92 protein-coding genes, 1 tRNA gene and 1 pseudogene (2 of these 94 only partly in view) are annotated in these 115,343 nt (G+C 58.7%); 46 read left to right on the top strand and 48 right to left on the bottom strand.

The features are described from left to right. Both AC5S27_RS01605 and AC5S27_RS01600 read right to left on the bottom strand, forming a co-directional pair. A protein-coding gene (locus AC5S27_RS01605) for a beta strand repeat-containing protein (protein ID WP_493932835.1) crosses the window boundary here: on the bottom strand, nt 1–343 show its 5' end (the start). 5,105 nt of this gene lie to the left of the window's left edge; 343 of the gene's 5,448 nt are visible here — the first part of the coding sequence; it begins with the start codon at nt 341–343; its stop codon lies beyond the left edge, outside the window. An 808-nt stretch (nt 344–1,151) separates the two neighbouring features. Continuing rightward, a complete protein-coding gene (locus AC5S27_RS01600) occupies nt 1,152–2,036 on the bottom strand; it encodes a hydroxypyruvate isomerase family protein (RefSeq protein WP_493932834.1) in 885 nt (294 codons plus the stop codon). Between the two features lie 278 nt (nt 2,037–2,314). On the opposite strand from AC5S27_RS01600, the gene AC5S27_RS01595 reads away from it, so the two are divergent. Then, a complete protein-coding gene (locus AC5S27_RS01595; RefSeq protein WP_493932833.1) occupies nt 2,315–6,856 on the top strand; it encodes a choice-of-anchor D domain-containing protein in 4,542 nt (1,513 codons plus the stop codon). A 109-nt stretch (nt 6,857–6,965) separates the two neighbouring features. Here AC5S27_RS01595 and AC5S27_RS01590 read toward each other — a convergent pair whose 3' ends face one another. The 4 genes from AC5S27_RS01590 to AC5S27_RS01575 all read right to left on the bottom strand — a co-directional run bounded on the left by AC5S27_RS01590 (nt 6,966) and on the right by AC5S27_RS01575 (nt 13,460). Further along, nucleotides 6,966–9,008: a 30S ribosomal protein S1 gene (locus AC5S27_RS01590; protein WP_493932832.1), complete on the bottom strand. Its 2,043-nt coding sequence runs from the start codon at nt 9,006–9,008 to the stop codon at nt 6,966–6,968. A gap of 65 nt (nt 9,009–9,073) precedes the next feature. Next, on the bottom strand, nt 9,074–10,219 hold the full coding sequence (locus tag AC5S27_RS01585) for an aromatic ring-hydroxylating oxygenase subunit alpha (RefSeq protein WP_493932831.1): 1,146 nt from the start codon (nt 10,217–10,219) through the stop codon (nt 9,074–9,076). 9 nt (nt 10,220–10,228) lie between these two features. Further along, a complete protein-coding gene (locus AC5S27_RS01580; RefSeq protein ID WP_493932830.1) occupies nt 10,229–11,677 on the bottom strand; it encodes an APC family permease in 1,449 nt (482 codons plus the stop codon). A 34-nt stretch (nt 11,678–11,711) separates the two neighbouring features. Then, nucleotides 11,712–13,460: a phytoene desaturase family protein gene (locus tag AC5S27_RS01575; protein WP_493932829.1), complete on the bottom strand. Its 1,749-nt coding sequence runs from the start codon at nt 13,458–13,460 to the stop codon at nt 11,712–11,714. Nucleotides 13,461–13,512: 52 nt separating this feature from the next. Between AC5S27_RS01575 and AC5S27_RS01570 the strand changes: the two genes are divergently transcribed. Then, nucleotides 13,513–14,067 carry a DNA-3-methyladenine glycosylase I gene (locus tag AC5S27_RS01570; RefSeq protein ID WP_493932828.1) on the top strand — a complete coding sequence of 185 codons (555 nt, stop codon included), beginning with the start codon at nt 13,513–13,515 and terminating at the stop codon, nt 14,065–14,067. 6 nt (nt 14,068–14,073) lie between these two features. Here AC5S27_RS01570 and AC5S27_RS01565 read toward each other — a convergent pair whose 3' ends face one another. The 3 genes and pseudogenes from AC5S27_RS01565 to AC5S27_RS01555 all read right to left on the bottom strand — a co-directional run bounded on the left by AC5S27_RS01565 (nt 14,074) and on the right by AC5S27_RS01555 (nt 15,506). After that, nucleotides 14,074–14,766 carry a hypothetical protein gene (locus AC5S27_RS01565; protein WP_493937356.1) on the bottom strand — a complete coding sequence of 231 codons (693 nt, stop codon included), beginning with the start codon at nt 14,764–14,766 and terminating at the stop codon, nt 14,074–14,076. Between the two features lie 30 nt (nt 14,767–14,796). After that, nucleotides 14,797–14,907: pseudogene (locus AC5S27_RS01560) on the bottom strand (hypothetical protein); the annotation flags it as partial. Further along, nucleotides 14,904–15,506, bottom strand: a complete 603-nt coding sequence (locus AC5S27_RS01555; protein WP_493932827.1) for an RNA polymerase sigma factor — start codon at nt 15,504–15,506, stop codon at nt 14,904–14,906. The pseudogene AC5S27_RS01560 and the gene AC5S27_RS01555, both read right to left, overlap by 4 nt. A gap of 228 nt (nt 15,507–15,734) precedes the next feature. Between AC5S27_RS01555 and AC5S27_RS01550 the strand changes: the two genes are divergently transcribed. Continuing rightward, the gene (locus AC5S27_RS01550) at nt 15,735–18,137 is read left to right on the top strand and encodes a TonB-dependent receptor (RefSeq protein WP_493932826.1); all 2,403 of its coding nucleotides are present in this window, start codon (nt 15,735–15,737) and stop codon (nt 18,135–18,137) included. A 413-nt stretch (nt 18,138–18,550) separates the two neighbouring features. Beyond that, nucleotides 18,551–19,942, top strand: a complete 1,392-nt coding sequence (locus tag AC5S27_RS01545) for an amidohydrolase family protein (RefSeq protein WP_493932825.1) — start codon at nt 18,551–18,553, stop codon at nt 19,940–19,942. 9 nt (nt 19,943–19,951) lie between these two features. On the opposite strand, the gene AC5S27_RS01540 is transcribed toward AC5S27_RS01545, so the two are convergent. The 5 genes from AC5S27_RS01540 to AC5S27_RS01520 all read right to left on the bottom strand — a co-directional run bounded on the left by AC5S27_RS01540 (nt 19,952) and on the right by AC5S27_RS01520 (nt 25,415). Further along, on the bottom strand, nt 19,952–20,890 hold the full coding sequence (locus tag AC5S27_RS01540) for an ABC transporter permease (protein ID WP_493932824.1): 939 nt from the start codon (nt 20,888–20,890) through the stop codon (nt 19,952–19,954). Then, entirely contained in the window at nt 20,887–21,990 is a 1,104-nt protein-coding gene (locus AC5S27_RS01535; RefSeq protein ID WP_493932823.1) for an ABC transporter permease, read from the bottom strand. Before AC5S27_RS01535 ends, AC5S27_RS01540 begins: the two co-directional genes overlap by 4 nt. Then, nucleotides 21,987–23,480, bottom strand: a complete 1,494-nt coding sequence (locus AC5S27_RS01530) for an ABC transporter ATP-binding protein (protein WP_493932822.1) — start codon at nt 23,478–23,480, stop codon at nt 21,987–21,989. Before AC5S27_RS01530 ends, AC5S27_RS01535 begins: the two co-directional genes overlap by 4 nt. A 141-nt stretch (nt 23,481–23,621) precedes the next feature. Beyond that, the gene (locus tag AC5S27_RS01525; RefSeq protein ID WP_493932821.1) at nt 23,622–24,689 is read right to left on the bottom strand and encodes a BMP family protein; all 1,068 of its coding nucleotides are present in this window, start codon (nt 24,687–24,689) and stop codon (nt 23,622–23,624) included. Nucleotides 24,690–24,731: 42 nt separating this feature from the next. Further along, nucleotides 24,732–25,415 carry an inorganic pyrophosphatase gene (locus tag AC5S27_RS01520; protein ID WP_493932820.1) on the bottom strand — a complete coding sequence of 228 codons (684 nt, stop codon included), beginning with the start codon at nt 25,413–25,415 and terminating at the stop codon, nt 24,732–24,734. 146 nt (nt 25,416–25,561) lie between these two features. On the opposite strand from AC5S27_RS01520, the gene AC5S27_RS01515 reads away from it, so the two are divergent. From AC5S27_RS01515 to AC5S27_RS01505, 3 genes are read left to right on the top strand one after another with little or no spacing between them, the layout of a single operon-like run. After that, nucleotides 25,562–26,842 (top strand): PP2C family protein-serine/threonine phosphatase, encoded by a 1,281-nt coding sequence (locus AC5S27_RS01515; protein WP_493932819.1) that lies wholly within the window; start codon nt 25,562–25,564, stop codon nt 26,840–26,842. Next, nucleotides 26,832–27,167, top strand: coding sequence for an STAS domain-containing protein (locus AC5S27_RS01510; protein ID WP_493932818.1), 336 nt, complete (start codon nt 26,832–26,834; stop codon nt 27,165–27,167). Before AC5S27_RS01515 ends, AC5S27_RS01510 begins: the two co-directional genes overlap by 11 nt. A gap of 38 nt (nt 27,168–27,205) precedes the next feature. Continuing rightward, nucleotides 27,206–27,652 (top strand): ATP-binding protein, encoded by a 447-nt coding sequence (locus AC5S27_RS01505; RefSeq protein WP_493932817.1) that lies wholly within the window; start codon nt 27,206–27,208, stop codon nt 27,650–27,652. 303 nt (nt 27,653–27,955) lie between these two features. Here the strand turns inward: AC5S27_RS01505 and AC5S27_RS01500 are convergent, their stop codons facing one another. The 4 genes from AC5S27_RS01500 to AC5S27_RS01485 form a co-directional block, all read right to left on the bottom strand. After that, nucleotides 27,956–28,840 carry a glycine betaine ABC transporter substrate-binding protein gene (locus tag AC5S27_RS01500; RefSeq protein WP_493932816.1) on the bottom strand — a complete coding sequence of 295 codons (885 nt, stop codon included), beginning with the start codon at nt 28,838–28,840 and terminating at the stop codon, nt 27,956–27,958. Continuing rightward, nucleotides 28,837–29,472, bottom strand: coding sequence for an ABC transporter permease (locus AC5S27_RS01495; RefSeq protein WP_493932815.1), 636 nt, complete (start codon nt 29,470–29,472; stop codon nt 28,837–28,839). Before AC5S27_RS01495 ends, AC5S27_RS01500 begins: the two co-directional genes overlap by 4 nt. Continuing rightward, complete coding sequence (locus tag AC5S27_RS01490; RefSeq protein ID WP_493932814.1) at nt 29,469–30,275, bottom strand: ATP-binding cassette domain-containing protein; 807 nt, start codon at nt 30,273–30,275, stop codon at nt 29,469–29,471. Before AC5S27_RS01490 ends, AC5S27_RS01495 begins: the two co-directional genes overlap by 4 nt. A 102-nt stretch (nt 30,276–30,377) precedes the next feature. Next, on the bottom strand, nt 30,378–33,302 hold the full coding sequence (locus AC5S27_RS01485) for a TonB-dependent receptor (RefSeq protein ID WP_493932813.1): 2,925 nt from the start codon (nt 33,300–33,302) through the stop codon (nt 30,378–30,380). A gap of 464 nt (nt 33,303–33,766) precedes the next feature. On the opposite strand from AC5S27_RS01485, the gene AC5S27_RS01480 reads away from it, so the two are divergent. Next, nucleotides 33,767–34,786: a LacI family DNA-binding transcriptional regulator gene (locus tag AC5S27_RS01480; protein ID WP_493932812.1), complete on the top strand. Its 1,020-nt coding sequence runs from the start codon at nt 33,767–33,769 to the stop codon at nt 34,784–34,786. A gap of 75 nt (nt 34,787–34,861) precedes the next feature. Here the strand turns inward: AC5S27_RS01480 and AC5S27_RS01475 are convergent, their stop codons facing one another. The 4 genes from AC5S27_RS01475 to cysK all read right to left on the bottom strand — a co-directional run bounded on the left by AC5S27_RS01475 (nt 34,862) and on the right by cysK (nt 40,009). Beyond that, nucleotides 34,862–35,053 (bottom strand): CsbD family protein, encoded by a 192-nt coding sequence (locus tag AC5S27_RS01475; protein WP_493932811.1) that lies wholly within the window; start codon nt 35,051–35,053, stop codon nt 34,862–34,864. A gap of 326 nt (nt 35,054–35,379) precedes the next feature. Then, nucleotides 35,380–37,572, bottom strand: coding sequence for a PKD domain-containing protein (locus tag AC5S27_RS01470; protein ID WP_493932810.1), 2,193 nt, complete (start codon nt 37,570–37,572; stop codon nt 35,380–35,382). Nucleotides 37,573–38,175: 603 nt separating this feature from the next. Continuing rightward, a complete protein-coding gene (gene cysE / locus AC5S27_RS01465; RefSeq protein WP_493932809.1) occupies nt 38,176–38,913 on the bottom strand; it encodes a serine O-acetyltransferase in 738 nt (245 codons plus the stop codon). A 124-nt stretch (nt 38,914–39,037) separates the two neighbouring features. Further along, complete coding sequence (cysK, locus tag AC5S27_RS01460; protein ID WP_493932808.1) at nt 39,038–40,009, bottom strand: cysteine synthase A; 972 nt, start codon at nt 40,007–40,009, stop codon at nt 39,038–39,040. Nucleotides 40,010–40,249: 240 nt separating this feature from the next. On the opposite strand from cysK, the gene AC5S27_RS01455 reads away from it, so the two are divergent. Then, entirely contained in the window at nt 40,250–40,588 is a 339-nt protein-coding gene (locus AC5S27_RS01455; protein WP_493932807.1) for a hypothetical protein, read from the top strand. Then, nucleotides 40,585–41,256, top strand: a complete 672-nt coding sequence (locus AC5S27_RS01450) for a nucleotidyl transferase AbiEii/AbiGii toxin family protein (RefSeq protein WP_493932806.1) — start codon at nt 40,585–40,587, stop codon at nt 41,254–41,256. Before AC5S27_RS01455 ends, AC5S27_RS01450 begins: the two co-directional genes overlap by 4 nt. Before the next feature lie 7 nt (nt 41,257–41,263). Here AC5S27_RS01450 and AC5S27_RS01445 read toward each other — a convergent pair whose 3' ends face one another. Then, the gene (locus AC5S27_RS01445) at nt 41,264–42,100 is read right to left on the bottom strand and encodes a transglutaminase-like domain-containing protein (RefSeq protein ID WP_493932805.1); all 837 of its coding nucleotides are present in this window, start codon (nt 42,098–42,100) and stop codon (nt 41,264–41,266) included. A 118-nt stretch (nt 42,101–42,218) separates the two neighbouring features. On the opposite strand from AC5S27_RS01445, the gene AC5S27_RS01440 reads away from it, so the two are divergent. Next, on the top strand, nt 42,219–42,980 hold the full coding sequence (locus AC5S27_RS01440; protein ID WP_493932804.1) for a proteasome-type protease: 762 nt from the start codon (nt 42,219–42,221) through the stop codon (nt 42,978–42,980). Here AC5S27_RS01440 and AC5S27_RS01435 read toward each other — a convergent pair. Further along, nucleotides 42,977–43,924 (bottom strand): family 43 glycosylhydrolase, encoded by a 948-nt coding sequence (locus AC5S27_RS01435; RefSeq protein ID WP_493932803.1) that lies wholly within the window; start codon nt 43,922–43,924, stop codon nt 42,977–42,979. The two genes, AC5S27_RS01440 and AC5S27_RS01435, sit on opposite strands and share 4 nt — an antisense overlap. Nucleotides 43,925–44,350: 426 nt before the next feature. Here AC5S27_RS01435 and typA point away from each other — a divergent pair, with 426 nt between their 5' ends. The 8 genes from typA to AC5S27_RS01395 all read left to right on the top strand — a co-directional run bounded on the left by typA (nt 44,351) and on the right by AC5S27_RS01395 (nt 54,987). Continuing rightward, complete coding sequence (gene typA, locus AC5S27_RS01430; protein ID WP_493932802.1) at nt 44,351–46,168, top strand: translational GTPase TypA; 1,818 nt, start codon at nt 44,351–44,353, stop codon at nt 46,166–46,168. 193 nt (nt 46,169–46,361) lie between these two features. Then, complete coding sequence (locus tag AC5S27_RS01425; RefSeq protein WP_493932801.1) at nt 46,362–46,736, top strand: hypothetical protein; 375 nt, start codon at nt 46,362–46,364, stop codon at nt 46,734–46,736. 162 nt (nt 46,737–46,898) lie between these two features. Then, nucleotides 46,899–47,885: an LOG family protein gene (locus AC5S27_RS01420; protein ID WP_493932800.1), complete on the top strand. Its 987-nt coding sequence runs from the start codon at nt 46,899–46,901 to the stop codon at nt 47,883–47,885. 53 nt (nt 47,886–47,938) lie between these two features. Beyond that, on the top strand, nt 47,939–48,484 hold the full coding sequence (locus tag AC5S27_RS01415; RefSeq protein WP_493932799.1) for a Uma2 family endonuclease: 546 nt from the start codon (nt 47,939–47,941) through the stop codon (nt 48,482–48,484). A 136-nt stretch (nt 48,485–48,620) separates the two neighbouring features. Further along, nucleotides 48,621–49,796: a hypothetical protein gene (locus AC5S27_RS01410; RefSeq protein ID WP_493932798.1), complete on the top strand. Its 1,176-nt coding sequence runs from the start codon at nt 48,621–48,623 to the stop codon at nt 49,794–49,796. Nucleotides 49,797–49,999: 203 nt separating this feature from the next. After that, on the top strand, nt 50,000–51,202 hold the full coding sequence (locus AC5S27_RS01405) for a glycosyltransferase (protein ID WP_493932797.1): 1,203 nt from the start codon (nt 50,000–50,002) through the stop codon (nt 51,200–51,202). 219 nt (nt 51,203–51,421) lie between these two features. Beyond that, entirely contained in the window at nt 51,422–53,134 is a 1,713-nt protein-coding gene (locus AC5S27_RS01400; protein ID WP_493932796.1) for an amidase, read from the top strand. Nucleotides 53,135–53,484: 350 nt separating this feature from the next. Next, nucleotides 53,485–54,987 carry an ArnT family glycosyltransferase gene (locus AC5S27_RS01395; protein ID WP_493932795.1) on the top strand — a complete coding sequence of 501 codons (1,503 nt, stop codon included), beginning with the start codon at nt 53,485–53,487 and terminating at the stop codon, nt 54,985–54,987. A gap of 42 nt (nt 54,988–55,029) precedes the next feature. On the opposite strand, the gene coaD is transcribed toward AC5S27_RS01395, so the two are convergent. The 5 genes from coaD to pncA form a co-directional block, all read right to left on the bottom strand. Next, nucleotides 55,030–55,515, bottom strand: coding sequence for a pantetheine-phosphate adenylyltransferase (gene coaD / locus AC5S27_RS01390; protein ID WP_493932794.1), 486 nt, complete (start codon nt 55,513–55,515; stop codon nt 55,030–55,032). 107 nt (nt 55,516–55,622) lie between these two features. Continuing rightward, the gene (gene recA, locus AC5S27_RS01385) at nt 55,623–56,711 is read right to left on the bottom strand and encodes a recombinase RecA (RefSeq protein ID WP_493932793.1); all 1,089 of its coding nucleotides are present in this window, start codon (nt 56,709–56,711) and stop codon (nt 55,623–55,625) included. Between the two features lie 212 nt (nt 56,712–56,923). Continuing rightward, the gene (locus AC5S27_RS01380; protein WP_493932792.1) at nt 56,924–59,935 is read right to left on the bottom strand and encodes an FG-GAP-like repeat-containing protein; all 3,012 of its coding nucleotides are present in this window, start codon (nt 59,933–59,935) and stop codon (nt 56,924–56,926) included. 240 nt (nt 59,936–60,175) lie between these two features. Further along, on the bottom strand, nt 60,176–61,039 hold the full coding sequence (locus AC5S27_RS01375) for a Bax inhibitor-1/YccA family protein (protein ID WP_493932791.1): 864 nt from the start codon (nt 61,037–61,039) through the stop codon (nt 60,176–60,178). 84 nt (nt 61,040–61,123) lie between these two features. Further along, on the bottom strand, nt 61,124–61,786 hold the full coding sequence (gene pncA / locus AC5S27_RS01370) for a bifunctional nicotinamidase/pyrazinamidase (RefSeq protein ID WP_493932790.1): 663 nt from the start codon (nt 61,784–61,786) through the stop codon (nt 61,124–61,126). Between the two features lie 133 nt (nt 61,787–61,919). On the opposite strand from pncA, the gene AC5S27_RS01365 reads away from it, so the two are divergent. The 4 genes from AC5S27_RS01365 (at nt 61,920) to AC5S27_RS01350 (ending at nt 65,371) form a co-directional block, all read left to right on the top strand. Next, entirely contained in the window at nt 61,920–62,447 is a 528-nt protein-coding gene (locus AC5S27_RS01365) for an RNA polymerase sigma factor (protein ID WP_493932789.1), read from the top strand. Then, entirely contained in the window at nt 62,444–63,265 is an 822-nt protein-coding gene (locus tag AC5S27_RS01360) for a hypothetical protein (protein WP_493932788.1), read from the top strand. The genes AC5S27_RS01365 and AC5S27_RS01360 overlap by 4 nt, the downstream gene beginning before the upstream one ends. Before the next feature lies 1 nt (nt 63,266). Next, entirely contained in the window at nt 63,267–64,988 is a 1,722-nt protein-coding gene (locus AC5S27_RS01355) for a VWA domain-containing protein (protein ID WP_493932787.1), read from the top strand. Nucleotides 64,989–65,053: 65 nt separating this feature from the next. Continuing rightward, entirely contained in the window at nt 65,054–65,371 is a 318-nt protein-coding gene (locus AC5S27_RS01350; RefSeq protein ID WP_493932786.1) for a hypothetical protein, read from the top strand. Between the two features lie 11 nt (nt 65,372–65,382). On the opposite strand, the gene AC5S27_RS01345 is transcribed toward AC5S27_RS01350, so the two are convergent. Together AC5S27_RS01345 and AC5S27_RS01340 are read right to left on the bottom strand one after the other, a co-directional pair. Then, nucleotides 65,383–66,843: an aminotransferase gene (locus AC5S27_RS01345; RefSeq protein ID WP_493932785.1), complete on the bottom strand. Its 1,461-nt coding sequence runs from the start codon at nt 66,841–66,843 to the stop codon at nt 65,383–65,385. Nucleotides 66,844–66,941: 98 nt separating this feature from the next. After that, the gene (locus tag AC5S27_RS01340) at nt 66,942–67,238 is read right to left on the bottom strand and encodes an antibiotic biosynthesis monooxygenase family protein (RefSeq protein WP_493932784.1); all 297 of its coding nucleotides are present in this window, start codon (nt 67,236–67,238) and stop codon (nt 66,942–66,944) included. A gap of 221 nt (nt 67,239–67,459) precedes the next feature. Here AC5S27_RS01340 and AC5S27_RS01335 point away from each other — a divergent pair, with 221 nt between their 5' ends. Continuing rightward, nucleotides 67,460–68,272 (top strand): Crp/Fnr family transcriptional regulator, encoded by an 813-nt coding sequence (locus AC5S27_RS01335; RefSeq protein WP_493932783.1) that lies wholly within the window; start codon nt 67,460–67,462, stop codon nt 68,270–68,272. A 104-nt stretch (nt 68,273–68,376) separates the two neighbouring features. Here AC5S27_RS01335 and AC5S27_RS01330 read toward each other — a convergent pair whose 3' ends face one another. From AC5S27_RS01330 to AC5S27_RS01320, 3 genes are read right to left on the bottom strand one after another with little or no spacing between them, the layout of a single operon-like run. After that, nucleotides 68,377–69,147, bottom strand: a complete 771-nt coding sequence (locus AC5S27_RS01330) for an MBL fold metallo-hydrolase (protein ID WP_493937253.1) — start codon at nt 69,145–69,147, stop codon at nt 68,377–68,379. Nucleotides 69,148–69,174: 27 nt separating this feature from the next. Next, entirely contained in the window at nt 69,175–69,336 is a 162-nt protein-coding gene (locus AC5S27_RS01325; RefSeq protein ID WP_493932782.1) for a hypothetical protein, read from the bottom strand. A gap of 59 nt (nt 69,337–69,395) precedes the next feature. Then, the gene (locus tag AC5S27_RS01320) at nt 69,396–70,976 is read right to left on the bottom strand and encodes an FAD-dependent thymidylate synthase (protein WP_493932781.1); all 1,581 of its coding nucleotides are present in this window, start codon (nt 70,974–70,976) and stop codon (nt 69,396–69,398) included. A gap of 172 nt (nt 70,977–71,148) precedes the next feature. Here AC5S27_RS01320 and AC5S27_RS01315 point away from each other — a divergent pair, with 172 nt between their 5' ends. The 3 genes from AC5S27_RS01315 to AC5S27_RS01305 all read left to right on the top strand — a co-directional run bounded on the left by AC5S27_RS01315 (nt 71,149) and on the right by AC5S27_RS01305 (nt 74,152). Then, entirely contained in the window at nt 71,149–71,964 is an 816-nt protein-coding gene (locus AC5S27_RS01315; protein ID WP_493932780.1) for a YqjF family protein, read from the top strand. A 31-nt stretch (nt 71,965–71,995) separates the two neighbouring features. Further along, nucleotides 71,996–72,745, top strand: a complete 750-nt coding sequence (fabG, locus tag AC5S27_RS01310; RefSeq protein ID WP_493932779.1) for a 3-oxoacyl-[acyl-carrier-protein] reductase — start codon at nt 71,996–71,998, stop codon at nt 72,743–72,745. 81 nt (nt 72,746–72,826) lie between these two features. Continuing rightward, on the top strand, nt 72,827–74,152 hold the full coding sequence (locus AC5S27_RS01305) for an EAL and HDOD domain-containing protein (RefSeq protein ID WP_493932778.1): 1,326 nt from the start codon (nt 72,827–72,829) through the stop codon (nt 74,150–74,152). Nucleotides 74,153–74,160: 8 nt separating this feature from the next. Here AC5S27_RS01305 and AC5S27_RS01300 read toward each other — a convergent pair whose 3' ends face one another. Continuing rightward, nucleotides 74,161–74,970, bottom strand: coding sequence for a DUF5666 domain-containing protein (locus AC5S27_RS01300; protein ID WP_493932777.1), 810 nt, complete (start codon nt 74,968–74,970; stop codon nt 74,161–74,163). 149 nt (nt 74,971–75,119) lie between these two features. Here AC5S27_RS01300 and egtB point away from each other — a divergent pair, with 149 nt between their 5' ends. Then, nucleotides 75,120–76,388, top strand: a complete 1,269-nt coding sequence (gene egtB, locus AC5S27_RS01295) for an ergothioneine biosynthesis protein EgtB (RefSeq protein ID WP_493932776.1) — start codon at nt 75,120–75,122, stop codon at nt 76,386–76,388. Nucleotides 76,389–76,420: 32 nt separating this feature from the next. Next, entirely contained in the window at nt 76,421–77,554 is a 1,134-nt protein-coding gene (gene egtD / locus AC5S27_RS01290; protein WP_493932775.1) for an L-histidine N(alpha)-methyltransferase, read from the top strand. Nucleotides 77,555–77,647: 93 nt separating this feature from the next. Here egtD and AC5S27_RS01285 read toward each other — a convergent pair whose 3' ends face one another. From AC5S27_RS01285 to AC5S27_RS01275, 3 genes are read right to left on the bottom strand one after another with little or no spacing between them, the layout of a single operon-like run. Further along, nucleotides 77,648–78,862 carry a glycoside hydrolase family 27 protein gene (locus AC5S27_RS01285; RefSeq protein WP_493932774.1) on the bottom strand — a complete coding sequence of 405 codons (1,215 nt, stop codon included), beginning with the start codon at nt 78,860–78,862 and terminating at the stop codon, nt 77,648–77,650. Nucleotides 78,863–78,912: 50 nt separating this feature from the next. Next, complete coding sequence (moaC, locus tag AC5S27_RS01280) at nt 78,913–79,380, bottom strand: cyclic pyranopterin monophosphate synthase MoaC (protein ID WP_493932773.1); 468 nt, start codon at nt 79,378–79,380, stop codon at nt 78,913–78,915. A 29-nt stretch (nt 79,381–79,409) separates the two neighbouring features. Continuing rightward, nucleotides 79,410–80,369 carry a tetratricopeptide repeat protein gene (locus AC5S27_RS01275; RefSeq protein ID WP_493932772.1) on the bottom strand — a complete coding sequence of 320 codons (960 nt, stop codon included), beginning with the start codon at nt 80,367–80,369 and terminating at the stop codon, nt 79,410–79,412. Between the two features lie 270 nt (nt 80,370–80,639). Between AC5S27_RS01275 and AC5S27_RS01270 the strand changes: the two genes are divergently transcribed. From AC5S27_RS01270 to AC5S27_RS01255, 4 genes are all read left to right on the top strand, one after another. Further along, nucleotides 80,640–83,468 carry a glycosyl hydrolase gene (locus AC5S27_RS01270; protein WP_493932771.1) on the top strand — a complete coding sequence of 943 codons (2,829 nt, stop codon included), beginning with the start codon at nt 80,640–80,642 and terminating at the stop codon, nt 83,466–83,468. 324 nt (nt 83,469–83,792) lie between these two features. Then, entirely contained in the window at nt 83,793–84,620 is an 828-nt protein-coding gene (locus tag AC5S27_RS01265) for a (2Fe-2S)-binding protein (RefSeq protein WP_493932770.1), read from the top strand. Continuing rightward, entirely contained in the window at nt 84,617–85,636 is a 1,020-nt protein-coding gene (locus AC5S27_RS01260) for an FAD binding domain-containing protein (protein ID WP_493932769.1), read from the top strand. Before AC5S27_RS01265 ends, AC5S27_RS01260 begins: the two co-directional genes overlap by 4 nt. Continuing rightward, nucleotides 85,633–87,882, top strand: coding sequence for a xanthine dehydrogenase family protein molybdopterin-binding subunit (locus tag AC5S27_RS01255; protein WP_493932768.1), 2,250 nt, complete (start codon nt 85,633–85,635; stop codon nt 87,880–87,882). The genes AC5S27_RS01260 and AC5S27_RS01255 overlap by 4 nt, the downstream gene beginning before the upstream one ends. A gap of 81 nt (nt 87,883–87,963) precedes the next feature. Here AC5S27_RS01255 and AC5S27_RS01250 read toward each other — a convergent pair whose 3' ends face one another. The 3 genes from AC5S27_RS01250 to AC5S27_RS01240 are packed head-to-tail and all read right to left on the bottom strand — an operon-like array spanning nt 87,964 to nt 93,722. Next, the gene (locus AC5S27_RS01250) at nt 87,964–91,155 is read right to left on the bottom strand and encodes an efflux RND transporter permease subunit (protein ID WP_493932767.1); all 3,192 of its coding nucleotides are present in this window, start codon (nt 91,153–91,155) and stop codon (nt 87,964–87,966) included. Between the two features lie 21 nt (nt 91,156–91,176). Next, on the bottom strand, nt 91,177–92,394 hold the full coding sequence (locus AC5S27_RS01245; protein ID WP_493932766.1) for an efflux RND transporter periplasmic adaptor subunit: 1,218 nt from the start codon (nt 92,392–92,394) through the stop codon (nt 91,177–91,179). Between the two features lie 14 nt (nt 92,395–92,408). Then, the gene (locus AC5S27_RS01240; protein ID WP_493932765.1) at nt 92,409–93,722 is read right to left on the bottom strand and encodes a TolC family protein; all 1,314 of its coding nucleotides are present in this window, start codon (nt 93,720–93,722) and stop codon (nt 92,409–92,411) included. A 192-nt stretch (nt 93,723–93,914) separates the two neighbouring features. Between AC5S27_RS01240 and AC5S27_RS01235 the strand changes: the two genes are divergently transcribed. Both AC5S27_RS01235 and AC5S27_RS01230 read left to right on the top strand, forming a co-directional pair. Continuing rightward, nucleotides 93,915–94,622, top strand: a complete 708-nt coding sequence (locus AC5S27_RS01235) for a response regulator transcription factor (RefSeq protein WP_493932764.1) — start codon at nt 93,915–93,917, stop codon at nt 94,620–94,622. Beyond that, the gene (locus AC5S27_RS01230; protein WP_493932763.1) at nt 94,619–96,034 is read left to right on the top strand and encodes a sensor histidine kinase; all 1,416 of its coding nucleotides are present in this window, start codon (nt 94,619–94,621) and stop codon (nt 96,032–96,034) included. The genes AC5S27_RS01235 and AC5S27_RS01230 overlap by 4 nt, the downstream gene beginning before the upstream one ends. Before the next feature lie 99 nt (nt 96,035–96,133). On the opposite strand, the gene AC5S27_RS01225 is transcribed toward AC5S27_RS01230, so the two are convergent. From AC5S27_RS01225 to AC5S27_RS01210, 4 genes are all read right to left on the bottom strand, one after another. After that, entirely contained in the window at nt 96,134–96,982 is an 849-nt protein-coding gene (locus AC5S27_RS01225; RefSeq protein WP_493932762.1) for a hypothetical protein, read from the bottom strand. A gap of 953 nt (nt 96,983–97,935) precedes the next feature. Next, a tRNA-Thr gene (locus tag AC5S27_RS01220) sits at nt 97,936–98,011 on the bottom strand. A gap of 457 nt (nt 98,012–98,468) precedes the next feature. Further along, nucleotides 98,469–99,701, bottom strand: coding sequence for a DUF6599 family protein (locus tag AC5S27_RS01215; RefSeq protein WP_493932761.1), 1,233 nt, complete (start codon nt 99,699–99,701; stop codon nt 98,469–98,471). Nucleotides 99,702–99,801: 100 nt separating this feature from the next. Further along, nucleotides 99,802–101,436 (bottom strand): rhamnogalacturonidase, encoded by a 1,635-nt coding sequence (locus AC5S27_RS01210; RefSeq protein ID WP_493932760.1) that lies wholly within the window; start codon nt 101,434–101,436, stop codon nt 99,802–99,804. Nucleotides 101,437–101,569: 133 nt separating this feature from the next. On the opposite strand from AC5S27_RS01210, the gene AC5S27_RS01205 reads away from it, so the two are divergent. The 3 genes from AC5S27_RS01205 to AC5S27_RS01195 all read left to right on the top strand — a co-directional run bounded on the left by AC5S27_RS01205 (nt 101,570) and on the right by AC5S27_RS01195 (nt 106,139). Then, entirely contained in the window at nt 101,570–102,172 is a 603-nt protein-coding gene (locus tag AC5S27_RS01205) for a DJ-1/PfpI family protein (protein WP_493932759.1), read from the top strand. Nucleotides 102,173–102,308: 136 nt separating this feature from the next. Further along, on the top strand, nt 102,309–104,180 hold the full coding sequence (locus tag AC5S27_RS01200) for an AsmA family protein (protein WP_493932758.1): 1,872 nt from the start codon (nt 102,309–102,311) through the stop codon (nt 104,178–104,180). 138 nt (nt 104,181–104,318) lie between these two features. Beyond that, nucleotides 104,319–106,139, top strand: a complete 1,821-nt coding sequence (locus tag AC5S27_RS01195) for a glycoside hydrolase family 13 protein (RefSeq protein ID WP_493932757.1) — start codon at nt 104,319–104,321, stop codon at nt 106,137–106,139. Nucleotides 106,140–106,193: 54 nt separating this feature from the next. On the opposite strand, the gene AC5S27_RS01190 is transcribed toward AC5S27_RS01195, so the two are convergent. Continuing rightward, complete coding sequence (locus tag AC5S27_RS01190) at nt 106,194–107,387, bottom strand: serine hydrolase domain-containing protein (RefSeq protein WP_493932756.1); 1,194 nt, start codon at nt 107,385–107,387, stop codon at nt 106,194–106,196. A 9-nt stretch (nt 107,388–107,396) separates the two neighbouring features. After that, nucleotides 107,397–107,942 carry an inorganic diphosphatase gene (locus tag AC5S27_RS01185; RefSeq protein WP_493932755.1) on the bottom strand — a complete coding sequence of 182 codons (546 nt, stop codon included), beginning with the start codon at nt 107,940–107,942 and terminating at the stop codon, nt 107,397–107,399. 208 nt (nt 107,943–108,150) lie between these two features. Here AC5S27_RS01185 and purS point away from each other — a divergent pair, with 208 nt between their 5' ends. Beyond that, entirely contained in the window at nt 108,151–108,396 is a 246-nt protein-coding gene (purS, locus tag AC5S27_RS01180; protein ID WP_493932754.1) for a phosphoribosylformylglycinamidine synthase subunit PurS, read from the top strand. A gap of 5 nt (nt 108,397–108,401) precedes the next feature. Next, on the top strand, nt 108,402–108,839 hold the full coding sequence (locus AC5S27_RS01175) for a hypothetical protein (protein WP_493932753.1): 438 nt from the start codon (nt 108,402–108,404) through the stop codon (nt 108,837–108,839). Between the two features lie 38 nt (nt 108,840–108,877). Here AC5S27_RS01175 and AC5S27_RS01170 read toward each other — a convergent pair whose 3' ends face one another. Beyond that, nucleotides 108,878–109,339 (bottom strand): hypothetical protein, encoded by a 462-nt coding sequence (locus AC5S27_RS01170; RefSeq protein ID WP_493932752.1) that lies wholly within the window; start codon nt 109,337–109,339, stop codon nt 108,878–108,880. Nucleotides 109,340–109,457: 118 nt separating this feature from the next. Between AC5S27_RS01170 and glmS the strand changes: the two genes are divergently transcribed. The 6 genes from glmS to AC5S27_RS01140 form a co-directional block, all read left to right on the top strand. Next, nucleotides 109,458–111,341, top strand: coding sequence for a glutamine--fructose-6-phosphate transaminase (isomerizing) (glmS, locus tag AC5S27_RS01165; RefSeq protein ID WP_493932751.1), 1,884 nt, complete (start codon nt 109,458–109,460; stop codon nt 111,339–111,341). A gap of 102 nt (nt 111,342–111,443) precedes the next feature. Next, a complete protein-coding gene (locus AC5S27_RS01160) occupies nt 111,444–112,220 on the top strand; it encodes a HipA family kinase (protein ID WP_493932750.1) in 777 nt (258 codons plus the stop codon). Next, on the top strand, nt 112,217–113,047 hold the full coding sequence (locus AC5S27_RS01155) for a DUF3037 domain-containing protein (RefSeq protein ID WP_493932749.1): 831 nt from the start codon (nt 112,217–112,219) through the stop codon (nt 113,045–113,047). The genes AC5S27_RS01160 and AC5S27_RS01155 overlap by 4 nt, the downstream gene beginning before the upstream one ends. 85 nt (nt 113,048–113,132) lie before the next feature. Then, nucleotides 113,133–113,516: a cupin domain-containing protein gene (locus AC5S27_RS01150; protein ID WP_493932748.1), complete on the top strand. Its 384-nt coding sequence runs from the start codon at nt 113,133–113,135 to the stop codon at nt 113,514–113,516. Between the two features lie 149 nt (nt 113,517–113,665). Further along, nucleotides 113,666–114,676: an SDR family oxidoreductase gene (locus AC5S27_RS01145; protein ID WP_493932747.1), complete on the top strand. Its 1,011-nt coding sequence runs from the start codon at nt 113,666–113,668 to the stop codon at nt 114,674–114,676. A gap of 113 nt (nt 114,677–114,789) precedes the next feature. After that, nucleotides 114,790–115,343, top strand: partial view of a YceH family protein gene (locus AC5S27_RS01140; protein WP_493932746.1) — the 5' portion only. It continues 136 nt past the right edge of the window; the window shows 554 of its 690 coding nt (coding positions 1–554); the start codon lies at nt 114,790–114,792; its stop codon lies beyond the right edge, outside the window.

The following is a 115,343-nucleotide window of genomic DNA, read 5'->3' as shown; positions in this document are numbered from 1 at the left end:
TTGCCACGTAGACCACGTTGTGCGTCGCGCCGTTGATAGACACATTCGACATGTACAGCGGCTGCGCGTAGATCTGCCCATCCACAGGCTGCGAAAACAGCTTGCCGAATTGAGTCGCGTTGACGTTGGAAAGATTGAGCGCAGTTTCGCTCAGATTCTGCCCCGTGCGCCCGATGTCGTTGTGATACGTCGTTACGTTCACCTGGGCCACTGCGCCTGGGGTACCTGAAAGACCGGCAAAGGCAAAAAGTCCAAGAGCCGCGCCAATCAGCTTGCGGCAGTTCTGAAAATGGCCAACATAGGTAAGCGGAGCACGAGCGGCAGATTTCCTCACAACAGACATTTCGTATTGCCTCCAGGGTCTTCTTTCAAAATACGCAAACAACTACGCGAGCAGCAAACCCAATCCGGGAATCCTGTCGTACGCGGACCGTAACCATGCCGCAGCACTCTTCGCGCAAAGAGGACTTCGGCAAACCAAGAGAAGGCGGAACGTCTGGACCGCGAAGGACGGGTTTACGAGTCATGTTGAAATCATGTCGAAACCTGCGTCGGATCAGTCGAAACTATGCCCCGTGTTTCCTGGAGTGGTATCCCTGATCTCATTCCCTGACCAAACCTGGGAGGCTTGTGCCGAGATCCACCGGTAGTGACTGACTCGGGTTCAATCCAGCAGCTCTGACGAAGCAGAAATCTAGAGCGAACCACGGCGGTATCAACCAGTTGAGTGAAGACCTATATGCGGAACTGACCACTTGGGTGGGTGAGCACTCCCGATGGCTGCGTATCCCCATTGAAGTTGCTCGTATCAATAATACGATTTTCTACCTTAAATCCATAGCGCGAATGCCACTTTGGTCTGGTTCGACTGGCGAAATAGTAATCGAAGTGGGAGTACTTCAAAAATAGGAAGAGAAATTGATCCTGCAAATTTCCCACTAAGGTACAAATGTCCCGCTAGATCTATAGTTGACTCAAATTGGGACATATCCCTGATTTTTTCCATTTATCCAATTTTTTCGACATCATGCAGAGGGCACGTCCGCCCCAATTAGTTCCTAAACATGAATATCCTGTGAAACAAACGGCATGCATCCTGGGGGTAATTGCGCGCACAGTGCGCATACGGTACACGCAGACTGCGCCGTAACTTACACATCGCAGGCATCCACTGCCTTACGGAGCGAAGTCAATGGATCGCCCGTGGGAACAAATTCATGCGCGACATAACCTGAGAAGTTGGTCGATGCTATGGCCCGCATAACTGCTGGCCAGTAGACTTCCTGAGTCTCGTCCAACTCGTGGCGCCCGGGCACTCCCCCTGTATGATAGTGGCCGATCCACTTACCGTGGGCGCGAATAGTGGCGATAAGATCGCCCTCCATAATCTGCATATGATAGATATCGTAGAGTAACTTGATGTTATTGGAGCCGACCTCCTCCAGCACCCGCACACCCCAGTTCGTGTGATCGCACATGTAACCAGGGTGGTCCAGTTTACTGTTCAGCAACTCCATGCAGAGCGTCACACCGTGGTCCTCGATCACCGGTCGCAGCCGCCGCAACCCGGCAACAGTGTTGCGGGCACCCTCCTCGTCGGACAGCCCATCGCGGAGCCCTGAGAAAGTGATGACATTCGGCACACCCGCCTTGGCTGCCAAAGGAACATATTTGCGCAACCCCGCCTCGATCTCGGCATGGTTCTCGACGCGATTTAACCCTTTATTGATCGCCCCGCCGCCGGCATATCCCATCGTGCACACCAGTCCGTAGCGTCCGGGAACCTCATAGTCCTCCGGCTGAAGCAGGTCGATTCCCTTCAAACCCATCGCCGCCGCCGCCGTGCAGAGCTCGTCGAGCGGAATCTTCTCGTAGCACCACCGCGAGACTGATTGCCGGATACGGTTGCCCCGCGGCGTCACCGCATGCTTCACCTGCCCGGACGGTGCAGCAGACGATGCAGACGAAGGAAGCAGGGCACCGGCTGCGCAGGTTATGCCAGTTCCAAGAACCTGGCGGCGATTCAGAATACTCATGGCGTACCACTCCGTGGGCGGACAAGGATCAATGCACCGTGCAAGCACCGACCTAGAATACTTCCTCAAGGCCATTGACAACCTCTGTTTTACGGGACAAACTACCCATCCTCCCCCGGACTCGGTTGCTGGCTGCGCCAGTGAATCCTAGCCTCAACAAAATTCGTTGAGGGACTTCGATCCGCGTTTACGCAGATTGGGTAAGACCATCCTCATCCCCAAACGATGGCCAGTTCAACAATCAGCACCTGCGGCATTGCCCCGGAAGGAAAATTGTTATGCGAAGGTCAAGTTCAGCTCGATTTATCTCTTGTTTCAGCCTGTTGCTCATCCTGGGGATATCCGCATGGGTTCCCGCAACCGCCCAGATCCTAAGCCAGACGGGGGAAAGCACTGAGACTCCGCTGATACCCTCCCGGGTCGTTGACCGCATCGATGATGCCCGGCTCGTCACCCTGCGCGGCAACACGCATCCGATGGCGCACGCGCAGTTCGAAAGAGGCATTGTTGATCCTCAGCTCCCAATGGAGCGAATGCAGTTGCTACTGCGAAGAAGTCCCGAACAAGAAGCTGCGCTGGAAAAATTCCTGGGCGAGCAGCTCAATCCAAAGTCCCCTAACTTTCACCACTGGTTGACGCCAGAGCTCTTTGGAGAACTCTACGGTCCATCCGACAACGATATCGCGCAGGTGACAAACTGGCTACAGAACCATGGCTTCTCGATCTACCAGGTCACTAAGGGTCGCGTCTTTATCGAATTCTCCGGCACAGCTGGCCAAGTCCAGAATGCCTTCCACCTGGAAATGCATAACTACTTAGTTGATGGGAAGCAGCATATCGCCAACGACCGGGACCCTCAGATTCCTGAGGCGCTGGCGCCAGTTGTGGGCGGCGTAGCTTCATTGCACGATTTTTTCCCTACCCATCAGTCGGTCAAGGGCCGATATGTGCGGCGTGACCCGAAGACCGGATTAGTAACCCCGGTAGCTTCCAATTCGCGCAACCCGAAGCCGATGTACGGATTCACCAATCAAAATAGCAATCCAGAAGAAGACATTACCCCTTACGACTTTGCCACGATCTATAACCTGCTTCCGCTGTGGAACGCTGGAATCACTGGCAAAGGGCAGACCATTGCTATCTCTGCAGTCACAGATCTCAACCCCAGCGATATAACGACCTTCCGCAATACGCTTGGACTAGGCAGCTTTACAGGCACAGTCAAGCAAATTATCAATGGCGCCGACCCGGGTATCGACCAGGGATCGCTGGTGGAAAACACGCTTGATACAGAGTGGTCAGGCGCGACAGCTCCAGATGCAAATATTGCGGTAGTCATCAGCAAGACGACCGCGACCACCTTCGGTGGCCAGCTTTCGGATTCGTACATCGTCAACAATCCGACCGTCGCCACCATCATGAGCGCCAGCTACGGCGGGTGCGAAATTGCATTAGGAACGGCTGGCAATCAGGCACTCAACGCCATTTATCAGCAGGGAGCAGCGGAGGGTATCAGCATTTTTGAGTCCTCAGGCGACCAGGGATCAACAGGCTGCGACAACTCCGACGCCACGACTTTCCCCGCGCCCGCCGGATACGGGTTGCAGGTAAACGGCTGGGCATCCAGCCCCTATGTGACCGCCGTCGGCGGCACCGATTTCGCCTGGCAGAACTATCGCACCACGTACTGGAGCGCCACGAATTCCTCCTCAAACTTGTCGAACGCGCTAGGCTACATACCCGAGATTCCATGGAACGGCACATGCGCCAGCCAGCTCCTGCTCGACCGGTTCTGGGATCCGTTGTACGGCTTCACCACGCTCGAAGAGGTGTGCAATCAGGTGGTCACTGGAGCAACCGCATATGCGCCGGACTTCGTTAAGGTAACGGGTGGCAGCGGAGGCGTAAGCTCCTGCATCACATCGACCGGCGGCGAGTTTTCCACCTGTGGAGGCGGATACGCACAGCCTGCCTGGCAGAAGGGCGTGACCGGAATGCCCGGTACGCAGTACCGCTATCTGCCTGATGTTTCGCTTTTTGCCTCAAGCGGCTATCCGTATGGGCTGAATGGCAGCGCATACCTGATCTGCGTAGCCTCGAACTCTCCGGACAAATCCTGTAATTACGCTGACAACACTCAGGTCATCTATCAGGAGGTAGGCGGTACGTCGGTGTCGTCGCCGGCTTTGGCAGGCATCATGGCCTTGGTGCAGCAAAAGCAAGGCGGTGTAGCGCAGGGTCTCGCTAACCCCTACTTCTACGCGCTTGCCAAGAAAGACAACCTGGCAAACTGCAACTCAAGCACCGTCAAGAATGGAAATGCTTGCAACTTCTACGACACGACCTACGGCAACATTGAGCAGCCATGCACTACCGGTTCCAGAAACTGCACGACAAACACGAGCGGAGACGCCTACGGTATCGTGACCGGCTATCCGACCACGACTGGGTATGACCAGGCGACCGGCCTGGGCTCGGTGAACGCAACCAATCTGGTGAACAACTGGTCAAGCGTCGCCGGTGGTACCACCCTGAGCGTGTCGGTCTCACCCACCAGCCTAACCTTCGCTTCCACTACCGTTGGTGCAACCTCCGCAGCGCAAACTGTCACCATCAAGAACACCGGCAGCGCCTCGGTAACCCTGACCTCGGAAACCCTCACGGGTCCGAACGCCAGCTCTTTCGTCAAGTCAGCCACCACGTGTGCGTCGACTTTGGCGGCGTCTGCAAGCTGCACTGTATCCGTCGCATTCAAGCCAGCCGCCGCCGGTGCGCTCACCGCGTCCCTTTCGGTCGCTGACAATGCCACCGGCTCACCGCAGACCGTTGCTCTCAGCGGCACCGGCGCTGCAGCCACCACGACGACCATGACGGTGTCTCCGACTAGTCTCGCCTTCCCGTCAACGGCTGTCGGCACCACTTCGGCGGCACAGGTCGTCACTCTAACCAACACCGGCACAACGGCAGTCACTCTGAGCTCATTCACGATCGGTGGAACCAACGCCTCTTCGTTTCTACTCTCAGCCAAGACCTGCACAACCTCGCTCGCAGTGGGCGCCAATTGTACACTTTCGATCTCGTTCAAACCGGCAGCAGCCGGGTCGCTCACCGGCAGTCTGTCCATCGCGGACAACGCAAGCGGGTCGCCCCAGTCAGTAGCTCTCTCCGGCACTGCAACCGCTGCCTCTACCACTACTGTCTCCCTCTCGCCTACGAGCCTAACCTTCCCATCAACGGCGGTAGGTGCCACGTCTGCCACCCAGGTTGTCACCGTAACGAATACAGGGACCTCAGCAGTAACCGTTAATTCCTACACCTTTGCAGGAACCAACGCCTCAAGCTTCGTGCTTACGGCTCATACTTGTGGGACGTCACTGGCCGTCGGAGCAAGTTGCACACTCACCGTCGCCTTTAAGCCAACCGCAGCGGGTACATTAACAGCAACTCTGAACGCCACCGACAACGCGGCCGGATCTCCACAGACGGTTGCGCTGACCGGAACCGCAACGGCAGCTTCCTCCACCACTGTTTCAATTTCTCCGGGCAGTGTAGGCTTCGCCTCCACGACCGTTGGCGCAACCTCGGCGGCGCAGGTAATCACTCTCACCAATACAGGAACAACCGCTGTCACGCTGACCTCTTTCACCATCGGGGGAACCAACGCCAGCGCCTTTGCCATCGCAACAAAAACCTGCACAACCTCACTCGCTGTGAGCGCCAGTTGCACACTTTCCGTGGTCTTCAAACCAACCACTGTCGGAGCGCAAACAGCAAGTCTCGCAGCAGCGGACAACGCAACCGGATCGCCGCAGACCGTCGCTCTGAGTGGCACTGGCACCGCCGCATCCAGCATTACAGTCGCGCTTTCTCCCACAAGCCTCACCTTCCCCGCAACGGCCGTCGGTGCAACATCGGCAACTCAGGTTATTACCGTCACCAACACTGGAACGTCCCCAGTTTCAGTGAACTCCTACACCTTCGCCGGTGCAAACGCGTCGAGCTTTGTGCTCACCGCTCACACCTGCGGAACCTCACTGGCAGTAGGAGCCAACTGCACACTCACCGTAGCCTTCAAGCCAACCACCACCGGAACCCTCACAGCGACATTGAATGCAACCGACAACGCCGCCGGATCGCCGCAGACGGTAGCTCTCAGCGGAACTGGCGGTGCCGCTACTTCTCCTACGCTAACCGTATCGCCAACCTCCATCGCCTTCCCGGCAACCATCACCGGATCCACCAGCGATGCTCAACTGGTCACCCTGACCAACACCGGCACCACCAGTGTCACCATCAACTCCGTAACCCTGGCAGGCACGAACGCAACTTCCTTCGTCGAGCTCAGCAACTGCGGATCGACCCTGGCTGCAAGCGCGTCCTGCACGCTGTATGTAGCCTTCAAACCAACCGCAGCGGGTACCCTCACTGGATCGATCAGCGTCGCCGACACAGCCACCGGCTCACCGCAAACTGTCACTCTCACCGGCACTGGCGCTGCTGCTCCCTCCGTCAAACTGAGCGCGACCAGCATTGCCTTCCCAACCACCAAGAGCGGCTCAACCTCCGCAGCACAGGCCATCACGCTCACCAACAGCGGCACAGCAACGTTGAACCTCACGTCCATCGCTCTCACCGGAAGCAGTCCAACCTCCTTCGTCGCTCTCGATACCTGCGGAGCAACGCTGGCACCCTCAGCAAGTTGCACCGTCTATGTAGCCTTCGCTCCCAAGGCAACCGGCGCAGTCTCCGCTTCGCTGACCATTGCGGATAACGGAGCAGCCTCCCCGCAATCGGTAGCACTCACCGGCACCGGCAACTAGCTAACATGCAGAGCGGTGAACGGCCGCTCTGCAGCCTAAACAAAATGCCCGTATCAACTCTCCCAGGGAGCGTTGATACGGGCATTTCCTATTGCGTTGAGAGATTTCTTTAGCTGATGAACTCGATGCCGATCGTCTTCGATCCCACATCGATCTTCATGATGCGGAAATTACGTACCTGACCAGCCTTTGCCGCCTCAGAACCGCCGGCCTTCAACTTCGCCGAACCAGCATCCGTGCCAGTCTTCCACTTCGTCTTCAGCATAGAACTCAGCGCCGAAAGATCGACTTTCGCCGGCGCAGGCTCAGCCTTGGGCTCTTCAGCTACAGTTGCAACAACCGGCAGCGTGCAGGCGCAGACAATACCCTCACCCAACTCCACCTGCGCAACGCCGCCATCCACGGAAACGATGCGACCAGTTACCGTGTCGCCCGCCTTGTGCTCCGCAAGAAACTCGTCGAGACTGGTCGGGATGAGTTGCTTGATACTCAACTTGAGCTGCCGCTTGTCCGTATCCACATCCAGCACCAGCGCCTTCACCACTTCTCCGACGCGCAGCACATCCGAAGGATGATTCAACCTTCGATCCGGAACGATCTCGCTAATGTGCACCAGCCCTTGCACGCCTTCCGCAATCTGCACAAAGGCGCCAAACTTGGTGATGCTAGCCACCGGTCCTTCAACGATCGTTCCCGGAGCAAATTGAGACGAAGCGTTAGCCCACGGATCACCCAGAGCCTGCTTCAGACCCAGCGAAATGCGCCGCTCCGGCAAGCTGATATTCAGGATGAGCGCATCGATCACATCGCCCACATTCACCACTTCCGTGGCGCGGAAGATACGCTTCGACCAAGACATCTCCGAGAGATGAATCAATCCCTCGACCCCAGGCTCAAGCTCAACAAACGCTCCGAAGTCCGCCGTCCGTGTAACCACCCCACGAACACGATCCCCTGCCTTGTACTTCTCCGCGACGGCATCCCACGGATGCGCCTGCAACTGCTTCAACCCAAGCGCGATCCGCTTCGTCTCAGGATCGATCTTCAGAACCTTCACTTCAAGCTGCTGACCAACGGTGAGCACATCGCCAACATTCGCAACGCGGCTCCACGCGATATCGCTGATGTGCAGCAACCCATCCACACCGCCAAGATCAACGAATGCACCATAGTCCATGATGCTGCGCACCGTGCCGTCGAGCACCTCACCCTCTTCGACCTCGGCGTAGCGGCGAGCCTTCGACTCGGTCGCCTCTTCTTCCGTAACCACGCGCCGGTCGACGACTACATCCTCATCCGCAACATCCAGCTTGGTGATCCGCACGCGAATCTCTTCGCCGATCAGCTTCTCCATCTCCGCCGCATCGCGCGCACCGCTCCGCGAAGCCGGCAGAAACGCCTTCACTCCGACATCGACATGCAGTCCGCCCTTGACCACGGCAGTCACCGTGCCAACGATGGTCGACTTCTGCTCAAAGGCCCGCTCCAGGCTAGTCCAGTCCTTCGGAATCGCAGTCCGGAAAAGGCTCAGCTGGTAATAACCATCCTCATCACGCCCTTTGACGGAAACCTGTAGCGCATCCCCAACCTTGGGCTGTTCTTTATGGGCAACAAAGGCCGTCAGCGGCAGAATGCCCTCCGACTTGTAACCAATATCCACCAGCACCGAGTCAGCCGTAATGCTGACCACGGTTCCGCGAATCTGGCTCCCGCCCGGCTCGCGCCGCGAACTCGTCCGCTGAAACTCCGAAAATATGTCAGCAAAAGACTCTTCCGGTTCAGGCTCCGGTTCAGGCTGAGGGGTCACCGTATGCCCAATAGAAGCCGCCACAGGCGAAGACGGCGAAGCAACGACAGCCTCTTCATGCGGCAGCGGCTCAGGCGCATTCGCCGGCTCATCTTCAGGATCAGGCCCGGGTTCGCTGATAGGCTCAGCCTCCGGCTCGGGATCGATCTTCGGAGCAATCTCGGAATCGCTAGGCTCTTCGGAATTAGGCTCCGTCACGGGCGCATGTTCACCCGGCGCAGCTTCCGGTTCTCCCACTGGCGCTGACGAGGCCGAAGCTTCGGAGATGTTTTCGTGGACTGGAGTTTCGGTTTCGGGGGCGATGGGGAGCGTGGTATCCGCCCCGGCGATGCTGGATTCAGACATGAAAGAAAAAGCCTCTTCGAATGCTGATTGCAGAGCCCAACGGCCCTGAAACCGCTATCCCCCTATCATCGCACGACGACCGGAAAGGGATTCCCAATGGGGCCCTCGACAGCACGCCGCAGGTCCCCTGCCAGCAACCGGTGAAACAGATGCTCCCCAGCCTCACGCCGGACTGAAAGTCGCCCCGCTCCATAAGCCCGCGAACTCAGCCCCCGCTGCACCGCCTCGCAGATGGCCACATCCTCATCCTGCACAGTGTCGCTGGTGGCCACGCTGGCAGCGTTGTACTCCGCCCGCTCAGGGCTCACATCCGCAAAGAAGAAATCAAAGATCACTCGGCATTTGTCCACGCCCAGCGGCAGCACCAGGTTCGTATCCATCACAGCTTCATAAATATTGAGCATGAAATTCGGATACTGCCAGAAGTACCAGGCACGATCCCCAGTCCGCGTCGCCGAAACATCCGCATGTTCTGCAGACGCCATCATCGGACTTGACTGCAGACAATAGCGCTCCCCATTCTCGATCGTGTAGTGCGAGTAGTCGAGCACGCTGTTCAATCCCTTGTGCAGATGCGGCACATGATAGCCGCCATCGAGATAGTTATCGACATACACCTTCCAGTTGCAGTTCAGCGTGTACTCCTTGCGTGAATGAAATTGCAACGCCCTTAAATTCAGCGGCGCAACTCTACCCACAAGCTCACCTAGGAAGTCACCAAGCGGCTCAGCACCCCCCGCAAGATTGACAAAGACAAAGCTCTCCCACACATCCACAGCGATGGGTACCAACCCATTCTCCTCACGCCGAAAGTTGCACACCCCTGCAAACTCCGGCATGCCTTTCAGCGTCCCATCGAGCCCGTAATTCCACCCATGATACGGACAACGAAACGACTGCGCGTGACCACATGGATCCGTAGCCACAGCAGCCGCGTGATGCCGGCAAACATTGAAGAAAGCCCGCAGCACACCATCCGCTCCACGCACCACAAGAATCGGCTCACCCGCCAACTCCGCAGTGAAATAATCCCCTGCATCCGCCACCTGGTCCTTCCGCCCAACCACCTGCCACGTCCCACCAAAAACACGATCACGCTCCAGCGCCGCGACCCCCGCATCTGTATACCAAGGCGCAGGAATCGTCGCCGCCTCCGCCAGCGGTGCATCCGCATCGTAAAGATCAAGAATGCCCGAAACTCTCGAGTCCATAGGCCGGTCTTATGCCTCCTGCGGAAGCGGCTGTTGTGCCAGCTTGCGCATTGCCCTTCGCCTGCCCAAAGCATAGACACCGATGCCTACGGCAATCAGCAAACCCGTCATACCCACTGTCTTGAAAACCGCCAGCGGCTTATTCAATTCATCATCCGCAGGAATGGTCGAAAGCACAATCGTCCCCAGCGTACTCGTCATCCCCACCAGCGCCAGCACCGTAGCCGTAACCTTGCCGCCCGGCAGCCGAATCACCTCCGGCCCAGCAGGCTCACGCTGTATCCGGAGCGTGCTCGCAAACAGAAACACATAGGGAATGAAATACGAGATCACACTCATGCTCACCAGCACGTCGTACGCGCCCTTCACACTCGTAGCAGCCTGCCCCAGGAAGGCAAAGATCATCCCCGTGACCCCATATACCAGCACCGAAACATAAGGCGTATTCCACTTGGGATGAACCCGGCTGAACGCAGCAGGCAGGTAGTTATCAATGCCCGCCACGAACGGTATCCGCGCGGTCGCAGAAAGATAAGCCCCCGCCGCTCCCAACGAAGCGATCGTAACCATCAGCGCCACCGCCGGCGTCAGCCAGCTCACCCCGAGTCCGCGACACATCTCCGCCATCACCGTCATAAATCCGCCCAGGCCACCAATCCGCTCGCTGGGCATCACCACCAGCATCGCGACGGTCCCAAGCATGTATCCCAATGCCACCACCACGCCAGCAAACAGCAACGCCCGCGGCACCGTGCGGCGCGGATTCTTGATCTCGTCCCCCATGCAAGAAGCACACTCAGCCCCGGCGAAGGCATAGAAGATCGTCGACCAGAAGACAGCATTCTTCACGCTCAAATGCGGCGTCATCGAAGCCAGCGTGAACTGCGTAGCGCTGCCGTGATGCCGCCAGAACAGCACACTGAGCACTAGTAGGATCACCACCGGGATCGAGCTGCCAATCGCCCCTGCGTTATTGAGCCATTTGCCCTGCTTCACGCCAATCATGTTCAGCAGCGTGATCAGCGCCAGCATCACGAGAGCGAAAGCCATATAGTATCCGCTCTCGTTCTCAAGCGCCCTTCCCTTATCACCCGCGGCAAACAACAGGCTCCCCGCAGCGAAATAGAGGATCGCCGGAAAGTAAGCCAGGTTGGACATCCAGTAAGTCCATCCCGACATAAAACCGGCAAAGTCACCAAACGCCCGCTGCGTCCAGATATACAAACCACCAGCCTGCGGATACCGCGAAGACAGCTCCAGCACGCTAGCCGTAAGCGGCACAAAGAACCCCACCAGCGCCAGCAGCCACACCGCAATCGAACTCGGCCCAGACGCCGCAGCTGAAGCTATCCATCGCACCGTAAGCATGCTCACGACATAGAACAGCGTCAGGTCGCGAAAGCCCAGCTCCCGCTTCAGCTTGGGCTTATCCGGAGTCGGTTGAGAAGGCTCTGCCAATGACCCACCCTTCGTGCTGCAACCAGTTGCTGACTTACTTCCAGTCCTTCAACACCGCCATCGCAGCATTCCGCCCATTCATTGCAATCACCGACCCACCCGGATGCGTGCATGCTCCGCACAGATACACGCCCTCCATCGGAGTACGCGCAGTCAGCCGCTTGCTCCACATAAACTGCGGCAAGATCTCACCTTGAAAAATATGTCCACCCGTAAGCCCAACCTTCTTCTCGATATCCGACGGCCCCAGCACCTGCGCATCCTCAACCGCCTCGGGAATATTGCTGCAGAACCGCCCAATCGACTTGAGCGCCAACGCCCGAGCCTCTTCCCGATGCGTATCCCAGGAGCCATCGGCAAACGTATGTGGAACATATTGCGCAAACACACTCATCGTGTGTTTCCCCTTCGGCGCAACACTCGCATCATGCACGCTCTGAAAGTAAAGCTCACACCAAAGATGCTCCGGCAGCCGCCCGACCTTCGCGGCAGCAAAACCCTGCTTCCACTCCGTCTTCGTCAGCGGCGCGTTGATCTGCCCATAATGATGCGGCTCATCCGTACCCGGCCTCGCCTTGAAGTTGGGCAACTCATTCAACAGCACATTCAACTTCACCGTGCAGCCCTCAATCGGCACAGATTCCACCTGCGTCTTCCACCCAGCATCCACCTCAGCATCCAGCAGTCGCAGCGTCACCCGTGGATCAGCATTTGAAACCACAACCGGCGCATAGATACGCTCGCCACCCTCAAGTTCAACCCCCTCACCCGGCAGTATCCGCGCCACCGGTACACCCGCAGCAACAACAGCACCAGCCTCACGCGCCGCATCGCAAAGATAGAAGGACACCATCCCCATGCCGCCCTTCACATACCCCCACATCCCCGGCATCCCACCCAGCCGACCAGAGGAATGATGAAAGCGAACTGAAGCCGTGCCCTTATCAAACGGGCTGGCATTGGTCCCGATCACCCCCTGCCCGAGATAAGCCACTTGCAACTGCTCATCGGTCAGATAGCGTTCAACAAACTCCGCCATCGACCAGTCGAAGAGCACCGCCCGTGCCTCATCGTCATTCCCAAGCCGCTCCTCAATCTGCTCATGCGTAGGTGCATCACCGATCCAGACATCATGCCCATCCGCAGGTCGGAGCGCATCGCGCAATCGCCGAATCACCGCACCCATCGCGCGAAATCCCTCGATGTCCCGCGGCGCAAACCGCTCTACCTCGGCATCACACTTCGCGTCATCATCCCAAAGCTGAATGCTTCGCCCATCCAGAAACGGCACAAACAATCCATTCACCGCAGGCGTCCAGGAGAAGCCACGCGCAGGCAGAGCAAGCTCTTCCACCACCAGCGGATGCAACAGCCCCGCAAGATAAGCGCAAGGCGACATCTTCACACCGGGGAAGGCCTCTTCCACCGTGCAAGCGCCGCCGATCCGCTCCCGCGACTCAAGCACCAGCACCCGCTTGCCGCCCCGCGCCAAGTACGCCGCACAAGCCAGCCCATTGTGGCCGGCACCCACAACGATTACGTCCCAGGTCCGTGCTGCCAGCTCCTGAATAGGAGCAGGCAAACCAATCAAGCCCAGACTGTCAGCGGCAGGGGCAACTCGATAAACGTCTGTCAATGTCGGATAAGCTCCAAGAATATGCAGCAGCCAAAAGAGCAAATAGCAGTCGATCTCATTCGCATCGTCTGGCTCAAGATGAACTTCACTATATGCGTTGCACGCAATCCGGTCCACGGGATTCTTAAGGTCTTCCACCACATCCATTGATCCGCATAGCCGGTATCATGAGTAGCGGAGGGATACTGGAGTTGAAACCATGACCGAACCAAAACGTTGTTCGTGGGCAGACAACGATCCCCTCATGCGCCAGTATCACGACGAAGAATGGGGCATCCCCCAACACGACAGCCGCATGCTCTGGGAGATGCTCATGCTCGAAGGCTTCCAGGCCGGACTCTCCTGGATCACCATCCTCCGCAAACGCGAAGAGTTCCGGACAGCCTTCGCCAACTTCGATCCAGCGGCCGTAGCGAAATTCAAAGAGAAAGACATCGAGCGCCTGCTTCTCAACTCCGGCATCATCCGCTCCCGCGCCAAGATCGAAGCCACCATCAACGGCGCACACATCTACCTCGACATGCAAGCCAAAGGCGAAGACTTTGCGCAATACGCCTGGACCCTCGCCGGAGGCAAGCCCATCAAGAACAAAACAGACACAGTCCCAGTCAGCACTGACCTGTCAGCAACCATCTCCGCTGACCTCAAAAAACGGGGCTTCAAATTCGTAGGCCCGGTCATCGTCTATGCCTGGATGCAGGCCACCGGCATCGTCAACGATCACGCGAAAACATGCTTCCGTCGAAACGCCTAGCGAATACTACTCCGCGCGCACCCCAGCGGCCTCGCGAGGCGAAGGCTGCGACACCAGCGGGCGATCCGTATCGAAGTACTTCTTGTACGCAGCGATCCAGTCCGTGGCAATATCCTTCTGAGCCACGTCCAGCGCCACCTTGCGATCGCAAACCATGCGATGCAGGCGGTCCTCCAGCTGGTCCTTCACATAAGAATTCCAAGTCGTGTTGGTATGCGGTTCCGGCCACAGATTCCGTACATCCGTCGACCCGCCCAGCCCCGGAGTGATCAGATAATCCACTTCGAAATCATTGGCAGGAACACCGCTGATTCCATATTCCCGAAAGACCTGCTGCTGCAGCTGGCTCGGCACACTCCGCACCACTTCATCGCGCGCCACTGAGCAGATCTCGCCCAGGGATACTTCCCGAGTTGCCCCGGGCGTGATTCTCGGATCAGGCAACGGCTGCGAAGACATAACCCGTTGCACAGGCAGCGGACGCACAAAAACCCGCACACCCAGAGCAACCAGCAGCACCAGCGCGCAAGCATAAGCAGCAATGCGAGCGAACCCGAGCCGCACCGGCTGACGGCCCTTCAACTCAGCAGCCGTCTCAGCAAGACGCGCCCTTAATAAGGCTCGCGGACCAGAAGCATCGTGCACAACATGGTTCGCTCCGGCATACTCCTGCTCAACATCGGCAGACACCAGCCGCATCGCCTCCAGCCGAGCCCAACATTGAGGGCAATCGTCTACATGCCTTCGCACGCGAGACGCATCACCCAGCGCAAGCTCATCATCCAGATGAAGAAGCAGCTGCTTGTCCGTTAAATGCGCCGATGCAATAAGCCTTCTCATGCCGTTGTACCTGGCCTGCGCGCTTCATCTGCCCGAAGCAGACGCGCCATCGACCGCGTCAAAGAAATCGAAACCGAGCCAAGCGAAATCCCAAGCACATTCGCAATCTCCCGGTACCGCAAACCCTCCGCGCGCAAATATAAACACATCCGGTCCTGCTCGGGCAATGCGCTCACAACCGAAGAAAGCAGCCGCTGCCGCTGCGCAGAAACCGCATGCTCCTCGGGGTTCGGCGAAGGATCGCAATGATCCTCGACGTCTTGAACACTCTGTCCTGCCCCGGCATACCAGCGCTGATCTACCTGTCGCTGCTTCAGCGCCAGGTTGTGCGCCACGCGAAATAGCCAGCTGCGTAGGTTGCTCCGCGACTTGCCCATACACAGATGGCGGAAGAGCGCCAGGAACACCTCCTGCACAATCTCCTCACTGTCATGCCCGGTAATCCCGAACGCGCCCACGTAAGCCAGCAGCCGTGTGCGATAGCCGTCATAGAGCGCAACGACTTCGCGCTCCAGGTCGGACGCGACCTCCACTCTCCGGCTCCCGATCAGCGTAAGCAGACTCGGCGCAGTGGTGGAATCAGGTTTGGGCGATGACATCAAGAGGTATCCAGCTCCTATCCGCAATCATAATCGGCCGCCAGATCCATCGTTCCTCCAAACTGCGCTCGATGCATTGAAACGGGACAGAGATCAACAATCGCGGTCCGCCCCATCAAAATAGTCTGAACAAAAACCGCCGAATTGGAATATGCAAGAGAGAAGCATTCTGATTCGACGCAATCTCAAGCACCCGCAGCCCACTCCCCAACGGCGGTCTACTCTCGCATGAACAAATTTGCCTTCCTCCTTCTCTCCTTCGCATTGCCCGCGTTCGGCCAGGCGAACCAGGGAGAACTGCAACTCAAGATCACGGATTCCGCAGGCGCGGCAGTCAAGACCACCGTCCATATCGTCAGCGAAAGCGCTCACTACAACAGCAACCTCACCGCAGACAGCGACGGACACATCGCCCTCGAACACCTGCCCTTCGGCCTCTATCGCGTTGAAATCCAGCAGCCCGGCTTCACACCATTCTCCGAAGCCTTCAATATCCAATCCTCAATTCCCGTTCACGCCCAACTGCGCTTGAAACTCTCCTCCATATCCCAGTCCGTAGAGGTAACCACAGACGACACGCTCCTGAACACCAGCCAGTCCGGCGCCACCAGCCAGATCGGCACCCAGGACATCGAAAACCGCCTCGGCTCCATCCCCGGCCGCTCTATCCAGGACATCGTCAACTCTCAGCCCGGCTGGCTCTACGAGGGCAACGCCGTCCTCCACCCCCGCGGCTCCGAATACCAGACCCAGTTCGTCATCGACGGCATTCCCCTTACCGATGACCGGTCGCCCAGCTTTGGTCCCGAGATAGAAGCCGACGACATCAAGTCCATCACCATCTACACCGCCGGCTTCCCCGCAGAATACGGCCGCAAGATGGGCGGCATCGTCGAAATCAACACCCAGCAAGACTCCGACCCCGGCTTCCACGGCCAGCTTTCCAACTACGGCGGCAGCTTTGACTCCGTTGGCTCCTTCGGCAGCGCCCAGTACACCTGGGGCCGCAACACCCTTGCCGCCAGCGCCGAAGGCAGCCGCACAGACCACTACCTCAACCCCGTAGTCACGCAGAACTACTCCAATACCGGCACCCTGGGCGACTTCGCCATCAACTTCCGCCGCGACCTCACCCCCAACGACAAGCTAAGCCTCAGCGTCCGACACGAACTCTCCCGTTACGACATCCCAAACGAACTCCTGCAGCAGGCCGCCGGTCAACGTCAGAACGCCGACAACGTAGAAACCATGGGCATCGCCAGCTACCAGCACACCTTTTCCCCCAACGCCATGGGCAACCTCTACGGGATGGTCCGCGACAACTCCAACGACTTCTACTCCAATCCAGAGTCCATCCCCGTCTACGTCAACCAGCACAACTCCTTCCGCGAGGGCTACTTCAAGGCCACCGCGACCATCGACCATGGCCGCCAGGAGTGGAAATTCGGCGCTGAATCCGACAACCTATTCCTCCACGAAAACACCTGCTACACCACCACCGAAGACGAGACCGGTGACAGCGACAGCGTCGCCCATATATCTCGTCAAGCCGGCCCCAGCACCGCCGAAGCCGCTCCATTCGGATCATCCTGCTCTGCACTCGCCGATGACGACAGTCCCGCCTTCATCTACCAGGACTCGCGCCCCGACCTCGAACAGTCGGTCTTTGCCCAGGACCTCATCCGCCTCGGCAAGTGGACCATCACTGCCGGCCTCCGCTACGACCATTACCAGCTCATCCTCAACGACTGGGGTCTTCAGCCACGCTTCTCCATCGCCCGCTACCTCCCCTCCATCAATACCGTCCTGCACTTCTCCTACGACCGCATCTTCCAGACGCCGTCTTTCGAGAACATCCTCCTCTCCAGCTCCACCCAGGTCGAGTCCATCGACCCCACCGACTTCCTCCGTCTGCCCGTCAAGCCCTCCAAAGGCGATTACTTCGAAGGCGGCCTCAGCAGTGTCTTCTCCCGCCATCTCCGGCTCGACGCCAACTACTTCCGCCGCGTCGTCTCCGACTATGCCGACGACGACCAGATCAACAGCACCACCATCAGCTTCCCCATCTCCTTTCGCAAAGCCATCATCTACGGCGCGGAAGGCAAGCTCACCGTTCCCGAATGGCATCACCTCTCCGGTTTCGCCAGCTACTCCTATGAAGTCGGCAATGTCTGGAACCCCGTCACCGGCGGCCTCTTCCTCGGCGATGACGCGGATGCAGCCGCAGCCGCCCTCACCGGCCATTTCCCTGACTCGCAGGATCAGCGCAACACCCTCCGTGGCCGCGCCCGCTATCAGGTCACCTCACGTCTCTGGCTCGCCGGCGGCCTGCAATACGACACCGGCCTTCCGTTTCAGTTCGGCGGCAGCAAAGATCAGGCCCTTCAGCAATACGGCCCCGCCATCATCGATCGCATCAACTTCGACCGCGGCCGGATCCTGGCATCCTTCCAGGTCAACGCCTCCGCCGGAGCCGAGCTGCTGCGCGCCGACCGCGTCAAGATGCGAATCCAGGCTGACGGCCAGAATCTCAACAACGTCCTCGACGTGATCGACTTCGGCGGCCTCTTCTCCGGCAACGCCATCGGCCCATCCCGCAGCTTCAACCTGCGCCTCACCACAACCTTCTAAATCTCCGCACAAACAAAAATAGGCGCGGCCTTTGCGGGGCCGCGCCAAGCACTTCGCGCGTGGAACACCGTGTCCGCCTAGTTACTCCATGCAGTGGAGTCGTCGCACCGCATGGAGCACCAGACCGGGGAAGCCTGTCGAATCTCGTGTGCCTGGACCGTCATCGATTGCCTTGCATAGCCTTACCCTGCAAAGCCATGACAGCCCTTTTCATCGGCACGATGATATGTAGGACAAGACGAAAAATCGTGACAGCCCGCCAATGATTTTTTCTCGACCATATCCCTCCATACCTCGACATATCCTGAAGACTCTCGATTCCGGCTGCTACGATGTTCCACAACGAGCCCCACCCAACTGGCCAGACATGACTTCGCGCCAGCCAATACCTGCAATCACACCGGGAGACAAGCATGAGCTACATCCTCGCCGACGGCTGGCTGATCACCATGAATCCCCAGCGCGAAGTCCTCGAAGGCGCCAGCGTCTGCGTCCAGGGCGACCGCATAGCCGCCATCGGCACACGCCAGCAGCTCACCTCCCGCTTCCACGAAGCCGAGGTCATCGACTGCTCCGGCCACATCCTCATGCCCGGTATGATCAACACCCACACCCACCTCTTCCAAACTCTCCTCAAGGGCCTTGGCGACGACATGGTCCTCAAGAAGTGGTTCACCTGCATGACCGGCCCCAGCGCCGTCCACCTCACCTGGGAAGATGCCCATGTCGCCGCCCTCCACGGCTGCGTCGAATCCATCCGCGGCGGCGTCACCACCATCGTCGACTTCATGTACGCCCACCCCAAGCCCAACCTCATCGATGCCGTCGTCGAAGCCTTTGAAGTCACCGGCACCCGCGGCTTCGTCTGCCGCGGCTTCATCTCCTTCGGCGAAGAGTACGACGTCCCCCGCGCCCTCATCGAAAAACCCGAAATCGCCCTCGCTGACGCCCGTGAAAAGATCCGCCGCTACAACAAGCCCGGCGGTCGCGTCCAGGTAGGCGTGGCTCCCTGCATGATCTGGACCGTCGACGAAGAAGGCTACCGCCAGACCCGCAAGCTAGCCGACGAAGAACACGTACTCATCACCACCCACGTCGCCGAAACCGACTTCGAAATGCAAACCTCAGCAGCCAAATACGGCCGCACCGATACCGAATTTCTAAGCGACATCGGCTTCCTCGGCCCTGACGTACTAGCCGTCCACTGCGTGCAATGCAACACGCACGACATCCGCATCCTGCATCACCACGACACCAAGGTCTCCCACAACCCTGCCAGCAACATGTACCTCGCCTCCGGCTTCGCCCCCATCCCGGAAATGCTGCGCACCGGCATCACCGTAGGCCTCGCCGCCGACGGCCCCGCCAGCAGCAATAACCACAGCCTCATCCAGGCCATGAAGTTGAGCGCCCTTCAACAGAAAGGCGAGCACCGCGACGCCACCATCATCACCGCAGAAAAAGTCATGGAGCTCGCCACTATCGACGGTGCCCGCGCCATAGGCCTAGAAGCCGAGATCGGCTCCATCGAAGTGAGCAAGAAAGCCGACATCGTCATCCTCGACTACGACAACCCATGGATGACCCCCATCCACCACCCCGTCTCCGCCATCGTCTACTCAGCGCTCGGCCATGAAGTCAAGAGCGTTCTCATCGACGGCAAGTTCGTCCTCCGCGACGGGGTCATCACCAACGTCAACGAAACAGCCATCCGTCGCCAGGCGCAGCTCAACGCAGACGCCCTGACCCAGCGCGCTGGCACAGACCGCTTCAAACGCCGCCCCTGGCGCTCCACGACAATCTAAGAGATAGGCCTATTCGTCCTTCGCATAAGGCACCATCAACGCCGCCGGCCGCACAGCCTTGCCACCGATCACCCCGGAAATGGCAACGATCGTAATCAGGTAGGGCAGCGCCAGCAGTAGCTCCGAAGGAATCACAGTCCCCAGCAACTGCAGCGACAACTGCAAAGCATCGCAAGCGCCAAAAACAAACGCTGCCAGCGCCGCCTTCCAAGGACTCCACCGCCCAAAGATCACAATCCCCAGAGCAATAAACCCCTGCCCCGAGATAATCGTCTCGCGAAAGAAGCCCACCTGCGCCAGCACCAGATACCCACCCGCTAACCCAGCTCCAGCACCGGACAGGAGCGTCCCCGCATACCGCATCTTCGCAACAGAAATCCCCGCAGCATCCGCCGCAGCAGGGTTCTCCCCAGCAGCCCGCAGCGCCAGTCCAAACCGCGTTCGAAACAGAATCGCCTGCGCAACCACCACGACAGCCAACGTCACATACAACAATAAATTCTGTCCAAAGAGAATCGACCCAACCACCGGTAAATCAGTCAGCCAAGGGACATGCACCTGCTGAAACATAGCAATGCTCTCAGGCATCGCACCATGCGCCAGCGCCCGCCCATACACCGCCGAAGCCACGCCCAGCGCCAGCACATTGAACACCAGCCCCACCACCACCTGGCTAGCCCGAACAGTGACGTACATCCAAGCCAGCAGCAGGCTTACACCCACTCCTACCAGCATCGCAATCAATAAACTCAACCAAGCACTGCCCGCATAGATCGAAGCAAGAAATGCAGCCAATGCCCCCAGCAGCATCGTCCCCTCAATGCCAACATTCAGCACACCAGCCCGCTCCGCAAAAACCTCACCCAACGCAGCCATCAGCACCGGCCCAGCCAGCCGAATGCTCGCAGTAAGCCACGTCACAAGAAACGCTGAGCTCAGCAAGTTCATCCGCGCGACTCCCCGGAAGCAGCACGCCCAGGCCGCAGCGCAGAGAAGTGAATCTGATACCGAAGCAGCAACTGGCTAGCCAGCACCAGCAGCACAATCAGACTCTGCAAAATGAAAGTAATCGAAGAAGGAATCCCCGCCCGTCGCTGCATCGCATCCGCACCCACAGTCATGCCGCCATACAGCAAAGCCGTCGGCAACACAGCAAGAGGATTCAGCCTCGCCAGTAGCGCAACAATGATCCCCACAAAACCAATCCCGCCGCTGATTCCATCCATCAGCCGATGCTGCACACCCAGCAGTTCCACCATGCCAGCCAGCGCGCCCAAGCCACCACCCAATGCAGCCGCCACCAGCAAGCGCCCACCAACATAAATCCCCGCATACCGCGCCGCCTTCGGATTCAGCCCACTCACAATCAGCTCAAACCCCAGCGGAGTCTTGCGCAACAGCACCCAAACCAACATCACGGCAACAACAGCAATCCAGATCCCCGCATGAGCCCGCGTCCCACTCAGCACAAACGGCAACCACGTCCCACGCGGCATCTGCTCCGTCTCCGGCAAACCACCTGCAGCCCGCATCGGCCCGGAGACCAGGTACTTCACCAGCAGAATCGCAACGTAGTTCATCATCAGTGAAATCAAAACTTCGTTCCCGCCAAACCGCGCCCGCAACAACCCAACAATCCCTGCCCAGACCGCCCCAGAAGCAAAGCTCAACGCTACAACCAGCGGGAAAAACACCCATGACGATAACTCACTCTGAGCAGTGGATAATGCCAGCCAAGCACTAGCCGCAGCCCCAATCACAAAGCATCCCTCAAATCCCAGATATCCAAACCCCGACCGCCAGCAAACAATCGTTCCCAGGGCAATCAGAGTCAACGGCGAAGCCTTCACCAACGCATACCCAAACCCGCGCAACGTAGCAAAAGGCTCATGCAGCAAAGCAAAATAAGCCTCAAGAGGATTTGCTCCATACGAAGAAAACAAGAGAGCAGCAAGGCCAAGCGCAACTACCACAGCAGCCGCCATACTCGTCGCAACAGCAAGCGGCGAAGAAGCCGGGACAAGTCTCCGCTCAATCAATCGACTCAAGCAGCACCACCGCTCATGGGACCGGCAGCAGGCACACCGGCCATCATCATCCCAAGCTGATCCATATCTACCGACCGGGCATCCACCACGCCCACAATCTTCCCTGCAAATATCACAGCAATCCGATCCGAAAGATTGATCAACTCCTCAAGCTCAGCAGAAATCAGCAAAATCGCAGTCCCCTTCTCGCGCTCTCGCAGGAGTTCCTTCCACACAGCTTCGATAGCCCCAACATCCAACCCGCGCGTAGGCTGCTCCACCACCATCGCCGCAGGTTCCCGCATCACCTCACGCCCCAGAATCAGCTTCTGCAAATTGCCTCCTGACAACTTGCCCGCAGGCATATCGATACCCACACCACGAACACCAAACCGCGTCACCAACGCCTGCGCATGCAGCCGAATCTTCACGCGATCGAGAAACGTCCCACGCACGCGCTCCCCCTGCGAACCCAAAATCGCGTTGTCAGCAATCGACATGTCAGTGACGGACCCAATCCCACGCCGGTCCGCAGGCACATAAGCCAACCCAAGCCGCCGATGCGCAGCAACACTCAGCCCAGTAACATCCTCACCCTTCAGCAGCACCCGTCCTCGCCGTACTGCACAAAGATTCATCAGCGCCTGCGCCAGCTGCGACTGCCCGTTCCCATCCACCCCAGCCAGCCCAACAATCTCCCCTGCATGCACCTCGAGGCTCACGCCACAAACCTTCTCTTGCCCAGCCTCATCCATCACACGCAGGCCCTGAATCTGCAGCACCAGCGCGCTTTCCACTAAAGGCGCCTTCGTCACATGCAGATTCACATCCCGCCCCACCATCATCCGCGCCAGCTCCGCACCGCTCGTCTCATGCGTAGCCACACACCCCACCACACGCCCATCGCGCATCACCGTAACTCGGTCAGCTAGCTCCAGAATCTCGTGCAGCTTATGCGTCACAATCACAATCGACCGTCCCTGCTCCCGCAGTCCGCGCAACACAGCAAACAACAGATCCTTCTCAGGCGGAGTCAGCACAGCCGTAGGCTCATCCAGAATCAACACACGAGCATCGCGATACAGCAACTTCAATATCTCCACCCGCTGCTGCACCCCAATCGGTAGCGTCCCCACCACCGCATCCGGATCCACAGCCAACCCATGCTGCTTGCTCAACTCGCGAATGCGCTTAGCCGACTGCCGCAGCCTCAACCCCAGCCCACCGCGCAGACCAAGGATCGTGTTCTCGACCACAGTCATCGGCTGCACCAGCATGAACTCCTGATGCACCATCCCAATGCCCAGCGCAATCGCATCCTTGGGACTATGTATCTCGACAGGCTCGCCCGCAATGCGGATTTCCCCAGCATCCATACGGTGAAATCCATACAGGACTTGCATCAGCGTGCTCTTGCCGGCACCATTCTCACCCAGCAGCGCATGGATCTCGCCAGCACCCAAAGTGAGGTCTACGCTGTCATTGGCAACAACGCCGGGGAAACGCTTCACGATGCCACGCATTTCAACCGCTGGCTTCAGCGCAAGTCTCCTGTAAGAATGGCAATAGACTATTCGATTTGTATCAAGTTGCAACCGCAGTTCAGCTTTTGTTCTTCTTTCTGTCATTCCCGAAGGGAATCTGCTGTTTCCTTACGACGTCCCAACAATCGCATCAACATCAATCCGCCGCGCCGAAAGATCCCGCCAAACCTTTTGAAAGCCAGCCCACGCACTCGCAGAAACCAGTGTGGGATTGTGATCCCCGTGCACCCCAGCCTTCAGCAGCCACATCCTGTCCACCGTAGGCTGCCACTCTCGCCCGCCAGAAAAGGTCCGCTGCGCCACGGTATTCGCAACAGTCGTCACCATGCCATCGAGGTTGATCTGAAAGCTCGTAGCCATGCGGTCCGGAGCAAGACTTGTCTGATCGGAGTAACAACCCATCACCTTGACCTTCCCCGCCCCCGCCCCCTGAATTGCCCCCTGGATCGCCCCCAGCCCCGTCACATCCGCGGCATGCCAGATCACATCCGCGCCATTGCCCACCAGCGTCGAAGCAGCCTCGCGCCCCTTCGCCGCATTGTCATAGTCGCCCGTCAAAATCCCCAGCGCCTTGATCCCCGGCACCGCCCGCTCTGCGCCGGCAATAAACGCCTTGCGCATCCTCTGCTGCGTCGAGTCATCCCCACCACCCACAAAGCCCACCATCTTCCCGCGCTCGGAAATCAGCGCAGCCAGCGTCCCCGCAGCATAAGCAGCGTCGAAGTACTCCATGTTCACAAACAGGATGTTCCCCGGCACCCGGGGTTGAGGAAGATAGCTCGTAACGAAGTAATTCTGGGAAGGATAATCCGGCGCCACGTCCACCAGTGCACTGCTGAACTCAAACCCATGGCCCAGAATCAGATCAAAGCCATCATCGGAGTACCCGCGCGCCACCTGCTGCATCTGCGCCAGGCCCACGTTCTCCGCATAAGCAGTCTGAAAGCGCTCATCCGCCTTCAAACGCTGCAATCCCTGAAACGCCAACTGCCCCCAGCCGCCATCGTTGACAACCCCAGACAACAGCAGCACAATCTTAGTTCGACGGCCCTGCGCCAGCCCAATGCGTCTCGCAGCCTGCACCGCCGCAGCCATTCCCAGGGCACAGAAAAACGCCCGCCGCGTCAAAGTCAAATTGTGCGCAGGAAACACCACCGCAGGCCACTCCCGAGACAAGAGAAGCTCTGAGCCCAAAAATCAGTCAGACAGGCCTACAGCTTACTTCATCACGCTCAGCGCCGCATCCAGAATCTGTTCCAGATCCCCGAACCGCGTCTCGTAATCCGCCATGCTCCGCCGGATCACCTCATGCGCCTCATCGCGCCCATACACATGCGTGATTTCGCATACGCTCTCAGTCGATCCCGGCGCCTGCTTGTACGTAAGAAAGTAGTGTTGCAGCCGGTCCAAAACACGCTTGGGTACGTCCGAAATATCCGTCCAGGTCCCGTACGTCGCGTCGTTCTTCAACACCGCGATCATCTTGTCGTCGGCCTCGTCGTTGTCCACCATGCGTAACCCGCCAATCGGAATGCAATCGACTAGGATGTTGCCATGCGGAATCTGCCGGTCGGTCAGCACGCAGATATCCAGCGGATCGCCGTCGCCCACCACCGCTCGCCCAATCTTCTCCGAAGAAAACGCCGCCACACCCTCACCGCAATACGTCTGCGGCACAAACCCATACAGCGCAGGACACGTATTCGAGTATTTCTGCGGCCGGTCCACCTTCAGATATCCCGAAACCTTGTCGATCTCGTATTTCAGCGTGTCCGTAGGCACCGTCTCAATGAAGCACTGCAGCTCTTCAGGAACGTTTTCTCCCGGCGAGACTCCATGCCAGGGATGCGGTTTGTACAAAATGCCAAGCAATTTCCAGAGCGGCTGCGCAGTCTTAGTCACGGAATCCTGCCTTCAGAACAGTTTTTTGCGCGAATCACAGCGAAGCTGCGCAATCTCGAACCTAAGTATACCCTTGCACTTACATTTTTCTACCGCGGAGGTTACGATTGCTCAGTACTTCCGCCCGTTACCGTGGAACTGTTACCTTGAAAATCCTGCTCGTTGACGACGACCCCATTGCCTGTAGCATCCTTTCCATGCTGCTCGCCTCCCAGGGGCATGAGGTTATCGAAGCCACCGACGGCCTTCTCGCCTGGCAACTCGTCCAACAGGGCGGCATCGATTTCGTCGTCAGCGACTGGATGATGCCCAACCTCGCCGGAGTCGACCTCTGCCGCAAAATCCGCTCCGCCAATCTTGACCGCTACGTCTATGTCATCCTCTGCACCTCGCGGGGCGAAAAGTCAGACCTGATCGAAGGCATGGACGCAGGCGCAGACGACTTCCTCGTCAAACCCATCAGCCCCGAAGAGCTCCGCGTCAAGGTCCGGGCAGGCGAACGCGTCTTAAGCCTGCAACAAGGCCTCGCCGACAAGAACCGCGAACTAGCCCAGACCAACACCCAGCTCCAATCCGCCCACCAGCTCGTACAAGATGACTTGAAGGCCGCAGCGTGGATGCAGCAACGGCTCCTCCCCCAACCCGTCCAGCGCGCTCACGGCCTCGAATGTGCCTGGCGCCTTCAACCCTGCGGCTATATCGCCGGGGACATCTTCAACATCTTCTCCCTCGATGATCGCGAAATTGGCTTCTACCTCCTCGACGTCTGCGGCCACGGCGTTCCCGCAGCCATGCTCTCCGTCACCCTCAGCATGATGCTCACCCCCGAGGCCACCCACGGCAGCCCGCTCAAACGCTACAACCAGGACACCGGCAGATCGGAAGTCCTCTGCCCCTGCGACGCCGTCCGCGAACTCAACCGCCGCTTCCAGTCCAAGGACGACCGCTATTTCACCATGATCTACGGCCTCTTCGACACCCAGGCCTCCACCGTCCGCATCGCCCAGGCCGGTCACCCCGGCCCCATCCTCCTTCGCCGCGGAGAACCAGCCGGCATCCTGGGCGAAGGCGGCATGCCCGTCGGCCTATGGCCCAAGATGGAGCTCGATTGCTTCGAGATCCCCGTAGCCAGGGGCGACCGGCTCATCCTCTATTCCGACGGCGTCACCGAATGCGCCAACGCCCAGGAAGAACCCTTTGGGGAGCGCAGACTCCTCGCGTATCTTGATCTATGTGCCGCCTACCCCCTCCAGGATTTGCTGGACGGAGTCTTACAGCAGCTCAGGAAATGGCACGGCTCAGAGGAATTCGAAGACGATATTTCTCTCCTGGCCATCGAATTCTGCCAGGAACACAACTCACTCAAAGAAGCGCGCCGCCACCACGAGCGACGCCAGTTCAGAACCGGAGAAACCCATGAAGTTTGAAGATCGCACCGAAGGTAAAGTCCTCGTCGTCAAAGTCCTCGAAAGCCGCATCGTTGCCGACATCGCTCCGCAGTTCAAGGAAGGCATGGTCAACTACATCGCCCAGGGCCACCACGTCATCGTACTCGACCTCAGCGAGGTCAAGTTCATCGACTCGACAGGCCTTGGCGCACTCATCGGCAGCCTCAAAGCCATGGGCACCGACGATGAGCTCGTCCTCGCCGGCGCCAAAGACTCCGTCTCGAACATGCTCAAGCTCACCCGCATGGACAAAGTCTTCCGCCTGTTCCCAACCGCCGAAGAAGCCGTCTCCACCCTCGCCTAAGCCCAGCTGACAAGACTCGCAAGCTCCGAGGAGTGCCGGTGAACCACCTAACACTCAGCATCGAAAGCGACCTCCACGACGTCTCCCTCGTAGCCGTCGCAATCAACGCCGTCTGCCGCCAGCTCGGCCTCGACGAGACAGCGGCGCATGAAGCCGAGTTGTGCGTTGTCGAAGCCGCCACCAACGCCGTCCGCCATGCTTACCAGTGCGAAGCAGGCCACATTGTTACTGTACAAGTCCTGGAAGTCGGTATCTATCTCCACTTCGAAATCAGCGATACCGGCAAACCCATGCCCGTCCCGGCGATCGAGCGCCTGATCCACGGCGCGCCGGAGGAAGACAGCACCACCAGCCGCGCCACCCTCTCCGAAAGCGGCAGAGGTCTCCAGATCATGCACGACCTGATGGACGAAATCAGTTACACATCCCTCAACGGCACCAACCGCCTGACCATGAAGAAGCAACTTCCGACAGCCCCCAGGTAAGTGCAATCGTTCTTGCATTTGCCCGTGCTTTTCTTTCTGTCATTCCCTCTGGGAATCCACTGTTGTTCTTGCCGTTGCCCTTGCATTGTCGTTTGTCATTCCCGAAGGGAATCTGCTGTGCTCTTGCCGTTGTACTTGCCTTTCTCTCTGTCATTCCCCTCAAGGGAATCTGCTTCTCGCCTCTCATCTCAGATCAAACAAGTATTGCCACCCCGAATGAAGCATAGGGAGTCGAAGAACACACAGTTGCAGTTGTCTTTTGCAGTTGTAGTTGCTTGCTATTCCCTGTTCCCTGTTCCCTGCTTAGAGCCCCCGCCGCCCCCGAAACTCCCGCACCACCACCGCCGGATCCCGATGCAGACCATCGACCTGCTCGTTCATAGCCCGCATGTCATCCGCCGTCACCCGCCCAGCCAAAGCATCCAGCGCCACCTGCATCTGCGGCCATCGCCCCAACGCCTCAGCCCGCACCAGCGGCACCGCCTCGTACGGCGGAAAGTAGTGCTTGTCATCCACCAGCGCCGTCAACCCAAAAGCCGCAATCGGCCCATCCGTGGAATTCGCCGCAATCATATCCACCTGATGCGCATTCAGCGCCCGGTATAAGAGCCCAAGATCCATCGTCCGCGGCGCCGAAGCAAAGTGTAAGCCATAAGCTTTACTCAACCCCTGCAACCCATCCGGCCGCTGCTCAAACTCATACCCCACCCCCAGCCGCCACTCGGGAGCATGAGGCACAGCCTCGCTCAACGTAGTCACGTGCAACCTGCGCGAGTCATCCCCACGAATCACCATCGCAAAGGTATTCTCAAATCCCAGCGGCTCAGCCATCGTAACGTCATACCGCGAAGCATAAAGACCACGAATCGTCCGCCGCACCGAAGCAGCATCGCGATCCAGCGGCTGCTTCAGCACCGCCGTAAGGGCCGTCCCCGTGTACTCAACATACGCATCGATGCGCCCCGAGACGAGAGCTTGCTGGCAGATATAGCTCCCCGCCAGATAGAACCGCCGCTCCACTTTCAAGTGAGCCTTGGCCTCAATCTCCTGCGCCAGCAACTCCCCCAGCACCACCTGCTCAGTAAAGTTCTTCGCCCCAATCACAGGATGATCCGGCCGCGGCGGCGCACACGAAATCAACCCCAGCGGCAGCACCAACAGTACAGTTAGCAGTAGTCGCGCCTTCACCGCGAGCCCACCTGAAACCGCCGCTCCAGCAGCCCCAGCCCAGCATCCGCCGCCAGCGCCAGCAGCGCCGCAGGAATCGCCCCCGCCAGCACCAGCCGGTTATCCACCGACGCCACCCCACGAAAGATCAACTCCCCCAACCCGCCCGCGCCCACAGCCGCCGCAATCGTCGCAATCCCCACACAGGTCACAGTAGCCGTCCGGAGCCCCGCCAGCAGAAAAGAAGCCGCCAGCGGCAGCTCCACCTTCCACAGCATCTGCCAGTCGGTAAGCCCCAGCGCCCGCGCCACCTCAATCACCGCCGGATCGATCCCACGAATCCCCGCATACGTATTGCGCAAAATCGGCAACAGCGCGTAAGCCGTCAGCGCCACTATCGCAATCCGCGCCGCCCGATCCCCCAGCCACGGCAGTGGCAGCAGAAACCCAAACATCGCCAGCGAAGGAATCGTCTGCAAGACGTTCGCAACCGTAATCACCGGCTTAGCCCATCGCGGCCGACGCGTAAGCCAAATCCCCACCGGCACAGCAATTAGCGCAGCCAGCAGCATCGCCGCACCCGTCAGCCAAAGATGCTCCAGCGTAAGTGTGCCTATCTCTCCACCAAACTGCGAAAAGAACTCTCCATTCATAGCGCCACCGCCGCGCCAGAATTGGCCTTCTGGGCACCACGATGAAACGCGCCAACATAAGCCCGAACCTCAACATCCTCTGAAGCCAGAAACGAACCAGCAGCAAGATCCGCGACTACCCGCCCCTCATGCAGAAGGACAATGCGATCCGCCAGAAACAGCGCCTCATCCAGATCATGCGTCACCAGCAGCACAGTCTTCTTGAGCCGCTTCATCAGCTCCCGCAGCATGTCCTGCATCTCAGCCCGGGTCATCGGATCAAGCGCTCCGAAAGGCTCATCCATCAGGAGTATCTGTGGCTCAGCAGCCAGCGCCCGCGCCAGCCCCACCCGCTGCCGCTGCCCACCCGAAAGCTGCTTCGGATACCGCGCACCAAAGCTCCCCGGCTCAAGACCCACAGCAGCCAGCAGCTCATGCGTTCGCCGCCTTCGCTCATCCTTCGCAACACCCTTGGCCTCAAGCACCACACCAGCATTGCGCTCAACAGTAAAGTGCGGAAACAGCCCCGTCTCCTGGATCACATACCCAATGCCGCGCCGCAGCGCAATCACATCCTCATCGCGCACATTCCGGCCAGCCACCAGCACCTCGCCGCGCAGTTCGCCAGTCGCCGTTTCCATCATGCGATTCACAGTCCGCATCAGCGTAGTCTTACCCGATCCGCTCCGCCCCAGAATCGCAGTCGTAGTCCCCTCTTCGAGAGCCAGCGAGATATGATCCAGCAGCACCCGCCCCTGCGCCGTCACATAACAAACATCGCGAAACTCAATCGCAGCACTCATACCAGACAAGTGTATGCGCATCGAGCTGCCACCTATGGTCAGCTATTGCTCTTCCTTTTATGTTTGTCACTCCGAAGGGAACCTGCTGTTGCCTCCCTCATGAGTCGCAACCAAAGCAGCGCTCTAGAACCGAAAGAACATCTCCAGATTCACAGCACGATTCGCCGGCCCGCCCCCGAACACCGTCGACAGCGAAGTCGACTTGCCAAACAACGGCGATCCCAGAACCCCCACCGGCGGCCCCAGGTTCACATGATTGATTACGTTATTCGCTGAGATGCCAAACCCAAGGTTGTACCGGCGCTCAATCTCCTTCTTCACCGGCTTAGCTGCAGGCTTAGGAGCGGGAGGCGACTCGACCTTAGCCTCCGTCTTGTCACCTTTGACCTCAGTCTTGTCGGAGGCCTTGTCAGTCGCTTTGTCATCAGCTTTCTTATCATCAGCCTTCTTAGCATCCGCAGGTGGCGGTGGCGGCGCAGGATCTGGAATCACAGGCCCAAATGAAAAATCCCTGACCAGTCGTAGGTTCGCCAGGAACAAGCCCGGCCCCTTGCCATAGTTGATCGGAATAAGCTTCTGCCCTGCAATCGGGTCCGCATCAAAGTTCCCATACTTCGTCTTGTACACGCTGGCCCTCGTCAAATCCGTGGCAAACGAAGGCCGGTCATTGAACTGCGTATCCCCATTCAGATCCTGCCCCACCACAATGTTGAAGGGCGACCCCGACTGGTAAACAAGAAACGGATTCAACGAGAACTTGTACGGCAGCCGCGTATACCCACCCAGAAACATACGGCTCCGCAGATCATTGGAAGCCCGTCCGTAGTCAGCGTGCAGATCATACCCATTCGAAGGAAACGTCCCGATCCCCGAGGTATTCGCCTTCGCATCACTCAACATGTAATACCCAAACAGCCCGGCATTCTTAGCATGAATATTCCCGTTCAACACCAGCCGGTGCCGCGCCGAAGCGCCCTCCGACTCAAACTCGTAGATATTCTCGTTCGTTCCCAACGGCCGCGTCCCGCTCGTAGGGTCGAGAGGATCATACGTCCCCGGCAACGGCGCATTGATGTTGCGCGTCAGAAAGAGATGTTCACCCCGCGCATACATGTAGTTCGCCGAGAGCGAAGCGAACTTCGTCACCGGCATATCCACACCAATGCCGGCCATCATCACATAAGGCGAGCGAATCTGCGGATTGATCTTGTAGATCGTCGGCGAACCAGTCGTTGTATCCGTTCCCACGCAAGCTAAAGGAGTCGTCACACAATCCGCCGGAAAAAAGTCCGGATTGTTCACCACCGTAGCGCTCTCTGTAACTCCGTTCTGCCGCTCCGCCTGCAACACGTTCCCCGATGCAAACCTCGAATAGAACAACCCATACCCGCCGCGAACCACAGCCCGTGGCGGCTTGTTCTTCCCACCACTGATCGCCCACGAAGCCGCCACCCGTGGTCCAAAATCCGCACGATCATGAATATCCGTCTGCGATTCAAACCGCATCCCATAACTCAGCGTAATGCTCGGCTTCACCTTCCAGTTATCTTCCGCATACAGCCCCACATCGAACAGCGAAACAGCGATCTTCGGCGTTCCCTTCGTCTGCGTATACTGGCTGGCCCCGCCACCCTCAGCGCGAATCTGCGCGCCCGTTAATCCATCGCGCAAACCCTGCTCCGTGATCTGATAAGCCCCCAGAGATGTAAACGTGTATTGCCCATTGAAGTTCGCCGTAGACTCATTCGCATCGCGCTGCCAGCGTAGCCGCCCGCCCACATTCAAATCATGCTTGCCTTCTGCGATCTGTAGGTAATCCTGGAACTCGTAATGATCCTGGTTATCGCGAAACGTCCCCGTCTCAGCTCCACCATCCGTAAAGGCGCCCTGCACCGCAATTGTCGGTCCCGTCGACTGAGCTACCTGGCTATTGCGATCCCGCGTGTATTGAAAGCGCGTCTCGTTGACCACCTTCGCGCCATACGCCTGCGTATCGCTGAACTGCAGCACCTGCCCAAGATTGTTCGTATTAAACGCCTGCGAAGCCAGAGAGAACTGCCCCACTCCCCCGTTCGTCTGCGTCATGCGATGAATCTCGTAGCGCAAACTTAACGTCTGCACCTTACCCACCGCCCAGTCCAACCGAATTGAGCCGTCAAGGTTATTCGTAGGATTCGATACCGACTGCGTAAAAGGCACCTGCGCCAGTGTCGTCGGGTCCAGAATCACCGCATTCACAATCGACTCATTCACCGCATTCTGCGCAAACACGTCGCCGAAGTAAGAAGTATGCTTCGTAATCGGCCCGTTCACATTGCTATCCAGAAAATACGAGTAATACCCCGGCTCAGTCGTCACGAACGGATTCCGCGTATTGAACGCAGAATCATTCCCCAACGTAAATAGAAATCCATGAAACTTGTCTGTTCCAGGCTTGGTAAAGATCTCAATGCGCCCAAATCCCAACTGGTCATACTGCGCCGAGTAGGGATTCTGATTGATCCGTATCTCCCGAATAGACGACTTGGGCGGCAACTTACCGCCCGAGAAACCATCGACATAAAATTGCGACCCCGACTCAGGATCAGAAGCAGCAATCGCCTGTAACTGCATCTGTAACTCATCCGGGTCATTCGACAGCGCATCCAGGTCCTTGCCCTTCAGCACAATTGCCCCGCCGTTCTTCTCCGGGCTCGAATCCACCTCATCGCCGGAAACCTCGACCTGCTGCTGCGCCACTTCAATCTGCAGCGCGAGCGTCAGCCGCACCACACTCCCCGCCGCAACTCGCACCCCGTCCTTGCGCAGAGTGCGGAACCCCTCATAAGAAGCCTCAACGGAATACACACCCGGCGTGAGTCCCGCCACCGAGTAGCGCCCAAGCTCATCCGCAGCCGTCTTCACCGGAGCGGTGCCCGCACGCGTCACCGTTACCGTAGCCTGCGGAATCACCGCACCCTCAGGATCGGTAATGCTCCCGGCAAGTCCGCCCGTAGAGGCGGAACTCGCACCGGTAACGGGCGACTGCGCATGAGATAAGGTGGTCAAACAGAAAGCCGCAACAACAAGAGAACAGGCCCAAGACACACTACATCGAAAAAATCGCATAACAGAGCCAACCACTCCTCAGCATGGGAATCGGTAGTTCGAGCTATCAATGCAAATCAGAAATTGAAGCAGAGCAACACAAGTTACCTGGTGTTCTTCATCAGACGTTGCAGGAAGAAAAACCGCTCAGTGAAAACATAGGTTCGCGCCATTAAATCTTACAGGCAACCGTCCGTCGCGACTTGGATCGCACCGTGTGGGACCGCGTCAGCTCCCCTACCCGCCCGGTTGTCACCATCGATGCCCACAATCGGCCACCCCGAAATCAACCAGAGCCAGACATATTTATCCGGTGCTACGATAGTGGTCAGAAAGCGAAGCTCAGCGGCCTTCCATAGTATTCAAAGATTCAGCAAAGGTCTGGACATCCCCGCCAGCACTTCACACAAGGAGTAACCAAATCGATGCCAGTACGGATGAAGGATATCGCTCGCGAACTAGGCCTCTCCGTAGTTACGGTCTCGAAAGTCCTCCGCAACCACCCCGATATCGGCGAACAAACCCGCTCCCGCGTCCTCAAGCGCATGAAGGAGCTCAAGTACCAACCCAACCTGGCCGCCCGCTCGCTCTCCACCGGTTGGAGCTGGACCGTTGGCCTCGTCGTTCCCGACCTGCTCCATCCCTTCTTCGCGCAGATCGCCAAGACCCTCTCCGAAAAGCTCCGCGAACAGCGCTACAGCCTCTTCATCTCGTCCTCGTCGGAAGACCCCGAACTCGAGCAGCAGGAGATCGAACACCTCCTCGCTCGCCGCGTCGACGTTCTACTCATCGCCTCCTCGCAATGGACCATCGACAGCTTCCGCCGCATCGAAGAACAAAAGGCCCCCTACGTCCTCCTCGACCGCTGCTTCGCTGGCCTGGAAGCCAATTATGTCGGCGTCGATGACGAGCAGGCCGGTCTCCTCGCCACCAACCACCTCATCGAACAGGGCTGCCAGCACATTGCCCACATCCGCGGACCCCAGGTCAGTACCGCAGACGGCCGCGCCCGAGGCTATCAGCAGGCTTTGGCCACACACAACCGCGTTCCCCTCCCCGGCCACCTCGTTTCGGTAGGTCCCACCGGCGACTACCTCGGCGAACGCACCGGCTACGAAATTACCAAGCAGCTCCTCGACAATCCAACGCGCCCCGACGCTATCTTCTGCTTCAATGACCCCATCGCCATCGGTGCCATTCGGGCCATTCTCGACTCCGGCCTCCGCATCCCCGAAGACATCGCTATCGTAGGCTGCGGCAATCTCTCCTACTCCGACTTCCTGCGCGTCCCGCTCACCACCATCGATCAGCACGCGGAAATCATCGGCGAACGCGCAGCCGCTCTTGCGCTATCACTCGCGCACACCAAAGAAGTGAAGCGCCCCAAATCCGAAGTCATCAAACCCAACCTCGTCATCCGCGCCTCCAGCCTGCGCAGGAAGTAAGCACAAACGCGATGAAGGGCCGGCACGAATGCCGACCCTCCATCGTTCTGCTCCTGCGAAATCAACCCATCTGGACTACTTCTCGAAAACCTTCTTGACGTCGCCAACCTTCTCCTCAACCTTGCCGTTGAACTTCTCGGCCGTGCCTTCCGCTTCAAGGTCAGGATTGTTGGTCAACTGACCGATCTTTTCCTTGATCGCGCCCTTGACCTGGTGAACTGCGCCTTCAGCGTGATCGTGTGTGCTCGTGGTCGTTGTATCAGCCATCAGAAATCTCCTTGGTTCACCCTTCAAAGGATGAAATGAAATTCAGACAGGGTCGCTATCTGCAGCCCCGTTCCATATGCGACGTTCAGAAGGCATGGAAACCACTCCAAACCTGTCCAGGCCGACGCCTATGGTTCTCATAACCTACGCCCCACAAAACCCTCTTACTGATCTGTATTGAGCAACTCGCAAGGCCAAAATTAGTCTGCTCAAGATTGCACAAGCATCTTTATGCTAGGGAGAAAAACGACACTCCAAATCGAAGAAACAGGCATCAGAGTCCTCCCTGTTCCGTATTCTCTGTTCTCTGTTCCCTGTTCCCTGCCTCAAGGCTTCATCGCACTGATTCGCGGGCTCGCAGGCCGCGCCGCCGCCACATTCGTATGGCTGAGCGCCTTATCCGGAACATCACTCAACCCAATCCCCGGCCCTTCCCACATCACCCGCGGGCTCCCCGAGCTCACCGACTGCAGCGACTCCGCATGCAGCACATGCCGTCCCGCCCGCAACCCGATCGACCCCACTGCATATCGCATCGCATTCTGGGGAGATCCGCAAACCTCACCAAACGGCAGCCCCGTCTGCACCACTACCTGCCCATCAATCACCAGCCGCGCCCCATCCCGAGCCATCAGGTGAAAGCTGTAGCCGCCATCCGCCGGAACATGGATAAACCCGTCATACGCCGTCGCGTAGCGCGTAAACCCGCCCGTCTCCGCCGCCGCAAAATTAGCCGCGACGCCATTACCCACCGGTGTCAGCCGCGCAAACGAAGGCAACGAAGGCCACGTCCCCGGATACACTTGGAACTCCAGCCCAGCCGTTCCCATCGAGTCGCTCGCCCGATCCTGCGCAGTCTTCCAACGTCCCACCACCGTTATGTTCTGCGCCGCCCAGTCCTGGTGCCCAGCCTTATCCTCGACATGCAGCAGCACTCGGTACCGTCCCGTCCCCGTACTGCTCCCGCCGTCCAGCTCCGTCCCCTGCGCATCCGCGAACTTGTGCTTCACATGCCGACCGATCGCCGTAGTCCCATCCCCAAACAGCCACGTAAACTTCGCCTTCGGATCGCTCGTCGTATCTGCGGTGAAATCCGCACGGACCCCAGGCTCCAGCACCGCCGGCGTCACATGAAAGGCCGCCCGCACCGCCCGGTTCCCCTGTGCATACACCGGCGTCTGCGCACCACCACTCACATCCACCGGCAACTGCGAATTGTTTCCCACCACCGCCTGTCCATACTTCAAGTTCTCCACCCGAACATCCTTCACCTGCCCCACCAGCCGCGAATTCACCAGCGGCGGCTGCTCCAGCGCCCATACATTGCGGAACGTAAACCCATGCAGCCCCGGCTCTTCCTGCTCCATCTGCATCAGCGAATACCAGTCGTCCATCCGCAGATTCTCAAACGTATACCCCGAGTGGTCCCCCTTAGCCCCGTCCGCTCCCCAGAACGTAAACAGCGCAAACGGCAACCCGCAAGACCCGATCCCGCCATGCAGAATGTCCGAATCCTTCAGCGTGAAGTTCCGCGAATTGAAGGTCTTCGTCGGCCACCCGGCCCGCACAATGTTCGAGATACTCGTCGAAAGCACACTATGCTCCACGGTAATGTTGCTCACGTTATGCCCCGGAGCCACCATCGCATCGTGCCCATACCCATCCCAATTCCCCTGCATCGCAAACACATCATCCGAAGCCCGGAAAAAGGAATCCCGCACCGTAGTGTCGCCGCCACCTAGCCAGTCCATCCCATCCTGGTTCGCGTTCTCCGGGTTCCCGCCGATCACCCGCAGATCGTCATACAGAAAGTTCGTGGAATCCTTCATCTGGATCGACCACGTCCTACTCCGTACGACGCACGTCAAACCATGAATCTCAACCTGGTGTGCCTCCAGTGCTCCAATGCAATGCCAGTCCGGCTTCTGCATCCAGCCGTCATCATCCTCAGGATTCTGCGGCCCGTCATACACAACGATCCCGCGCCCCAGGATCTTGACATTGCTGACTTTCCAGAGATTGATGCTGCCCAGCACTACAGCCCCAGGCGCCAGGTAATACGTCTCCCCGCTCTTCGGATTCAAGCTCCCCTTGTGAATCCCGGCCGGTATGACATGCACCCCAGGCGCCAGCACCAGCGACGCCGTCTTCGCCCCCTTCGCCTTGACCATCTTCCCCGGAGCAGCAGCCACCGGCCGCGCAAAGAACACAAACAGCATCTTCGCGTGATTGAGAAAATCCCCCGGTCTACCTACAGAGAGCTTCGCTGGATCCTTCAGACCAAACGTGATCGTCTGCCCCGCCCGCACTGGCCGGATCCCCAGCCGCCACGGCTGCACGTCCACACCCTTGTCCCAGAAACCCCTCTCACGCGCAGTGATGGCAATCTTCACTGGCCCGGCAGCATCGATGTTGACAAAGTCATAGCTCGCCGCCGCATGCGCCACGTCAAGAGCCTTGCCATTCACCGTAACGGTAAACTGCGCCGACCGCATCTGCACCGGCACCGACACCTGCACAGGCGCACTCCGAGCCCCCGCATCCACGCAGACACAGGCACACGAAACCAAGGCAAGACAAAGTGCAGCAAGACGACGCAAAGCAAACCTGATCGGGGCGAACAAGTTCCCCTGGGAGAATTACCCGCAGTGTACGCGCCAAGGCCCACCCCTGGCATCCCCCGTCTGCGTCACACCAAACCATGGCACTCCAGCGATTGCCTTTGTAGTTGCTCTTGTTTTCTTGTTTGTCATTCCCGAAGGGAACCTGCTGTTATCTTTGCCTCGAATCAAGAGAGTGAGCACATCCGAGCGAAGTCGAAGGACCTGCTGTTGCTTTTGTATTCGCCCTTGCTTTTCTTGTTTGTCATTACCGAAGGGAATCTGCTGTTGCTCTTCGTGAGGAGGGGATACCAACCCTTTTGCGACTTAAGCCTCACCCACACCCATCGAAAGTCCAGAAAACCCATCACCGATTGCGCACTATCCCACACCGATTGCACTTCTTACCACGCGGATTGCACTTTGTGGGAGATGCATTGCGCAACATAGCAAAAGTATTGCGCAAGCTTCAAGGTCGGCCAAGGCGCTGTTTTCTAATCCCTATTCCCTATTCCCTGTCTTTTAAATTCCCTCACCCATCGAAACATAATCCCGCAATATCTCGATCTTCCGCCGGTAATCCTCGCGCTCAACATCCTCAGCCGCAAAGCTATGCTCAGGCACCGCAGCCTCACCTTCCAGCCGCGCCACCCGCTCTGAAAGCGCAATCAGCGCATCTGAAAGCGGATCCTTCACCTCATGCGGATCGGTAATCAGCACCCTAAGTCCATTGCGGTAAACGATATGCGCCGGAACCCCAACCACGGTAGAGTTCGGCGGCACATCCCGCAAAACCACAGACCCGGCTCCAACCCGAGAATTCTCACCAATCGTAATGTCGCCCAGAACATTGGCATTGTTGCCCACAAACACCCGGTCACGCAGCGTCGGATGCCGCTTCCGCGGCCCTTTATCCTTCTCCGAGCCCGTCCCGCCCAGCGTAACCCCTTGATATAAAGTCACATCGTCGCCGACCACAGCCGTCTCGCCAATCACCACGCCCATCCCGTGATCGATGAACAATCGCCGCCCTAACACTGCTCCCGGATGAATCTCCACCCCCGTCCAGAAGCGCGTCGCCTGCGACAACACTCGCGCCGTTAGCCGAAATCCCCGCAGCCACAACCAGTGATGAACCCGGTGCGCCCAAACCGCATGCAGCCCCGGCGAGCAAAGCAGGACCTGCAGCCGGGATTGGGCCGCAGGATCGCGCTCCATCACCGACCGAATATCCTCCCCCACCCGCGAAAACCACCCCATTGCGTCCTCCGGACGAAGTGTGAGTGTGAGTGCGGAGTGTGAACAACAAGCTCCGCGACCTAAACAATAGCCAGCCAAAAGCAAGCAAAGCCGTTCACACTCACACTCCACACTCACACTAGCTTTACAAAGTGACCGGCTGCGCCTGCAACGCCTGCACTTCCGCGCGAATCTGCTCAAACAGCGCGCTCGAAAGATACCGCTCGCCAAAGCTGGGAATGATCGTCACAATCCGCTTGCCAGCATTCTCGGTCCGCGCCGCCACTTTCAGCGCCGCAAACACCGCCGCGCCCGAAGAGATCCCCACAAACAAGCCTTCCTCCAGCGGCAAACGCTTCGCCGTGGCAATCGCCTCGTCATTCGAGACGGTAATGACCTCGTCGATCAGCTCCGTCTTCAGAATCGAAGGCACAAACCCCGCGCCAATCCCCTGAATCTTGTGCGGCCCCGGTTTCCCGCCGCTCAACACCGGGCTGTCCGTAGGCTCGACGGCAACGATCTTCAGCGCAGGATTCTTCTCCTTCAGATACGACCCCGTACCCGTCAGCGTCCCGCCCGTACCGACGGCGGAGATGAAGACATCGATCTTCCCATCCGTGTCCGCCCAGATCTCCGGCCCCGTCGTCGCATAGTGAATCGCCGGGTTCGCCGCATTGTCGAACTGCTGCAGAATGTATCCCTTCGGGGTCGACGCCAGAATCTCATTCGCCTTGGCAATCGCACCCTTCATCCCGTTCGGCCCCGGTGTCAGCACCAGCTCCGCGCCAAAGCTGCGCAGAACGATCCGGCGCTCCAGGCTCATCGTCTCCGGCATGGTCAAAATCAGCTTGTACCCCTTCACCGCCGCGATAAACGCCAGGCCAATACCCGTATTGCCGCTCGTCGGCTCAATCAAAATCGTTTCGCCGGCCTTGATCTTGCCCGCCTTCTCAGCAGCTTCAATCATCGCTAGACCAATACGATCCTTCACACTGCTCATCGGGTTCTGACTCTCCAGCTTCACCACCACCTCACCCGGCAGTCCTGCTGTCACCTTGTTCAACCGCACCAGCGGAGTCTTGCCAATCAACTCCGTAACGCTCGCTGCAATGCTCATAGCAATTACCTCAACCTTCGGTTCGAATTTTGGGATTGGATTTTGGGGATCAGGAGTGGGGTCTAACCCCGGCGCTCGATACAGCAAACTTCAGCGCGCACAACATCCTCGGCACAAGCACCAGACCGGCACTATCGACATCGAGGCATAGCCAAAGCCTACGCCCTCAGGCCAAACCAGTGCAAGCCAAGCCCAATGAAATCACGCAAAGTTGTTAAAATGAAGACAGGAGTGCACGCCATGGACGCCTCCACGCAAATTCGCATCAACTCTGCATTATCGGCCGAAGCGCTCGCCTGCCTTGAAAAGCTCGCCGCCCGCTACATCTGGTGGAAGACCCCGCAGGAAGCCATGCTCTTCCCCGACCGTGTCGCCGCTCAGGTCATGAACATCGGCCTCTGGGAGGACGTCCTCGCGATGATCCAAGCCACCGGCGAGAACTACCTCCGCGAAGTCCTGACCAAATCCGAGATAGGCCAGCTCAACGCACGCTCATGGCACTACTGGCACTACCGGCTCGGCCTGGCTAACCAGAGCAGCATTCCCGTTCCCGCCATGCCCACCCGGAAGATTGCATGAGCCGCTTCCAACCCAGACTCGAAACGCTTCCGCCCGCACAGCAGGCGATTTGGCCGCATCTTGCCCCCAGCCTAAAGAACGGCTTCGTCCTCTATGGCGGAACGGCTGTTGCCCTGCGCCTTGGTCATCGAACTTCTGTCGACTTCGATTTCTTTACAGAAAAGCCTCTCGATCATCGACAACTGGAACGCACCTTTCCACTGCTGCAATCCGCCAGAATCATCCAGACTCAGCCCGATACCCTGAGCGTTCTGGCCACTACCCCTCAAGGCAACGTGAAGATTTCGTTCTTCGGGTCCATCACCAATGGCCGCGCTGGAATCCCGGAGCTCACAGAGGATGGCGTTCTCGAGGTAGCTTCCTTGCTTGATCTGCTGGCGACCAAACTAAAAGTGATCCAGCAACGAATTGAAGCCAAGGACTACATTGATATCGCAGCGATCCTCAGGTCGGGCCTCCGTCTGGACGACGGTTTAGCCGCAGCAGCCCAACTCTACTCCCCCAGCCTTGAGCCCAGCGAAACAGTGAAAGCTCTCACCTACTTCGAAGGTGGAGACCTGCACACACTGCCCAAAGACGATCAGAACCTGCTCAGTCACGCTGCATCGACTATCTACAAAATCCCTATTCTTGGCCTGACCTCGGATCGCTTGTCAGCAGGTAGTTAGCCTCAAACTACGCAGGCGACTCAACAACTTCATCCGAAACCACGTAGAACTTGGTCATCGTCGAGCCGCCAAACGAAGTCAGAAACGCCACATCCGCCGCATCCCGCCCGGTCGCCATCAGCACCCGCCCAATACGCGGCATATTGTTCCGCGCGTCGAACGCCCACCACTGCCCATCTAAATACACCTCAAACCAGGCACTGAAATCCATCGGCAGCCGCAGCGGCACCCGAATATCCCCCAGATACCCAGCCACATAGCGCGCCGGAATATTCAGACAGCGGCAGAATGTCACCGCAAGGTGTTGAAAATCCCGGCAAACCCCCACCCGCTCCGTGAACACATCCAGAGCCGTCTTGGTCGGCCGCGTCATCCCGTAATTAAACGTCACCTTGGACTGCACCCAGTCGCAGATCGCCTGTACCCGGTTCCATCCCGGCGCAACACTCCCAAACAGCTCCACTGCAATCGCCGAAAGCTGATCCACCTCGCAGTACCGGCTGTTCAGCAGAAACAGCAGCACGTCATCCGGAAGCTCCTGCGGCGGAATCTCCTTAGCGTCCCAATTCACCACGTCCGGCAATCCCGAATCGTCAATCAGCGTCGAATTCCAGAGCCGCAAGTGCCCCGCGGGAGCCAGAAACCGTGTGCAGATATTCCCGTAAGTGTCACTATATTCATGAGAAGGAACGATCGCGATATCGTTCTCATATCCAGACTCGATGTGCAGCACATCCGGCTCAAGCAGGTTGGCATGGCGCGACGGATGCACACGAAGTTGGGCAACAAAAGCCAGCGGCGCGGGAATTTCGAATTGAATGTCGTACCCTAAGCGAATAAGCATTGTGTTGGGAGCCCTCAAATTTCCATCAGTATGTTGAAGTAGCCGGAAATAAGAGCGCGACTGGCTAAGGTTGCCCGAAGCCGCCCAAAACGCAAAATGACCGGGAGTGCAAAAGCGAATGACCTATTGTTTAAGCATCATGACACAGGAAGGCCTCGTCATGGCGTCCGATTCGCGCACCAACGCCGGTTCCGACGACCTCAACGTCGCCCGCAAGATGCACACCTTCCTCCAGCCTGGCGAACGCGTCTTCGTCGTCCTGTGCAGCGGAAGCCTGTCGATCAGCCAGTCTGTCATCAACCTGCTGCGCGCAAGTTTTGACAATGGCGAAGGCCTCGCCCAGGCCAACTCCATGTATGAAGCAGCCAGGGAATTAGGCCAGGCTATTCGCCAGATCTCCGACCTCGACCGCGCGTCACTCGAACGCGATCAGTACAGCTTCAACGCCCATTTCCTGCTCGGGGGACAGGTGCGCGGGGAACAGCCCCGCTCCTTCCTCATCTATCCGCAGGGTAACCCCCTAAGCGCCACCGAAGACTCACCCTATCTCCAGCTCGGCGAGTGCAAATACGGCCGCCCCATTCTCGATCGTGGCATCGTCTACGACTCCACCAGCCTCAAGTCCGCAGCCAAATACGCCCTGCTCTCCTTCGACGCCACCATGCGTAGCAACGTGACCGTAGGCCCGCCCATCGAGATCGTGATCTACCGGAAAGACAGCTTCCACCTCGACAGCTACCGCAAATTCCGCGACAAGGACCCTGAACTCGAAACCATCCACGCCCTCTGGGAGCGATCCTTGCGCAACGCAGTAGAGGACCTGCCCGACCTGACATTCACCCGCCACCCAGCAGAAGAAGTCCAGGCCGTTTTGCTCTAAGGCGCTTCCTTTACTACACCTGTTGATACGTCAATGCGCCACGGTCGAGGCTTCGGCAGCCACATCTTCCCCGGGCCCATCTCAAGTGGCATCCAGACGTAACGCGAGTCCCACAGCGTCTTGGGCGTCCAGCGGTCGCCAATATAGACGACCGACGTCGTTTTGCTTCCCACGACCTTGAGCAACATGCTCGATTGGGAATCGTAGGTGTTCGCCTCCTGTGGGGCAATATCCTTCATCGCGCTCCACGGTCCGGCAAGGCTCTTCGCAGTCGCGTACACATTCGGGTTGGCCGCCCAGCCCGTCAGGTGAGAGCCAACGACGTAATACAGCCCTCCGACATGCACCACCGCGCCTCCTTCCAGCGGCGCCTCAATAAAACTCAGCTGGTGATCGACATTTAAATAATCGTCCGAAAGCTTGGCGATGAAAAAGCCCTTCGTAGGGCGTGACTCGAAAATCAGGTATGCCGAGCCGTCATCGTCCACAAACTGCCCGATATCCCGGCTCTCCATCCCAAGTGGCCGAAAACTCCGGACATACCTGTAGTCGCCATCCACCGTGTCGCTTATCGCCACAGCCACCCGCGCCTCCTGGTAGCGCGGCCCGTCAAGGTGCATGTACATGACAAACTTCTTGGTTTTCTCGTTGTAAAACACCTTGGGCCTTTCCAGGACGAATCCCCGCCCCAGATTTTCTGGATCGCCGGTCGCCAGCACCTGCCGGTGATATCTCCAACGCATCAGATCCGTCGACGAGTAGCAGGCCACATACCGCTTCTCCGGGTCATTGGTCTGCGAACGATCCTCGCCAAACCAGTAGTAGGTGTTGCCAAGATGCAAAATCCCGCCGCCGTGCGCTTGAATCTCCACGCCTCGATCATCCAACCACCGCTCCCCCGGCCGAACCGCAACCGCCTGCGCTGCCACGCAAAGTGGCGCCATGCAACCAGCCGCCATAAGGGCTGCGGCAAACTGTAGCCATAATCTCCGCATATGCCTCTCTGCTGTTCAAACTTCTCAAACCAAGGTATTACATCATCGAAGCGAAGCCTTGTCTTTTATGCCGAACCTTCAGGGATCTGCCGGGCATTCCCTGACACCGCATTCCGTCAGACCCTGAGCAAGCGTAAGCGCTAAATCGAGACGGCTGCATAGGAAAACAGCGAAGCTGGTAGAATATAAAAACGCCGCATTGTGCGGCCGCTCTCCGCACTTCCGTTTTCAACGGTGTATGCCTCGGAGTGACTGAAGCTAGGCGTATTTCAAGCCCTCCGCTGCATAACGCACAAAGAAAACAGCAGATCCCGTCGAGACGCAAGCACGCCTCCGCGCCTGCCCGAAAACATTCGCAACAAAGGACCGCACCCTGTGAGCCAGACCATCCGCAACATCGCCATCATCGCCCACGTAGATCACGGCAAGACCACCCTCGTTGACGCCATGCTGCGTCAGTCCGGCACCTTCCGCGCCAATGAAGCCGTAGCCGACCGCGTCATGGACTCCAACGACCTCGAGCGCGAGCGCGGCATCACCATTCTCGCCAAGAACACTGCCATCTTCTTCGAGGGCGGCAAGATCAACATCATTGACACCCCCGGCCACGCCGATTTCGGCGGAGAAGTCGAGCGCGGTCTCAAGATGGTCGATGGCGTCATGCTCCTCGTCGACGCAGCTGAAGGCCCGCTGCCCCAGACCCGCTACGTGCTCGCCAAGGCCCTCGCCGCCAAGCTGAAGCCGATGGTCGTCATCAACAAGATCGACCGCCCCGACGCCCGCGTCCAAGAAGTTCTGAACGAAATCTACGACCTCTTCATCGACCTCGACGCCGAAGAAGAGCAGCTCGACTTCCCCGTTCTCTACTGCGTGGCCAAGAACGGCACAGCCACCACGGACATGGCCGTTCCCGGCACCGATCTGCAACCGCTCTTCGAGGCCATCGTCAAGACCATTCCGCCCGCAACCGGCGACCCGGATGCCCCGCTCCAGATCCTCGTCACCAACCTCGACTACTCCGAGTACTTCGGCCGCATCGCCATCGCCCGCGTCTTCCAGGGCACCCTGCATGTCGGCGACGAAGTCATGCTCTCCCGCCGCGACCTGTCGCTGCAGAAGGTCAAGATCACCAAGCTCTTCACCTTCGCCGGCCTCAAGCGCACTGAGACCACGGAAACTGAGATCGGTGACATCGTAGCCGTTGCCGGCGTCGAAGGCATCACCATCGGCGAAACCCTGACCAGCGTCGAAAACCCCATGCCGTTGCCGCTCATCGTCATCGACGAGCCCACCATCGCCATCCAGTTTTCGGTCAACAACTCGCCCTTCTGCGGTAAGGAAGGCAAGTTCGTTACCAGCCGCAACCTGCGCGAGCGTCTTGACCGCGAACTGCTCACCAACGTTTCGATCCGCGTGGAAGAAACCGGCTCGCCGGACAGCTTCAAGGTCCTCGGCCGCGGCGAAATGCAGCTCGGCGTGCTCATTGAAATGATGCGCCGCGAAGGCTTCGAACTCATGGTTGGCCGCCCCGAAATCGTCGTCAAGACGGTTGACGGCGTGAAGATGGAGCCCGTCGAACACCTCACCATCGACGTTCCCGAAGAGTTCACCGGCGTCGTCATCGAAAAGCTCGGACCCCGTAAGGGCGAAATGACCAAGATGCACAACCATGGTTCAGGCCGCGTCCGTATGGAGTTCCGCGTTCCCTCCCGCGGCATCATCGGCCTGCGCAGCGAAATGCTGACCGAAACCCGTGGCACCATCGTCATGAACACCCTCTTCGACGGCTACATGCCCTACCAGGGTGAAATCCCGCAGCGTCTCTCCGGCGCCCTCATCAGCGACCGCACCGGAACCACCACCACCTACGCGCTCTTCGGCATGCAGGATCGTGGTGTCCTTCTCGTCGGCAGCGGCGTAGAAGTCTACGAAGGCATGATCATCGGCGAGCACTCACGCGACAACGATCTCGACGTCAACGCCGTACGCGAAAAGAAGCTCACCAACATGCGCGCCTCCTCATCCGACGAAGCACTCCGCCTCGCCCCCGCCCGCCTCATGAACCTGGAGCAGGCCATCGAGTTCATCGCTGAAGACGAGCTCGTCGAGGTAACGCCAAAGTCGCTCCGCCTGCGCAAGAAGGTCCTCCAGGCCAACCAGCGTCCAAAGTCCCGCAAGGGCGGCAACGACTAAGGCTGGTCAGCCAGTCTTAGCATGCACCACAGAACAGGGTACCCACCTTGAGGGCAGTTTCATCGCGCTTAAGGTGGGATCTCACAAATGCCCGCCTGCTGCAACCAACGCAGCAGGCCAACTAAATCCTCCGTATGCTACCGTTCAATTACGGCCATCACCACAGGTGGCCGTAGCGTTCCCTAACTTCCTGATGCCCCAGCAGCAAGAGCCAACTTCCGCCGCATCCACCACCCCATCACCTGAGATCCGGGTGGAGCCGTTACCGCCGCCGCCGCCCATGCATCCAGCCAACACCCTGCCGCCCCCACCCCAGCGCATCCCCAACTGGCTCCAGCAGGCCGAACGCCTATTGCGAGTCGTCGTCCGTATATACATAGGTTTGATCGTCGCCGTAGTCCCCTGGCTCCCCGCCTTCTGGGACAACAATCCCCTCTTCACCGGTTCGCCCAGCCTCCAGAACTTCATAGCCAACGGCGCCGTCCGCGGTCTCGTCACTGGCCTCGGCTTGCTCAACCTGTGGATAGCTCTACGCGATGCACTCCGCCCCGCCGACGCTCCTCGCTAATCCCGAGTTCCATCCATAGACAGCATTCTTGCTGTTGCATTTGCTTTAATTTCTGTCATTCCCTCTAGGATTCTGCTGCTTTTCGTTTTCAATACGCGGCTGCCTCAACCATTACACTCATCTTTTACCAATCAATACCGCCACCGCGGCCCAGAGAATCCCATGTCCGAAGAAACCAAACCGAATCCAGAACTCCCACCCCTACTCGACCGCGCCGCCCTCGCCTACGAAAACCCCGCATTCCTGAATAGCCCCGACGGCCGCCTCATCCGCATCCTCTCCGAATACACCGAGCCGCTCGCCCGCTTTCGCCGCGAACGCATCCAGGACACCGTCGTCTTCTTCGGCTCCGCCCGCTTCCACGGCCACGACGAGGCCGCCCACGCCCTCGAACTTCTGGACAACACCGGCTCCGTCGCCCCGGCACCACCCAGCGAGCAGCCCGCCTCCATCCCGGAAATCGCCGCCGGCACCGCCAGCGAACTAGGCCGCCGCCGCGCCGTAGCCGCCGTCGAAATGGCCCGCTACTACGAAGACGCCCGGCGTCTCGCCCACATGGTCACCACCTGGGCCAACACCATCCCCTCCACGCGCCACCGCTTCGTCATCACCTCCGGCGGCGGCCCCGGCATCATGGAAGCCGCCAACCGCGGCGCCCACGAAGCCGGCGGCAAAACCATCGGCCTCAATATCCGCCTCCCCTTCGAGCAACGCCCCAACCAGTGGATCACCCCCGCGCTCAACTTCGAGTTCCACTACTTCTTCATGCGCAAGCTCTGGTTCGCCTACCTCGCCAAGGCTCTGGTCGTCTTCCCCGGCGGCTTCGGCACCATCGACGAAATGTTCGAAGTCCTCACCCTCGTCCAGACCCACAAGCTCGCCAAGAACATCACCGTAGTCATCTACGGCTCCGACTACTGGAAAAAAGTCTTCAACTTCGAGTGGCTCGTCGATACCGGCGCCATCTCCCCCGGCGACGTCGACCTATTTCAATTCGCCGACACCCCGGAAGAAGCCTTCGCCACGCTCCAGGCCGGCCTCACCGAGCACCACCTCAACACAGAAGCCCGCTACGACCAGGAACACCCGGTCTCAGCCCCCTTCAACCCAGAAGACCTGCTAGGCCCAGAATTCGCCCGCACCCGCTGACGAACCTCGCAGCGCTCCTTGTTCTTCCATGAGTTCGGAGTAATACTAGCTCCATGGCCACGCTGCCAAAATTCGGCATACCCCAGCAAGAGTTCGTCTCCGTGCAGGAATACCTCGACACGGACTACGAACCCGACTGCGACTATATCGACGGAAGGCTGGAGGAGCGGAACTTGGGCGAGCACGACCACTCCATATTGCAAACCCTGTTAGCGCACATCTTCATGACCAACCGCACCGCGTGGGGCGTCTACGCTGCCACTGAAACGCGCGTTCAGGTCAAACCCAGAAATTTCCGCATCCCCGACGTAACAATCCTTCGCTCCGGCACACCAAGGGAACAAGTTCTCACGCGTCCCCCTCTGCTCGTAATCGAAATCCTCTCGCGCAGAGACCGCCTGAACGAAATTTCGGCTCGCAACCAGGACTACATCCAGTTCAAAATTCCCAATGTCTGGATCATCGATCCTAAGACCCGCAAAGCCTGGTACGACACCCCAAACGGCCTTAAGCCTATCGAGAACAACGAACTCACCGTCCCTGGCACACCGATCCGCATTACATTGAGCGAACTCTTCGCCGAACTGGACGCCGTCTAAACCGTACCGCCCACCGGTACTCCCTAGATTCCCCACCAAATTCCACCGAAATTTCGCACCACATTCACAGCATATTTACGCCTTCCCCCGGATACTGAGCGCAGGTACACCCCAAACTCGAGCGCACAGGAGCCTCATGCCCAACTCCACAATCTCCTATCTCTGGCGAGATCCATCGGCAGCCAAGGCATTCTCCACCGGCGTCTCCCTCCACAGTCACACCAATCAATCTCAGGAAACCCTCGACTTCGTCGCCGACTGGGGCTGTCAATATAAGGTTGTCCGTCCCCTCCTCGACCGCCTCGAACGCCGTTCCCGAGACAACAACGGCATCACCATCAACTGGAAAGCCAGCTATTGGACCCCGCCGCTGACCCCCAAGCTCGCCTTCGACCTAGAAAGCCAGCAGATCCAGAAGCTCGGTCTCAATCCGCTCGTCTCGCTCTCAGACCACGACAACATCCAGGCCCCGCTCCTGCTGCGCTCCGTCCCCAGCGCCCGCCACATTCCCACCTCGGTCGAGTGGACCACCCCCTACGCCGGCTCGCTGAAGTCGCCCCAGTACTTCCACCTCGGCATTCACAACCTGCCCAGCGCCCGCGCCACCGAGTGGATGGCCACCCTCGCCGAATTCACCGCCAACCCAAGCGACACCCGCCTCACCGAACTCCTCAAGGCGCTCAACGAAGAGCCCAACGTCCTCGTCATCTTCAACCATCCGCTCTGGGACCTCTACCGCATCGGCCAGGACAAGCACGAATTCCTCGTCAACGAGTTCCTCCAGATCAACGGAGCCCACTTCCACGCCCTCGAGCTCAACGGCCTCCGCGACTGGGGAGAAAACCGCGACGTCCGCAAGCTGGCCGAGCAGTGGAACATGCTCCTCATCTCCGGCGGCGACCGCCACGGCGTAGAACCGAACGCCAACATCAACATCACCAACGCCACCAGCTTCAACGAATTCGTCCACCAGGTCCGCAAAGAGCGCCGCAGCGACGTCCTCTTCATGCCGCAGTACGCCGAGCCCTGGAAGCATCGCATCCTGCTCTCCACCATGGACGCCATCCGCAACTACCCCGAGTTCCCGCAAGGCTCCCGTACCTGGGACGAGCGCGTCTACCACCCCGACGCCAACGGCATCGTCCGCCCTCTGAGCGAAATCTGGCCCGGCGGCCGCCCACCCCGCGTCATGTCGGGCTTCCTCGCCGCCGTCCGCCTCATGGGCTACGGCCCACTCTCCAGCAGTCTCCGGTACGCCTGGAGCGACTCTAGCAAACTCCGCTTTGAACTAGGCGACCAGGAAGCCTACTAGGATCAAGCAGCAGGGTGATCGAACCACTAAAGCGCCATCGCCCGGCCGCACCATGCGCTAAAGGCACGCCGCCATACCAGCCCAGGCCATCGGCCTGTGTGAGGCAGCCGCACAAAGGAAAGAGGGTTGAAAGCCCTGCCCATTCCCACCGCACAATTCGCCACCCCCAACGGATTGCGCTACCCTCATAACCAACAACGACTATGCCCGCCACCCCACCCCGAGTAGCGTACTTCCCCGACTCCTTCCACGAAGTCAACGGCGTCGCACACACCAGCCGCCATTTCGAAGCCTTCGCCCGCCGCCAGGATCTCCCCTTCCTCTGCATCCGCGCCGGAGATCGCGGCCAGGCTTTCCTCGAAGACGGCCACGTCTGGACCCTCGAACTCCCCCGCGGTATCTTCTCCTTCGCCCTCGAAAAAGACCTCCGCTTCGACCCCGCCTTCCCCCGCCACATCCCCCTCATCGGAGAAGTCCTCGACCGCTTCCGGCCCGACCTCATCCACATCACCGGCCCCAGCGAAGTAGGCATGCTCGGCGCCGGCCTTGCCCACCATCGCGACCTGCCCCTCGCTGCCTCCTGGCACACCAACGTCCACGAATACCTTGCCCGCCGCTCCGACTGGCTCCTGAAGTTCCTCCCCGACCGCCATTCCACCACCGCCGGCCAGAAAATCCAGGACCTCACCCTCGCCGCCGCCGCCCGCTTCTACTCGATCGCGAAAGTCCTCTACGCCCCCAACACCGAGCTCTGCCAGCTCCTCCAATCCGCCACCGGCCGCCCCTGCCATCTCATGCCCCGAGGCGTAGATACCGAACTCTTCACCCCCGCCAAACGTCCTGCGTCCCCAGCCGACAAGCCCTTCACGCTAGGCTTCGTAGGCCGCCTGAGCGTAGAAAAGAACATCACCCTGCTGGCCACCATCCACGCCCAGCTACTCGAACAAGGCATCCCGAACTTCCGCTTCCTCATCATCGGCCAGGGTGATGAACAGCAGTGGCTCCGGGATCGCATGCCGCAAGCAGACTTCGCCGGCGTCCTCCGCGGCGAAGCCCTCGCCCAGGCCTACGCCTCCATGGACCTCTTCGTCTTCCCCAGCCACACCGACACCTTCGGCAACGTCGTCCTCGAAGCCCTCGCCAGCGGCGTCCCAGCCATCGTCACCCCGGACGGCGGCCCTCGCTACATCGTCGAAGAAGGCGTAACCGGCCACATCGTCCCCGACGACCAGTTCACGCAATCCATCGCAGCCTTGATCAACGATCCCACCCGCCAAGCCGAAATGCGTCAGGCAGCCAGAGCCTACGCCCTAAAAGCAAGCTGGGACTCAGTCTTCGAAGGCGTCTACTCCGGCTACCAGCAAATCCTCCCCACCAAACCAGAACTCTCCGCCGTCTCCTCCTGAAGCACCCTTCCAGTCCCACCAAGCTCTACCCCTGCCGCTGCCTTCCTGGTTGTCATTCCCGCAGGGAGTCTGCTGCTGATCTTGTAGGACTGGAGAGAATGCGGGTGCCCCATTCACACCACACTCTCTTCGTGGAATGGGTAGGCATCACAATCCAGAAAAGTCGTCGCTTTTCACACTCACACTTCACACTCGCACTCGTTCCTGAGAACATAAGCCATGCCGAAAACCGCCGCCATCCTAGCCTTCCTAGCACTATCCATCCCCGCCCTCGCCCAATCCCCTTCAGAGATGGACAAAGACCTCCTCGAAGCCACCATCCCCAAAATCCAGTCCTACTACGCCGCGCATAAATACACTGTCACCCAGGTCGTCCAATGGCACCTCGCCCGCATCCACAAATACAACGGCATCTACCGCCCCATAGAGCAAATCCTCGAAAAGGAAGCCCTCGCCCAGGCCGCCAAAGAAGACGCTGACACCAACGCCCACGGCCCCCTCTGGGGCATACCCATCGTCATCAAAGCCAACACCAGCATCGAAGGCCGGATCACGACCGACGGCTGGTCCGGCTACACCATCCCCGGTAAAGAATTCCTCGCCACGAAAGACGCGCCCGTAGTGGCCCGCCTGCGCGCCGCCGGAGCCATCCTCATTGGCCACACCAACATGCCCGACTTCGCCGCCAGTGACACCAACCGCAGCAGTTCCTTCGGCCGCACCGGCAACGCCTACGACGTCCGCTTCTCCCCAGGCGGCTCCAGCGGAGGCACCGTCACCGCCGTCACCAGCAACATGGCCGTCCTCGGCAACGGCACGGACACCGGCAACTCCATCCGCATGCCCGCTGCGACAAGCGCCGTAGTCGGCGTCTTCCCCACCCGAGGATTAGTCCCCATCTCCGGCATCGCCCCGCTCGACTGGCTCCTCGATAACACCGGCCCCATCGCCCGCAACGTCCCCGACGCCGTCGTTGCTCTCGACGTCATGGCCGGAATCAATTCGGACGGCAAACCCACTCCGGACCCGCTCGATAGCCGCACCGCCGAAGCCCCAACGAAAGCCCAGCCCGGCCCCTACACTCAGTACCTCAAGCCCGGCTCGCTCAAAGGCAAACGCTTCGGCGTCCCCGCCTTTATCCTCAAGGGCACAGACGTCCCATTTCAGGGCATAGCCTCCGTCGTCCCCGACGACAAGGCAGAAATCGCGGAGCAGGAAGCCGCCACGCCCCTGACGCCAGAAACCCGCGCCGCCTTCCTCAAATCGCTCGACGGCCTCCGCGCCGCCGGAGCTGAAATCGTCTTCGACGACAACCTCATGCCCGATTCCTTCGCCAAAATCGCCAGCCGCGTCGGCACCCTCCCTTACATCCGCGAAGGCACCGAGAACTACCTCAAAGAGTTCGGCCCCGCCCTCTACCACTCGCCCGAAGAATACCAGAAAGCCACCGGCAAGCCCCTCCCCGCCACCATCATCGGCGACTCAGGCAGCCAGGACCGCCGCAAGCTCCCCGTCCAGCCCCAGGCCCATATCGAAACCGACCCGCGCGCCAAGGCCAACTACTACGAACCCCGCGCCCGCGCACTCGCCGTCTTCGACGAGACCCTCGACCGCTACCACCTCGACGGCTACGTCTACCCCGCCACCCAGATGCCTCCGCCCGACGAAACGATGCCCCAGAACGGCGAAATCAGCGGTGGCCCCCACAGCGAAACTAGCTGGGTCAACATCCTAGGCGTCCCCGCAGTCGTCGTCGTAGGCGGCTTTTACCCCGGCGGCCTGCCCTTCGGTTTAGAGATTTCCACTCGCCGCTGGCACGACGGCGACCTCCTCGGCTGGGCCTACGACTACGAACAACGCACCCACCACCGCCACCCACCAGTCCTGGTAGAAAGCGGCCTGCTCCCCGACGCCCCATTCCAAAAGAAATAGCCATCCTTCTCTCGTCTCTGCTTTTCTTATTGGTCATTCCCGCAGGGAATCTGCTTTTGCCTTTACCTTTGCTTTTTTCTGTCATTCCTCAAAGGGGAATCCGCTGTTGCCTTTTCCGCGATCGGGACCCCAAACGGCACCCCCTCATTTTTCTCTCGCAACCTTGCGTGTGTTTTATGTCAAAAAGCGCACAATAGAAATCAGCAAGGAACAGCCCCTCGCCAAGAGAGGAAAAATAAATACCCCTCCCCCCCATATCCCATTCCCTCTTTCGTCGCCTTCATCGCAACACCTGAGACGCAGCATCTCCTGCTACTGTAGAAAAATCTCAGTCAGGAAGCCCCGCCGACATGATCCCAACCAGAATCCGCCGGCTCACCATCCCAGCGATGTGCCTGCTGACAGCAGCACTAGCTATCCTCCGCTTCTGCTGGCTAAGCGCCGACTTCCCCAACGGCTCACCGTGGTTCTCCGACCAGGCCAAGTTCACCGACGAAGGCTGGTGGACCCAGGGCGCCGTCATGTACCAGATCCTGGGCCACTGGAACATCCCCGGCGACTACAACCCCGCCGTAGCCACCCCAGTCTGGCCAGCAATGCTAGCCGCAATTTTCCACCTCACCGGAGTAAGTTTCGTAGCAGCAAGAGCGCTGAGCGTAGCTCTCTCGCTGGCAACAATCGCGATCGTATACGTGCTCGTCCAGCGATACACAGACGCCAATCGCAGCGCAGCTTCACTCGCCGCGCTGCTGCTCGCGGCAAGCCCATTCGCCTTCGCCTTCAGCCGCCTCGCCATCCTCGAAGCATCCGTTCTCTTCGAGTTTGCGCTGGCCCTGATGCTCGCATCTTTCGTCTCCGCGAAGCGGATCTGGCCGCTCGCCGGGCTCGCCGCTGTAATTCCCGCGATGATCCTCACCAAGGCCACGTCAGCCATTCTGCTTCCAGCAATTTGCTGGCTGATCTGGTGTAACTCAGAACGCAAGCTCGCAAACCTGCTGCGCACTTTCCTCGCAGTCGTAGTCATCCCAGCAATCGTGATGAAGTCGTATCTACTGCTGGTCAACGCCCAAGGCTACAGCGCTGATTATGCCTTCTTCTTCGAAGTCAACGCTATTGCCGACATGAACTGGAGCCAGACGCTCCCAACACTGCGAGACCTCATCCGCAACATGTTCTGGGTCGACCGCATTCTTTATCCAACCGGAGCCGTGATCCTCGCCATCTCGTTGTTCTGGCAGCGCCAACTCTGGCGCAACCCGCTCTACACAGCGTCCTGGCTCAGCCTCGCCATCGAAGGCGCATATATCTTCCGCCGCCAGGACGACTACGCGCCGCGCTACTTCCTCATGCTGCTCATCCCGCTCGTGCTGCTAGCCGTTACCGCCCTGCACGAGTTCCACCGAGACAGGCAACAAGCATCGAAATTGCTTTCTTCAGCTCTCATGATCGCCATCGCCGCAGCGCTCGCCGTAAACCTCACACTGCTCTCCAGTCTTTACAGCCTGCGTCAATACCAATACAGCGACGCAGCCGCAAGCATCCGCAACATCATCCGCAGCGACGCACACCAGAAGCCGCTCATGCTCGGCGTCAGCGGCAGCCAGCTATCGCTGATGACCGGAATTCCCTCCATCAACGACGCCTACGGCAGCGACGACCTTTCCACAAAAGTTTCGCGTTATCAACCAGGTTGGTATGTCGCCTGGAACGGCATCGGCGACGACATCCACACAGCGCTGCCGACCTGCAGCTTCGAACCTGTCGCCAGCTACCACATCTTCGACGATGACGACCGCAATGAGCTGATCCTCTACCGAATGGTTCGGTGCAGTCTGAGATCCGCTGCACCATAGAGAACGAAGGTGCGATTCGAAATTGCGGTGGTGAATCGGCTTTCAGGCCTTGCCCATGCGGCCCATTAGCCGCTTGGCAACATTGGTAGGCACCAGTCCATCGACCTTGCCTCCGAAGCTCACCACTTCCTTCACCAGCCGCGAACTGACGAAGGAATAACGCCCGGCAGGCTGCAGAAAGACCGTCTCGATCTCCGGCGCAAGACGCCTGTTCATGAGCGCCATCTGGAATTCGTACTCGTAGTCGGTGATCGCCCGAATGCCGCGCAGCACTGCCGTTGCACCATTCTGCCGGGCAAAGTCAACCATCAGCCCTTCGAAGGTCGCAACTGAGACGTTGCCCAACTGCCGTGTCGACTCCTTCAGCATCTCCACGCGCTCTTCCACAGTGAACAAAGGATTCTTCACCGGGTTGTTCAGGATGGCAACTGTCAGGTGCTCGAAAAGCTTGGCGCCGCGTGCAATGAGGTCGAGGTGCCCATTGGTGGGCGGATCGAAAGTACCGGGATAGATTGCTTTCACGCCCATGCGTTTGCATCCTAATCGTCTATAGACAACTCAACGAATTCTAGCAGGCAGAAAAAAGGTGGCTTACCAGAGGAAGCCGCCTTCTCTTCGACGTGATTTGAATCGGGTTAGCGCTTGCCGCGAACCACCTGCTGAGCGACGGCAGGGCCGTCCGCCGGCACATCTGGCACTTCGGCGGAAAGAGACTTCAGGTTTGCTGCGCCGATACCGAGCTTCTGACGAACCTGCGCATCCAGCTTCGCAAAAATCTCAGGGTTCGCTTTCAGGAAACCGCGGACGTTTTCGCGGCCCTGGCCGATACGCTCGCCGTCGTAGCTGTACCACGCGCCGGACTTCTCGACGATATTATTCAGCACTGCCAGGTCGAGCACGTCGCCTTCGCGGGAGATGCCTTCGCCGTAGAGGATGTCGAACTCGGCCTCGCGGAAGGGCGCCGCTACCTTGTTCTTGACGATCTTGATCTTGGTGCGCGAACCAGTGACGACATCGCCCTCCTTCACGGCGGCGATGCGGCGGATATCGATGCGGACCGAGGCGTAGAACTTCAAAGCGCGGCCGCCCGTTGTCGTTTCAGGGTTGCCGAACATGACGCCAATCTTCTCTCGAATCTGGTTGATGAAGATGAGTGACGTACGCGACTTCGAGACGGTGCCGGTGAGTTTGCGCAGCGCTTGCGACATCAGCCTGGCCTGCAGGCCCATGTGGGAATCACCCATTTCGCCGTCTAGTTCTGCCTTGGGGACGAGAGCTGCGACCGAGTCAACCACCAGCACATCGATGGCTCCGGAGCGCACCAGCGCTTCGGTGATTTCGAGGGCTTGCTCGCCGTAATCCGGCTGCGAGATGAGCAGGTTGTCGGTATCGACGCCGAGTTTGCGGGCGTAGATGGGGTCGAGCGCGTGCTCGGCATCCACAAAGGCCGCCAGACCGCCGGCCTTCTGGGCCTCGGCGATGATCTGGAGGGTGATGGTCGTCTTACCGGAAGACTCAGGCCCGAAGATTTCGATCACGCGGCCGCGCGGCACGCCGCCCACACCCAATGCCGCGTCGAAACTGATGGAACCCGTTGAGATCACCGAGATGGGAACGATGGCTTCTTTGGCTCCGAGACGCATGATGGAGCCTTTGCCGAACTGTTTTTCGATCTGTGAAAGTGCGCTTTCTACTGCCTTGGAACGGTCTTCGGCGTAACCCATCGGTTCAGTCTCCTGTCGCGCTCATGACTTTTCGAGCCCTGTATTCCGCTTGCGGTTCAAGGCCGGGAAAGACTCAAACATGAAACGCGTATTCGATGGAATTGTAGCAGGAAAGACACTGCACTTCATAGAAGAAAAGGCGAAAGTTCAGGCGTCCGGATTTTTCCCTGACAGCATTGAATCCTCGCCGCTCCGTACTGTCCAGGGATGGTTTACTGCACGGTCAACGTCACGTTGCCTGTGGAGCTCGAGCTTCCCGAAGTGCCCGTAACGGTGATGGTGTAGGTCCCCGCTGTCGTTCCAGGCACGATGACGGTGGGGCATGCTTTGCTGCGGCTGCCGCCGCAGGCAGTGATCGCACTTGTCAAACCCACAAGGAGCAGCAACACGCCCAGCAGCCTCCTCCTCGCAGATCGGTGAGCGGGAATGCCAAAGAGTAGGAGGGCAGCGAGAGCCAGGCCGCCGGCGGGATACCACGGAGTGCGCGGCGGCGCGGTTGCCGAAGCTGTACAGGGGGGACTAGAGGCTGCGGTGGTGGTGATCGTCAGGGTCGCTGTTCCGTTCGCTGCTCCGCTGATGGCGACCGGACTGGTCGAGCCGAAGCTGAACGTTGGCGGGTGCGCGGCTCCCGTGGGACCTGAAGCGAGTGCTGCGGTCAAAGCGACGCTGCCGGTAAATCCGCCGGCAGGCGTAATCGTGATCGTCGATGTGTTCCCGGTCGTGGCCCCTGCGGTCACTGTGACTGCCGATCCACTTACCGAAAACGTTGGGTTGTTTACCGTCACCTGCGCAGTTGCGGTGGAAGAGAGATAGATCGCATCACCGGAATAGCTGGCTGTGAGGGTGTTGGCACCAACCGCCAACGATCCCGCCGGGATAGTGATCGTGGCGATGCCCCCGGCAAGGGTCACAGGCGAAGAGGTATATGTGCCACCGGGCAAGCTGGTGACGGTCACGGTTCCTGTCGGGCTCGGCTGTCCGGTGACTCCGGTGAGGGTGGCGGTTACGGTCAATGGCTGGGCCACGGTGATTGCCGATGCCGACAACGAGAGGCTCGCCTGGGATGCGCTCTTTGCCGTCACCGTCACTGACGCATGCGCTGTAGCCGCGAGATAGTTGGTATCGCCGGAGTAGGAAGCAGTCAGGGCGTTCGCCCCGGCCGCCAAGGTTCCGGCCGGGATGCTGATGGCAACGCTGCCGGCGGTGAGTTTGACTGCTCCGGAGGTATAGCTGCTGCTGGTAAGGATAACGGTCCCTGTCGGGACGGGATTTGCTCCCCCATCCGTCACAGATACCGTCACAGTCAGCGCCTGCCCTACTGTAATGCTTGATTCTGAGAGGTTGATGCTGGCGGTGGGCGTGCCTTGCTGGGCCGTCAGCCCTTCTCCTCCGGTCGCCACAATGGGAGCATAGAGCGAATCGCCGGGGTAGCTGGCCTGGATGAAATGCGTTCCCGAGCCGACCGGCGAGATGCCTGCAGCGGTGGCCGTGGAAGTGAGGACGATCTGGGTATTCGAGTCCGCCAGGGAGCCTGAAGCTTGTAGCTGGATGATATCGGGAAGGCCGTCGCCGTCGATATCGGCTGCCACCATGGTGCTGCCGGAGTAAATAATCGTCGCGGGTTTGGCGGCTGACCGCTTGGGAACGCCGAAGTCATTGAGGGCGAAGGTACCGTCTCCCTGATTGAGGAAGATGGTAAAGCCGTGGTCAAAGAATTCAGCGGAGTCACGCGCTTCCGCCACATCCGGGAGACCATCGCCATTGTAATCTCCGACAACATAGGCGTAGGGCGGTTCCCCCTGGAAAGGCGGACTGTAGGAGGGGAAAGTGCCGTCTCCATTGCCGTAAAGAACGTTGCCAATCGTACTGTAGGTCTGGTCGAAGTATCCGACCAGGACGTCGAGATTGCCGTCTCCGTTGAAATCGGCCACGGCAAGGGGACCACTTCCCGTAAATCCAGACGCGGTGATGGAAGGGGTGAACGTTCCGTCGCCTTTCCCGGCGAGGAAGAAGACATTTTCGGTTGTGCTATCCACCCCGATCAGATCCGGGATGCCGTCATTGTTGAAGTCGCCCACGGCGATGGAAGAGGGCGCTGGGGTGGGGGAAGTTGTCGGAGCTGCTGGAGCGAAGGACCCGTCTCCCTTGCCCCGAAAGACTACGATCTGGTTCTGGCTGATCAGGGCCAGATCTTCGTAGCCATCCTGATTAAAGTCGCCCGCCACGATCGAACCCACGGGTTGCGCTGAAACGATTCCGAAGCTGCCGGGGGTAAAGGTTCCGTCCCCGACGCCGAGCAGGATTTCGATGGAATTGGTCGAGGAGACAGAGACAACCAAATCGGGGATTCCATCGCCGTTGAAATCTCCCACGAGGATCGATTGCGGCAGGTAGCCGACCGAGATTACTCCGGGAACCGCTGAGAACTGGCCTGTGCTGGACGAAAAAGGTTTTCCATTCCCGAGGTATACCTGCAAGGAGCCGGTGATCTCCTCCTTGGAGCCGCCCTCAACGAGATCCGGGATTCCGTCGCCGTTGAAATCCGCCGTTGCTAGCGCTGTTGCATGCGGGTAATCGTCGGCAATCGAGTATCCGAAACTTGTGCCCGTTTTTGCGGTTGTGCCTGCAACCAGCGGCGCACTCGCGATCGATGCATTTCCGTTATTTGCGTCCAGAAAGGAAATCGTCCCGCTGGGAGGGGCAAGGTTGACGTGATTGACGTATCCCGTTACGGTGCTCGAGAGCGTGTAGTCGCCGACCTGGCCAGACGAGCTCATGGTAATCGAGGTGGGAAACGCTCCAGTTACCTGCACTGAAAGTGTGTTCGACGTGCTCGACGCGTTACTCGGGGTGCCATTCGGCGTTCCGAGAAAGATAGCCTTGTAACTGTGACTGCCGATGCCTGGGATGTACCGCAGGATCGCCTTCCCCGCACTTGGCCCGCCCTGGATGATCTGCACCGTGCCAAGCAGGTGAATGTCCGTGCAGTGAGGGGCGGATGCGTCGCAGAAATTGACCTGTCCGGCAGTCACCGGAGTTCCGCCGGCAGCGACCGCGGCGGTTAGGGTAATTACGCTTCCGGAGGCGATCGACCCCGCATCGGAAATTGGATTACCGTTAGAAGACGCGGACAGCGCCGTGGCGGTGGCTGCGGCGGCATGCGCAGTAACGGCAGGCCAACCCATGGCAAACATGAAGCCAGTGACTAAAGAAAGAGATCGCATCCACTGCATAACTCGCACCAGCCTCCGGGCCATTCAATGAGCAGACCTGATTGCGTCCGGTCCGTGAATGCAGCGAGTGTACAGGAAGTGGAGAAGTTACACGAGCGACTTTCCTGCAGAGTTATAGCGCGGAATGACTTTTGTACCTTGTAAGCGAAAGGCCGGATAGAGGGAAACTTTCCCTGAAATCCGGCCTTGATAAGTAGAGCCAAATCCGATTGGCTAATTGTTCGATCGCCTTTAGTTTCTGCTGCGCATCTTGCTGAGCAGGCGAAGCATTTCAAGATAGAGCCAGACCAGCGTGACCATGATGCCGAAGGCTCCGTACCACTCCATGTACTTCGGAGCGCCGTACTGCACGCCCTTTTCGATGAAGTCGAAGTCGAGCACCAGGTTCAGTGCGGCTACGCCGACGACGATCAGGCTGAAGCCGATTCCGATGATGCCGCTGCCGTTCACGCTGTTGGGTCCGTTGAAGTTGATGTGGAACAGGCCCAGCACCATCTGCATCAGGTAGAAGAGTGCAATGCCGCCGGTCGCCGCGAAGACGCCGAGGCGAAACTTCTCCGTCACCTTGATGATGCCGGTGCGATAGAGAAAGAGCATCGCAAAGAGCGTACCGAAGGTGAGTCCGACCGCCTGGATGGCGATTCCTGGATAGCGCAATTCAAAGACCGCCGACAGGCCGCCTAGCACCAGGCCCTCGAGCAGCGCGTAGGCTGGAGCGGTGACCGGTGCCCACTCCTTCTTAAAGATGGTGATCATGGCGAAGATCAGTCCGCCGATCAGGCCGCCAATGAGATAAGGGGTGACTGCGCCCATCGCTTCCGCTGGATCGCTGGTCTGCGCCGCCTGGAGGAACTGGTACCAGGTGAAGCTTGCCGTGGCGAAGGCGCACAGTAGCAGGATGCCCGTCTTGTTGATTGTTCCGTTGAGCGTCATGGACTGGCTGCGATTGCCAATGCTGCCGCCGAAGCGTTCGCCGTACTGCGTACCCGGCCAGATTGCAGCCTGGGATTGAGGCCGATTTCCGTATCCACCGCCCGGCAGGTTGCGGAAGGTGTTCTCGCTCAGCGCCGGATTTGAGGTTTTCATGAGTGCCATGTGTCGATTGCTCCCGAGGACAGGCCACGCGTACCGCCCGTCGCTCTACCTACTATGTTAGACCCAGAAACGAGGAATTCGACTCTACATACAGAGCCGCGGGAGCTGAGACGTTGGTATCAGCTGAACACCCGTGGCGGCGAACTCCGCTTCTGTCGCGGCGACCGTACCCGGCAAGTTGACGGAGCGGCAGGCATCCTTGAGCACGAAAGCTTCAAAACCAGCCTTCACTGCGTCCACTGCGGAGTAGCGGACGCAGAAGTCGTAGGCAAGCCCGGCGAGAAAAACTCGCCGGAAGCCTCGCTCGCGCAGATAGCCAGCCAGACCGGTCGGGGTGATCTTGTCGTTCTCGTAGAAGGCGGAGTAGGAATCGATCTCGGGGCGGAAGCCTTTGCGCAGGATCATTTCTGCGCGTCCTACGATCCCAGCCAGCCCGGAATGGAACTCTGCCCCTTCGCTGCCCTGGGTGCAATGGTCCGGCCAGAGCGTCTGTGGGCCATACGGAGCCTGGATCAACTCGTAAGGCTGCTTGCCTGCATGCTGCGAGGCGAACGAGCTGTGTCCCTCCGGATGCCAGTCCTGGGTGAGCACGATGTGATCGAAGCGCTCCGCAGCCTGGTGAATGACGGGCAGCACGGCGTCCCCATCCGCGATGGCCAGTCGCCCGCCGGGACAGAAGTCCCATTGGACATCGATGATCAGCAGAAGATCGTCCGGACGCATTCGGAGGATGCCGGGATTGGCCATGGTCGCCTCAGGTTCAGTGTAGTACCTCGAGACCGAAACAAATCTCCCCTAACCAGCGCTCGAAAAATCCTGTCTAATGCGCTGAATGGACTCGAACGATCACAGCGCGATCCGGGCCGTTCTGGGCGGAGACATGGAGGCCTACCGGAAGCTGGTGATCCGGCACAGTCCGTCTCTTTTTCGAGTCGCATTCCGCATTACCGGAAATGAGGCGGATGCAGATGAAGTCGTCCAGGAGGCTTTACTGCGGGGCTATCAAAGGCTGCCATCGTTCCAGTACAAGTCGAGCTTTGGAACCTGGATCTACCGCATCGCGGTGAACTGCAGCTTCGACCGGGTGCAGCGCCGGAGCCTTGCAATAGACAGTGAATCGCCCGCGGCCGCCGGGCCCGATGGCCGGCCACCGGTTGAGTTAGCGGACACAGCTGGTGGTCCGGAGCAGGCGCTGCTGAATGCCGAACTGGGGCAGATGCAGACGATTGCCATGAAGGCACTGACGCCGCTCGAGCGCACAGCGTTTCTGCTCAGGCATGTCGAGGGGCAATCGACGACGGAGATAGCAGCGGCACTCAACATGGGCCCAAGCGCGGTGAAGCAGGCAGTCTTCCGGGCAGTACAGAAATTGCGGCAACGGCTGGCGTCGTTGCGGGGGAGCGTATGAATCATTTTTCGCAAGAGCAGTGGATCGCATACCTATACGAAGAGGACGACAGCAGCACAGAGATGAAGGCGCACCTGCAGAGCTGCCCCGAATGCGCGGCCTTCGCTCGGGATCTGGCTGCCGATCGTGTGTTCCGTGATTCAACTCGGTTCGCGGCCGATGTGCCTGCTTGCAACGCAGACTACGGCGAGCGAACCTGGGATTCGCTCGCAGGCCGGTTGACGCCGTATCCGGCGAAGCCGCGAGGATTCTTCGTCAGCTGGAAGCTGGCCTTTGGTCTCGGTCTGGCTGGAGCTGCCGTTGCGCTGGCTATCGTTGCGTTCTACTCCGGCCGGCTCTGGGAGAAGAAGCAAAGCAGTGAAGCGGCGGTGGCGGACCACAACCCCGCGACGGCGCAGGGACGCGAGAACGTCATTCTGCTGGTGCTCGACGATCACCTTGATCGCTCACAGCGTCTTCTGGCCGAACTGGACGACGCCGACAGTGCCGCGAGAGACCCGGAGTTGCGCAAGACTGCGCGGGAGCTTCTCGCTGCCAATCGCCTGTACCGGGCCGTAGCCGGGCGGGCGCCGGCCAAAGGCACCTCCAGCAAAGAGGCCGGCGTGGATGATGATTCTCTCCAGATGATGCTTGACGACCTTGAGCCGGTGCTGGTGGAGCTGGCCAATCAACCCGCCGCCCCTGACCGCAGGGAGATCGTGCGATTGCGCGATGGAATGCGCACCAACGGGCTGCTCTTCGAGATTCACATGCTCCGTTCGCAGGTTCGTCCGGTTCAACCCGAACAGGTGGCAGTCCGCCGCGAAGGGAAGATATAACATGCGACACACCTCGCGCCTTGTGAGTTTACTTCTACTTGCCGGAACAGTATTTTCAGGCACCCTGATTCACAGCCAGGCCGCAATGCTCCCGGCTGGCGATGCTGCCTCCTTGACTTCTTCTGATGCCGTACTCAAGGAGAGTGCAACGGCAGCAGACAGCAGCGAAGACACCCTCTATACCAGCGGCACACGGGCGATCCAGGAGGGCCGCTGGGCAGAGGCCGCGGAGATCTTCATCAAGGTCACAGCCCGCCACGGAGAACACGCCGAGGGGGCTCTCTACTGGCGCGCCTACGCCGAAAACAAGCAGGGTAAATACGCGCAGGCGCTCAGCACCTGCAGCGAGTTGCGCAGCACGTATCCAAAGAGCCGCTGGCTCGACGACTGCGCGGCACTGGCCATTGAAATCCAGAGCAACGGTTCCACCACCGCGCCTGCGCCCGGTGAAAGCGAACATCTGCGCCTGCTGGCGCTGAATTCGCAGATGCGCAGGGACGAGGGTCACGCTCTGCCGGAGCTCTTCAAGATTCTCACTGGCAGCGACGCTGAGTTTTCCAAGGAACAGGCCTTGTTCGTGATCGCACAAGGCCAGTCCAGGTCTGCCCGTAAGATGCTCTCGGATGTGGCGCATCCACCAGCCAACGCCCCACAGAGCATCGTCTCGAATCTGCCGTTACAGCTGCGTGCCCAGCAGTTAATGGCGGCTGCGAACGCCAAATCGACGCCTGTCCAGCAGCCCGTCAACCGGCGTATTGGCCTGGATATTGTTGTCACCGGACCGGATGGCAAGCCGGTTACAGGATTGACGGCTGACGATTTCACCATAGAAGACAACGGTCAGACCCAGAAGGCGAGCAGATTTTTCGCCGTCAATCCAGCTGGCTCAAATGCACCAGGCAAGATTGGCGCAGGGCTGGCTACCGAGGTCATGCTGGTGATCGATACCGTCAACGACCGGTTCTCGGATGTAGCCTATGCGCGGGATCAGGTGAGCAAATTTCTCCGTCAGGACGGAGGGCAACTCTCGGAGCCAGTTTCAATCTATTTTTTTACCGGGAACGGTGCTGAACCTCTGGCCGGCCCCTCGCGCGACGGGAATCTGCTGGCGAAGGCAGTGGACGGCGCTGAAGGCCGCCTGCACCCAGTACGCCGTTCGCAGGGCATCTACGGTGAGGGGGAGCGGGTCCAGATGTCCTTGAGCGCGCTCGTTGACCTGACAGCCCAGAAATCTACGGCTCCGGGTAGAAAGATTCTGATCTGGATCAGCCGAGGCTGGCCGCTCCTCGTTGAATCAGACTCCGAGTTCGTTACCTTTCCTTCCAAGATAGCCTTCCATTTTGTAACGGTTTTGTCTTCCGCTTTGCGGGATGCGCGCGTAACGCTGGACTGCATCGATCCGACACGAGTGGCTGGCGAGGAAGCGGTCGAATGGGACCGCTACAAGACGTACCGGAAGCCGGTTACCAACCCCTACTCGACCAGATACGGCAATCTTTCCCTGCCGGTCCTGGCCGAGCAAAGTGGCGGAATCGCTGTCAGCCAGGGCATCAACTTCCTGTCAGAGGAAATTGCAAACGTCCTTGGCAATCCCGCCTACTACTATCTCTCGTTCGAATCGCTGCCTGCGAAGAAGAAGGACGAGTACCATGCTCTGAAGATCACGGTAAACCGGCCGGGCGTGACTGTCCGTACCCGCAGTGGCTACTATGCTCAGCCGTAAAAGTTGAGCGGCCAAGCCGTGCTCCACGTCCATCTTCCATCAAGTGATCCTACGAGGTGAAATAGATGAAGACCCGGTTGATTGTTGGATGGCTTCGTAATGCACTGGCCGTTGCGGGACTGGTGGCCATTGGCTATTGGTTCGGTGCAGGCCGCACGGTCAGGGCCGACAGTTCTTCTGGAAGCGCTATCAACTTTCAACTCCCTGGCGTGAATGAAACCAGTTCGCTGCTTATTTATCAGCCCTCTGAGAAGTCTGTATACGTCTACCGAGGCGCCACTGTTGGAAATTCAGCGGTGCAATGCAGCTTCAAGTTTGTGCTCAGCGCACCGGGCGGGGCGATCCAGCGCGAGAACTGCCCCGTCGGTTCAGCCTTCCATTAGCAGCCGCGAAATTAGAGCGTTTTGCCTTCACGCGCCAGTTCGTCCAGCACCTCGCGTGTCGACCGGGCCGCGGTCTCTATAATCTCGTCGGCATCGGCTCGCGTCAGCACCAGCGGTGGGGCGAAGCCCAGCGCCTCACTTTGCGGCATGGCACGGGTAATTACGCCCTTGTCACGAGCGCGCTTTGAGATGCGGTAAGCCACGGTTAGCGCTGGATCTAGTCTGCGTTTCGTGGCCGGATCAGCGACAAACTCGACTGCCAGCATCAGACCCACGCCGCGAACTTCGCCGGTGATCGGCAGACCGTCAAAGGCGTTGTGCAACCCAGCCAGCATGTATGCGCCCACCTCGGCAGCGTTCTGCGTCAGGTTCTCGCGTTCCAGAATGTCGAGGTTGGCGTTGGCAGCTGCGACGCCGATCGGATGCCCCGTGTACGTGTATCCGTGCGGAAACACACCCGCCTGCGCCGCGCCGGCTTCCATCGCGCTGAATACCCGCTCGCCTACGATCACGCCCGAAAGGGGCGCGTACGCCGAAGTCAGCCCCTTGGCGATGGTGATCAGGTCCGGCTGAATGTCGTAGAGCTGCGAGCCGAACATGCGGCCTGTGCGGCCAAAGCCCGTAATCACCTCGTCGGCGATGAGGAGAATGTCGTACCTCCGCAGTACCGCCTGAATCGCCGCCCAATATCCTTTGGGAGGTGGAATCAACCCGCCCGTGCCCAGTACCGGCTCGCCGATGAAGGCGCCAATGGTCTCCGGGTCTTCGCGCACGATGAGGGCTTCGAGCTCCTCCGCACGGCGTGCGCTGAACTGCTCTTCCGTTTCGCCGGCCTCCGCGCCCCAGTAAAAATGTGGTGCGCCGGTCCGGACGACGGCCGCAACCGGCAGATCCATGAAGTTGTGATAGAAATTCAGCCCGGTCATCGAGCCGGCCATGACCGTATTGCCGTGATAGGCCCTGTCTCGGGCAATGATCCGCTTCTTCTTCGGCTTGCCGATGAGGTTGTGGTAGTACCAGACCAGCTTGGCGTTGGTCTCATTCGCATCGGAACCGGACGTTCCGTAGAAGACGCGCTTCATCGGCGCGCCGCCCGCCCCCACTGGAGCCATCTTCACCAGCCGGTTAGAGAGCCGGATCAGTTCCTCGGTCGAGTGCCCAGCGTAGGTATGAAAATAGGCCAGTTGATGCGCCTGGCGGCTGATGGCCTCCGCGACTTCCATCCGGCCGTAGCCAATATTGACGCAATATAGGCCAGCAAAGGCGTCGATCAGCTCGCGGTCCTCTCCAGCCTCATTGAGCGTGACGCGGACACCACTGGCGCCGCCCACGATCGTCGAAGGGACTTTACCGCTGGCGAAATCGGCGATATTGGTGCTCGGATGGAGAACCGAGGCCTGATCCTGATGCTGCAGATCCGGTAGAGAGACTTCCGGAAGGGTCGTTTCAATTAGGGAAATTGGGGCAGGCATAGACTTCCTCGCTTGCTGTCGCTGGATGCCTACCAGATTACATGATGCGTGGAGCTCGTTTTGGAGCCGCAGCTACGCAGCCAGCTTATGCAACGAGCCTATGCAACGAAGGCACCGACCCGCGTTTCTGCGGCTGTGAGGGAGTCGCAGGCGCGGTCGAGAGTCTCGTATTCAGGGTCGTGTTCCGCCCGGAACGCGCGAAATGCCTCTTCGCTGCTCCAGCGATCGATGGTGAGGTAACGACCTGGGACGTAGGCGTCCTTGAGCAGTTCCGTGCCGAGGTATTCACCGGAATTCGCGAAAAGTGCCGCCCAGGCACCCTGGGGACCGTAGGCAGCTTCAAAAGCAGCGACCTTCTCTTCCGCTATGTCGAACTGCCAGAGGATCACAAACATGGGGTTCTCCGACTCAGATTATCGCATTTGGAGGCTCCTGCAGGCGGCAGGGAGGACTCAGCTCCGGCACGCACGGCGCAGGCATGAAGAATGTATCGTTTCATACAACCTTATTGAAGGCCCGAACATCCTATCATTCGGTAATCTATAACTCGAGTTCACATTCGTACACTTACTTACTTCACTTACCTTTCCTCACGCATCCGGATGATACCTATCTTGTGCGTATCGACTTTAAAATCAATCTCTTACAAATTAACCTAATAGTTGTTTGGGCTCCAGACAACCCACAGATATTTTGTGCCGTCCAAGAATACACGAGCGCAATATTGCTCGGTAATCAATCCTTGGATCTACCCGGAAAGGTTGTGGTCATGGCTGTAACCAATGAAGTATTCAGTCCCCAGGAGTATCTAACTAAGGGTGGCTTTGGTAAGACCATTCTTCAGGTAAAGAAAAACGAAGGGATCTTTTCTCAAGGAGAACCGGGCGATACGGTCTTCTATATCCAGAAGGGCAAAGTCAAGCTCTCTGTAGTGTCTCCTTCAGGTAAGGAAGCAACGATTGCCATTCTTGGCGCCGGTCACTTTCTTGGCGAAGAGTGCATCACGAGCGATCAACCGACGCGCACGTCGTCCTCTCGCGCGCTTACTCCATGCGTCCTCCTGCGCATCCGCCGGCAGGAAATGGTTCGCGCATTAACGGAAGAAGGCGCAATGTCGCGGCTGTTCATCAAGTACCTGCTGTCGCGTAACACGCGTATTCAGGCTGATCTTGTAGACCAGCTTTTCAACTCCAGCGAGAAGCGTCTCGCGCGTACTCTGGTTCTGCTTTCACAGACCGGTCGCGAAGATCAGCCTCTTGCTCCGTTACCCAAGATCAGCCAGGCAACACTTGCCGACATGATTGGGACAACGCGGTCGCGAGTCAGCTTCTTCATGAACCGGTTCCGCAAACTTGGCTTCATCGAGTACAGCGGATTGAATCGGATTCATGTCAATAGTTCGCTGCTTTCAGTGGTACCACTGCAGTAAGAGAAGTTAGTTCATAGATATCCCCCACATTCACTCTCAGGGCGCGATTCCTAACTGGAATGCGCGCCCATTTTTCGATACCTACTCGAGCCGATTTATCTACTTTATTTCTTAACTAACTTCCAGCCCAGCCGCTTTCCGGTAATACTCTGATAGATAAAAGCAGTCAACGCCTCGGGACCGACACGGTCACTCGCCCATTTCTCATTGAACTCTCGTGAAGGATCTTCGGCGATGATCTGTTCGAGCGTCGCTGCCTCGCCGACCCGCTTCGCTATCCGGTCGCGGACGGTCTTCAGCATGTCGCGATAGAACTTCAGATCAGTGCGCGTGGCCACTGGGCCATGGCCGGGAATAACTTTCGTCGTGTCGTCAATCATTGCTAGAACTTCGTCGATCACCGGGAAATAGCCGTCGATGTTGCCGCCCACGCCGATGTCGACATAGGGGTACAGGCCGTTTACGAAAATATCGCCCATGTGGACTACGTTCGCGTCGCGCAGGTACACGATTGTGTCGCCGTCTGTATGTGCCGGGCGGTTGTGCATGGCTCGAATCTCCCCGCCATTCCAATCGATCGTCAGCGAGTGGTCGAAGGTGATGGTCGCCGTTTCGTCAACCGGAACAGGCGGCGCAGTCGTTCCCCAGTAGCGGCTGACCTGTGGTGCGAGCTGGCGCGCGCGGCAATTGTCCTGCGCAATCAGCACGGCGCCGTCACGATGAAAGATCCCGTTGGCTCCGGTGTGATCCGAGTGGTAATGCGTGCTGATCACATAGCGAACAGGTCCCGCGTGCAGACCAGCCAGCGCCTCCTCCAGCCTGGGCGCGGCCTGGGCAAACTCGGTGTCGACGAGCAGCGTGCCCTCCGGACCAATCGACGCAACGACATTGCCGCCCGAGCCTTACAGCAGATACGTATTCGGAGCCAGCTGCTGCACATCAACCTTGAGGTTCGCCCAGTCCGTGGAGAAGCCGCCAGCGACTTTCCACTGCGTTTGGGAACTCAAAGCGACGGGAAGGAATACGAGAGAAAGAATCACGGTTTGCCAGCAGGACTTGGGCATGAAGTTCTCCGGAGTTGGAGACAGCATACCCCAGCCTGGCAAATCGTCCGCGTCTTAGGTCAGCGCTTGAGAATATCGATGGGTTGCGTGTAGTCGGTGGTGCGCAGGTATTTAGCCAGCGACGGGTGCTGCCGCTCCAGAGCCTTGTGCATCTCCCAGGCCACATTGCGATAGCTGAAGTGCCCAGCAGGGCCGCTGCGCAGCTCGGAGATGTACTGCGCTTCGGCAAAGTCCATCTTGAAGAGCGAACGAATGCGTGTGGCCAGCGGCAGCAAATACTGCGCTGTTTGTACTGCCTCGGGAGCGTTGCTCGCGGCGATCACGCGGCTTGCGGCAAAGGCCGCCTCGACCTGCGCCTGGTATTGCGGCAGAATGCCCGCCTCAGCCAGACCGGCCGCATCGCCGGACTCAGGCGTGTCGTAGCCGTGCAGCCAGGTGAAGTCCTGAATGATCTGTGTGCAGCGGCGATGCCGGTGCATGTCGCGGAATCCGCCGATATCCATCAGGATGTCGAAGCGCAGCGCTGCTCCGGCGTGGAAGGCACGCAAAGCTTCGTCATGACGTCCGCGGTGGCGTAGGCCCAACTCGATATACTCAGCCACGCGCGCTTCGGGAAGGGCGGCGACAATGTCTCGAATCTGCCGATAAGAGTAGTGGCTGGCCGAGTACAGCAACGTTGCCGCCAGTTCCACTTCGAGCGACTCAGTGCGCTCCACCAAATCGACCACTGGAGCGGCTGCGATGGACGCCCCTCCAAGCAGCTCTGCCGCAGCCTGTGTAAGATCTGCCTGCGTCTGCTGGGCGTACGGATTGGGTGTCGCGTACTTAACCAGTGTGGGCGAGGCTGAAACCTGCCGCGTCAGCAACCGCTCGTACTCGGTGCCCAGCCCTGGGCTCACTTCGGCAATTTTTTCGTACAGTGCAAGAAAATCTTCGGCGTAGAGATTGAACGCAGGTCCGGTTGCGGACTCTTTCAGCTTTTCGCCCAGGTCGCGAATCTCCGCGGTCGGATGCGAGAGCAGCCGCGAGACCTGCGTTTCGAGCGTTCTGGCGTTCACAATCTGGCCCAGCGAAGTGTTCGTGGCCAGCGGCAGCAGGTAGCGAGCAACGTCGAAGGCACGGGCCTTCAGCGTTCGCTCGTAGGCGTCCTGCTTCATCTCGTCGGGTCTTGCGACACGTTCCTTCAGAGCCTCGAAGACCGCAGCCGAAGTGCTGGAATACGCGCTGAACAGGTCTTCCACCGTCCTGGTGTAGAGCCGCCTCTCCGCCTCCGCTTCGCCAAAGTTCGGCAGATACCAGCCCGATTTTTGAAAGTTCTGATAGCGAGTAGAGCGCTCCTGCCCATCCCACCGCTGTTCGTCCACCAGCACAATCGCTGCCAAGAGCGACAGCCGCTCAATCGCGAAGGCGACGTGGGCGAGATCGGCGATCGAACGGTGACCATACTGGAAGTAAAACGTGTTCAGGAACTGCTCGGCGCGTTGCGCGTTCAGCTCCCGAAGGGACTGCCGCATCGACAAGGAGGAACGGGAATACTTGGCCATGGCATAGGCCAAAACCTCAGGGTCAGCCCCATGAACGGCGAAGACTTCGGTCTGGTTTTGAGCGTGTGCGGGCGTGCTGGGGAGGTTGGTCAACATGTGATCTCTGGCGACCAGAATACGGCATGGGCCTTGATGCCGATCCACAGGCCGCGCGCCAAAATGCAGGATTTTGCCTTCCAGCGGACTCAGGCGTTACGCATACCCGTCCGGTTCGTCTAGCATGTCAGAGGACGCCCGATGTATCGGCAGTGCGTCTTTGGAAACGACGATGCGCGAAATTCTCGAAAAGACATCGCACCGCCCCTGGCCATTGCCGGAGCGCCGCTGGGCCATGTCGCAGCATTGGAACGACTTGCTCTTCGCGCACTGGCCGATCCGTGTCGCCGAGATCGAGCCCTTGCTGCCGGATGGAGTTGAAGTCGATGTCTTCGACGGGTCGGCCTGGATCGGTGTCGTCCCGTTCTGTATGGACAAGATTCGAGTCCGCGGAGTGCCCCCGATTCCCGGTGTCCGCAAATTTCCTGAGCTGAATTTGCGCACCTACGTCCGCGACGTGCTCACCGGCACTCCCGGCGTCTACTTCCTCTCGCTGGATGCCTCCAGCTTGTTGGCCGTCATTGGCGCACGCACGCTCTTCCATTTGCCTTACTACTGGGCGCAGATGAGCATCAAGCCAGTGAAAACGGGCACGGGCGGCGAAAGAGAATTCTCCTATTTCAGCCGCCGGCTGCTCAGCCCAAAGCCGGTCAGGTTCGTGGCCCGCTATCGGGGTCTTGGCCCGACACGCAAGCTAGTTCAAAGCCGCCCCGGCACCATCGAGTACTTCCTGACGGAGCGCTACTGCCTTTTCACACGCGATGCCCTTGGCCGGCTGCAACGAGCGAACATCCACCACATGCCATGGCCGCTCGAAGACGCCGAAGCCGAGATCGAAGAAAACGACCTGGCCTCCAACGTAGGCCTCACTCTGCCCGACACCAAACCGCTGCTACATTACTCCCGCAATCTGGCTGTTTACATCTGGCCCACCGAATTGGTGCAAGCTGCCGGGCTACAGGTGGGGCCGGTAGCGGCCTCCGCATAAACTTCAATTGCCAAGGAAGAAAGAAATAGAAATGAGTGAATCATCAGGACGCATTGCGCTGGTTACCGGCGCATCACAGGGAATTGGCCGGGCGTGTGCCCTGGCCCTGGCAAAAGCTGGCGCGACGGTTGCCCTGGCGGCGCGCAACGAAGCCAAGCTGGCCGAAGTTCAGGCAGAAATTGAAGCTGCCGGTGGCACGGCCGCGGCCTTTGCGCTCGATGTAGCCGATGAAGCGTCGATCAAGGCCGGTGCGAAGGAGATCCTCGCGCGCTTCGGCAAAGTCGAGATCCTGGTCAACAACGCCGGCATTACGCGCGACGGCCTGGTCCTCCGCATGAAGCGCGCCGACTGGGACGATGTGCTCTCAACTAACCTTACCGGGGCGTTCCTGCTGACCCAGGCGGTTCTCTCCGCGATGCTCAAGAACCGCTGGGGCCGCATCATCAATATTTCCAGCGTGGTGGGCCGCACCGGGCAGGCCGGCCAGGTGAACTACGCCGCCACCAAGGCGGGCATGATCGGCATGACGCGCTCGCTCGCCCGCGAAGTGGCCTCGCGCGGCATCACGGTGAATGCCGTGGCTCCCGGGTACATTGAAACTCCGATGACCGCTGTCCTCAATGAAGCTCAGACGGCAGCCATGATGGCCACGATTCCACTCGGCCGCGCGGGCACTGACGCGGATATCGCCTCCGCCGTGCTCTATCTGGCTTCCGAAGGCGCAGGGTATGTCACTGGCCACGTTCTCGACGTAAACGGCGGCATGTTCATGGGCGGTTAACTGAGACGCATAACGTGAGGCAGATAACGTGACTGATGGAATCAGCGCCGCCGCCGATAGTCCTAAAAACGGGCGGTGCGGATGGCGGCAATATTCCAGAATGTCTCGGAGAAGCCAAATCCTCCAGGCTGGCTGGCCGGTGAGGGGAAGCATGCCTCGGAGGCAGCCGGTCCTGCCTCGCCGCATCGTGTGCTCTCCGCGGGCCTTCGGTACGTAGCCCGGCAGCCGATCTTGGATGCCCGCGGCGCCGTACATGGTTACGAACTGCTCTTTCGCGCCGGGCCAACGACCGCCTTCAGCGGTGACGGCGACGCGGCCACCCGAGCGGTGCTCGATCACACCGTTATCTTCGGCCTGGAGCGACTGACCGGGGGAATGCCTGTCTTCGTCAACTGCACGCGGGAAGCACTGGTGGATCGCCTCGTCCTGGTGCTCCCACCCGATCAGACGGTGCTGGAGCTGCTCGAAACACTCAAACCAACTGCCGAGTTGCTCGCCGCCTGCCAGGAATATAAGGCTCGCGGGTACCGCATCGCCCTGGACGATTTCGCCTGGTCTCCGGCCTGGCGAGGATTTGTCGACCTCGCAGACTACGTCAAAATTGATCTAGAACAGACCACCCCGGAACAGAGGCGCGGCCTGATCGCGCAGCTGAATGACTCCCGCGCGAAGCTGGTTGCGGAACGCGTGGAAACGCAGACCGACCTGGAAATGGCGCGTCGCGAGGGCTTCTCGCTCTTTCAGGGCTACTACTTCTGCCGCCCTGTGCTGATGGAGAATCGCGCCATTCCCGCCAATCAGCTCGTACACCTCGAGATGCTGAGCGCACTGCACGAAGAACCACTCGATACCAGGCGTGTGAGCAACCTGGTCAAACGCGACGCTTCCCTCACCTATCGCCTGCTGCGCATGGTCAACTCGCCCATGTACGGCACCACCAAGGTGATCAGTTCCATTCATTCCGCGCTGGTGCATATCGGCGACGAGATGTTCCGCCGGATTGCGATGCTCGCCATCGCGAGCGAGCTCAAGCGCGACAGCCCATCGGAGCTGCTGCGCATGGCGTTCCTCCGCGCGCGCTTTTGCGAGCTGGCTGCTGCCGTAAGCGGCCAGGATCCGACCGAGCAGTACCTACTCGGCATTCTCAGCCTGCTCCCGGCCATGATGGGCGTGACCATGGATAAAATCGCCGACGCAATGCCGCTGCGGGCCGCCGTACGGGAGGCCTTGCTGGGGGAAGAAAACACGGAACGGGCCGTTCTGGGCTGGCTGGAAAAGTACGAGCTCGGCCAATGGGAGCGCTGCGATGCCCTGCTGCAATCAGCACACCTGGGCGGAGACAGATTTCCGGAGTTCTATACCTCCGCAGTCCAATGGGCGGAGGCGAATGTAAGTGTGGCCACGTGAGCGCGCATTCAGTTCGGCTTGGGTGCCGCCTGATCCCGATTCTGGGGATTCATCGCTACCACCGTGGTCGCGCGAAATACGCCCTCCTTCACCGCACCCTCCGCGCGAAGCTGCTGCCCCGGCTTGATGTCGGCCAGCGTGATTGCATCGCGGCGCTGCCGGAATGAGGTGTCCTCATCGACCTCGATAGCATGCGGCGCATGGTCCACCATGCCCTCGATCGTGATACGTGTACCGTCGATCGCCGTGATGCGCCCGGCAAGCCACGTCTTGCCATAGTTGGCTTGCATCTCGCGCATCTGCTTTGCGCGCTCCGCGTCCACCTGCATGATGAAGATGGCGCCAATCGACTTCGCGGCCGTGTCCATTTCACCGCCTGCGGTAATGAAGTCGCCAACCTTGATATCCGTTGGCTTCAACGGTTGCGGTTGCTGTATCTGGCCGCCACCGTCCGCGTCATCGGCCCCACTTCGTGCAGCTCCGCGGTTACCCTGCCCTGCAGCTCCGTTCGCGCCGAATCGCCGCCCACCACCTGCGGGCTGTTTCATGATCCGCGTATTCGCGCTGTAGTGAACCGTATAGCTTTCGCCGGAGTCCGTCTTGATCGTGTAGTGTTCCGCCGTCACTTCGGTCACCGAACCGAGCACTCCGCGCGCGCCGGCAGGGAAATCTCCACCCATTCCGCCACCGCGCATCCCGCGCCGCGGGCCGGGTCCCGACCCGGAACCCAATCCCGAACTCCCATTCTGATCGGGCTGCTGCGTTCCAACGGGTTGCTGCGATTGTCCGAGCATGGATCCCGCTGCGACTGCCGCCAAGATTCCTGCAAAAAAAATGCCTCTCATCCGATCCTCCGAATCTCCTATGTGCATAGACGGCCAGATTGCATCAAAAGCTACAGTTCCTGTTATGGGTGGTCGGATAAGCCCGTCAGGTTTAAGATGCAGACGGAATCGGGAGTTCAAGTATGGCAACTTCAGCGATCGCGAGCAGCATCGGGCTGCGCGAGAAGTACAAGGCGGTCCGGCAACGCAGTCTCCAGCTTTGTAGACCGCTCACCCCGGAAGACATGATGGTACAGTCCTGCCCCGAGGCGTCGCCCGTTAAATGGCATATCGCCCACACCTCCTGGTTCTTTGAATCGTTCGTACTTCGCGAATTCCTCCCTGGATATTCCGTCTTCCATCCGGACTTTGCCTGGCTCTTTAACAGCTACTACCAGACCTTCGCGGAATTCCCCGATAAACGCCTGAGAGCCTCTTTCTCCCGCCCGGGAATTGACGCGATCCTCAACTTCCGCGAGCACGTAGACGCGGCGATTGAGCGCCTGCTGGAAGGTGACGCCCCGGAGGAAGCTCTCGTCCGCATCGAGCTAGGCCTGCATCACGAGGAACAGCACCAGGAACTTCTCCTCACCGACATCAAGCACGCCCTGTACACCAACCCGCTCCAGCCCGCGTACCTCGAAGGCGAGCTGATCCCCACCGCGAAAGACCCAGCGCCTCTCCGCTTCCTGAAATACGAAGGCGGACTTGTCGATATCGGACAGGACAGGGACGAGAGATTTGGCTTCGACAACGAACGGCCCCGGCACCGTGTCTGGCTGGAACCGTTCCGCCTGGCATCGCGGCTGGTTACATGCGGCGAATACGCCGAGTTCATCGCCGATCGGGGGTACGAACGTCCCGAGCTGTGGCTTTCCGCCGGTTGGGACACAATCAAGTCTCAGAAATGGCAAGCCCCGCTCTACTGGGCCAAAGTCGACGGCGAATGGGTCATCGGCACGCTGCGCGGGAAGCGTACTCTTTCCCAGATCGCCACCTCGCCTGTAGCGCATGTCAGCTACTTTGAGGCCTGCGCCTACGCCCATTGGGCGGGCTGCCGGCTTCCCACGGAAGCGGAATGGGAGTCCGTTGCGTCTGTTTTTCCGGTGGAGGGAAATTTGCTCGACACGGGTAACCTCGAGACGGTCCCCGCAGTTGGCCCGGCTGGCGTCCCGGCACAGCTCTTCGGCGACTGCTGGGAGTGGACAGGCAGCGCTTACCTCGGCTACCCCGGATTTGCTCCCCTGGCCGGGTCGCTGGGTGAGTATAACGGCAAATTTATGAGCGGCCAGATGGTTCTCCGAGGCGGATCCTGCATCACACCACAGGGCCATATTCGCGCCAGCTACCGGAACTTCTTTCCCCCGGAAACACGCTGGCAGTTTTCAGGAATCCGGCTCGCGTCATCGTAACAGCAATCAGAATTGAGGCATCCAAAGTACCTATGGCAACCGTTCTGTCAGACCTCGCCGCCTCTCGTGCGCATGTGATCGCAAGTGCAACCTTCCCCTATCCGGACCTGGTTCGTGAAACCGCATTCCAGGCCCCACCATCCTGCGATCCAGTTCTTAGAGACATCGTCCTTGAGGGCCTGACACGCTCTCCCAAGCAGCTGCCTCCTTGGCTCTTTTACGATGAAGCCGGATCGCTTCTCTTCGACCAGATCACCGCACTACCCGAGTATTACCTCACCCGGCTAGAACGCAGCCTGCTTGCCGCTCACGCCGGCGAAATGATCGCCGCAGCCGCCGATGGCGAACGCCTGCGTTTGGTCGAGCTCGGCGCCGGGTCCGCGGACAAAACCCGTACCCTGTTGTCAGCCGTCATTGCCCACCAAGGCACCGTGGAATACCTGCCCGTCGATGTCTCAGAGACAGCCCTCGCCGCCGCCTGCGAACGTATCGAATCAGAATTGCCCGAAGTCCTCGCGGTTCCGGTTGTAACGGATTACACACGAGGCTGGGCTATTCCCGGCCAGGACGCAAGCGAACGGCAGATGCTCCTCTGGATCGGCTCCAGCATCGGCAACTTCGAGCCGGAAGCAGCTGTCGAACTCCTGCGCCGCATCAACGCCACCATGCAGCCCGGAGATTGTCTCCTGCTCGGCGCGGATTTAGCTCCCCTCGACCCGGAAATGCTCGAAGGCGCTCCCATGCCCGCGGGCTGTAAGAGTGTTGAAGAACTTAAAGCCGCCTACGATGATGCCGCCGGAGTGACCGCCGCCTTCAATCGCAACATGCTTGTCCGCCTCAATCGCGATCTTGGTGCTGAGTTCGATCCCGGGAGCTTCGCCCACCGCGCCGTCTGGAACCCGATTGACTCCCGCATGGAAATGCACCTCGAAAGCCGTGAAGAGCAGTCCATCTGGATCGAGGCGCTGGAGATGAAGGTAAACTTCGCCGCTGGCGAGCGCCTGCACACCGAAAATAGCTACAAGTACACCGCCGAACAGATAGCCGGCATGATGGCGCTGGCCGGTTTTCCCGTCGAGCGACATTGGCTGGCGGGCGGCGAAGCCAAACCGATGAAAGATCGCGATGGAGCCTGGTTCGGCGTCATGCTCGGCCGCAAAGGCTAAACAAGAAAGCCCCATGCCGCAGAAACGCGGCAAGGGGCTCACTCATTCTTTAAAAAAGGCGACCGTTCAACGGCCGCCTTTCTTTTTGGCGACTTACTTCTTCGGCTTGTCGATCCGGACCAGCAGAACATCATGCGAGTCCAGCTCGATCGGCATATTGTTCTTCAGAGCGATCTCCTTGCCCGTCCACAGATCCTTGCCCGACTGCGTTGCGCCCAGACCGATGCGGCTCAGGTTCAGGTGGAAGGGATGCGTCGCCACGCGATCGCTGCCGACGTTAACCACTTCAACCGCCATCGCTCCGCCAGAGAGTTCACGCGTCCAGACTTCAACTTCTCCGTCGCTATAAGCTCGCTTGGCCTGCTTGCCCAGCTTGTCCTGGTCGATGGCGATCACGTCCTTGTTGGTGAGGATGGCCTTGATCTCCGGCTTCATGTTGGGCAGATCGTTGCCTGCCAGCAGCGGCGCGGCAAACATCGCCCACCAGCTGAAGTGCGTGCGATTTTCAGCCAGGCTCAGCTTGCCGTTACCGACTTCGAGCATGTCAGGATCGTTCCAGTGACCAGGTCCCGAGTAAGTCTCGAGTCCCGCCTGCTGGCTGGCAATGTCATAGATGCTCTGCCAACGGGCTTCCACGTCTCCGGTTGTCCGCCACAGGTTGCCGCCCAGCGCAGGTGCCCACTCCCACGGCGAATCCCAGCCATACTGGCAGAGCGAGAAGACAATCGGGCGGCCAGTCTTCGCCGTCGCCGCCTTGAGAGCCTTGCCCATCTTCTCGTAGGAAGCGATCATCAGCTTCATCTGCGCGGCCTTATCATTGGGAGCCTGCTTCTCCATGACGTCAGGAATGAAGCTGCACAGGTCGTACTTCAGGTAGTCGAAGCCCCAACTCGCGTACATATCCGCGTCCTGCTGCTCGTGATCCAGCGAACCAGCAAAGCCGCCGCAGGTCTTCGTTCCAGGTCCGGAGTAGATGCCGATCTTCAAGCCCTTCGAGTGAACGTAGTCGGCAAGCGCCTTCATGTCGGGAAACTTGCTGTTGGTGTGGAGCACACCGCTCGCATCCCGCTCCCCTTCCCAGGTGTCGTCGATATTGACGTAGATGTAGCCGGCATCTTTCATGCCCGTCGCGACCATCTGGTCGGCGGCGCCGCGAATGTCCTTGTCGGTCACGCGCTCGGCAAAGAAGTTCCAGCTATTCCAGCCCATGGGCGGAGTTAGGGCCACTTGCTGCGCAGAAGAGATCGCAGGAAGGGCAAATGTAAGCGTTACCAAAGCAGTAGAAAGCAATTGACACTTGAGGCGCATCGGGTTTCCTCGTAAGGGTTTGGCTGTATGTCAGCCCGTTGGTTGGATCTTCAGGAGTTCTGAACTCGGTGGTAGTCCCCGCTCTTGCCCCCGCTTTTCGACTCCAGTTGCAGGTTGCGGATGACGATCGATTTATCCAGCGCCTTGGTCATGTCGTAAATTGTGAGCGCGGCGATGGAGGCTGCAGTCAGCGCCTCCATTTCTACACCGGTGGGGCCGGTTGTGGCTACTGTTGCGTGAATCTCCACGCCAGTTGCAACAATTTCCGCGCGAACATCCACAAAGCTCAGAGGAAGCGGGTGGCACATCGGGATCAGCGACGACGTCTGCTTGGCCGCCTGAATGCCTGCGAAACGAGCCACCTCCAGGGGGTTTCCCTTCGGATTTTGCGGTAGCGCGGCGAGCACAGCCGCCGACAATTCCACAAATACCGAAGCCGTCGCCTCCCGGCGCGTCTGCGCTTTGCCGCTCACATCCACCATAGACGCACGACCTGTTTCGTCAAAATGGCTCAGCATGGGTTTTTCCGAATCTGACAAGGTGCTCCTTAAGCCGGCAATACAATGCTGAGCTCTGAGGCCTGCCGGCGAGGCTGCGGTCGAAAGGCCTCTGTGCGATGGGCAATCGAAAGCTTCTCCCGGCTAAGGATCTTGCGAATCTGCCCGCGCGCGTGATCCGCCCACGGCCCAGCCTTATCCAGCCTGACATACACCTGCCAGTGTGCCAGCGCGCGCCGGCGTTCGCCTTTCCGCTCGTAGGCGAGTGCAAGGTTGTAGTGTGCGTCTGCATAGCCAGGCGACAATAAAATTGCCCGGGAGTAGGCTTCGATGGATTCGTTTGGCCGCTGCAGCTCATCCAGTACATTGCCCAGATCAAAGAACGCCAGCACATACGATGGATCGGCCTGGGTTGCGCGCCGGTAGAGTTCCTCTGCCTGCACATAGTGCTTTTGGTGATAGTTCAGCGTGCCCAGGTTGATCAGCGCGGCCGTGTACACAGGATCGATTTCCAGTATCTGGTCGTAAAACTCCATCGCAGCAGCCTTGCGTCCCTGCTCTTCTGCCTGCACCGCTTGTAGAAACAACTCCTGCAGAGTGCGCTCACGAGTCCCGGCATTGCGCGCCGGCGGCAGGATCGAAACCGGCACAGCCTTGCTTCTTGTGCACGGTTCCCCTGCAAACTCGAAATCAAAGAAGAGCTGGCGGCGAATGGGATCGACCATGGCCCCGGAGTGACGAAATACCAGCCGCGTCCCCGTGCGAACAAACGGAAGTTCAAGCAGCGGATTGCTCAGTCCGGAAACAGCCTGCATCGCCTGAACGGAATTACGGATCGACCTGGGGCTCATCCGTAGGTGCTGCAACTCCCGTAGCGTCCTGAGTTGGGATAGCTCCGCAAAGCCGTAGTCCACCGTAGCGGAAATCAGTCCCGCACGCTCCCAGCCAACCAGCTGGCGGGGGGAAATCTGGAGAATCCTGAGTACATCCTGGCGGCTATAGCGGGTCACGATAATGTCCACCCCTTGTGGCCGGATTGAAATCTCTTCAATCCCTTGGGGACTGAGGCGATTATGCCGCGATTATCGGTGGATAAGAGCGCTCTAACAAGCACAGTTTGAAGAAAATCGTGGATAACTGGTGTCGAATCTGGTTCAAAAGCCGGTATTTCGTATTTCAGTCAATCCCAGATGGATTCCGTTATGAATTTTTACTTCTATTGAACATTGCACTGGGGCGGCGTAAAGTTTTCTCGTCCGTCTGAGGAGGAAATTCTGCCCATGCCGCGCCTGCCCCACTTGTCCATCTGGCACTCCCCTTCCCGGCTCGCGATGGCTGTCGCGGTGACCGCCTTGGCGCTTGGATTCGGCCCTGACAGGGCCCGCGGGCAAGCTGGAGAGCAGGCTGGGCTTGACCAGCTGCACAAGGCATTTGCCAATCCTCCCGACGACGCGCGCATCATGATGCGCTGGTGGTGGTTCGGTCCTGCCGCAACCAGGCCAGAGATCACCCGCGAGCTCGAACAGATGAAAGCCGCCGGCATCGGCGGCGTCGAGATCGCCAATCTCTACCCGCTGGCCCTCGACGACGCTGCCATAGGTTTCCACAACACACCATTCCTGTCCGTCGAACATCTGCAGGCACTCGGCTTTGCCAATGAGGAAGCTCGGCGTCTTGGCCTGCGCCTCGATATCACCCTTGGAAGCGGTTGGCCATTCGGCGGCCCGCACATCCCGGTCACAGAAGCCGCCGGTAAACTCCGCGTCGAATCCATCTCCGTCGCTCCCGGAGCGACCTCCGCGCTCGCTCCCTTTGTGGACACGGGTGAGGAGATGCTTGCGATCTTCCTGGCTCCCGGGACCGGCGCTACCTCGGTGAACCTCGCGCATGCAACGCAACTCACGGACATCACAGCACACCGGCTAGAATTCGCGGCGTCGCCTGAGGCACGCACACTGCTCTGCTTCCTGTCGAGCCGCACAGGCATGGTCGTCAAACGGCCTTCCATAGGCGCCGACGGCTTCGTCCTGGACCATTACGATCGCGCCGCAACAGAAAATCATCTTCACGCCGTGGGCGACAAGCTGCTCTCAGCCTTCGGCGACCATCCGCCTTACGCCGTTTTCAGCGACAGCCTGGAAGACTACGCCTCCGACTGGACACCAAAGCTGCTATCCGAGTTCGAACGCCGCCGCGGCTACGACCTCCGCCCTCACCTGCCCGCCCTCATCGGTGAAGCTACGCCGGAAACCGCCGCCATCCGCCACGACTGGGGCCGCACCTTGACCGAGCTCGCCGACGAAAACTTCCTCGCCCCGATGCAATCCTGGGCAACGGCCCATCACACCTTGCTGCGCTCGCAAACCTACGGCTTCCCGCCCGTCTCGCTTTCCAGCAATCGCATCGCCGATCTGCCCGAAGGCGAAGGCAAGGCGGTCTTCCAGATGTGGCGCGAGTTCTCCGACACACGTTGGGCAGCCTCCGCCGCGCATCTCTTTCACCGCCCGGTCGTCTCGTCGGAGACCTGGACATGGCTGCACTCCCCCGCCTTCCGCGCCACTCCGCTGGACCTGAAAGCCGAAGCCGATCTGCACTTCCTCCAGGGCATCAACCAGCTCGTCGGCCATGGCTGGCCCTATTCACCTCCCGGCGAACCCAAGCCCGGCTGGCGCATGTACGCCGCAGCCGCCCTTGATGCGCACAACCCCTGGTTCATCGTCATGCCGGAACTGACGCGCTATCTCCAGCGCGTAAGCTTCGCATTGCGCCAGGGCCAGCCAGCCAACGACGTAGCCCTGTTGTTGCCCACCGATGATGTCTGGGCGTCTTTCAAAGCCGGAGTACAGCCTAAGGCCTCCCCAACTTCGCCACTTGGCTTCGACACTTCAGGCTCCAACGTCACGCTCGACGAGTCGATGGGCAAAGTCCTCGGCGACAAAGTTATTGCCAGAGTTCTCGACGCCGGTTTCAATCTCGACTTCATCGACGCCGACGCCATCGACTCCGTCGGCATTCCCTATCGGGTGCTGATACTGCCCTCGATTGACCGCTTGCCCGTCGCCACGCTGGAGAAGATATCAGCCTTCGCCCGAAAAGGCGGCATTGTCATCGCTACAGGACGACCCCCAGCTACTTCACCCGGATTTCTCCACGCGGATCAGGATTCCTCGCGGGTCAAAGAGATCTCGCGCCAGCTCTTCCAGGAAACAGACGCCCCCGGACACTTCATCGCAAGCGAAGATGATCTTGGTAATGCATTGGCAAAGTACGCGAAGCCAGACATGACGCTCACTCCGGCAACGCCAGCAATTGGCTTCCTCCACCGCAAGCTGCCGCAAGGCGATCTCTATTTCGTTGCCAACACCAGCAACGAAACCAAGCACGCGATGGCAAAATTTCGCGACATAGCCCGCCACGCCGAACTTTGGGACGCAATGACGGGCGAAACCCTGCCCGTTCCGAACCCAACAGAGATCGAACTGAACCTGACTCCGTACGAGTCACGCCTGATTCTTTTCTCCGACCAGGCCCCGGCAGCTCAACCGCAAGCGAAACACCGCGAGACGCAATTGGCCGACCTGTCCTCGCAATGGACCATTCGCTTCGGCGGAACACCTCAGCCAATAGCCACGCTCACCTCGTGGGCCACCGACGCCCGAACCCGCTACTTCTCAGGCGTGGCAACCTACGAAAAGAGCTTCGACGCACCTGCGGAGAAGTCAGACTCGGAGCTATGGCTCGACTTCGGCCCGGGAACGAAGGTGGCGCTGCCGTCCCCGCCCGGTCCTCACAATATGCGCGCCTACCTCGATAGCCCCATTCGCGAGGCGGCCCGCATCTATGTCAACGGCCAGCTTGCCGGATCCATCTGGCATCCGCCTTACCGAATCGAGATCACGCGGCTGACGCACCCCGGCAAGAACAACCTGCGCATAGAGGTTGCCAACACCGCCATCAACGAGCTGGCTGGTCAGCCAATGCCCAGCTACCGTCTGCTCTGGGACCGCTTCGGCACCCTCTTCGCCCCGCAGGACATGCAGCATCTCGAGCCATTGCCTTCAGGCCTTCTGGGTGAAGTCAAACTGTTGGCATCAGACCTGACCAAATAAGCGCAAACGCGAGCCATAGCCAGACATGGCTACCGCTCGGATAGAACTCGTCCACAATGAGTTTGGGTTCGTGCAAACGGCGGCGGCAAGTCGTCGTTGATATCGCGGGCGATTGGGTTGGCGGAGGGCTAGAAGGCAGAGAGCGAAACCATCGTCTACTCCAGCCGGTGGGCCCACGGAAGGTGGCTGTTTCAAAACCATTCCTGATAACGAGGCGATCTGGAAACACCTCCGAGCTCACAACGCGGCTGTGGATTTTGGCATCGAAATGGCCATGCGTGTTCGATCACGTGCGGCGAATGCCCCTTCTTCGGAGAGAGATTGATGAAACATTCCAATGACAAGGCTTCGCCTGACAAGACGAGGGCCGGTGCGTCCAATGAGCCGTCGGATGAAGTAATGTCGGACTGGTTTGCGTTCCGGAGCGGCGAACCACCGTGTAGCGTCAGGCTGACTGAGCCGGATGTCGAGCATTCCCAGGAACTTGAAGCTCTGGAACGCCATGGGTTGCTGACGGAACTCAGCCGCCGCCGCTTCCTTCAGGCATCTTCGGCTCTGGCCGCGTCTCTTGCTGTCGGGATGCCATCGTTTGCCGAAGCGCAAGAGGCGATTCCGACTACGTCGGTCACGCTGAGGGTGAATGGCCAAACGCTCGCGCTTCACCTCGATCCCCGTACTTCGCTTCTCGATGCTCTCCGCGAGCAGGTGGACCTGACTGGCACCAAGAAGGGTTGCGATCATGGTCAGTGCGGGGCATGCACGGTTTTGATCGACGGACGACGGGTCAATAGCTGCCTGACGCTGGCGCTTGCTGCTGAAGGCGCTGCGATTACTACGATTGAAGGTCTTGCGAAGACTCCCAATCCGAAGACGATCGAGGATCTCAGTCCTGTGCAGGCAGCGTTCCTTACGCATGACGGATACCAGTGCGGGTATTGCACGCCCGGCCAGATCATCTCGGCTACGGCAGTCATTACCGAGCAACAGAAGGGCGAGTTGTCCATCGTTAGCTGGCATAGTGGGAAAAACGAGCGGCCTGAACTCACTGATGAGGAGATTCGCGAGCGCATGAGCGGCAACATCTGCCGCTGCGGAGCTTACCCGAACATCGTCGCCGCTGTTCGCTTTGCATCGAAAGGAGCGTCGGCATGAAGAGCTTCACCTATAGTCGCGCTACGTCGAATGCACAGGCGCTCGAGGCAGCCAGGAATCGCGGCGCCAAGTTTCTTGCCGGCGGGACGAATTTGGTCGATCTGATGAAGTACCGGGTGGAGCAGCCGGCTTCTCTGGTAGACATCAATCATCTTGCGCTTGCCGAAATCAGGCAAACGGAAGCCGGGGGACTTTCGATTGGGGCGATGGTTCGCAACAGCGATCTCGCGAACCACCCTCTGGTGCGAACGAGCTACCCGCTCCTTTCGCAAGCACTGCTGAGTGGCGCATCGCCGCAGTTGCGGAACATGGCGAGCACCGGCGGCAACATGATGCAGCGTACGCGCTGCTACTACTTCACTGACGTTGCTTTCACAGCTTGTAACAAGCGCAAGCCTGGGTCAGGATGCGCGGCACTTGAAGGGTACAACCGGATCCACGCAATACTGGGGCAAACCGACAAGGGTACCAATAGCGGAGAGACGTGCATCGCTACGCATCCATCCGATATGTGCGTGGCTCTGGCTGCTTTGGAGGCCAAAGTTGAGGTGGAGGGGCGAGGCGGTAAGCGAACGATACCGTTCGCGGAGTTTCATCGGCTGCCCGGCAGCGATCCAAGCCGTGACACGTCGCTAAGGGAAGGCGAATTGATCACCGCAGTGACGCTGCCATCGGCCCGGTTCGCGAAGAACGCCTTTTATCTGAAGGCGCGTGACCGCAATAGTTATGCATTCGCTCTGATCTCTGTCGCCGCTGGGCTGGAGATGGATGGCAATACCATTCGTTCTGCTGGTCTGGCTATGGGCGGAGTTGCTCACAAGCCATGGCGTATTCCGGAGGCGGAGCAGGCGCTCGTAGGCAAGACAGCCACCTCTGAGGCCTTTACACACGCAGCTGACATCCTGCTGCACGGAGCGCGTGGCTACGAACACAACCGCTTCAAGATCGAGCTGGCGAAACAGGGCGTCGTACGCGCTCTTACGGTTGCCGCGCAGGGCACTTCGGAGGTTGCATGATGGCACTTACTCAAGAGCAGGAACTGCCCAAGCCGGTGACGCAACTTGACCACCGTTACGAGGGCATCGCCAAGGTGACGGGTAAGGCACGCTATGCCGCTGAGTTCTCCGATCCCTTTCCGAAAGCTGATCTGGTCTATGCGTTCCTCGTGCAGGCGACGATTCCGAGCGGCAGCGTCAAGTCGATCGACATTACGACCGCTAGCAGGGCTCCCGGAGTGTTGACGGTGATTACTCCATTCAACGCTCCCAAGCTAAGCCAGGCACCGCCGCAGCCACCGGCACGCCGCAATCTTACTCTGCTACAGGATGCGAATGTTTCCTACAACGGTCAGCCGATCGCTGTTGTCGTTGGGAAGAGTTTGAATGAAGCGAAGGCGGCTGCGGCTCTGCTGAAGATCAGCTACACACCGCAGCCAGCAAAGCTGCAATGGGAGAAGCGCCTCGATGAAGCGCGCTGGCCGAAGAATCCCGGCAAGGGGCCTGCAGGCAATCATCGCGGAGATATCCATGCAGCGTTCGCCGAGGCTGCTGTCACGATCGACAACACTTATGTCACACCCATCCAGTTCCATAATCCGATGGAGAGTCACGCCACCATCGCATGGTGGCAGGAGGACAAGCTTACGGTATACGACGCGACACAGTATATCTCTGGCGTCAAGATGTCATTGGCCAAAGCGATGAATATACCTGTCGATAACGTGCGGGTCATCGATCCGCTTGTCGGCGGTGGGTTTGGTTCGAAAGGCTCGATGTGGTCGCACGTTCCGTTGTGCGCCATGGCATCGAAGGTGGTGAACCGGCCGGTGAAGTTGTCGCTTGATCGCGAGCAGATGTTTGGTCCAGTTGGCGGCCGTCCATCGACCATCAATCACATTCGCCTAGCGGCGAAACAGGATGGCACGCTGCTGGGCATCCAGCATGACGTTGTCATGAACGCTTCGGTACTTGAAGACTTCGTTGAACATGCTGAGGGACCTGCGAAAAGCCTGTATCAGAGCGGCGCCAGTTCGGTCACGGCGAAGGTTGTTGAGGCAAATCTTGGCATTTCTACTTTCATGCGTGCTCCGGGTGAGGCTCCCGGTACCGCGGTGCTTGAGATCGCACTGGATGAGCTGGCTGAGAAGTTGAAGATGGACCCGGTGGAGCTTCGGCTGAAGAATTACGCAGAGACTGACCCAAGCCATGAGGGGCGTCCCTGGTCGAGCAAGCATCTGCGGGAGTGTTACAGCCAAGCGGCTGAGAAATTTGGATGGGCAACACGGAATACTACGCCGGGCCAACGCTCGGAGGGTAAGTGGCTAATCGGCCAAGGCATGGCTACTGCCACGTACCCAGCAAATCGGAGTGCAGCGATGGCAGTTGTCCGGCTCATGCCTGGAGGCCGGATGTTTGTGGGCAGCGGAACCCAGGATCTTGGCACTGGCATGTATACCATCATGGCGCAGCAGGCTGCGGCGGGGCTTGGGATCGATCCGCAGATGGTTGACGTGAAGTTGGGTGATTCTACCTTGCCTAAGGCGCCGGTTTCGGGAGGCTCGCAATCGTCTGCTTCGGTGCTGCCTGCGATTCAGGATGCGACGACTCAGTTGAAGCTGAAGCTGATTGACCTCGCGATCAACGATAATGCTTCGCCATTGCACGGCTTGCAGACGGCGGATTGCGACGTGAAGAACGGAAAGCTTGTGTCGAAATCACAGCCGGATAAGTCGGACGGTCTTATCGAACTGATTGCCCGTAACAAAAACCAGCCGGTGGAGGCGCAAGGGCAAGCGGAGCCGAGCGAAGCTAAGGATGCGATGAGCACGCAGTCCTGGGGAGCTGTCTTTGCGGAGGTTGCCGTGGATCGTTACACGAAGATGGTCAAGGTTCGGCGGATCGTCGGTGTGTACGATATTGGCGTGCTTCTGAATGAGAAGACTGGCCTGAATCAGTTGATGGGTGGAATGACATGGGGCATCAGTTTTGCCACGCACGAGAACGGAATCGTGGATGGTGTCACGGGCCGCATCGTCAATGCGAGTCTAGCCGAGTACCATGTGCCGGTGAACGCCGATGTGGGGGTTCTGGACGTGAGCGTGATCGGGATTCCTGATCTGAAGTTCAATCCGATCGGTTCGCGCGGGATCGGCGAGATTGGTATTACGGGAACCGCTGCAGCTGTTGCGAATGCAATCTACAACGCTACGGGAAGACGCGTACGAGAGTATCCCATCACTCCTGACAAACTGCTGTTGAGTTGAGCACAGTTGCCGCTAGCCGTGGCGTGAATTTCTTCGGCCACCATAGGCAGCCTGTTCGGATGTGTGCGCATTGAACGCTCTCTAACCTTTCGCGCCTATCGAGTGAGATAGCTGGGGTGTGTTCCGGTTCTTGTACGCAAGGTAAAACCCCGCAGGGACAAGGAAGACTGTGAGGACCACGGAAAGGGTGAGACCCCCGATGATCGCCTGCGCGAGCGGTGCGTAGGATTCGCTGCCTTCGCCAAGTTTGAGAGCCATTGGGAGCAGACCGATTACGGTTGCGAGCGAGGTCATCAGGATGGGGCGAAGTCGTACGCGGCAGGAGGTGATGATGGCTTCCTTCACTTCCTGGCCTTCTTTCAGCAGGTGATGAGCGAACTCGACGATGAGGATGCTGTTGGAAAGAGCGATGCCGGCCAGCATGACGACCCCCATCAGGGACATGACGTTGAGTGTGGTGTGCGAGAGTAGCAGCGCGAGCAGGACTCCGGTGATTCCTGGCGGCAGGGCGAGCAGGATGATGAAGGGATCGAGGAAGGATCGGAATTGCGCTACGAGGATGAGGTAAAGCAACAGAACAGAAAAAGTCAGGCCGAGTGCGAAGCTGCGGAAGGACTCGTTCATGGAATTGACGCTTCCGTTCAGGGTGACGGTCATTCCGTGCGGGGTGCTGGAGCTGGAGAGAATCCTCTGGATGTCGCCGGTGATGCGGCCCAGGTCTTCGTTTTGCGGGCGTACGTAGATGTCGATATCACGGCGGATTTGTGTGTGGTCTAACTCCGTGGGGGCGTTGAACTGCTGGATGTCGGCGACCATGTCTAGCCTTGTTGTTAGGGCGACATTGGCTCCATGGAGCGGGATGGCTTTGAGGTCCTCGATCGATTTGATCTGACCGTCTTTGTACATTACGGTGAGAAAGTAGTTATTGCCGCTCTTGGGGTCAATCCACACGCTGGGGGCGATCATCTGGTTGGATGTTAGCGCGGTCACCAGGTTCGACACGATTTCTTTCTCGGTCAAGCCGAGTTCTCCGGCGCGCGTGCGGTCGATGGCGACGCGCAGGGAGGGATAGTCGATGTCCTGGGGAACATAGACGTCGGCGACTCCTCTGATCTGTCGAATGCGTAATGCGATGGACTGTGCTGTGTTGTAGTCGGCGGTGATATCGCTGCCAGCAATGCGCACGTCGATCGGTGCGGGCGCGCCCATGTTCAGGACACCGTCGATGAGGCTTCCGCTGGAGAAGAACGTTTGCAACTCGGGCATTTGGGTTGAGAGAGCTTGCTTGACTTCGTCGATGTACTTATAGCTGCTGACAGAGTGGTCCGTGCTCAACGCTACTTGCGTGAAACCGGTGTGCATGGCTGAGTTTGGTGAGTAGAGAGAGGAGAAGCCAGGGTCGACGCCGATGTTGGAAACGATCATGCCCATGTCGTGTTTGGAGACGATGCGGCGAACGATGCTTTCGAGCTTGGCGGCTTCGTCATTGGTGGCGTCAAGGCGTGTGCCTGAAGGCGCTTTGAAGCGGACAACGAATTGTCCTGCGTCTGTTCGGGGAAAGAAGGATAGGCCAAGCAGTGGAAAGAGAAGCAGACTCAACAGGAAGGCTACGCCGGAGATCGCCAGCGTGGCGCGCGGAACTTCGAGCACTCGCTGGACGAGTTTGTCATAACGGTGCAGAAGACCATCGAACCCTGTACTGAATCGGGCATTGAATCTTGCCCAGAGGCTGTTGTGGTCTGCTTTGGCGTCGGCTGTGATGGTCATCTCTGTCTCAGCTGATTCATGGTCTACGTCACCATGAGGACTCTTGATGAATCGCGCGCAGAACAGCGGAACTACGGTGAGTGCTACGAAGTACGAGGCGAAGAGCGAGATGACGACGGCCAGCGCCAGAGCAGAAAAGAGAAACCGGCTTACTCCGAAGAGCATGGTTACGGGGAAGAAAACGACCACCGTTGTGAGTGTGCCGGCGAGGACGGGCAAGGCCACTTCGCGGCCACCGCGTTCGGCAGCGACGGCTGGTAATTCGCCCTCTTCGAGATGGCGGAAGATGTTTTCGAGGACGACGACGGAGTTGTCGATGAGTCGAGACAGAGCCAGCGCCAGGCCGCCCAGCACCATACTGTTGATGGAGCTGCCCGATAGACGCAGGATGATAAACGTTGCAAGAAGTGAGAGAGGAATCGAGAAGAAGACCGCGATGGTGGCTCGAACGCTTCCGAGGAAGACGAGGATCATGAGGCAGGTGAGGAAGAGGCCTATGCCGCCCTCGTGGATGAGTGTTTCGATCGCTGTTCTTACGAAGCGCGCCTGATCGAAGACGACTGTTGCTTTCAACGAACCGGGAACATCATAAAGCTTTTGGATCGTCGCTTTCACACCATCGACAATGGCAATGGTGTTTGAGTCTCCGCCCTGCTTGAAGATGGGAAGATAGGCAGCCCTTTGCCCGTCGATGCGAACGATGTTGTACTGGCGCCCGAAGGAGTCCTGCGGCACGGCGACATCGCCAACGCGAACCGGTGATTGGTCGACGGTCTTGATCGGAACTGTCGCGATATCATCGGGGCCCCTGAGCATCGAGTTGGTGTAGATGTTGTAGTCGAGGCGCCCAATCTGCGCATCACCAGCGGGCAAGATCACGTTGGCGTCGTTAACGGCGCGAACAACGTCCATCGGGCTGAGTTGGTTGGCTTCGAGCTTGTATGGATCAACGTAGAGCTGGATCTGCCGCCAGGTTCCACCGAAGGGTTGCGGCACGGATGCTCCTTCAACACTCGCCAGCTGATTACGTACGAAATTCTGCCCCAGGTCTTTGAGCGTGCTTTCGCTTAGCCCAGCGCCCGTCAATGGGACGAGCGCCACGGGAATGCTTGATGCATCCTGTTTGAGAATGATCGGCGGATAAGTGCCGGGCGGCATGTCACGCAGGTCGCTCATGGCGAGCGATGAGATCAAGGCCGCAGCGGTATCCGGATTGGTGCCCGCGCGAAAAAAGACTTTGATCAGACTGACGCCAAGCAAGGAGCGTGACTCCATGTGATCGATGCCGCTGGCAAGTGTGAACTGCCGTTCAAGATGGTAAGTGATGTTAGTTTCAATCTGCTGAGGCGGCATGCCTGAATAAAACGTGGCAACGGCAACGACCGGAAGATGGATGGACGGGAACATATCTACCGGCATGTCCGACGCGCTCACCACGCCTAGAATCATGACCGCCAGGCAAAGCACAACAATCAAGTAGGGATTGCGTATGGAAAATCCAGACATTCTGCCTCATCTTCTTCGGAATCAGTATTGAGTCGATGCGCGTTCGTAAGTGGCGAGTTGGGCGCTCACCTTTTCTCCATCGGAGAGGCCGGTGTGACGTCCTACAACGACCGAGTCGCCTCGCTTGAGGCCGGAAAGTATCTCCACGCGCGCGGGAGTCTGAAGCCCCACTCTGACCTTCACCAGATGGACCTCTCCGTCCTTGACCTGATAGACCTGTTGCGCACTGGTGCCGAGACCATCTACCGCATCGAGAGGCACACTGAGCACGTCGGGGCGTGCCGCGAGATGAAGATGCACCTGGGCATACATGCCCGGGAAAATTTTGCCTTCACGATTGGGTACGTCGACCTCGGTATCCATTGTGCGTGTAGCCATCTGGACGGAGTCGGCATATCGGGTAACCTTGCCCTGCAATGTTGTTCCAAGGTTTGTCACGCCTAATTCAACAGCCTGACCATCCCTGATGCCACCCACCGAGTTAACTGGTACGGGGAGGATGACGCGAAGGAGGTCGTTCTCTGCGATTCGTACCACGGGCATCGCCTGTGATTGCGACGAAGTTCCAGCCTGAATCATCGATCCAGTGTTCGCGTATCGCTTAGTGACTACGCCGGTAAACGGGGCGCGGATGGTTGCGTATTGTGCCATCGACTGGGCTCGCGCATATTCCGACTCTGCGCCTGACTTGATCTGCTGGGCTGCCTTCACGGCGGAGTTCGCGCTGGCCAATTGTGCGGCTGCCTCCAGGTCTCGGGATTCGGCAACGTCCACATCCTGGCGCGGAACAAGCCCCTTGTCCTTTGCCGCTACGTTACGAATTCGCTCATAGCAAAGATGCGCAATGTTGGCGACAGCCTGCGCATGGGTCACGTTAGCCTGTGCCGTCACAATGTTGGCTTCTGCGGTTGCCACACCCGCCTTGGCCTTCGCCAGTTCGTCTTGTATTTCGGGAACTTCCAGCGTCGCCAAGACTTCGCCCTGTTGCACGTGATCGCCAATATCCACGCGAATATTCTTTACATACCCCGCAATCTTGGCCATCACATCGACTTCCTGATACGGTCGGAACTCCGCCGATAGAGCTAGGTCATTCGCCAGAGTTGCCGGTTCTACTGTCGCGATTGGAACCGTGGGAAGTGCTACAGCCGGAGCCACGTCCGATTTGCAAGAAGAGAGCGTACAGGCAAGTGTGATACTGAGCAGTCCCGGCAGCAGCACACGATTCGAATATCCCATGGCAGCAGTTCCTTTCAATTTAATAAGCCTGCAGCGAAGTCGAGTTGGGCACGGCGAGTGAGGTAGCTATACGTGGAATCCGCCGCTGTGATCTCTGCCGATGTCTCGTTCAGTTGAGCTTCGTTCAGTTCGACAATGCTTCCCAGGCCAGCATCGTAGCGGTCCTTGGCCAGCCGCAAAGCTTCCTTACTTTGAGCGACGAGCCGTTCAGTGACATCGAGGCTGCGGTATGATTCATTTGCCTGGTACCAGGCATCGCGGACTTGTTCACTGACCTGCAACTGAATCTCCTGCACGTCGCGTTCCCGCGCACTCGCTTCCAGTTCCGCCTCGGCATAGCGAGCCTTGAACAGGCCTCCGTTGAAGACTGGAATATTTAGGTTGAATCCTGCAGCAGCATAATCGTCATGAAGAGTGTGGTCGTGAAATGGCAACTGTCCCGCGGCAGCAAGTATGCTGAGGGTCGGATAACTCAGCTTCTTTTCTGAAAGAGCAAACTGCGCGGCAGCCTTCTGCTGCTCCTGTAGCGCGCTCAAATCCGCGCGCTGCGCTGTCGCGGACTGTACATAGCTGGCGGGATCAGGAGATAAAGCATCACCGGGCGCGACGACTGCGTTCAGAGTCGCTGATACTGGCTGCGATGTTCCCATAGCTGTGGCGAGCCGTGCTCGTTGTTGTGCGACTGTGCCCTCAGCCTTCACTACGGCTAGCTCGGCTTCACTCTCAAGCACCTTGGCGAAGTTCACATCGAGCGTTGAACGAAGTTCGCTGTCAGCAAGAGCGGATAGCTGCCTGGAAATCAGGCGCCGATTCTCCTGCGCCGCCTTCGCTGCACGCAAGACCGCTTCAGCACCGAGGACGCCGTAGTATGCTTCGCGCACATTGAGGCGAACCTGTGCGCGGCTCAACGTAGCGATATCGGCCTGGGCTCGTGCATTCGCCTTTGCACTACCCACAAGTGCGCTGGTCTTGCCAAAGTCCGTCACAAGCTGACCGAGATTGCCTCCGAATGCGAATCGGTCTGAGATAGAAGAGGTCGTAATGTTCCCAGCTGCGGTAGAGGTTCCCGTATCTGCTACCCGGACTCCCGTGGCGTTGAAAGCTATCGTAGGGAGATAGCCGGAACGAAACTCAAGAACTCTTTCTAACGAAGCGCGAGCCCGCAGTTGAGCTGCCAGCATTTGCGGTTGGTTCAGGAGCGCAGCAGATTCAGCTTGTTCAAGGGTCAGTATCGGAGAAGCATTCGGCGGCACAGGGGGCTGTGCGGAAAGCCCGATCACAGCCGTGATGGTGAGAAACACGACGACGGCGAGCAAGCATCTCTTCATTTTCTGCAGAGGTTCCTCTCAAACTTTGATTGGGATTGTGAGAGATAGAAAACAACCCGCCTTGGATAGGTCTCGAACGCTAGTCGAAGTTGAACATCATCCTTCCTTACGGAACTCTGACATTTCTCTGACAACCGCCGGAAGCTCTTGCTTGTACGGTTCTGCTGCGACATGATTTATGTGGAGGATTCCGTGCCAAACGAGCAAGTCCGATCGAGAATTCTGGTCATCGAGGATGATCGCAAGCTCTCCGATACGCTCGTCGCGGGTATTGATGCCGCTGGATACGATGTCTCCGCGGCTAGAACTGCAGAGGAAGGATTCTTCCTCGTGCACAACCTACAGCCGGATTTGCTGATACTCGACTTAAACCTGCCGCATCGCAGCGGACTGGATATTCTTCGCCAGATCAGACGCGAGGCCCTTGATGTAAGGGTGCTGATTCTCACATCCCACAACACAGCGGAAGATCGGGTCGAGGGCTTGGAATCCGGAGCAGACGATTACCTGGGCAAACCATTCTCGTTCCCTGAACTCGTTGCACGTATCCGAGCCTTGCTGCGGAGAGTGCTGCCCGTCGCGGCCTCCACAACGCTGAGTATGGCTGACCTTGTCCTCGATACACGGATGAGGACAGCATCGCGGCTGAACGTTGATCTTGGCCTGACTAGCCGTGAATTCGATCTCCTGCTCTATCTTTTGGAGAATAGAGATAGAACCGTCTCGCGAGAAATGCTTGCACGCGACGTGTGGCGGGAGACATCGCGTTTCACCCCAATCAATAATGTTATCGATGTGCAGGTGGCACGGCTGCGTAAGAAAATTGATGACCCTTACAGGGTTAAGCTTCTTCAAACCATCCGGGGAGTAGGCTTTTGCCTCCGAGAACCAGAAGCATGAAGAAGCCCTCAACCAGCGTCCGAACCAGGCTGACTCTTTGGTATGTCACTGTTCTGGCGTTGCTGCTCGGCCTCTATAGTGTTCTTGTCTTCCTCTTTCAATATGCCCAATTGCAACGGCAGATTTTCCATGACGAGATCCAGGACGTAGAAACAGTGGAAGGGCTGCTCTACTTCGATGTCCATGGGGCTTTGCAACTCGAACAGAACTACCACTCGCATCCCTCATCGCGGTTATTGATTGACCGACTGATGGAGGTACGAGAGACTTCGGGAGCTGTTCTCTACAGGAGCGAAACTCTTGGATCGCAATCCCTCGGAGGTCCTAACTTTGCGGGAGAGGGTAGCACGACCTTCAATCAGCGAACAGAGACGCTTGGGGATGGAACTCGCGTAGCTCTGATCAGTCATATTCATCCGGTGCACGGACACGTAGTTCTCATTCGGCTTGGATATAGTCTTTCCCCTCTTCACGATCGTATGTCGCAGTTCTTCACGCTCTTGCTGGTTGCACTTCCAGTAGCTCTGCTCATGGCTGGACTTGCTGGCGCCGTCATTGCGAAGAGAGCTTTGAAGCCATTACAGACCATGGCCGGACGAGCCGAGCAGATCACCGCAAGTAATCTTCATGATCGGCTTGAGATCCAGAATCCGGATGATGAATTGGGGCACATCGCAAGAGTGTTTAACCAGCTATTGCAGAGGCTGGAGGATTCCTTCGAGCAGCTTAAGAGATTCACGGCGGACGCAGCCCATGAGTTACGCACGCCGCTGGCTTCTCTCCGGGCCGTAGGTGAAGTGGCGCTGCAGGAAGCCTCTACAACCGAGGACTATCGAGAGTCGATTGGGAGCATCCTGGAAGAGACAGCCCGGCTCAATCAGACGATTGAAGGACTGCTGTTGCTGGCGAGAGCGGAGGCATCCCAGCCGGGAGAAGCAAAGAATGAATTCTTTCTCTCCGAGCTCGTCAATGAGGTTATATCTCTCCTGAGCGTGTTGCTCGAAGAAAAGAATGTCGCCATCATCGAAGAGCGAGCCGATTTCGAGAACGTGAAGGTACTCGCGGATCGAAGCCTGGTCCGAATTGCACTCGTGAATATCCTCCACAATGCTTTGAAATTCTCACCGGAGGGGGCCACAATTCGAGTGGCTAGTTCTACTGAGCGAGTGTCCCGGCAGTTTGCTGAGATAAGCGTGGCAGACGAGGGACCTGGTCTGGCTAAGGACGAATATGACAAGGTATTTAGACGCTTCTTCACAAGTGGCCGGGACATCGCTGGCGAGGGAACTGGACTCGGGCTATCCATTGCCAAACTGGCGGTAGAGCGAAATGGCGGGGAAATCTTCTTCGATGAGACGCCAGCACGTGGAGCGCGCTGCACGATACGTCTACCGCTTGCGCCCCCTCCGTAGAACGCCAGCACACCGGCCGGAGACTCTGAAGAAGGGCCACCCGCTGTAGAGAGGCTCAATTCGACGCAGCGGGCGGGTCCAGCTACAGTGCGACGCCGATCAATGCTGAGGGTTTGTGGGAGCGTTCGCTGCCTGTTCCGTTGTCGTAGCCTTGTCTATGACCTGAAGTAGCGCTGAGCTACCAGCATAGAGAGTTACGGTGTGACGGCGAGAAGCCAGCTCGAAAACCCCCTGACTCGTTGAGCCGTTCTCCTGCATGTAAACCGTATCGAAACCGTAGAGACCGCAGGCGCTGGCGGAGAAGATGGCAACGGACTGTTCGGATCCGGTGCCGCTGCAGTGAAAACCCGCATAGCGATTTGCGGAATTATTGGAGATCAATCGCGCGAAGACACCCTGCCTGCGGTTGTAGCCGACGATATCGCCGTCGCTGGTGCGCACTTCCTTCTCAATCGGCGAGAAACTGTCGCCACCGATCTGCACATTCGTACCCAGGGAGTCTGTCTCGTCGAGACGCTTTGGCGAGGCTGCGTCCTTCGTATCAAGAGTATTCGCAAGAGCCCGCACTGAGACGTTGATGGGAATGGCTTCTTCCCTGTCAACAATCTTGTCGAATCGAACTGAGATGATCGATGGTTGCTGAACCGCGTACGGAGCTGAATCGAACTTAAATTTGCGCGATTCCGTTACGTGCCCAAGCAGTACGCTTCCTTTGGGAATGCTATGGCCGTCGGCCAAGAAAACAATCTGCATCGTCTTAGCTGTGATGACGTCACCCAGCTTAGCTTTCCCTGCTTCAACGTTGCGAGTGAATACGACCGGAATAGCTGTATCTGGTGGAAGTTCTGCAGCATTGACGGTGCTAACGCTGAGTGCCGCGCCTAAACTCACAAAGGTGCACATAACTGATTGGAAGGCAAATCTTTGTCCTATATTCTTCATCTTCATCGCTGGCAACTCCTCTACGAACTGTCATGCACCAGTCGATTGAACCATTCAAATGTCTTACGCAACTCTTACCGATTTCTGACATTTATCGGAGCTTGCCGCGGTCTCGTAACGACGGATCCGAATGGAATATTCAGGCCAGTTCGGCGCTCAAAAGTTGATGAAGAAGACGATGTCGCCTCGAACGGACCAGTGACCGTTTGGTGTTAGCTACCCCATCGGAGAGCATGTCGCACCAGTCTTCGCTCCGCACTCACACCGAAGGGTGCGTTCCAAAGGGATCCATGTTCCAGCCAAACTAAGCTTCTTCTGTCCGCGCATGGCTTTCGGATCGGCGATTTGAGACGCCGATATCTCTTGGCCGCATTAGAACTCCGCGCTAACCCAAGTGGCAGCCGGAGTTAGTTTTCTGTTGAGTGCATACCGTAGGAGTCGCGTACGTGGGCTGATTCGACTCAATGGGATCTCGATTCCTGTTTTATCAACTGATGAGCTATTAGGAATGAAGCCGAAGGCTGGTCTCGCCTTTATGAAGTGCAGTATTTCATCAGACTGCGGCAGTGTTGTCCGCCGTCACACCGGGCTACAATTGGGCAATCAACCTGATGGTGGCTAGGGTTCCGCTGGTATCGACGGGTGTGGACCGATCGCCACAGAAGCCGCAAATGCGTCTTGCGCCCGAGGCATAGAAAGCTCGCACCGCTCGGCATCGTCTCCGCACTTCGCGAAACCAGTGTGCTCTGGGCAATTGTCATTGGCCGCGCCTTCCCTGGCGAAACCTTTACTTGGCGCAGAACCGTTTCCGCATCTCTGATCTGCTGCGGAGTCTTTCTTCTGGTCGCAATGTCGGGGTAGTTGGGCACCAACACAGCAGCCAAATCTAAAAGCCCCCAGGATGGGGGCCTCGTCGATTGCCAAATTGTCCATGTTATCGGGGTTTTTAGGGCTTGTCGTGGAGCCGACGACCGGAGTTGAACCGGTGACCTACTGATTACGAATCAGTTGCTCTACCAACTGAGCTACGTCGGCGAACTCCAATCGTGATTTTACAGGGACCAGCGCCGCACGTAAAGCCACCGGGCTGCACCGCTCGAAAGTCGCGAAATTCGGAGAACTGCTCAAATGTAAGACATAGTGATATGGGAAACGGAAAAAGCCACCCTGTTTGGGTGGCTTTTTCCTTAGGGAGAATAGTCCCAACGGAGGCAAGGCCATCAGAACTTTCTGGCTGCATACTAGGTGCGGGGCGCGACGGTGTCAAGGCAAAATCCGTCCGTAAATAAGTCTCACAGAATCAGTAACTTAAAATTCACGGCGGAAACATGTGTTGCGTCTTTTATTTTCCTTCTCTTCGCCTTTTACTTTCTGGATTCGCCTCGCTTAGAGATGGTTTTCTGGGGTTTTGTACCGGTTTTCCACACATCAAACCGCATTATGGGATTCGCGCGGGAGTCTGTCCTCGGTACCACTCGGAAAACAATAACCGCTACTCAAGGTCCAGTTTGGTGAAGTCCTGATCGTACATCGAAGAGGCTGGCTTGCCGCGCATCACGCGGTAAGCGGCCCTTCCACCACCCAAAAAGAGTGCCACTCCCAGCGCTGCTACAAACATCACGATGACCATCGTGACAATTGCCAGCAGTAGCTTGGCTGTCTTCTGGATCTCCGTGTCTCCGCCGCTGCCCGGGATGGCCGACGTTTCCGCGTCGAAGTGCACCAGGCCGATCAGCCTGTGCGCGTCATCCGGGATCGCATCTCCACTCACCACCGCCACTAGCGGCCCGCTGCGGCGAACCTCGAACGCCGTGGCATTCGAATCCTGCAACGGCTTTGGAAAGGGATGCACTGTCCCGCCGACAGCAGTCTTGCCGCCGGACTTCAGGTAGTCAGCGAACGCCTGCGCATGCGTCGCCGCCATCTGTGGCGTGGGATAGTTGATGACTGTGAGCGTCGCCGGGCCAGAGCGCAGCGAGTAGGTCGCCGTCGCCACTTCCGCACCACGATCAAAGCCCACCATCTCCGGCGGCAGCACACCAAAGGGATCGGCCGCGCCCGTCGAGCCTATGTAGCCCGCCGGTCCGAGCGCATAATGCATCGTTTGCGGATCCATATACTTCTGTGGCAGGTCGCCCAGCACGGGCGGGGGAACAGACTTGTTTCCTTCGGGAAGCGGAATCCTCGTCGCCAGATCGCGCAGCTCCGAACCGGACATCGCCGTCACATGCGAAAACTCCGAGTCCACAACCACATTCCCTACCCAGAAAAGCACGCGGTTCTTGTCAGACGCTCCGCCCGTACCGATCTGGACCTTTGGCCAACCCGAGTGCCGGTAAAACGAATACGCTCCGTACGCTCCGCTAGCATCCGTAAAGCGCAGCGCTTTCACCCTGAGCGTCTCGCCACGCCGGCCGTAGTCGGCCAATACGCCATCCGTAAAGCCGTACTCCTTCAGCGCGGCCACATTCGAGGCATCCACCTGGGCGGGATCACTGACAGCTTTGGGATCGGCAGACGTCTCCCACCCCGAAAACACCCCCGGCAACAACGGAACGTCGACCTTCACAACCGGTGCCGGGGCGGGCTTGGCAGGCGGCGTCTTGGTGGCGGCATGAGGCTGGCTCTGTGCATGCAAGAGCGTCGCAGAGCTGACCGCCGCAACAGCAACACAGAGAACATAGACCGAAAGGCACGCTACGGCGAGTTTAGGAAGTTTGCGCATATCACCAACCTTCAGCCTTTACCCTGCGAGCGCACAGATTCTCGCTGCCAGAAAGGCTGCCTACACTCTTAGACACCACAGAATCAATTTTTGAAGCATCCTAGAGTTTTTGCGTTTCGATGCGGTCACTGCGCAGATCGGGCACGAACTGGCTACCGAAATGCCGGAAGTCCGTCACCTGCTGCAGATCGAAAGCGGGAGCCTTAACAGTCCTGGGAACGCGCACCCGGAAGAAATCAGCCCCTTCTATCTCCTTGAGCCAGAAAGCGGCACGAGGATCTGGATTCTCCGTAGCAATCTCAACATTGCTCACTTCCAGATTGCGAATGTGCCGGAAGAAGATACCAGTCGCCGGAATATCCCCAAACATCTCCGGGTCAGGATACTTCGTCTCATTCTCAGGAGGCTGCAGTGCAACTAACTCCGCACTTGCACCACCCGCTTGGTGAAGATAGACGTTCGATATCTTCACGTCTTCAATCGGATAGTTGGGAATGCCACTGATGATAGACGGGAGGATAGTTCCGCCCGAACTCGTAATATTATTGATCAGCAGCCGGCGAATATAACCCATCTTCGCATCCTTAGGTCCACGCATACGGCTCCCCAGGCGAATGAAGATAGGTGACCCGACCGTATTCCGCATGGCGATGTTGGTCAGCGTGATGTCCTCGCAGACCGCTCCATCCTCCGACTCCAGAATGAATCCATGCGACCGGTCGAACACGCAATTCGAGACAGTGATATTACGGAATCCGCCATTGGATTCCGTGCCGCACTTGATCCTACCCGTACGATACGTCTTATCTCCCTGCGCAAAAACCTTCCACGTGCCGTCGAGCACCGAACCCATCTCATAGCCGCCCGTCACCATGCAGTTGATGATCGTGAGATCCTCCGTAACCCGCGCGTAGCCTAACGCAAAGGAACTCTTCGGGCAGATGCCGTCATCCCAGGGCGAGTTGACCGTGCAGTTGGAGACGCGAACATTTTTGCAGCAATCGATGTCCATGCCATCGCGGTTCGTGTCGATGACCAGATTATCGATCGTCATGTTGTCGACACCAGTCGCCAAAATCCCGAACCACCCGCCCTGCAGAATCGAGAAGTCGCGGAAGATCACGTTATGACAGTTCTTCAGTGCAATGGCCTTATTGCCGTTGCCGGGTCTATTGCTGTCAGGCAGATCCTTCTGACTATCCCATCCGCGGCTGAGGCCCTTGCCCCAGATAAGTCCCGGCCCCTGGATCGAGATATCATGGATATCCTCTCCCCAGATCAGCGAGTTATGCCAGTGGTTATGCCCATAATCCTGATAAGGTTCCCACGCTCCCTGCGGCTCGGCAGCGTCATACCCGCCATCCGCTATTCCCTCGTGCGGAGTAGCTTCCGCTAGTATCACCGCACCCTGATCCAGATACAACGTGACATGACTCTTCAGCCGGATTGAATAACTCGCGTAGGTTCCCGCAGGAAAGAAAACCGTACCGCCGCCCGCAGCCGCCGCAGCCTCGATCGCACGATTGATCGCCGGGCTGTCCAACGTCTTGCCATCCCCCGTCGCGCCAAAATTACGCACATTGAAGCCATGCAGATGCCCTTCGGCAGCTGGTTTTGTTGCGAGCCCAGGAGCACCACCGCTCACAGCTCCCATCAATGGAGCAGCATTCGCTGCGACGGTACCGCTAGCCAGTGCTCCGGCAAAAGTCACGAGTTCTCTGCGATTCAGTGTCATCCTTCAACCTTTGATTCGTAAATTTGCGCGACTTGCGGCATATCCACTGTAATCGCTTACATCGACCTTGGGCCAGTATGGAACACGAACCTGGTTTCAGCAGGATTATGATTTCGTTACGGAGGATTGAGCGATGGCAAATGCAAAACTGCTGATGCTGGTAGGAGATTACGTCGAGGATTACGAAGTGATGGTGCCGTTCCAGGCGCTACAGATGGTGGGTCACACGGTCGACGCGGTCTGTCCGAACAAGACAAAAGGCCAGTTCGTCCGCACCGCAATACACGACTTCGAAGGCGACCAGACTTACTCTGAGAAGCCCGGCCACAACTTCGTCCTCAACGCCACGTTTGCTGACATCAAGGCAGAAGACTACGATGGCCTGGTCATCCCCGGTGGACGCGCTCCCGAATACCTCCGCCTCAACGAGCGCATTCTCGATATCGTCCGCTACTTCGCCCGCGCCGATAAGCCGATTGCGGCCATCTGCCATGCTGCGCAGATTCTTGCCGCCGCAGGCGTCATCGATGGCAAGCAGGTCAGCTGCTATCCCGCCTGCTCGCCGGAAGTGGTCCTCGCGGGCGGGAAATTCGCTTCCATTGAGGTCACCGCTGCCATCACGGACGGCAAGCTCGTTACCGCTCCCGCCTGGCCGGCTCACCCCACCTGGCTCGCCATGTTTCAGGAAGTGCTGGTCGGCCACCTGGCAGAGAAATCGAACCTCGTCGAAGTCTAGACCACAGGAAGGGCGTATTTCCTGCAAGTGAAAAAAGCAGCCAATCCAGCCAAACCTGCGTCCTATCAAACAGACTCGGATGGAAGGGCAACTCCGCGCGCTGCATCGACGCAGCACGGAGTCAATGGGGCGAGGAATGACGGGAAGAAACGCTGAAGTGAATCGTGAGGCCGCGCTTTCGGCCACTTCTCAGAGTCCGCGCAGCCCTACACTGCAACCAGCTCCGAAGAAACACCGGAAGCTGTCCCGCCTGAGCAAATGGCTCATCTGGATCGGCTTCATCCTGCTCTTTATCGTTCTCGTCGCAGGTATCACCGTCGCTATCCTCCTTCACCGCGCCGAACCGATGATCCGGGCAGCTCTCATCGAAACTCTGCAGAAGCGCTTTCATGCCCGGGTCGATCTCGACAACCTGCGTGTTTCCGTCCTCGACGGCTTCTGGGTGGAGGGCAACGGGCTCCGCATCTGGCTGCCTCAGGGACCAGACGCGTCCGGCCAGGTCTCTCAGTATGCACAGCAGCACCCCGAGCCCTGGATCGCCGTCGGCCACATGCATTTCCACGTCTCCTGGCATCTTCGTCCCGGCATGCCCATCATCATCAACGTCATACACGTAGACACGGTCAAGGTCGTGCTTCCCCCTAAGGAAGATCGGCCTTATCTCACTAAAACTGGCGCCGTCACTCAATCCGCGGGCCAGCCTCAGTCAGCCGACTTGCAGCAATCCCAAGGGCAAGGCAATAATGGCGGCCTGTTCAAGATGCCGCGCATCGAAATCAAGAAGATCGAGTGCAATGACGCCACACTCCTGATCGTACGCAAGCAGGAGCCCAACAAGGTCAAACCCCCGCTCGACTTCGAGCTTAGAAAAATCACGCTCCTCCCCGACGGCAAAGGCGGCCCCATCGCCTTTACCGTCGACATGATCAACGCCAGGCCCGTCGGCATCATCCACACCACCGGACATTTCGGCCCGTGGGTTACGGGAGATACGGGTGCCATGCCCATCAGCGGGGATTACAGGTTCGAGCACGCCGACCTCGGCACCATCAAAGGCATCGAAGGCATCCTAACCTCCACTGGAAGCTATTCCGGCACGCTCGGCCATATCAACACCCAGGGCACGACCCAGACTCCCGATTTCCGCCTCGAACGGGTCAAGAAGGGCACCGGCGTCATGCTGACGACCAGTTTCCAGGCCATAGTGGACGGCACCAATGGCAATACATGGCTCAGCAATGTCGACGCCACCCTCGGCCACACGCATTTTATCTGCAAAGGGCAGGTCCTGCGCGCCGACGACGTCCTCGCGAGCACCATCGGCGCCGACGGAGAAAAGATCAAAGGCCATGACATAGCGCTGGACGTAACCATGGACCGCGGCCGCATCGAGGATATCCTCCAGATTGCAGCCGACGCCGACCAGCCCTTCATGACCGGCAATCTCACGCTGCAGACCAAGTTCCACCTGCCGCCGGGCAAGGAGAGTGTCTGGGACAAACTCTTTCTCGACGGCCAGTTCCACCTCACCCAGGCCCGCTTCAGCAATCCCTCCATGCAAGGCAAGATCGAGCAGCTCAGTCTGCGCGGCCAGGGCAAGCCTGGCGACGTAAAGACCACCGACCCCACCACGGTCCTCTCCGAAATGCACGGCCACTTCAAACTCGGTAGCGGCATCCTGCAGCTCCCCGATCTCGACTACCTCGTTCCCGGTGCCGAGATCGTCGCCCATGGCAAATACGGCCTGCAGGCTGGCACACTCGACTTCGAAGGCGACGCCCGCCTCGACGCCACGCTTTCTAAGGTCATTGGCGGCTGGAAAGGCTTCTTACTCAAACCTGCCGATGGCCTCCTCCGCAAGAACGGTGCCGGACTCGACGTCCCAATCCACGTCCAGGGAACACGCAAGGAACCAAAGTTCGGCGTAGACTTCGACCGCCTCGGCAAAACGCAGAAGTCTGAAGACCATGCGCCCGATAAGACGAAGTCCGGCGTCATCAAGGACTGATCGGAATACCGGCAGTTTCAGCCGCCTCGACTGACAGGACAAATCCATATACAGATCCCCCCGGAATGCATTATTTTTGCCATGTCACACCGCGGCCAAACACATTGAGCTGCGGGCGGCAACCGGAGGTAACACCCAATGAAACCTACGCATCGAGCCGCACTCCTCGCGGCTGGACGTAATGCAGTCGTGTCTTCAGCCCTCGCGCTGTGGGCACTGTCAGGGATGGCCCAATCCGCCGATCCGAAACCCGAACCCAAGCCTTCTGGGTCCCGCCATGCATCCGCCGCCCTCAACGACTGGTGGAAGAACGCCGTCATCTACGAGATCTACCCGCGCAGCTTTCAGGACTCCAACGGCGACGGCATCGGCGACCTGAACGGCATCACCTCCCGTCTTGACTACCTGCAAAAGCTCGGCGTCGAAGCCATCTGGCTCACCCCCATCTACCCCTCGCCGCAGGCCGACTTCGGCTACGACATCGCCGACTACGAAGCCATCGACCCCCAGTACGGCACCATGGCCGACTTCGACAAGCTCCTCGCCGAAGCAAAGAAGCGCAACATCCGCGTCATCATGGACATGGTCATGAACCACTCCTCCAACCAGAACAAGTGGTTCCTCGAATCGCGCAGCTCCCGCAACAATCCCAAGCGCAACTGGTACGTCTGGAAAGACGGCAAAGGCGAAACCGCAACCAGCAAAGGCGAAGTCCCAAACAACTGGCAGTCGATCTTCGGCCACACCGCCTGGGAGTGGGACGAAAAGACCCGCCAGTACTACTACCACAAGTTCTATATCCAGCAGCCCGACTTCAACTGGAACAATCCCGAAGTCAAAAAGGCTTTCGACGAAGTCTCACGCTTCTGGCTCAAGAAGGGCGTAGCCGGTTTCCGCTTCGACGCCATCACCACCCTCTTTGAAGACCCCAACTGGATCGACGAAAAAGAGATCAAAGACTCCAACGGGAACACCATCAAGAACGCCTACGGTGACGTAACTCTCGAGAACGTCCGCACCGACAATCTGCCCGAAGTTCACCCGGTCATGGCGCATTATCGTAAGCTCTTCGACGACTTCCCCGCGGCCAGCTTTCCTGGCAAACGCATCATGATCGGCGAGACTTACGTTCCCACCATCAACGATCTCCTGCGCCTTTACGGCCCCAAGGATAAGCCTGAGTTTGAGCTACCCATGGACACCCAACTCGGCTTCATCAACAAGATGGACGTAGCCACCTTCCGCAGCAAGATCTCCGACGTCGAATCGAAGATCGACGGCAATGTTCCCATGATCGTCTTCGACAACCACGACAACCCGCGCATCGACGCCCGCTACGGCGACGGCGTGCATGACACGGATATCACCCGCGTCATCTCGACAGTTCTCTTCGCCAGCAAAGGCGCAGCGCTCTTCTACAACGGCGCAGAAATCGGCATGAAAACCACGCCGCCCGCCCGCAAGGAAGACGTCAAAGACCCCATCGGCGTCACCGGCTGGCCCAAGGAGAAAGGCCGCGATGGCGAGCGCACTCCGATGCAGTGGGACGACAGCGCCGAAGCCGGCTTCACAACCAGCTCAACCCCGTGGCTCCCCGTCCCGCCCAACAAATCCGAGATCAACGTCAAGACGGAAGAGTCCGACCCCAACTCCCTCCTCCACTGGTACATGTCTCTCATCCAGTTGAAGAAGACCAACCCCATCTTCATCCACGGCGACAACGTAATGCTCGACACCGAAAACTCGAAAGTCCTGAGCTGGATGCGCAAAGGCCCCGGCAACGCAGCGGTAGTCGTAGCCACTAATTTCACAGCAGAACCGCAGACAGTGAACCTCATCTCTGGCACCCCCAGCGGCAAGCTGACCACACTGCTCAAAACACCAGGCTCATCCGATCCAGCCAGCCTCGAAAAAATCGAGCTTCCACCCTACGGCGTCTACATCGGCGAAGTGAAATAGAAGTCCAACGAAGCAGAACAATGGCCAGGTCTCGAATCCGGGACCTGGCCATTTCTATTTGCGAAACACGTGATCGATCAGATAATCCCGCAATTCAAAATCGAAGCTACGGGTGTTCCGTTTGCCGCCTTTATCTTCGTCCTGCGCATCCGTGTTGTAAGCCACAATATAAGCCCGATGCCCCACCGGATCGATATAAAAATGGCTGCGAAACCCGTTCTGCCATCCAGCATGTCCAATCAACTTTAGCTCCCCATCCGTATGCACAAAGAAGCTGGTAGCCACCTCGTCGCGGGCCCCTTTGCGCGACTGAAAATCGTCATCCGGCATGACAGGTAGAAATGGCTTCCACATCTCCTCCAGCGATGCCCGCTTCAGCACCACGCCATACTCCTCCGCCTTCGCCGCATCGCCAAGCAGGAAGCGCAGATATTTCACCATGTCACTCACCGGAGCATTCAATCCACCATTCGACCGCGTAATCCCAGTATTGAAGTCAAACGGATCCTCAGTCAGCTTGCCATCTTTCAAATCCCAGCTATGCGACCGGTAGCGCACCAGAAAGTAAGGACTGCGATCAAAGTAAGACCGGCTCATCCCCAACGGCCGCAACACATTCTTCTCCATATAAACGGCATACGAATCGCCCGAAAGCCGCTCAATGATCTCGCCTTCAAAGACCACACCAAGATTCGAATAACTGAACTTCGACCCCGGCGCAAAAGCCACATCGGTATACGGCAGCATGGCCACAATCTGCGACCACTGCGTTGGCTCAAAAGGCTGCCACGCCTTGTCATCGTCATGCCACGGCCACGTCGCATCGCGAAAGCCGCCGGCATGCGCCATCACATCGCGAATCGTAACCTGCGCAATCGGCCCAAACGGATCATGCACCGCAGCCAGCTCAGGAATGTACTGAATCAGCGGATCATCCAGCGACAGCAGTCCGCGATCCCGCAGCTGCATAATCGCAATGCCCGTCAGCGACTTGGTGCACGAAGCCCAGTGATACGTCGTGGCCTCATCCACCGGCACATCAGGAGACTTCCCCTGCAGCCCATAGTCATCGTGAAAGACAACGTCCTTGCCATCCAGGATGATCAGCGAACTCCCGACAATCCCATTCCGCTTCAACCCCGCCTCATAGTAAGCGCGCACCGCGTCCGCATCACGCAGAGAAGCCTGCGCAGCGCAGGAGAGCGGCAACAGCAAGCACCCCAGCACCACACAGGCTTTCTTCAGCATCAGCTACCCTTATGCCTTCTCGGCCTTCTTCGCCTTTGAGTCTTCAAACTGCTTCATTGAGCGCACAATGTGGTCGCGCGCGTATGCAGCATCGTGCCAGCCCTTGATCTCCACGCGCTTGCCTTCGAGATCCTTGTAGATCGAGAAGAAGTGCGTAATCTCCTTCAACATATGCGGATAAATATCTGTGTAATTCCAAACATTGTTATAGCGCGGATTGTTGTTACCGACAGCCAGAACCTTTTCGTCGAGCACGCCCTGGTCCATCATCTCCAGCAGGCCAATCGGACGAACCTCGTGCACGCATCCCGAGAAGCTGCAGTAGGGCACCAGCACCAGCACATCCAGCGGATCGCCATCATCACTCAACGTCGAAGGGATAAATCCGTAGTCCCCTGGATAATGCACCGGCGAATACAAGTTACGATCCAGCTTGAAAACATGTAACTCTTTGTCGTACTCGAATTTATTCGTCCCATCTTTCGGGATCTCGATGACGGCGCGAAAGACTTCCGGGGCACGATCACCGATCGGCAGTTCAAGGTAGTTAATCATTCTGTTCTCGCTTCTCCTTACGGGGGTTAGGTGCGGATGGTCATGATTCTTCTTGTCAGGCTAGTCTGCCAGTTGAGTCCGTCAAGTGAACCGAATCCGTCATGCAAGAGGATGAGGCCTGACTCGGCCCATTCTGATTCTTCCACAGCCACGTACCGGAGCGTGAGATGGATACAGCAAGCCGCTGGAACTACTATAATTACGGCAAATGAAGGCACATGTCTACGTAACTTTGAAAACCTCCGTCCTCGATCCCCAGGGCCAGACCATCCAGAACGCGCTGCGCAAGCATCAGTTCGCCGGAATCGAGTCCGTGCGCCAGGGCAAATACTTCCAGCTCACCCTTGCCGACGGCCTCTCAGCCGATGTTGCGAAGGCCGAAGTCGAGCGCGTTGCCAAGGAAGTCCTGGTCAACCCCGTCATCGAAGACTTCACCTACCGCATCGAGGACTAGTCCCCATGGCAACCGCATCTGGCGAAAACCAGCAAAGTTCTTCGCCTCTGCGCGCCATCGGTTCAGCGATCCTTACCGCCGTCCGTTGCCTCGCAGGCTGGATCGTCGGCTACCTCATCTCTTTCATCTCGTCCTTCGGACTCTTCGTCCTCGCCCACATGGACGCAGCCAAACCGGCATCGCCCCTGGTCATCGCCGGCGTCACGGTCTACTGCATCTTCTTCGGCATCCTCGGAGCGGCGATCGGAGCGCAATTCTGCCGCCGCCAGGCCATGGTCATCGGTGGCCTCTTCGTCCTGACCAATCTAGCGCTGGCCACCTGGTCCTGGTACCAATCCCCCAACGCGGCCCACTGGACCCAGTTCATCGCCATCTTCGCGATCTCGCCGGCTGCCCTCTTTGGCGCCTACATCAGCCGCCCCGCAGCGGTGCCGTCCCAATAGCGATGGGTCCGCAGCCGCGCTAGGGCGAAAGATCAGTTTCAGCTCACTGTCATCTTGTAGACATTCCCGTGACTGTCTTTCGCTACAGCTTTCTGTCCGTCCCCACCGCATAATTGCAGCTGCAGCACCGTCCCCGCACTTCCCGTAATCGTTGCGCCGCCGCAAGTCCGGTTCCCGAGCACATGCGCCACGTAATACCCCTGGCCAAACACGGAATCCCACGTCACGCTCAGATCAGTTGGCGACGACGGATCAGCCGGTCCGGGAGTACCCAACTTCCAGCGACCATCAAATCGTTCCCCGTTCTCGAGCGTCGTAGAGAATGCGCCCGACTTCGCCGCCATGTTGGCACTGATCTTGGCTCGAAACACGGGCGGAGGTATCTTGGCGGCAACTGGTCCTGAAACAGGGTACATACCCAGCTTCACGCAACCAGACAGAACCAGGACAACTGCAAACACCGGGATCACTCCCGCAAATCGTACAAATCTTGAAATCATTGAGTGCTTCTCCTTGACTGCTCCAAAGACGCGCCAGTACACCCAATAGTCGCAGACCAGTCCCGACCTTGAGCGTTGACGCAACTCCACCGTCCGCAACGGGTTCTACAATCCAACTATGTGCGGAATTGTCGGTTACGTCGGCCCCAAAGAAGTTGTCCCGGTCATCCTCGAAGGTTTACGCCGTCTCGAATATCGCGGCTATGATTCCGCCGGCATCGCTGTCGGCTGCCCCGGCGAAGAAAAGCTGCAAATCGCTCGCGCCCCCGGAAAGCTCAAGAACATCGAGCAGGTTCTCCGCGACCATCCGCTCCACGGCACCTACGGAATCGGCCACACCCGGTGGGCCACCCATGGCCGCCCCACCGAAGAAAACGCCCACCCCCACCGCGACTGCACCGGACGCATCGTAGTCGTCCACAACGGCATCGTGGAAAACTACCTGGAGCTCAAGCGCGAACTCACTGCCAAGGGCCACAAATTCATCACTGAAACCGACACCGAGATCATCGCCCACCTCATCGAACAGATCCAGAAAGACGCCGAAGCCGCAGGCGCGCCGATCTCGCTGGAGGGTGCCGTTCGCCAGGCCGTCAAGCGTCTCACCGGAGCCTTCGCCCTCGGCGTCCTCTCCTCGCTCGAACCCAATAAGATCGTTGCCGCCCGCTTCGGCCCACCGGCAGTCATCGGCGTTGGCGAAGGCGAGTACTTCGTCGCATCCGACGTCCCCGGCATCCTCCACCACACCCGCAACATCGCCTTCCTCAACGATGGCGAAATGGCCATCCTCACCCTCAACGGCATCGAGCTTACCGACTTCGACGGCAAACCGCTCCCGCTCAAGATCCAGCGCATCACCTGGGACCCCATCCAGGCCGAAAAGGGCGGCTACAAGCATTTCATGCTCAAGGAAATCTTCGAGCAGCCCCGCGCCATCCGCGACACCGTCCTCAGCCGCGTCTCGCTCGACACAGGCCAGGTCTTTCTCAACGAAATGGCCCTCAAGCCCGAAGACCTCGCCCAGATCACCAGCATCAACATCGCCGCCTGCGGCACCAGCTGGCACGCCGCCACCGCCGGCAAATACATGATCGAGCGCCTCGCCCGCATCCCCGTCGAAGTCGACTACGCCAGCGAGTACCGCTACCGCTCGCCCATCGCCGACCCCAACGCGCTCGGCCTGCTCATCACTCAGTCCGGCGAAACCGCCGACACCCTGGCCGCCCAGCGCGAAATGATCGCCCTAGGCTCCAAAACGGTAGCCATCTGCAACGTCGTCGGAGCCATGATCACCCGCGACGCCAATGGCACCATCTACACCCACGCTGGCCCTGAAATCGGCGTAGCCAGCACAAAGGCTTTCACCGCGCAGATCACCGCGCTGTTCCTCTTCGCTCTACACCTGGCTCAGGTCCGCAAGCAGCTAACCCAGGCGGAGTCGCTGGCCCTCGTCGAAGAACTCGGCAAAATCCCGGCCAAGATCAACGACATGCTCCCCCGCATCTCCGCCCAGTGCGAAGAGCTGGCCAAGCAGTTCTCCACCGCCCGCGACTTCCTCTACCTCGGCCGCGGTATCCACTTCCCCATCGCCCTCGAAGGCGCTCTCAAGCTCAAAGAAATCAGCTACATCCACGCCGAAGGCTACCCCGCCGGCGAAATGAAGCACGGCCCCAACGCTCTCATCGACGAAACACTGCCAGTCGTTGTTCTCGCCACCCAGGATCCCACCGACCCCGGCTCAAGACTCCGCTACGAAAAGACCCTCTCCAACGTCCAGGAAGTCACCGCGAGATCAGGCCGAGTGATCGCCATCGCCATCGAAGGCCAACAGGACATCGCCCAACTGGTAGAGCAGGTCATCACCATCCCCCAAGCCCCTGAACTCCTGCTCCCCCTGCTCGAAATCGTCCCCCTGCAACTCCTCGCCTATCACATAGCCGTAAGAAGAGGCTGCGACGTAGACCAGCCCCGCAATCTAGCCAAGTCCGTCACCGTGGAATGACGTACGAGTAGGGTGAAAAGGCACATCAAAATGATATGATCTGGCTACTTTTAAGCAGACAGTCCATTTGAGAGGTCCAAGCGATAGTTCGCTAATCACTCTATGATTCAGAATTTGAGTGCCTATCAATTTACGCGGTTCATGACGAGCGGGAGGACCTCTCCGATGTTAGTCAGCTGTGAAGACGAGACCGGGGCAGCAGCGGGAGACTGGGTGGTTAAGCTTCGCGGATCGATCCACCAGTCTGGATTGCTCAAAGAACTAATCGGGAACAAACTGGTATCTCATTTTGCTTTGCCAACGCCTGAACCAGCACTCATTAGGATCGAGCCGGCGCTCGCAAGGTTGATCGCTGATTCCCACCCATCCAAAGCCGAACTGATGAATGGCAGCGTTGGTTTGAACTTCGGAACACGAGAAGTGATCGGATTCGGAACTTGGCCTGTTGATAGGTCTCTTTCAGGCGCAATGCGGCAGGCTGCGACCGAGATTTTTGCCTTCGATGCCTTTGTGCAGAATCCGGACAGACGGTTCGACAATGCTAATGTGCTTGTGAATGGAGACACGGTGTTGATCCTTGATCACGAGCTGGCATTCTCGTTTCTCATGGCTATATTCCCTTCGACTACTCCGTGGAGGTTAGATCAACGATTCCTGACGAATCACGTCTTCTACCGTCAGTTGAAGTCTCAGCCCTCAGATCTCACAGACTTTACACTGCGCTTAGCTGATCTTTCGGATTTGATAGTTGACATGATTTTTGCGGATGTGCCCTTTGAGTGGAACAATGACGACGTACCGAAAATCGGCCAACATCTTCGCACGATGAGACAGCACGCGGAAGAGTTTGCCGAGGAAATTCGGAGGTTCCTAGTATGAAGTTCGAGTACAGCTTCAGCGTTTTGCGTTATGTTCACGACCCCACAACGCAAGAGTTCGTAAATATCGGTGTCGCTGTTTTCTCACCTCAGGCTCAATTCTTGCGAGCTATCTGTACGCAAAAGTATGGACGTATCACCCACCTCTTCCATGAGATCGACGGTCCACGATTCCGCCAAATCTCACGGTACCTGCAGGATCAGATTTGTCTGTCCGGTCAGGCGCAGAAGTCCGCTCTCCCATTCGATCCAAGTGTTAGCATCGAGCAAATTCTGGCAAAGGTGCTCCCCGCTGATGACAGCGCATTCCAGTTTTCAAAGGTCGGAGTTGGTCTAAGTAATGATCTTGATAGAACTTTATCTGAGTTGTTTAAGCGGCATGTCGAACGATACACATCCGCAGGTGAAGCTCGCCGAACAAAAGAGGACGTGTGGCGCGTTTTTAAGGAACCGTTAGACCGCGTTCACGTGACACAGCGACTGAGTCCTAAGACAATTGTGGCATCCAGTTATGAATATGACTTCGAGAGATCTTGGAAGAACGAAATTTGGCACGTCTACGAACCGATCTCCTTTGATATGGTCGAGGCAAGTTCAATACTCGAAAAGGCGAATCGTTGGCTAGGCCGCGTTACCAGCTTGATGGATAGTCCAGAGTCATTCAAAATCCATATGCTGTTAGGCGAGCCTACGGACGATCGCTTGAAGGAAACATTTATAAAGGCGCAAAACATCCTAAACAAAATGCCCGGGAGGAAGGAATTTGTCCGTGAATCCGAGGCAGACGCATTTGCAGAGGAACTAGCGCAAGAAATAGCGAACCACTGATTCAAAGGTCGCTCAACGCTCGAAAATTCACGTCGCCTAGGCCGGCTAGTCGTACCATGGCTTGCCCCGTAAACCGGAGCCCAAAATGCCCTCATCCGAATCCACCCTCACCCGCTGGGCCGACATCGAAGTCGAGCCCATGAACAACCTCATCGGCCGCCAGTTCGTCGTCGGCAGCAACGTTATGGTGGCCCGCGTCCTGCTCAAGAAGGGCGCGCACGTCCCGCTCCACAGCCATCACAACGAGCAGATCACCTACGTCCTCGACGGCGCCCTGAAGTTCCACCTCGAAGGCCGCGAAGTCACCGTCCACGCAGGCGAAGTCCTCTGCATCCCACCCCATGTACCCCACGAAGCCTTCGCTCTCGAAGACACCGTCGACCTCGATATCTTCAACCCTCCACGCCAGGACTGGATCGACCGCGACGACGCTTACCTGCGCTCCGCTCCTTCGGAAAACCAAAGCTGAGTCCACAGGATGAAACCTTTCGCCGCAAGAGTCCGCGTGCGGTGAAAGAGCGTTCTCTATTGCACACGATTCGCCCTCCCCATTGAAGGACCCGCGCAACCTCACTCCCAATCCCTGGCAACGAAGCTAGGCATAGGGAGTAATTCACCATGCAGAACAAAGAACCCCAGCTATTTTCCCGGCGCCGAATGGTCACCTCCATGGGCGCAGGCCTCGCCGCAGCCACCGTCGCCCCAGGGATTGGCAACGCCGCCTCTTCATCAGTCACTCCGACCGCTCAGCCGCTCCAGGACCCAACAACTAAATACCCCAGGCCGCCGTTCGCCGGCCAGTCCCAGCCTTGGCCAGGCCTCGCCAGCAAGATGGACCCGAAGCCCGACCACGGCGAAACCAGCTACCGCGGCTCTGGCCGTCTCGCCGGGCGTAAAGCCCTCATCACAGGCGGCGACTCCGGCATGGGCCGCGCCGCCGCCATCGCCTACGCCCGCGAGGGCGCCGACGTCGCGATCAACTACTACCCCACCGAAGAACCCGACGCCCAGGAAGTTATCGCGCTCATCAAAGCCGAAGGCCGCAAAGCCATTGCCATCCCCGGCGACCTCCGCGACGAACACTTCTGCACCCAGCTCGTCGCTAAAGCCGTCGAAGGCCTCGGCGGACTCGACATCGTCATCAACAACGCAGGCCGCCAGCAGAGCAAGCCATCCATCCTCGACATCTCCAGCGAAGAGTTTGACTGGACCATGAAAACCAACATCTACGCGCCCTTCTGGATCATCAAGGCCGCCCTTCCCCACCTCAAGCCCGGCTCGGTCATCATCGGTACCACCTCCGAGCAGGCCTACGACCCATCCCCGGACCTCTACGACTACGCCCAGACCAAGGCCGCGACCATGAACTACGTTAAGTCGCTCGCCAAGCAGCTCGGCCCCAAAGGCATCCGTGTCAACGGCGTCGCCCCCGGCCCCATCTGGACCCCGTTGCAGGTCAGCGGTGGCGCCAGCCAGGAAAAGCTCAAGCAGTTCGGCGGACAAACCCCACTCGGCCGCCCCGGTCAGCCAGCCGAACTTGGCTCCATCTACGTTCAACTAGCCGCAGCCGACGCCAGCTATGCCAACGGCCAGGTCTACGGATCAGCCGGCGGCACCGGCCAACCATAATCACCTACACTTGAAGTGCCTTCGAAGCCGCCAAGCTCAATGCTTGGCGGCTTTTTCTCGTCCACTATCCCGCGCGCACCGGCGTCTGCGAAGATTGACCGCAGAGGCCCGCCATGCACCTTACCCCGACCGAAGCCCGCGTCCTCGGCGCGCTCATCGAAAAGGAAATCACCACCCCCGAGTACTACCCGCTCTCGCTCAACGCGCTCGTCAACGCCTGCAACCAGAAAAACAACCGCGAGCCCGTCACGTCGCTCGATGAAGCCGAGGTCCGCCAGGCCCTCCACAGCCTCGAAACCGAACGCCTCGCCGGAGCCGTCCGCAGCGACAGCCGCGTCGCCAAATACGAGCACCGCGTCCAGGAAGTCTTCAACTTCACCCGCGGCGAAATCGCCGTAGTCTGCGTCCTGCTCCTGCGTGGCCCGCAAACCCCAGGCGAACTCCGAGGACGAACCGAGCGCATGTATAAGTTCGACGAGCTAAGCGACGTCCAGTCCGTCCTCCAGCGCCTTATCGCCCGCGAACCCGAGCCTCTGGTAAAAATCCTCCCGCGCCAGCCCGGCACCAAGGAAGCCCGCTACACCCACCTGCTCTCCGGCGACGTAGAATCCTTCGAACCAGCCGTAAGCCAATCGTCCACGTCCTATTCCTACGCCAGCAGCCAAAG

This window comes from Acidicapsa borealis, from assembly GCF_059115245.1.
This window is presented reverse-complemented; position numbering and strand designations above follow the sequence as displayed.

Bases quoted from the DNA above. Each gene is read 5' to 3' on its own strand.
- AC5S27_RS01600 (WP_493932834.1), bottom strand. From the start codon at position 2,036: ATGAGTATTCTGAATCGCCGCCAGGTTCTTGGAACTGGCATAACCTGC.
- AC5S27_RS01595 (WP_493932833.1), top strand. From the start codon at position 2,315: ATGCGAAGGTCAAGTTCAGCTCGATTTATCTCTTGTTTCAGCCTGTTG.
- AC5S27_RS01590 (WP_493932832.1), bottom strand. From the start codon at position 9,008: ATGTCTGAATCCAGCATCGCCGGGGCGGATACCACGCTCCCCATCGCC.
- AC5S27_RS01585 (WP_493932831.1), bottom strand. From the start codon at position 10,219: ATGGACTCGAGAGTTTCGGGCATTCTTGATCTTTACGATGCGGATGCA.
- AC5S27_RS01575 (WP_493932829.1), bottom strand. From the start codon at position 13,460: ATGGATGTGGTGGAAGACCTTAAGAATCCCGTGGACCGGATTGCGTGC.
- AC5S27_RS01570 (WP_493932828.1), top strand. From the start codon at position 13,513: ATGACCGAACCAAAACGTTGTTCGTGGGCAGACAACGATCCCCTCATG.
- AC5S27_RS01565 (WP_493937356.1), bottom strand. From the start codon at position 14,766: ATGCGGCTGGTGTCTGCCGATGTTGAGCAGGAGTATGCCGGAGCGAAC.
- AC5S27_RS01555 (WP_493932827.1), bottom strand. From the start codon at position 15,506: ATGTCATCGCCCAAACCTGATTCCACCACTGCGCCGAGTCTGCTTACG.
- AC5S27_RS01550 (WP_493932826.1), top strand. From the start codon at position 15,735: ATGAACAAATTTGCCTTCCTCCTTCTCTCCTTCGCATTGCCCGCGTTC.
- AC5S27_RS01545 (WP_493932825.1), top strand. From the start codon at position 18,551: ATGAGCTACATCCTCGCCGACGGCTGGCTGATCACCATGAATCCCCAG.
- AC5S27_RS01540 (WP_493932824.1), bottom strand. From the start codon at position 20,890: ATGAACTTGCTGAGCTCAGCGTTTCTTGTGACGTGGCTTACTGCGAGC.
- AC5S27_RS01510 (WP_493932818.1), top strand. From the start codon at position 26,832: ATGAAGTTTGAAGATCGCACCGAAGGTAAAGTCCTCGTCGTCAAAGTC.
- AC5S27_RS01495 (WP_493932815.1), bottom strand. From the start codon at position 29,472: ATGAATGGAGAGTTCTTTTCGCAGTTTGGTGGAGAGATAGGCACACTT.
- AC5S27_RS01490 (WP_493932814.1), bottom strand. From the start codon at position 30,275: ATGCGCATACACTTGTCTGGTATGAGTGCTGCGATTGAGTTTCGCGAT.
- AC5S27_RS01480 (WP_493932812.1), top strand. From the start codon at position 33,767: ATGCCAGTACGGATGAAGGATATCGCTCGCGAACTAGGCCTCTCCGTA.
- AC5S27_RS01475 (WP_493932811.1), bottom strand. From the start codon at position 35,053: ATGGCTGATACAACGACCACGAGCACACACGATCACGCTGAAGGCGCA.
- cysE (WP_493932809.1), bottom strand. From the start codon at position 38,913: ATGGGGTGGTTTTCGCGGGTGGGGGAGGATATTCGGTCGGTGATGGAG.
- cysK (WP_493932808.1), bottom strand. From the start codon at position 40,009: ATGAGCATTGCAGCGAGCGTTACGGAGTTGATTGGCAAGACTCCGCTG.
- AC5S27_RS01455 (WP_493932807.1), top strand. From the start codon at position 40,250: ATGGACGCCTCCACGCAAATTCGCATCAACTCTGCATTATCGGCCGAA.
- AC5S27_RS01450 (WP_493932806.1), top strand. From the start codon at position 40,585: ATGAGCCGCTTCCAACCCAGACTCGAAACGCTTCCGCCCGCACAGCAG.
- AC5S27_RS01445 (WP_493932805.1), bottom strand. From the start codon at position 42,100: ATGCTTATTCGCTTAGGGTACGACATTCAATTCGAAATTCCCGCGCCG.
- AC5S27_RS01440 (WP_493932804.1), top strand. From the start codon at position 42,219: ATGACCTATTGTTTAAGCATCATGACACAGGAAGGCCTCGTCATGGCG.
- AC5S27_RS01435 (WP_493932803.1), bottom strand. From the start codon at position 43,924: ATGGCGCCACTTTGCGTGGCAGCGCAGGCGGTTGCGGTTCGGCCGGGG.
- AC5S27_RS01425 (WP_493932801.1), top strand. From the start codon at position 46,362: ATGCCCCAGCAGCAAGAGCCAACTTCCGCCGCATCCACCACCCCATCA.
- AC5S27_RS01420 (WP_493932800.1), top strand. From the start codon at position 46,899: ATGTCCGAAGAAACCAAACCGAATCCAGAACTCCCACCCCTACTCGAC.
- AC5S27_RS01415 (WP_493932799.1), top strand. From the start codon at position 47,939: ATGGCCACGCTGCCAAAATTCGGCATACCCCAGCAAGAGTTCGTCTCC.
- AC5S27_RS01410 (WP_493932798.1), top strand. From the start codon at position 48,621: ATGCCCAACTCCACAATCTCCTATCTCTGGCGAGATCCATCGGCAGCC.
- AC5S27_RS01405 (WP_493932797.1), top strand. From the start codon at position 50,000: ATGCCCGCCACCCCACCCCGAGTAGCGTACTTCCCCGACTCCTTCCAC.
- AC5S27_RS01400 (WP_493932796.1), top strand. From the start codon at position 51,422: ATGCCGAAAACCGCCGCCATCCTAGCCTTCCTAGCACTATCCATCCCC.
- AC5S27_RS01395 (WP_493932795.1), top strand. From the start codon at position 53,485: ATGATCCCAACCAGAATCCGCCGGCTCACCATCCCAGCGATGTGCCTG.
- coaD (WP_493932794.1), bottom strand. From the start codon at position 55,515: ATGGGCGTGAAAGCAATCTATCCCGGTACTTTCGATCCGCCCACCAAT.
- recA (WP_493932793.1), bottom strand. From the start codon at position 56,711: ATGGGTTACGCCGAAGACCGTTCCAAGGCAGTAGAAAGCGCACTTTCA.
- AC5S27_RS01380 (WP_493932792.1), bottom strand. From the start codon at position 59,935: ATGCGATCTCTTTCTTTAGTCACTGGCTTCATGTTTGCCATGGGTTGG.
- AC5S27_RS01375 (WP_493932791.1), bottom strand. From the start codon at position 61,039: ATGGCACTCATGAAAACCTCAAATCCGGCGCTGAGCGAGAACACCTTC.
- pncA (WP_493932790.1), bottom strand. From the start codon at position 61,786: ATGGCCAATCCCGGCATCCTCCGAATGCGTCCGGACGATCTTCTGCTG.
- AC5S27_RS01365 (WP_493932789.1), top strand. From the start codon at position 61,920: ATGGAGGCCTACCGGAAGCTGGTGATCCGGCACAGTCCGTCTCTTTTT.
- AC5S27_RS01360 (WP_493932788.1), top strand. From the start codon at position 62,444: ATGAATCATTTTTCGCAAGAGCAGTGGATCGCATACCTATACGAAGAG.
- AC5S27_RS01355 (WP_493932787.1), top strand. From the start codon at position 63,267: ATGCGACACACCTCGCGCCTTGTGAGTTTACTTCTACTTGCCGGAACA.
- AC5S27_RS01350 (WP_493932786.1), top strand. From the start codon at position 65,054: ATGAAGACCCGGTTGATTGTTGGATGGCTTCGTAATGCACTGGCCGTT.
- AC5S27_RS01345 (WP_493932785.1), bottom strand. From the start codon at position 66,843: ATGCCTGCCCCAATTTCCCTAATTGAAACGACCCTTCCGGAAGTCTCT.
- AC5S27_RS01340 (WP_493932784.1), bottom strand. From the start codon at position 67,238: ATGTTTGTGATCCTCTGGCAGTTCGACATAGCGGAAGAGAAGGTCGCT.
- AC5S27_RS01325 (WP_493932782.1), bottom strand. From the start codon at position 69,336: ATGCCCAAGTCCTGCTGGCAAACCGTGATTCTTTCTCTCGTATTCCTT.
- AC5S27_RS01320 (WP_493932781.1), bottom strand. From the start codon at position 70,976: ATGTTGACCAACCTCCCCAGCACGCCCGCACACGCTCAAAACCAGACC.
- AC5S27_RS01315 (WP_493932780.1), top strand. From the start codon at position 71,149: ATGCGCGAAATTCTCGAAAAGACATCGCACCGCCCCTGGCCATTGCCG.
- fabG (WP_493932779.1), top strand. From the start codon at position 71,996: ATGAGTGAATCATCAGGACGCATTGCGCTGGTTACCGGCGCATCACAG.
- AC5S27_RS01305 (WP_493932778.1), top strand. From the start codon at position 72,827: ATGGCGGCAATATTCCAGAATGTCTCGGAGAAGCCAAATCCTCCAGGC.
- egtB (WP_493932776.1), top strand. From the start codon at position 75,120: ATGGCAACTTCAGCGATCGCGAGCAGCATCGGGCTGCGCGAGAAGTAC.
- egtD (WP_493932775.1), top strand. From the start codon at position 76,421: ATGGCAACCGTTCTGTCAGACCTCGCCGCCTCTCGTGCGCATGTGATC.
- AC5S27_RS01285 (WP_493932774.1), bottom strand. From the start codon at position 78,862: ATGCGCCTCAAGTGTCAATTGCTTTCTACTGCTTTGGTAACGCTTACA.
- moaC (WP_493932773.1), bottom strand. From the start codon at position 79,380: ATGCTGAGCCATTTTGACGAAACAGGTCGTGCGTCTATGGTGGATGTG.
- AC5S27_RS01270 (WP_493932771.1), top strand. From the start codon at position 80,640: ATGCCGCGCCTGCCCCACTTGTCCATCTGGCACTCCCCTTCCCGGCTC.
- AC5S27_RS01265 (WP_493932770.1), top strand. From the start codon at position 83,793: ATGAAACATTCCAATGACAAGGCTTCGCCTGACAAGACGAGGGCCGGT.
- AC5S27_RS01260 (WP_493932769.1), top strand. From the start codon at position 84,617: ATGAAGAGCTTCACCTATAGTCGCGCTACGTCGAATGCACAGGCGCTC.
- AC5S27_RS01255 (WP_493932768.1), top strand. From the start codon at position 85,633: ATGATGGCACTTACTCAAGAGCAGGAACTGCCCAAGCCGGTGACGCAA.
- AC5S27_RS01250 (WP_493932767.1), bottom strand. From the start codon at position 91,155: ATGTCTGGATTTTCCATACGCAATCCCTACTTGATTGTTGTGCTTTGC.
- AC5S27_RS01245 (WP_493932766.1), bottom strand. From the start codon at position 92,394: ATGGGATATTCGAATCGTGTGCTGCTGCCGGGACTGCTCAGTATCACA.
- AC5S27_RS01240 (WP_493932765.1), bottom strand. From the start codon at position 93,722: ATGAAGAGATGCTTGCTCGCCGTCGTCGTGTTTCTCACCATCACGGCT.
- AC5S27_RS01230 (WP_493932763.1), top strand. From the start codon at position 94,619: ATGAAGAAGCCCTCAACCAGCGTCCGAACCAGGCTGACTCTTTGGTAT.
- AC5S27_RS01225 (WP_493932762.1), bottom strand. From the start codon at position 96,982: ATGAAGATGAAGAATATAGGACAAAGATTTGCCTTCCAATCAGTTATG.
- AC5S27_RS01215 (WP_493932761.1), bottom strand. From the start codon at position 99,701: ATGCGCAAACTTCCTAAACTCGCCGTAGCGTGCCTTTCGGTCTATGTT.
- AC5S27_RS01210 (WP_493932760.1), bottom strand. From the start codon at position 101,436: ATGACACTGAATCGCAGAGAACTCGTGACTTTTGCCGGAGCACTGGCT.
- AC5S27_RS01205 (WP_493932759.1), top strand. From the start codon at position 101,570: ATGGCAAATGCAAAACTGCTGATGCTGGTAGGAGATTACGTCGAGGAT.
- AC5S27_RS01200 (WP_493932758.1), top strand. From the start codon at position 102,309: ATGACGGGAAGAAACGCTGAAGTGAATCGTGAGGCCGCGCTTTCGGCC.
- AC5S27_RS01195 (WP_493932757.1), top strand. From the start codon at position 104,319: ATGAAACCTACGCATCGAGCCGCACTCCTCGCGGCTGGACGTAATGCA.
- AC5S27_RS01190 (WP_493932756.1), bottom strand. From the start codon at position 107,387: ATGCTGAAGAAAGCCTGTGTGGTGCTGGGGTGCTTGCTGTTGCCGCTC.
- AC5S27_RS01185 (WP_493932755.1), bottom strand. From the start codon at position 107,942: ATGATTAACTACCTTGAACTGCCGATCGGTGATCGTGCCCCGGAAGTC.
- purS (WP_493932754.1), top strand. From the start codon at position 108,151: ATGAAGGCACATGTCTACGTAACTTTGAAAACCTCCGTCCTCGATCCC.
- AC5S27_RS01175 (WP_493932753.1), top strand. From the start codon at position 108,402: ATGGCAACCGCATCTGGCGAAAACCAGCAAAGTTCTTCGCCTCTGCGC.
- AC5S27_RS01170 (WP_493932752.1), bottom strand. From the start codon at position 109,339: ATGATTTCAAGATTTGTACGATTTGCGGGAGTGATCCCGGTGTTTGCA.
- glmS (WP_493932751.1), top strand. From the start codon at position 109,458: ATGTGCGGAATTGTCGGTTACGTCGGCCCCAAAGAAGTTGTCCCGGTC.
- AC5S27_RS01160 (WP_493932750.1), top strand. From the start codon at position 111,444: ATGATTCAGAATTTGAGTGCCTATCAATTTACGCGGTTCATGACGAGC.
- AC5S27_RS01155 (WP_493932749.1), top strand. From the start codon at position 112,217: ATGAAGTTCGAGTACAGCTTCAGCGTTTTGCGTTATGTTCACGACCCC.
- AC5S27_RS01150 (WP_493932748.1), top strand. From the start codon at position 113,133: ATGCCCTCATCCGAATCCACCCTCACCCGCTGGGCCGACATCGAAGTC.
- AC5S27_RS01145 (WP_493932747.1), top strand. From the start codon at position 113,666: ATGCAGAACAAAGAACCCCAGCTATTTTCCCGGCGCCGAATGGTCACC.